Source organism: Candidatus Rhodoblastus alkanivorans, assembly GCF_022760755.1.
GTDB lineage: Bacteria > Pseudomonadota > Alphaproteobacteria > Rhizobiales > Beijerinckiaceae > Rhodoblastus > Rhodoblastus alkanivorans.
This window is the reverse complement of record NZ_JAIVFP010000001.1, coordinates 3,770,161-3,883,360: the sequence shown is the minus strand read 5'-3', so window position 1 is coordinate 3,883,360 and position 113,200 is coordinate 3,770,161. Positions and strand designations below refer to the sequence as shown.

Below are 113,200 nucleotides of genomic sequence, written 5' to 3'. Positions count from 1 at the left end.
ATCTGATCGCCAAAGGCTTTCCGCCGCGGCATCTGCTCGCGGGCGCCTATGGGCAATATCAGCCGATCGACAATGGCGACAGCGAGGAGGCTTTGCGCAAGAACCGCCGCATCGAGCTGAAGATCACGGACCGATAGTCCGGCGATGAGTCTTTCGCTGCGTCCCTATGGCGAAGCCGATTGGCCCGGATTGCTGGCGCTGTGGGTGGAGACCTGGAGCCGGACCCGCCCCGGGATCGATTTCGCGGCGCGCGCGCCCTGGCTCGCCGAGCTTTTCGCGAATTCCCTGGCCCAGGGCGCGCATATCGTCGTCGCCGAGGATGAAGAGGGGCCGGCCGGATTCGTTCTGTTCGATCCGGCGCGGGGCTGGCTGGAGCAGATCGCGGTCGCGGCCCGCTCTCTTGGCTCCGGCGCCGCGCAAGCCTTGATCGGCGGCGCCAAACAGGGCTGTCCTACGGGACTGGGGCTTGAGGTCAACGCCGACAATTTTCGCGCCCTGGCCTTCTATCGTCGCGAGGGTTTTCGCCGCGTCGCGGAAGGCCGCAATCCGTTGTCCGGCCTGCCGACCTTGATCCTCTGCTGGCGGCCCTTATCTCAGCATGACGCTCATAGACTGGAAACGCCGCCCGCAATGACTCTTCACGCCAATCCGCTCGCCAGTTCCGAGAAGGGCCGCATTGTCGTTCCGCCCACGGTCCATCCGCTTGAAAACCTGCTCCAGCTCGATGCGCGCGGCCTGCTCGACGCCATGCGCGACAGTCAAAGGCGCGATTTTCTGGCCATGGTCGCCGACATCGAGGCGCCTCAGTCCCAATTGCATCGCCTGTTCGCCGCTTTGCGGGACCAGGCGCCTGCCGGCAATCCCCTCCACGACATCGCTTTGTTCCGGCCCGGTGCGCTCGCCGGGCTTTTCCTTGACCTGCACGACCATGTGATGAGCCATCCGGTCTGGCTGCATCCCTTTTTCGTGCGGGTGTTCGAGGGGCGCGCCACGCTCGATGAGCTGCGCGTCTTCGCTGTCCATTATTTCAACCAGATCAAGAACACCCGCCAATGCGTCGCCGCCGCCATCGGCCGCTTCCACGGGTTGATGGGCCTCCCCTATGGCCCGCTCAACGAGCGCGTTTCGGAAATCACCCAGATTTCGCTCGCCCAGCTCGTCGCCGACGAATATGGCGTCGGCGCGCATGAAGTCGCCGATTATCCGCCGCTCGGCCATCTGTTGCTCGCCAAGACCCATATCGCCATGTACCGCCAGTTCTTCGAGGGCTTGGGCGTTCCGGTCGAAGCGCAGGACGCGCCCATGCTTCCCGGCGTCGCCGACAATGTCCTGACCCAGCGCCTGCTCGCCGCCGATAAGGTCTTTACGCCTTTGGAGGCGCTCGCTTCGGTGGGCCTGGGAATGGAATGGGGCGTGCCGGAATTTTTCAGCTTGCTGGTCGGCGGCTTCATCCGCGTCGCGCAGCGCGAAAAGCTCGATCTGACGCCGCACCATCTCGAAGTCTTCATCGCCCATGTCCGCTATGACATATTGCACGCCATTTCGGTCATGCTGGTGACTTCGCTCCACATGCGCGGCGAGGACGACATTCTTGCCGTCAAGGGCGCCTGCAACACTCTCATGGCCAGCCGCTACGGCATGATGACGGAGCTTTACGGCAAGGTTTTCGGCGAAGCTTGCCCGGCGCTCGCCGATATCGATCTCGAAGCCCGCTACCGTCTGCGCGACCGGCGCATCGAGCACGCTTTATGCGCCGCCCGGCGCGACATCGCGCCGGAGGCTGTCATCGGCGCCGAGACCTGGCGTGCGAGCGAAAAGACGCCGTTCGTTTTCGCCTAAGGCCTCACGCGCCCGCTTGCGCCGCCATGCCGGCGTCGAACTGCAGCCGGGCGAGGCGGGCGTAGAGGCCATCGCGGGCGGCGAGTTCCGCGTGGGTTCCCTGCTCGACGATCCGGCCGTCCTCCATGACCAGAATGCGGTCGGCGGCGAGAACGGTCGCAAGGCGATGGGCGATGATGAGAGTGGTGCGGCCCTGCATCAGCTCGTCCAAAGCCTTTTGCACCAAGATCTCGTTTTCGGCGTCGAGCGCCGAGGTCGCCTCGTCGAGCAGCAGGATCGGCGCGTTCTTCAAAATGGCGCGGGCAATGGCGAGGCGCTGGCGCTGGCCGCCGGACAGGGTCACGCCGCGTTCGCCTAGCTCGGTCGCGTAGCCCTGCGGCAAAGCGCGGATGAAATCCGCCGCCGCCGCGCGCTCCGCCGCCGCCTCGATGTCGGCGGCGGGGGCGTCCGGCGCGCCATAGGCGATGTTTTCCGACGCCGAGCCGGAAAAGATCACCGGGTCCTGCGGCACCAGAGCGACACGATGGCGCAGGTCGGCGGGATCGAGATCGCGCGCGTCGAGCCCGTCGATGCGGATGGCGCCCGCGACGGGATCATAGAAACGCATGACAAGCTGGAACAGGGTCGATTTGCCGGCGCCCGACGGGCCGACGATGGCGACTTTTTCGCCCGGCGCGATGGTGAAGGAGAGATTCTCGAACACCATTTTGTTCGGCCGCGACGGATAGGCGAAGCCGATGCGATCGAAAGCGATTTCGCCGCGCGCCGGATGCGGCATTTGTTTCGGCTGCGGCGGCGCGGTGATCAAAGGCTTGGTGGCCAGTATTTCGGCGATGCGGCCCGCGGCGCCGGCGGCGGCGGAGATTTCGCTCCACACTTCCGACAATTGCCCGAGGGAACTCGCGGCGAGCACGGCGTAAAGCACGAATTGCGAGAGCTGGCCGCCGGTCATTCGGCCGGCGAGCACGTCATGGGCGCCGAGCCAAAGCACGCCGACCACGCTGGAGAAGGCGAGGAAAATGGCGAAGGCGGTGAGGACGGCGCGCGCCTTGACCGCCTCGCGGGCGGCGAGATAGGCGCCTTCGGCCGCTTTCGCGAACCGCCTTGTCGAGGCGGCTTCGGCGCCGAAGGCCTGCATGGTGCGCAAGGCGGAGAGATTTTCGGCGGCGAAGGCGCTGGCCTCAGCGAGCGTGTCCTGCGCCGCGCGCGAACGGCCGCGCACCGAGCGCCCGCCGGTGACGAGCGGCACGACGATGATCGGAATGGCGACCAGCACCAGGGCCGATAATTTGGGGCTGGTGTAGATCATCAGCCCGATCGCGCCGACGAACATGAAGAGATTGCGCAAGGCGACCGAGGCCGATGAGCCGAAAGCCGCCTTGATCTGGGTGGTGTCGGCGGTCAGCCGGGACACCAGCTCGCCGGTCTGGGCGGTGTCATAGAAGGCCGGATCGAGGCGGGTCATATGGGCGAAGACGTCGTTGCGCAGGTCGGCGACGACGCGCTCGCCAAGCGTCATGACGAGGAAATAGCGGGAGGCCGAGGCCAAGGCAAGCAAGGCGACGACGGCGACGAGAATGAGGAAATAGGAATTGATCGCCCCCGCATGGTCGCGCGCGAATCCCATGTCGATCATGCCGCGCACGGCGAGCGGCATGACGAGGGTCGCGCCCGAAGCGACGGTCAGGGCGGCGATCGCCGCCATGATCCAGCCCTTGCGCCGCCGGGCGTAGGGCAGCATGGGCGCGAGGTCCTTGAACGAGTCGCGCGGCGAGCGCCTCGATTTTGCGGCGTCGGTTCTGGGAACTTCAAGGGAGGGAGCGTCGGTCATTGCGCCTTTATAGAGCGAGACGGCGGAAAGGGAACCGTTTTTCCTCGCGACGTCTTGCCCCTGACGCGGCTCTGGTATAGAAGGCCTCCTTCCACTTTTCGGCGCCGCGAGGCGCTTAACTTTTGGGTTCCAAGGCGGCGATCCGTCACGGAAGCCGCGGGGTTGAAACCATGAAGTCCGACATCCATCCCGAATATCACACGATCAAGGTCGTCATGACCAACGGGACCGAATTCCTGACCCGCTCGACCTGGGGCAAGGAAGGCGACACCCTCAATCTCGACATCGATCCCACGACCCATCCGGCCTGGACCGGCGGCTCGCAGCAGCTGCTCGATCGCGGCGGCCGCCTCTCGCGCTTCAACTCGCGCTTCGGCGGCCTCTCCTTCGGCAAGAAGTGAGCGGACGTACCGTTTAAGCAACCGGCGCCTTGGCGCCGGATAGGAGCGAACGCGACGCCGAGCTGATGCGAGGGGACTTCGAGCGCCCCTGGCGCGTTCAAAAAAGAGCAACCGGCGCCTCGGCGCCGGATAGGAGCGAACGCGACGCCGAGCTGACGCGAGGGCCCTTCGAGAGCCTCTGGCGCGGTCAAGAAGCGATACAAAGGCGGCTGCTCGGCCGCCTTTTTCATTGCTTCATGACGAAACGCCCGTCGGCGACCTGGAAGCTGGAGAGCTTTTTCAAAAAGCTCATGCCGAGCAGGCTCATTGTGGTCTGGCCCGGCTTGGCGACCAGGGCCTGGACGTCATGGACCTCGATTTCTCCGACGCGGACTTCGCGCAGCCGGACGGGGGCAAGCATCGCGGTTCCATTGGCGGTGTGAGCCTTGACGGTAAAGTCCGAACTCGGCGGATCGATGTCGAGCGTATGGGCGTCGTCGGCCGACAGGACGACATAAGTCGCGCCCGTGTCCACCAAAGCGTGGATGCTGGCCCCGTCGATTTCCATTTCCGTCTGGTATTGGGCGTTGCCGTCGGGCGCGAGCTCGACTACGCCGGGGAGGGCGCGCGAGCGGGAGGCGGAGGCCAGCGTGGCCGCGCTTTGGCTGACCGGGTCCGGCGCCGCGGACATGGCGCGGTCGCGCGGCGCCATGATAGTCTCCAGCGCGCCGCCGCCGCGCGCGAACCAATGGTTCTGCGCCGCCGCGACGAAAAGCAGGGCCAGAAGCCCCAGCGCCAAAGCCATTTTCGCGGTCTGCTCGAACATTTCCGCTCTCTGCCGCGCTTTTTCCTGTCGCGCTTCGTCGGCGCGCAGAAGGCGCGCGAGAGCAGATTATTCGGCAAGGCCTGTGGGACCGTTAAAATGTCCCGCTAAATTGAATCATCCCGCCAGCGCCGCCTTCACCTGGCCGCTGACCTTGCCGAAATCCATCTTGCCGGCATGGCGCGCCTTCAGTTCGGCGATCACCTTGCCCATGTCCTTGATCGAGGCCGCGCCGGTTTCGGCGATCGCGGCCTTTATCGCGGCGGCGACCTCTTCGTCGCTCATCGGCTGCGGCAGGAAGCTCGTGATGACGGCGATTTCCTCGCGCTCCTGGGCGGCGAGTTCGGGACGGGCGTTCTTCTCATAGATTTCAGCTGATTCCTGGCGGCTCTTCACCAGTTTCTGCAGCAGGGCGAGAATGTCGTCCTCGCCCACCTCCTTGCCGGTTCCGCGCGCCTCGATGTCCTTCTCCTTCAGCCCGGCGGCGATCATGCGGATGGTTTCGACGCGGCGCTTTTCGCCCGCCTTCATCGCCAGCTTGAGCTCGGAGGCAAATTGTTCGCGCAGCATGGTCTTTTCCTGTTTCGTCGCTTGCAGCCGCTCAAAACTTGCGCGCGGAAAACAACGCCCTTAAATGCAAGCGGTGGCGCGCGCCTCGGCGGAGGCGGTCTATCGCGCAATCTCTAGAGTGGTCGGAATGCAGGATCAAGCCAAACAACAGGGCTGGGCGAAGCCCAGGCCCACCGCCCTCCTCGTCATGGCGGACGGAACGGTCATCGAAGGCGCGGGGTTCGGCGCGCCGGGCAAGGCCGTGGGCGAGGTCTGTTTCAACACCGCCATGACCGGCTATCAGGAAATTCTCACCGATCCCTCCTATGCCGGCCAGATCGTCACCTTCACCTTTCCCCATATCGGCAATGTCGGCGCCAATGACGAGGACGTCGAGACCGTCGATCTCGACCATGTCCAGGGCGCGCGCGGCGTGATCGTCCAGGCCCCGGTGACCGCGCCCTCGAATTTCCGCGCAAGTAAAGATTTCGACGACTGGCTGAAGGAGCGCGGGATCATCGGCCTTTCCGGGGTGGACACCCGCGCCCTCACCGTGCTGATCCGCGAGAAGGGCATGCCCAATGCGGTGATCGCTTACGATCCCGAGGGAGATTTCGACCTCGACGCCCTCAAGGCCGAAGCCGCCGCCTGGCCGGGGATCGACGGCATGGACCTCGTGCCCGACGTCACCGCGGCCCAGGATTACGGCTGGACCGAAACGACCTGGAAGCTTGGTTCCGGCTATGGCGTGCAGGATGGGACCCGTTTCAAGGTCGTGGCGATCGATTTCGGCGTGAAGCGCAATATTCTCCGCCTGCTCGCGGACGCCGGCTGCGACGTCAAGGTGGTTCCGGCGACGACCAGCGCGGAGGACATTCTGGCGCTCGATCCCGACGGCGTGTTTCTGTCCAACGGTCCCGGCGATCCCGCGGAGACCGGCAAATACGCCGTGCCGACCATCCAGAAAATTCTGGAGGCGCGCGTGCCGACCTTCGGCATTTGTCTGGGCCACCAGATGATGGCGCTGGCGGTCGGCGCCAGGACGATGAAAATGCGCCAGGGCCATCACGGCGCCAATCATCCGGTCAAGGATTTCACCACCGACAAGGTCGAGATCGTCTCGATGAATCACGGCTTCGCGGTCGATCCCGCGACCTTGCCAGCCAATGCCGTCGAGACCCACCAGTCGTTGTTCGACGGGTCGAATTGCGGCATTGCGCTGACCGACCGTCCGGCTTTTTCGGTCCAGCACCATCCCGAGGCCTCGCCGGGGCCGCGGGACAGCCATTATCTGTTCTCGCGGTTCATCGAAATGATGGAGAAGCGCGGCGCGGCATGACGCCCGGATGACGGCGAACGCCGGGCGCCGCCTGACGCCCGGCTTTGGTTTTGGTGGCGATCAGATCGCCCGGGCCTTCATCTGGGCGGCGATATAGTCGGCCTGCCGGATCGCCAATGTGACGATGGTCAGGGTCGGGTTTTCCGCCCCGCCGGTCGTGAACTGGCTGCCGTCGGACACGAACAGATTCCCGATGTCGTGGGTCTGGCCCCATTTGTTGACCACGCCGTCGCGCGGCTTCTCGCTCATCCGGTTGGTCCCGAGATTGTGGGTCGATGGATAGGGCGGCGTGGGGAGCGTCCGGATCGCGCCGACCGCCTCATAGAGTTTCCGCCCCTGGCCATAGGCATGGTTGCGCATGGCGTCGTCATTGGGGTGATCGTCGAAATGAACGTCGGCGACCGGCAGTCCGAACTTGTCCTTGACGGTCGGGTTGAGGGTGATGCGATTGGTCTCCTGGGGCATGTCCTCGCCGACGATCCACAGGCCGGCCGTATTCACGTAATCGTCCATGGCGCTGGTGAAGGAGCGGCCCCAGGCGCCCGGATCCAGAAAGGCCGCCATGAAGGGAACGCCCAGCGACAAGGTCTCGAATTCATAGCCGCCGACGAAGCCGCGGCTCGGATCGTGGCGCGCCTCGTCGCGGATGATCCCGGCCATGGTCGTGCCGCGATACATATGGACCGGCTTCTCGAAGACGGCGTAAACCGATCCGGTGGTGTGGCGCATGTAATTGCGCCCGACCTGGCCCGATGAATTGGCCAGCCCGTCCGGATATTTGGACGAGGCCGAATTGAGCAGCAGGCGCGGGCTTTCGATGGAATTGCCGGCGACGCAGACGATCCGCGCCTTCTGGCGCTGCTGCGCGCCGTCCTTGTCGACATAGACCACGGCGTTGACCTTGCCGCTGGCGTCATGCTCGATGCGCAGCACGCGCGATTCCGGCCGCACCTCCATATGTCCGGTGTTTTCGCCCTTAGGGATCTCCGTGTAGAGCGTGGACCATTTCGCGCCCCATTTGCAGCCCTGGAAGCAGAAGCCCGTCTGCTGGCAGGAATTGCGGTCGTCGCGCGGGATGGAGTTGATCGCCATATGGCCGGTGTTGCATTCCTTGTAGCCGAGCCTGTCGGCGCCGGCCTTGAACACCTTGAAATTATTGTTGCCGGGCAGGCCCGGCAGGCCATTGGTGCGCGTCACGCCCATCTTGTCCTCGGCGCGGGCGTAATAGGGCTCCAGCTCTTCCAGCGTCAGCGGCCAGTCCAGCAAATTGGCGGCCTGGACTCGGCCATAGGTGGTGAGCGCCTTGAATTCATGGGGCTGGAAGCGCAGCGCCGCGCCGGCCCAATGGGTGGTCGTGCCGCCCACCGCCTTGACGATCCACGCCGGAAGGTTGGGGAAATTCTTGGCGACCCGCCAGGTTCCCGAGGTCGTGCGCGCGTCGGTCCAGGCGAGCTGGGCGAAGCTCGCCCATTCGTCGTTGATGAATTCAGTATATTCGTGCCGCTTGCCGGCTTCGAGAATGACGACATTGACGCCCTTCTGCGCCAGTTCGTTTCCCAGAGTGCCGCCGCCCGCGCCGGAGCCGATGATGACGACGAGACTGTCGTCGTTGAGGTCGAATTTCGCAGCCATGTTCCTCTCCCGGATTTTCTCGTTCACAGCCAGTCGAGGTCGTCGAAACCGCGATGGATGTAGCCGCCCTTGGAAAAGGACTCGCCTTCGTAGCCGAAGATCGGCCAGATCTCCTTCTGGTTGTAGAGTGAGACGACAAGCGTCGCGCGCACGGTCTCGAACATCGGTTGGCCCGAGATCTTTTGCAGAAGGGCGACGCGATCCGCCTCCCAGCCGACGCCGACATAGCGGCCCGGTCCCGCCAGGGCGTTCAGCTCGGCGACGCCCGTCTCGAACATTTCCTTTTGGGCCGGATCGGCGGCGGCCTTGGCGTCGAAGGGCTTGGCCGCGATCGCGTAATAGCGGTCGGCGATGCGGTCATGCGGATAGATGTCGCGCGACATCAGAATCAGGGTCTTCATGGTCTCGGGCCGCAGGGCCTCGACCTCCAGCCCCCAGGCTTCGGTGGCGCTGATCAGCGCGCCGCCGGCGCTCACCGCGATCGCCGTGGCGAAGGCGACTTCCGACGATCGCCTCAGGAACAGGCGTCGGCTTGGCGATTGGGGCGCGTGGCCGCCGTGATGTTCGGGCATGTGTTCCTCCCTGGTGAATTTTCTTTGATGGTCACGCCGGCGCCCGTTCGGGACTTCTTCGGCGGCCGAGACGGGCGCGGCGCCGAAGCCGCGTCCGTCTATTGGCCTCACTGGTAATGGCCGTGGCGTTGCAGCACTTCATATTTGTAGCCGTCCGGGTCCTGGACGAAGAAAAAGCGCGCGATCAGCTTCCCGTCGGGCGCGAATTCCTTGATGTCGAGCGGATTGAGGCCAAGCGACTGGAAACGGGCGTGCTCGGCCGCAAGGTCGTCCACGACGAAGGCGACATGGCCATAGGCTTCGCCCTGCGCATAGGGTTCGGTCCGGTCCTTGTTAACGGTGAGCTCGATCTCGAAATCGGCTTCCGGGTTGCGCAGGTAAGTCAAAGTGAAGCTGGGAAAATCCAGCCGGCTGGACACTTTCAGGCCGAAAGCCTTGTCGTAAAACTCGACCGACCGCTGTTCGTCGAGAACGCGGATCATGGCGTGGATCGCCTTCGCCATCTTTTGTCTTTCCTCGTGAATTGCGCGCGAGGCGCCTCGGAGAAAGACTAGCCGGAGAGCGAAGGGATGGGTGGTATTCCGATGTTACGAATTGTCAAAAACTCGTCAGCTAACCATTGATCTGGCGTTGAAACGTCAGGCCACCCGACGCTGGTCGGGCGCTGCCGCCTCCGGTCCGCGTTCGAGGGCGACGAGGCAGATGCAGCGCAGATGGGAGGTGAAATTCGCCACCTCGCCCCACAGGCCGAGAATCTCGCCATGCAGGGTCGAAATGAAGCGCGGCACGCTCATGTCCTGGGTGCGGGCGATTTGTTCGAGAATGCGCCAGAAAATCTTTTCGAGGCGGATGCTGGTCGATTGTCCATTGAGCCGGATCGACCGCGTCTCGAAGGCGTAAGAGTCCGGATTCTGGCTGGCGAAGAAATGGCACATTTTTTCTTCCTCCCACATGGCGCCCGCGCTTTCGCTGGCGGCTCCGGTCGTCGCGCCGGTTCGCGCGACGCCGTCGCTTTTTTTAAGGGAGCAAGATGAAACGTTCCCTGCCTTCTGGCAAGAACGGCTTCCGGCGCCTCGCCAAGCGGGGAGGCGGTCTTTGCAACACAAGGATTTCATCGGCGGGCGCGGCCGCTCACCCCTGCTTTTCGAGAATTTCCGCCTCGAATTGGGCGAAAGCCTCCGCGGGCATGGTGGAGCAATTCGCCAGCGTCGGGAAATGGCTGGCGCGCACGTCCTGCAGATAAACGGAGGCCGACTTGCGCATCGTCGCGCCGACTTCGGCATAGCGGCGATTGTGGCGGAAATTCTTCTCCGCATAGCCGAGGACGTCCGGGAAGACGAGGACCTGGCCGTCGGTGGCGGGACCGGCGCCGATGCCGATGGTTGCGGCCCTGATCGCCCGGGTCACAGCGGCGGCAAGTTCCGCCGGAACCAGCTCCAGCACCAGCATGAAGGCGCCGGCGTCGTCGAGCGCCTTGGCGTCGGAAAGGATTTTCGCCGCCTCCTCGAAGGTCTTGCCATGGACCCGCTTCTCGCAATGCTGCGGCTCGAAGCCGAGATGGCCGCAGACCGGAATCCCCGCCGTGCCGAGCACATGGACGAGTTCGGGATAGGCGCCTTCGAATTTTACGGCGTCGGCGCCCGCCTGCTGCAGGAATTTGGCGCTGGCGAGCGCCTGTTCCGGCCGGTCATAGGTGGCGAAGGGCATATCGGAAAGGATGAACGCGTCCGGCGCCCCACGGCGCACGGCGCGGGTATGGTGCGCCATGTCGGCGAGCGTGACCTCGCGTTCGCTGGCATAGCCCAGAATGTTCACGCCGACGCTGTCGCCGACGAGAATCGCGTCGATTCCTGCTTCCTGCTGCGCCCTTGCCTGCGGCGCGTCATAGGCGGTGAGCATGGCGATCTTCTCGCCATTACGCTTCATCTCTGCGAATCGGTTTAAAGAGCGCATCAAAACTCTCGTTTCCCCTGGCCGGCGCTTGCGGCTCGAATCGAGCAGCGCGGGCCAATCTGTCTCTGCTTCGCGCGTCCAGAACATGGCGGCAGGGCGCCAATAAGATGGCCGCCCTGTGGATAGCGGCGACAAGAGCGGGCGGCGCGTTGCGTTGCGCCACGGGCGTCCCCAAGTCTGTCAGGCGCGCCCTTGTGGCAGGCGTGCGGCGTCAGGTCAAACATGAAATTCCCGCCCTCTTTCCTCGACGAGATCCGGGCGCGGCTTCCCATGTCGGAAGTCGCGGGCCAGGTCGTGCGTTTGAAGAAGGACGGCCGCGAATGGAAGGGCTTGTCGCCTTTCAACGCGGAAAAGACGCCATCCTTCTATGTGAACGACCAGAAGGGCGCTTTTTTCGATTTTTCGGCCGGCAAGAACGGCGATATTTTCCATTTCGTCATGGAGACTCAGGGGCTCGGCTTTCCCGAGGCGGTGGAAAAGCTCGCCGCCATGGCGGGCGTGCCGATGCCGGTCGAGACGCCGGAGGCGCGGGCGGAAGAAAAGCGCCGCGCCACCGCGCTCGAAGCCCTCGAAATGGCCGCGGATTTTTTCGAGCGCCAGTTGCGCGGCGCGGCGGGCGCCAGGGCGCGGGCCTATCTCACGGAGCGCGGCCTCAACGCCGAGGCGCGCGAAAAATTCCGCCTCGGCTTTGCGCCGTCCGAAAAATTCGCACTTCGCGATTTTCTCGCCGGCAAGGGCTGCCTTGCCGAGACCATGATCGAGGCCGGCCTCCTGACCCATGGGCCGGACATTGCGGTCCCTTACGATTTTTTCCGCGACCGGCTGATGTTCCCGATCTGCGACCGTTCCGGCCGGGTCATCGCCTTCGGCGGGCGCGCGCTCGCAAAAGATATCCAGCCGAAATACAAGAATACGGCGGAAACGCCGCTTTTCCACAAGGGCCGCAATCTCTACAACCTCCACAACGCCCGCAAGGCGGCGCATGAGCGCGGGACGGTGGTGGCGGTCGAAGGTTATGTCGACGTCATTTCGCTCGATAGCGCCGGGTTTTCCCATGCCGTCGCCGGGCTTGGAACGGCGCTGACGCCCGAACAATGCGAATTGCTCTGGAAAATGGCGGAGGAGCCGATCCTCTGTTTCGACGGCGACCGCGCCGGGCGCAAGGCGGCCTTTCGCGCGCTCGAAACGGCGCTGCCCCTGATCGCGCCGGGCCGCTCTCTGCGTTTCGCGCTTCTGCCCGAGGGCCAGGACCCCGACGATCTCGCCCGCGCCGGCGGGCGGGACGCGGTCAAGACCGTCCTCGATCAGGCCAAGCCTCTGGTCGAGATGCTCTTTCTGCGCGAAGTCGAGGCCCAGCCGCTCGACACGCCGGAGCGCCGGGCCGGGCTGGAGCGCCGCCTGCGCGAAGCTGCGGGCCAGATTCGCGACGAAAGCCTGCGGCGCCATTATCTCGACGATCTGCGCGAGCGGCTTGCCGTCCTGTTTGGTCGCGGCCGGCCGGCCGGATTTTCCCGCGGCGCGCGGTTTGCCCGCGAATCGGGCAGGCGCGGGCCGCTCGCCGTCAGTTCGGCGCTGCTGCAAACCAATTTGTTCGCCGCGCCCAGGGAAGCCCCGGCGCCGCGCGAAAATCTCATTCTCGCTTTGCTGCTCAACCATCCGGGCCTTGTCGCGCGCCATTCGGAAGAGATCGCGCGGCTCGAATTCGTCGGGGCTTCGGGCGAAAGGCTGCGCGACGCCCTGTTGGGTCTCGCCGAGCCCGACCACAGCCCCCACGACCTGCGCGCCTTGCTGGCCGCGCGCGGATTTGGCGCCCAGATCGAGGCGCTGGCGCGCGACGCCACAATTTCGACCCTTTGGTGCGCAAGGCCCGACGCCCATGAGGACGACGCCGATTACAGTCTCAGTCAGGCCCTGACCTTGCATCGCCGGCAACGAGAGTTAAATAGGGAGTTGCGGCAGGCGGAAACGCTGCTCGCTCGCGACCCTTCAGAGGCCAATAACGCAATTCTTGCCGATATCAGGGCCCAATTGTCCGCGCTGGAAGGCGTCGAGGCCATGATCGAGGGGTTCGGCGCCCGTTCCGGCCGGGAAGACAAGTCCGTGTGACAGAATATTCGCGCACCGCGCAATCGAATAAGCCTTGGGAATTAAACGCAAAAAAATCGAGCCGTGGCGGAACGGCTTGGTTAGGCGGGCGTTAAACCTTTCCGCGCACCTTGCCCAGCGGCGGCTGATTCGCTAGGGCAAAGGGGCAGAATTCTGCTTTTTGGAGTCAACATGGCGAAAAAAGACGACGCGAAACCGGAAGGCGAAGCCGGGGTTGTCGAGGCGACGGACAGCCCGCTGCTCGATCTCTCCGACGCCGCCGTCAAGCGCATGATGAAGCTCGCCAAGAAGCGGGGCTTCGTCACTTACGCCGAGCTTAACGCCGTTCTGCCGTCCGAGGAAGTCACCTCGGACCAGATCGAGGACGTTTACGCCGTTCTCAACGAGATGGGCATCAATGTCATCGAGGCCGAGGAGGCCGAGGAGACCGAGGAGGAGGCCAGCGCCGAGGAGGAGGAGGCCGAAGGCGGCGACCTGATCGAGGCGCCCGCCAGCAAGGCCGTGGCCACGCGCTCGTCCGAGCCCGCCGACCGCACCGACGATCCGGTGCGCATGTATCTGCGCGAGATGGGCTCGGTCGAGCTTCTGTCGCGCGAGGGCGAAATCGCCATCGCCAAAAGGATCGAGGCCGGGCGCGAGGCGATGATCGCGGGCCTGTGTGAAAGCCCTTTGACCTTCCAGGCCATCATCATCTGGCGCGACGAACTGGTCGAGAGCAAGGTTCTGCTGCGCGAGATCATCGATCTCGAAGCCACTTATTCCGGCCCTGACCGCAATGCCCCGCGCAGCGAGGAAGGCGAGGAGGAGACGGAAAGCGAGGCGCCCGCGACCGCGCCGCGCAACCCGCCGGCCGGGCTCGACGAGCCGCCGATCCCCGAGGACTCCTTCGAGGAAGACGACGATCTCGACAATTCGGTCTCGCTCTCCGCCATGGAGACCGAACTTAAGCCGCGCGTACTCGAAACCTTCGACCGCGTCGCCGACGCCTATAAGAAACTGCGCCGCCTGCAGGATCAGAACGTCGAGCACAAGCTCAAGAACGAGACCCTGACGCCGGCCCAGGAGCGCAAATACAAGACGCTCAAGAAAGAGATCGTCACCGACGTCAAGTCGCTGTCGCTCAACCAGAACCGCATCGACGCCCTGGTCGAGCAGCTTTACGACATCAACCGCCGGCTAATCGGGCTCGAAACCCGCCTCCTGCGCGTCGCCGAAGGTTTTGGCGTCGCGCGCGAGGACTTTTTGAAACATTATCACGGCGCCGAGCTCGACCCGAAATGGGTTCTGCGCGTCTCGAAGCTCGGCGCGCGCGGCTGGCGGGACTTCGTCGCCAACGCCAAGGACGACATCCACGAATTGCGCAGCGAAATCCATGCCCTGGCGACCGAAACGGGCCTGGAGATCCAGGAATTCCGCAAGATCGTCCATATGGTGCAGAAGGGCGAGCGCGAGGCCCGTCAGGCCAAGAAGGAAATGGTCGAGGCCAATCTGCGTCTCGTCATCTCCATCGCCAAGAAATACACCAATCGCGGCCTGCAATTCCTCGACCTGATCCAGGAAGGCAATATCGGCCTGATGAAGGCGGTCGATAAATTCGAATATCGCCGCGGCTACAAATTCTCGACCTATGCGACCTGGTGGATTCGTCAGGCGATCACGCGTTCCATTGCGGACCAGGCGCGCACCATCCGCATCCCGGTCCATATGATCGAGACGATCAACAAGATCGTGCGCACCTCGCGCCAGATGCTCCATGAGATCGGGCGCGAGCCGACTCCGGAGGAATTGGCCGAAAAACTCGCCATGCCGCTCGAAAAAGTGCGCAAGGTGCTGAAAATCGCCAAGGAGCCGATCTCGCTCGAAACCCCGATCGGCGACGAGGAGGATTCGCATCTCGGCGATTTCATCGAGGACAAGAACGCGATTCTGCCGATCGACGCCGCGATCCAGAGCAATCTGCGCGAAACGACAACGCGCGTGCTGGCCTCGCTCACGCCGCGCGAGGAACGCGTGCTGCGCATGCGCTTCGGCATCGGCATGAACACCGACCACACTCTGGAGGAAGTCGGCCAGCAGTTTTCGGTGACGCGCGAGCGCATCCGTCAGATCGAGGCCAAGGCCTTGCGCAAACTGAAACATCCCTCGCGCAGCCGCAAGCTCCGGTCTTTCCTGGACAATTGACAAAAAGCCCGCGCGTTTCGCGGGCTTTTTTTTACGGGTTGTCGCTCCCTCGCCGGCGGGGGCGGAAATCATCTGGACAAAGCTGTCCGGACCCGGAGAATGTCGTGGATCGTACATAATCCTGGCGGGTTGACGAAAATATCCGCAGAAATTGAACAGAATTTCAGCAGGAACGACCTTCCCAATTTCTCAGGCGCGCCTCTAAAATGATCATAGAGTTGGCGGCTAGGGTTCCGGTCCCGTTTTGGGACGCTGGTCCGAGAGCCGCCGCCCGAAGGGAGACATCCTTCGGAGGCACGGCGGGATAAAAGCCCGGGAGACCTCGTAAGCCAAGGGATTGGTGATACGATGGTCCATGCCAATCCCTCATCATGTTCAAAATCTGCGTGACCAGATTTGAGGGATGGCCACATGCGCAAAAAAACTCTCGTCCGCACCCTGCTTGTCGCCGGCTGCGCGCTCGCCCTAAGCATCGGCGGCGCCGCGGCCCAGGCCAAAAAGAACTTCAAGGTCGCCTGGTCGATCTATGTCGGCTGGATGCCTTGGGGCTATGCCGCCGACACCGGCATCGTCAAGAAATGGGCCGACAAATACGGCATCACGATCGACGTCAAGCAGTTCAACGATTACGTCGAATCGATCAATCAATATACCGCAGGCGCCTATGACGCCGTGACGATCACCAATATGGACGCCCTGTCCATTCCTTCGGCCGGCGGCGTGGACACCACGGCGATGATCGTCGGCGACTTCTCCAACGGCAATGACGCTGTCATCCTCAAGAACAAGACCAAGCTTGCCGACATCAAGGGCCAGAAGGTCAATCTGGTCGAATTTTCGGTTTCGGAATATCTGCTCGCCCGCGCGCTCGAAAGCATCAACATGTCCGAGCGCGACGTGAAGATCGTGAACACCTCCGATTCCGACATGGCCGCCGCCTACAAGACCCCGGACGTCACCGCGGTGGTGACCTGGAACCCGATCGTCAACGAGATCCTGGCTGCGCCCGACGCCCACAAGGTGTTCGATTCCTCGCAGATCCCGGGCGAAATCATGGATCTGATGGTCGTCAATACCAAGGTCCTCAAGGACAACCCGAATTTCGGCAAGGCTCTGGTCGGCATCTGGTACGAGACGCTCGAGAAAATGCTGGCCGACAACGCCGAGGCCAAGGCCGCGCGCGAGGCCATGGCCAAGGCGTCGGGAACCGATCTCGCCGGTTTCGACGCCCAGCTCAAGACCACGCGCCTGTTCCCAACGCCTAAGGAGGCCGCCGCATTTACCCAGAGCAAGGACATCGCCGTCACGATGGACCATGTCCGCAAATTCCTGTTCGCGAAGGGACTGCTCGGCAAGGACGCCAAAAGCGCCGACGCCGTGGGCATCGAACTCGCCGACAAGAAAATTCTCGGCGACGCCAAGAACGTCAAGCTGCGCTTCGACCCGGGCTTCATGCTGCTCGCGGCTGAACACAAGCTTTGATCGGGGCGAGGGGAGAGCATGCGTTTTCTCAATGTCAAACCCACGAGAGGCCAGGCTCTGGTCCTGGCCGCTCTCCCCTTCGCTCTGACCTGTGGGGCCTATCTGCTGTTCTCGCATTTGCGTCTGGCGGCAAATCCCGACGACAAGCTGCTTCCCTCTTTGGGAAGCATGGCGCAATCCTTTAGCGATTACGCCTTCCATGCCGACTCGCGCACGGGGCAATATCTTTTCTGGGTCGATACCGCGGCGAGCCTCCAACGTCTTTTCGTGGCGCTGGCGATCTCGACCGTTACGGCGCTCGTCGTCGGCGTCGCCATGGGGCTGCTGCCCATGGCCGGCGCGCTGCTCGGCCCGTTCATCGCGGTCGTCTCCATGGCGCCGCCGCTCGCCCTGCTGCCGATTCTGTTCATCGTCATGGGCCTTGGCGAAGCCTCGAAAATTGCGCTCATCGTCATTGGCTCGCTGCCCTTTCTCGTGCGCGATCTCGCGCTTCGGGTGTCCGAACTGCCGCGCGAGCAATTTTTGAAAGCCCAGACGCTCGGGGCCTCGACCTGGCAGATCGCCTTGCGCGTGGTGTTGCCGCAAATGCTGCCGCGCCTCGTGGACGGCGTGCGGCTGACGCTTGGCCCGGCCTGGCTGTTCCTGATCGCGGCGGAGGCCATCGCCTCCGATTCTGGCCTCGGCTATCGCATCTTTCTCGTGCGGCGCTATCTCGCGATGGACGTCATCCTGCCCTATGTCGTCTGGATCACTTTGCTCGCCTTTCTCTCCGACGCCACCCTGCGCTGGATTCAAGGCCGCGCCTTTCCCTGGTTTGCCGCGGCGAGGGCGTCATGAGCTTCATCCGCGTCGAGAATGTGTGGAAGGAATATGGCGACCAGATTGTGCTCGAGGACATTTCCTTCGTGATCGAGCGCCGCGCCTTTCTGATGCTGGTCGGCCCGTCGGGCTGCGGCAAGACGACCTTTTTGCGCATGCTGCTCGGCGAGGAAGGGCCGACGCGCGGCAAAATCCTGATGGATGGCAAGCCGCTGATCGCGGAGCCTGACGCCGATCGCGGCGTGGTGTTCCAGCGCTATTCGGTCTTTCCGCATCTGACCGCCCTGCGCAATGTCATGTTCGGCGCCGAACTGGCCGAGGCGCCTTTCCTTGGCAAGCTGTTCGGCGCGAGGCGCCGCGCGGTCGAGGACAAGGCGCGCGCCCTGCTCGCGGAAGTGGGCCTTTCCGGCGCCGAGGACAAATATCCCGCCGCGCTCTCGGGCGGCATGCAGCAGCGCCTCGCGCTCGCACAGGCCCTGATGCGCCAGCCGAAAATACTGCTCCTCGACGAGCCTTTCGGCGCGCTCGACCCCGGCATTCGCGCCGACATCCAGGCTTTGATGCAAAGGCTGTGGAACGAGACCGACCTGACGGTCGTCATGGTCACCCACGACCTGCCCGAGGCCTTCCGGCTCGGCACGCGGATTCTCGCCTTCGAGCGCAGTCGCAACCGGCCGGAAGAGCGCGAACGTTATGGCGCGACCATCGCCAAGGACATTGAAATCTGGCCGCCGCGCATCGCCGGCGCGACCCAGCCTTTCAACCGCCCCGGCCGGGACGACCCGGCCATTCCGGGGGCAAATCCGGGACGGCCCGGACTTCAAGCCTCGTGAGGAAAAAATGACTCTCACCGAAGCGGAGAAGGCGGAAATCGCCGTCAATCGCGCCAATTACGAAAAGCTCAAGGCGGTGGGGCAGGGCGCCGCGCCCCGCGCCCTGCCGGATTTGACCCGGAAGGACGGCGCGCCGATCCCTGAAAACGCGGTCGTCGCGCGCGAGACCGTTCCCGGCGGCTGGTACTGGTTCGGGCGCATCGCGCGCGGCGAAACCCTGCGCTTGTTCAACGCCCTTGGCCGCTCCTCGGCCTCGGTCGTCGCCTGGAGCGCCGACGACGTTTCGGAACGCATCAACCATGCCGACAGCGTCAAGGTGCAATGGAGCGCGGCGCTGCGGAAAGGCCGGGTCATCCTCACCGACATGGGCAAGGTGGCGTTCTCGATCGTCGAGGACACCAGCGGCGTCCATGACGCGCTCGTCGGCGGCTCGACGGCGGCGTCGAATGCGAAAAAATATGGCGGCGATTTCCGCAACACGCGCGACAATTTTATTCTGGCCGCCACCAAGCTCGGCCTTGCGCGCGCCGACATTCCCCTGCCGGTGACCTTTTTCGCGCCGCTCGACGTCGACGCCGAAGGCCGCTTCGTCTGGAACGAGACGAAGCGCGCCAGAAATGATTTCGTCGATCTGCGCGCCGAACAGGATTTGCTGCTCGCGATCTCCAATTGCCCGCATCCGCTCGATCCGGCGCCGGATTATGCGCCGGGGCCGCTGGAGCTGATCCGCTTCCGCATCCCCGTTGCGGCCGACGACTTTTGCCGCACGGGCAGCGCGGAAAACATCCGCGCTTTCGAAAACACCGACGCCGCTTTGGCCTGAGGAGGGGAACATGAGCCAGATCATCTGCGCCCCGGCCGCGCGCGACGCCGCCGACGCCATTTACGATTTCCAGATTCCCGCGAAAAAGCCCTGGTCGCATGTGGTGCGCAAGGGGCAGGTTTTGCGCATCGTCGACCTTTTCGGCCAGCAGGCGGTGGACACGCTTTTCTATCGCGCCGACGATTTCAACGAGCGTTACAGCGCGCAGGACACTTTGCGCGAACAGGGTTCGGCCTATGTCGTCACCGGCACGGAACTCATCTCGAACGAGGGCCGGGCGATGGCCCGGATCGTCGCCAATACCGGCGGCGTCCATGACACGTCCGCGGGGGCCTGTTCCTGCGAGAGCAACACCGTGCGCTTCGGCCATCACGTCAAATATCAGCACGCCTGCCGCGAGAATTTCGTCATGGAAGTGACGAAGCACGGCATGAGCAAACGCGACATCGCGCCCAACATCAATTTCTTCATGAATGTGCCGGTCGAGCCCGGCGGCAATCTGGCGATTGTCGATGGCGAATCGAAGCCCGGCGACTATGTCGAACTGGTCGCGGAAATGGACATTCTCTGCGTCATTTCCAATTGCCCGCAGATCAACAATCCCTGCAACGGCTTCCATCCGACGCCGGTGCGGGTGCTGATCTGGGACGCGCCGGGGGCCTGAAATGTTCGACAAAGTGCTCATCGCCAACCGGGGCGAAATCGTCGGCCGGATCGCGCGATCTTTGCGCAAAATGGGCGTCAAAAGCGTCGCCGTATATTCCGACGCCGACCGTTTCGCGCGGCCGGTCCTTGACGCCGATGAGGCGGTCAGGATCGGCCCGGCGCCCGCGAGCGAAAGCTATCTGCGGATCGACGCCGTTCTCGACGCCTGCCGCAAAACCGGCGCGCAGGCGGTCCATCCAGGCTATGGCTTCCTTTCGGAAAATGTCGGCTTCGCGGAAAGGCTCGCAGCCGAGGGAATCGCCTTTATAGGCCCGCGTCCCGAACATTTGCGCGCCTTTGGCCTCAAGCATACGGCGCGCGAGATCGCGCAAGGCGCCGGCGTTCCGCTTCTGCCCGGATCGGGCCTTATCGACAATGTCGAGCAGGCGCTCGCCGAGGCCGAGCGCATCTCCTATCCAGTGATGCTGAAAAGCACGGCGGGCGGCGGCGGCATCGGCATGCAGCTCTGCGAGGGCCCGGAATCCTTGCGCGAAAAATTCGAAAGCGTGCAGCGCACCGCCAAGGCGGGCTTCGGCGACGCGAGGCTCTATCTCGAACGTTTCGTCGCCCGCGCCCGCCATGTCGAGGTGCAGATTTTCGGCGACGGCAAGGGCCGCGTCGTCGCGCTCGGCGAGCGCGATTGCTCGCTCCAGCGCCGCAACCAGAAAGTGATCGAGGAAACCCCGCCGTCGGGCCTCTCCGACGACATTCGCCGGCGTCTGCGCGAAGCCGCGATCGCGCTCGGCCGCCAGGTGAATTACGAATCCGCGGGCACGGTCGAATTTATCTATGATGTCGCGCGGCAGGATTTCTCGTTCCTCGAAGTCAACACCAGGCTTCAGGTCGAACATCCGGTGACCGAGGCGATTTTCGGCGTCGATCTGGTCGAATGGATGATCCGCCAGGCGGCGGGCGAGGACGTGCTTGCGGGCGCGGAAAATCTCGCGCCGCAGGGCGCGGCGATGGAGGTCCGCATCTATGCCGAAAATCCCTCCGCCGGCTTTCGCCCCAGCGCGGGCCTGTTGACGCAAGTGGAATTCCCCGCAAACGCGCGCGTCGATTCCTGGATCGAAACCGGCGCCGAGGTCACGGCCAATTACGATCCGATGCTCGCCAAGGTCATCGTCCATGGCGCGACGCGCGACGAGGCGCTTGCAAAGCTGCGCGCGGCGCTGGCCACGACTCGCATCGCTGGCATCGAGACCAATCTCGCTTACCTGCGCGCCATTGCGGCATCGGATGTTTTCGCGCGCGGCGATGTCGCCACCAATGTGCTGGCGCATTTCGCCTTTGCGCCGCGCTCGCTCGATGTGCTCAGCCCCGGCGCGCAATCGACGGTCCAGGAACTGCCCGGACGTCTCGGCCTGTGGGACGTCGGCGTGCCGCCGAGCGGCCCGATGGATGAAATGAGCTTCCGTCTCGCCAATCGCATCGTCGGCAATGCGGAGACCGTCACCGCGCTGGAAATGACGGCGCGCGGCGCGAGTTTGCGCTTCAACTCCGACGCGGTTTTCGCGCTCGCCGGCGCGCGGATGAAGGCGACGCTCGACGGCGTCGAAGTCGAAAATCATCTTCCCCATCAGGCCAAAGCCGGACAGGCGCTGGCGCTCGGCGCGGTCGAAGGGCCGGGTCTGCGGACCTATCTCGCTCTGCGCGGCGGCTTTGACGCCCCGGAATTCCTGGGCTCGCGCGCGACCTTCACTCTGGGCGGATTCGGCGGCCACGCCGTCGGCGCGCTCAAGGCGGGCGATGTGCTGCATTTCGGCGACGCGCCCGCGATAAGCGCGCCGCGCCCGGCAGCGTCTGAGGAGCTGCCGCCGCTGACCCATGACTGGCGCCTGTCGGTGATCTATGGCCCGCATGGCGCGCCGGATTTCTTCCTCGACGAAGACATTTCAACCCTGTTTTCCGCCGAATATGAAGTGCATTTCAATTCGGCGCGCACGGGGGTGAGGCTCACCGGCCCCAAACCGGCCTGGGCGCGCGCCGACGGCGGCGAGGCCGGGCTGCATCCCTCCAATATTCACGACAACGCCTACGCCATCGGCGCGGTGGATTTCACCGGCGACATGCCGATTCTGCTCGGTCCCGACGGCCCGAGCTTGGGGGGCTTCGTCTGCCCCGCCGTGACCGCCCGCGAGGATTTGTGGAAGCTCGGCCAGCTCAAGCCCGGCGACAAGTTGCGCTTCGTCGCGGTCGAACGCGCGCAGGATCCGATCGCCGGACCGACCGTCAAAGCGGCGCAGGGCTCAGCCATCCTCGGCAAGGTCGAGGGCGAAATTCCCGCCGTCTATCGCCGCGCCGGCGACGACAATCTGCTGATCGAATATGGGCCGATGACGCTCGACATCGGCTTGCGCATGCGGGTGCATCTGCTGGCGCAGAAAGTGCGCGAGGCGAAACTTCCCGGCCTGATCGACATGACGCCGGGCATACGCTCGCTGCAGATTCATTACGACAGCGCCGTTTTGCCGCGCGGCATATTGCTCGACGCGTTGCGCGAGATCGAAAGCGCGCTGCCTTCGACCGAACAGATGATCGTGCCGAGCCGCATCGTCCATCTGCCTTTGTCGTGGAATGATCCGCAGGCGCAACTGGCGATGAGGAAATATCAGGAGCTGGTGCGCCCCAATGCGCCCTGGTGCCCGTCGAATATCGAATTCATTCGCCGCATTAACGGGCTCGACGACGAGGCCGCGGTGCGCAACATCATTTTCGACGCCAATTATCTGGTGCTGGGCCTTGGCGACGTCTATCTCGGCGCCCCGGTCGCCACGCCGGTCGATCCGCGCCATCGGCTGGTGACCACCAAATATAATCCGGCGCGCACCTGGACGCCGGAAAACGCCGTGGGCATCGGCGGCGCTTATATGTGCGTCTATGGCATGGAAGGGCCGGGCGGCTATCAATTATTCGGCCGCACCATCCAGATGTGGAACAGCTGGCGCTCGACGAAGGAATTCGCCCCCGGCGCCCCCTGGCTGTTGCGCTTCTTCGACCAGATCAAATTCTTCCCCGTCAGCGCCGAGGAATTGCTGGAGGCGCGCGCCGCCTTTCCGCATGGCGCTTTTCCGCTGAAGATCGAGGAAACGCAATTTTCCTATGCCGGCTACAAGGCTTTTCTCGCCCGCGAAGCGCAGGGAATCGCCGCCTTCAAGACCTGCCAGCAGGCGGCGTTCGAAGCCGAGCGCCAACGCTGGCGCGACGCCAAAATCGACGAAGCGCCGCTGGATGACGCAGCGGCCGCGCTCGGCTCCGGCGGCGAGGTTCCCGACGGCTGCATCGGCCAGTTTACTGAGGCGCCGGGCAATGTCTGGCAATGGCGCGTCGCCGAGGGCGATCATGTCGAAATCGGGCAAGTCCTGGTGGTGATCGAATCGATGAAAATGGAAATTTCCATCGCCGCCACTGCGCGCGGCATTGTCCGCAGCCTGCTGGTCAAGCCGGGCCAGACGCTGCGCGCCGGCGATCTGGTTTGCGCTCTCGAGGAAGTGTGATGGCCCTGTTCACGCTCGACGCCTTGCGCGCCCGTTACGCCGCGCGGCCGCAATCCGTGCTCGATGTGGTCGAAGAGGTTTTGGCGCGGATCGAAGCCTGCGACGATCCCGCCATTTTCATCAGCCGCGTCGCGCCGGACGATTTTCGCGCCGGCGCGCGCGACCTTTTGGCGCGCGCGCCTGATCCGGCGAGCCTGCCGCTCTGGGGCGTTCCCTATGCGGTCAAGGACAATATCGACGTCGAGGGCATGGCGACCACCGCCGCCTGCCCGGATTTCGCTTATGTCGCAGCGAAGGACGCGACGGTCGTAGCGCGGCTGCGCGCGGCGGGCGCGCTTCTCGTCGGCAAGACCAATCTCGATCAATTCGCCACCGGCCTCAACGGCACGCGCTCGCCCTATGGCGCGCCGCGCTGCGTCTTCAATGCGGATTATGTATCGGGGGGCTCGTCGTCCGGTTCGGCGGTCGCGGTGGCGCGCGGCCTTGTCGCCTTTTCGCTTGGCACCGACACTGCCGGTTCAGGCCGCGTGCCCGCCGCCTTCAACAATATCGTCGGCGTCAAGCCGACGCCCGGCCTCGTCTCGGCGGCGGGTGTGGTTCCTGCCTGCCGCAGCCTTGATTGCGTCAATGTCTTTGCCACGAATGTCGCCGACGGCGTCGCCGTGCGCCGCGCGATCGAAGGTTTCGATCCCGAGGACAGCTACACGATTTCAGCCCCGGCCCGGGGCCTGCCGCCACAGCCGCGCGTTGGCTTTCTGGCGGCGAAGGATCGCGAATTTTACGGCGATGCGCAGAATGAAACGCTCTATGGGCAAGCCATGGCGCAAGCCGAAAAACTCGGATGGCGCTTGGTCGAATTCGATTATGCGCCCTTTGCCGCAATCGCCGCTTTGCTTTACGAAGGCCCGTGGCTGGCGGAGCGGCTTGCGGCCGTAGACTCCTTCCTTGCGCAAAAGCCGGAGGCTTTCGATCCGACCGTGCGCGGCCTGATCGAAAGCGCGAAAAAATTCTCCGCCGCCGACGCCTTTCGCGGCCAATATCGCCTGAAGGACCTTTTGCGCGCGGCGGATCGGGAAGCGGAAAAATTCGATTTTATGCTGTTGCCGACCTCCCCCACCATTCACACGGTCGCGGCGATGAAAGCCGATCCCGTCCGGCTCAACGCGCAATTCGGCCGCTACACCAATTTCGTCAATTTCCGCGCCATGGCGGCCATCGCCATTCCCGCCGGCTTCCGGGCCGATGGCCTGCCCTTTGGCGTGACCCTGATCGGACCGGCGCAAAGCGACGAGGCTCTCGCGCCCTTCGCCGCCGCCTTCCATGCGGCGGCGGGCTGCGGCGCCGGCGCTTCGCGCGAGGCGGTCGCCGCGCCAGCGCCAACGCCCGTCGGCGACCACATCGAAATCGTCGTGGTCGGCGCCCATCTCGCCGGCGAGCCGCTCAACTGGCAGCTCACGCAAGGCGGCGGCTGGCTGGTCGAAGCCACGCGCACCGCGCCCGATTATCGCCTCTTTGCTCTCGCCAACACCGCGCCGCCCAAGCCGGGGCTCATTCATGAGCCGGGCTTCGTCGGGCCGGGACTGGAGGTTGAAGTCTGGTCGCTGCCCGCCGACAGCTTCGGCCGTTTCGTCAACGCCATTCCTGCGCCGCTCGGCGTCGGCAAGGTGACGCTCGCCAGCGGCAGGCAGGTCACGGGCTTCCTGTGCGAAAGCCATGCTTTGGCCGGCGCCCGCGAAATCACCGCATTCGGCGGCTGGCGCGCCTTTCTCTCGGCCAGTTGAACCAAAGCGTCTTCGGCGCGGGTTTCGATGGCCGCGATCGTGTCGCCGAAAGTCGTCTCGACCTTTCCGTCGATTGCCCGGAAAATCGCCGCCCGCTTGCGATCCGATCCCCGGGAACGCCCATGACCCTGGAAATCCTCACCCGTCTGCCCGATAAGGAAACCGGCAAGCCGCCGCTTCTCTTCGTCCATGGCGCCTGGCTCGCCGCCTGGTGCTGGGACGAAAATTTCCTGCCCTTCTTCGCCCGGGCCGGCTATCCGGCCTGTGCGGTCAGCCTGCGCGGCCATGGCGGATCGTCCGGATCGGTCCACTGGGCGAGCGTCTCGGATTATGTCGCGGATGTCGCGGAGGCGGTCGCGCAGCTCCCGGCGGCGCCGGTTCTGATCGGCCATTCCATGGGCGGCTATGTCGTTCAGAAATATCTGGAGACGCATGACGCGCCGGGCGCCGTTCTGCTCGCCTCCGCGCCGCCCTATGGCATGGCTGGGGCCTTCATCGACGCCTGGCGACGGCATCCCCTGCGCTGGCTGCAGGCCAATCTGTCGAACAACACCAAAAGCCTGTTCGCCACGCCCGACCTGTGCCGCGAATTTTTCTTTTCTCTGGCGACGCCCGATGAGGAGATCGTCCGTTTCATGCAGCGGGCGAACGACGAATCCCATCGCGCCCTCATTGATCTGATTTTTCCCAACTTCGTCGATCCAGGCAAAATCAGGACGCCGCTCCTTGTTCTCGGAGGGGAGAAAGATATCGTTTTCCCGCCGCGCGACGTCTTGGAAACGGCGCGGCGCTACAACGCCGCGGCGAAAATCCTTCCCGGCCTGCCGCACGCCATGATGCTCGACGTCCTGTGGCGCGAGGCGGCGGACGCGATCGCCGACTTTCTTCCTCAAGCCACTGGCGCACGGGACGTTTGCGCCCTAAATTGACGGTAGCGGCGCTGCGGGGTGCGTGAGGACTAATTCCCCGGGGCCTTACGATCCCAACGGGAGCTGTCCCTGTCTTCGTCCGTGGACTTAGGCACATGGCGCCCACCTACTTTGTAGGTTTCCCGGGATCGTGTCCCACGGCTTTTGTGGCCCGCACCCTTTGCGCCCGTCAGCGCCGATCGTTTACGGACGCTTTCTCTCATGAACCAAGGGCCCGTCACCCCTTCCCTCGCCCCTCATAGCCCATCGAACGACGGGCGTTCGGGGACGCCCCATGCGGGGGGAGGGGCCGAAAAGGCTCGACTGCGCGAAAAACTCCGCGCCGCGCGCGCGGCCATTCCGGCCTCGCAAGCCGCGGCGGCGGCCGAAAGGATCGCCGCGCGCGCGTTCGCCCTCGTGCTGGAACAGGGAGGCGCGCCCGCGCCGGTCGCGCTTTACGCCGCCATGCCCGGCGAACTCGACTGTCTCCCGCTGCTCGCCGCGCTCGCCGGGGCAGGATTCCCCACCTTGCTGCCGGTCGCCGGCGCCCGCGCGACGCCCTTGATCTTCCGTCTGTGGCGGCCCGGCGATCCGTTGGTCGCGGCGCGCTTCGGGCTGCGCGAGCCGCCGGATTCGGCGCCCGAAATGCGGCCCGCGATTCTTTTCGCGCCTTTGCTCGGCTTTGACGATAAGGGAACGCGGCTCGGCTTCGGCGGCGGCTATTATGACGCCACTCTGGCCCATCTGCGCGCCAGCGGCCCGGTCGTGGCCGGTGGGCTCGCCTTCTCCTGCCAGCGGGCGGACGAGATTCCGCGCGAAAGCCACGACCAGAAGCTGGATTTCGTGGTCACGGAAGCGGATATGATCTGTTTCGCTTGAGCGAAGTCGCGGACGAGGCCGGGCCTTTTCGTGGCGGTCCGGGCGCGTGAAGCCCGCGCTTTCGGCGCGGCGCGGGAAAAGGGCGACGAAGGCCGGCGTTTCGTGGTAACGAGATCGTAACGTTTCGCTTTCACGGATTCTTCATGCGTCTCCTTTTCATCGGCGACGTGGTCGGACGCGCCGGCCGCGCGGCCGTCGTCGAACATGTCCCGGCCCTGCGCCGCCAGTTTGCGCTTGATTTCGTCGTCGCCAATGGCGAAAACGCGGCCGGCGGTTTTGGCATCACCGAGGCCATTGCGCAGGAATTCCTGGGCGCCGGCGTCGATTGCGTCACGCTCGGCAATCATTCCTTCGATCAGCGCGAAGCTCTGGTTTTTCTTGAACGCGCGCCGCATGTGCTGCGTCCGGTCAATTATCCCGCCGGCACGCCGGGGCGCGGGTCCTGGCTCTACGAGACCGCGGCGGGCGAGCGGGTGCTGGTGGTCAATGTCATGGGCCGGGTCTTCATGGACGCGCTCGACGACCCCTTCGCCGCGGTGGAAAAGGAGCTTTCCGCCTGTCCGCTTGGCGTTGGCTGCGACGCCGTGATCCTCGATATTCACGCCGAAGCGTCGAGTGAGAAACAAGCGATGGCCCATTTCTGCGACGGGCGCGCGTCGCTCGCCGTCGGCACCCACACCCATGTGCCGACCGCCGACTGGCGCATTCTCGCCCATGGAACCGCCTTCCAGAGCGATGCCGGCATGACGGGGGATTATGATTCGGTGATCGGGATGGACAAGGAGGAGCCGATCCGCCGCTTCACCCGCAAAACGCCGGGATCGCGTTTCGAGCCCGCTGACGGTCCCGCGACGCTCTGCGGCCTGTTCGTCGAGACCGGAGCCGACGGATTGGCGAAGCGCGTCGCGCCGGTGAGGGTCGGCGGGACCTTGGCCCAGGCTCTGCCCGAGGCCGGATAAGCTTTCCTCCATCTTTTCACCGCGCGCAGGCGCGATTATAAGGCGCCGTCGAATTTTTCGCTCGCCGCCGCCGGCGATACGGGCGCATTTGAACAGCAGGGACGAAAATGGCCGGGCATAGTCAGTTCAAGAACATCATGCACAAGAAGGGCAAGCAGGACGCCATCCGCTCCAAGCTCTTCTCCAAACTGGCCCGCGAAATCACCGTCGCCGCGAAAATGGGCATGCCCGATCCGGCGATGAATCCTCGCCTGCGTCTTGCCGTGCTCGCGGCGCGGGCCGAAAACATGCCCAAGGACAATATCGAGCGCGCGATCAAGAAGGCTTCCGGCGGCGACAGCGAGAATTATGACGAAGTCCGTTACGAGGGCTATGCGCCAGGCGGCGTCGCGGTGATTGTCGAGGCGCTCACCGACAACCGCAACCGCACCGCGGGCGAAGTGCGCTCCTATTTCACCAAGGCGGGCGGGGCGCTCGCCGAAACCGGCGCGGTTTCCTTCATGTTCGACCATGTCGGCCAGATCGAATATGACGCCGAGGTCGCGAGCGAGGACGACATGATGGAGGCGGCGATCGAGGCCGGCGCCGAGGATGTCGCCACCACCGAGGATGGCCACGAGATCACCACCTCGCTGGAAGGTCTCGCCGAGGTCTCCAAGGCGTTGGAAGCGACCTTCGGCGAGCCGAAAAAATCCAGGCTGATCTGGCGGCCACAGAACACCATCGCGGTGGACGACGAGGCCGGCGAGAAGATTTTGAAACTGATCGGCTCGCTCGAAGACAATGACGACGTTCAGAACGTCTACGCCAATTTCGAGATCTCCGACGCGCTGGTCGCCAAAATGGGCGGCTGAGGCTTCCGACCTCGCAAAAAGAAAAACCCGCCGCAGGCCTTTGCAGCGGGTTTTTCTTTGCGTCGGTCAGGCGACCTGGACGTCGGGCTTGGGCGCGAGCCTCTCCACGCCCATCGCCCGCATCAGGCAGGCGCGGGCGAAGGCGAGCAGTTCCTCCGGGCAATGCGCGGCGCGCTCCAGCACCTGGGTGAGCAGTCGGAAACAGGCGGGGTTCAGCCGGGCGTCGTCGCCGCCGAGCCATGTGATCAAATGCCGCGCGGCGCCGACGCCGACGTCGTGGCCGGCATAATCCTCCACGAACCAGGCGCTCAGCGTTTCGGCGAAAAAATCGCCCCATTCCGGGCAGGACGGCAGGCCGGCGCGGGCGAGGGCGAAGAGGGACTCGGCCTCGCCGGGCGAGAGTTCGGCGTGGTTCCGGCAGAATCTCGCCAAAGCGGCGACGTCCTCTTCCTGAATCCGGTTCCGCCTGGCGACGAACTGGCAGATCAGAGGAATGATTTCGGGGTCGCGTTCTTTCCTGGAAGCCATAGCATCCTCGCCGGTCAATTTGTCGGCGACGCTAGGTCGAGGCGAATTGACGATCCGCTAACGCGGCGTGCAATTCGCGCGGCTTGTTTAATCGGCGCTTAATGAAAAATCGGAAGGAGGCCCCGGCGGCGCGCCGCCGGGGCCGATGCCGGCGGCGTCAAAATCCCTTGGTCTGCAAGGCGGCCATGATTTCGTCCATGATCGCCGGATCGTCGATGGTCGCGGGCATGGTCCAGGGGTCGTGGTCGGCGATCTTCTTCATCGTCCCGCGGAGAATCTTGCCGGAGCGGGTTTTCGGCAGGCGATTGACGGTGATCGCGATCTTGAAGGCGGCGACGGGGCCGATCTTGTCACGCACCAGCTTGACCAGATCCTTCTCGATCTCGATCGGCGACCGGGTCACGCCCGATTTCAGCACCACGAAGCCGCAGGGCTGTTCGCCCTTGAGTTCGTCCTTGACGCCGATGACCGCGCATTCGGCGACGTCGGGATGCGAGGCGAGCACCTCTTCCATGCCGCCGGTCGACAGGCGATGGCCGGCGACATTGATGATGTCATCGGTGCGGCCCATGATATAGAGATAGTTGTCCTCGTCGATGAAGCCGGCGTCGGCGGTCTTGTAATAGCCGGGGAATTCGGTGAGGTAGCTCTCCTTCATCCGCTCGTCCTGCTTCCACAGGGTCGGGAGGCAGCCAGGAGGCAGCGGAAGCTTCACCACGATCGAGCCCATCTTGCCGGCCGGCACCTGATGGCAGCCTTCGTCCACGATCTGGACGTCATAGCCCGGCATGGCGACGGTCGGCGATCCGTGCTTGACCGGCAGGGCGCCGAGACCGATCGGATTGCCGGCGATGGCCCAGCCCGTCTCGGTCTGCCACCAATGGTCGATCACCGGCACGCCCAGAATCTTCTCCGCCCAGGCCACCGTGTCCGGGTCGGCGCGCTCGCCGGCCAGGAACAGGGTGCGCAAGCTCGTCAAATCATATTTCTTAACGTGCTCGGCGTTCGGGTCTTCCTTGCGCACGGCGCGGAAAGCGGTCGGCGCGGTGAAGAGCGCGGCGATTTTATATTCTTCGATCATGCGCCAGAAAGCGCCGGCGTCGGGCGTGCCGACCGGCTTGCCCTCGTAGACCACTGTGGTCGCGCCATAGAGCAGTTGGCCATAGAGTATGTAGGAATGGCCGACCACCCAACCGACGTCCGAGGCCGCCCAGAACACTTCGCCGGGCTCGATCCCGTAAAGATTCTTCATCGTCCAGCACAGGGCGACGGCGTGGCCGCCATTATCGCGCACCACGCCCTTCGGCACGCCCGTCGTGCCGGAGGTGTAAAGAATATAGAGCGGGTCGGTCGCCGCCATTTCTTCGGGCTTGACCGTGCGGCCTTCCGCCAGCGCGGGGACGACCATATCCCCCCAGTCGAAGTCGCGACCGCCGATCATCTCGGCCTTTTCCTGCGGACGCTGGAGCAGGAGGACCTTTTCCGGCTTGACCGCGGCGAGCTCGATCGCCTCGTCGAGCAGCGGCTTGTATTTGACGACGCGGTTGGGCTCGATGCCGCAGGAGGCGGTGATGATGACCTTGGGCTGGGAATCGTTGATGCGCGTGGCCAGTTCCTTGGCGGCGAAGCCGCCGAACACCACAGAATGGATGGCGCCGATGCGGGCGCACGCGAGGACGCCAATCACCGCCTCGGGAATCATCGGCATATAGAGCAGGACGCGGTCGCCCTTGACGACGCCGAAATCCTTCAACACCGCCGCGACAGCGTTCACTTCCGCCAGCAATTGCGCAAAGGTGAAGGTGCGCTTCATGCCGGTGACAGGGCTGTCGTAGATCAGCGCGGCCTGCTCGGCGCGGCCGTTCTTCACGTGGCGGTCGACCGCATTGTAGCAGGTGTTGAGCGTGCCGTCGGGGAACCAGCGGCCATAGACGCCCATGTCCGGGTCGAAGATCTTTTGCGGCGGCTTGATCCAGTCGATCGCCTTGGCCGCTTCGGCCCAAAACGCGCTCGGGTCCTTGATCCAGGATTGATAGACTTCTTGATAGCGGCTGGCCATGTTTCCCCTCGCTCCCGTTGTTCTTGCGCGCGCCGCCATGCGGCGAATTGCGCGAAAAGTGCGCCGGAATGGCCGCCAAGTCCAGAATGTGGCGCTCAATCCTTAGGCTAATGGGGCGCGGTCGCCCTTTTTGTCGTAACTCTCCCTCATGTTGCAAAACTGTCGCCTGGGTCTAGTAGTGGCCGACGCCTGCAGGCCGGGCGATTCCGGCGCGTTTTTCGTCCAGGGAGATTGCCTTGCGCCTCGCCATTATCGGAAGCGGTTATGTCGGCCTGGTTTCGGGGGCGTGTTTTTCCGATTTCGGCCATTCCGTCGCCTGCGTCGATCTGGACGAGGCCAAGATCAAGGCGCTTGAAGCCGGCGTCATGCCGATCTATGAGCCGGGGCTCGATCAGCTTGTCGAGCGCAATGTCCGCGATGGGCGCCTCGCCTTTTCCACCGACCTGAAAACGTCGGTCGCGGGCGCCGACGCCGTCTTCATCGCGGTGGGCACGCCGTCGCGGCGCGGCGACGGCCACGCCGATCTTTCCTATGTCTATGCCGCCGCCGCCGATGTGGCCCGCGCCGCGACCGGGCCCCTGGTTGTGGTCACCAAATCGACCGTTCCGGTCGGCGCCGGCGACGAGGTCGAGCGCATTGTGCGCGAGTCGCGTCCCGATCTCGACATCCACGTCGCCTCCAATCCCGAATTCCTGCGCGAGGGCGCCGCGATTTCGGATTTCAAACATCCCGACCGAGTGGTGGTGGGCGTGGAAAGCGAACGCGCGCGAAATGTGATGGCGGCGATCTACCGCCCGCTGGCGCTCAATGGCCTGCCCATGGTCTTCGTCGCCCGCCGCACGGCGGAAATGATCAAGTATGCCGCCAACGCCTTCCTCGCCACCAAGATCACCTTCATCAACGAGATCGCCGACCTGTGCGAGGCGGCGGGCGCCAATGTGCAGGACGTCGCGCGCGGCATCGGCCTCGACGGCCGCATAGGGTCGAAATTTCTGCACGCCGGCCCGGGCTATGGCGGGTCGTGCTTTCCTAAGGACACGGTCGCTTTGGTCAAGACCGGGCATGACTTTGAGGCGCCTCTGCGCATCGTCGAAACCGTGGTCAGCGTCAACGACCAGCGCAAGCGGGCCATGGGCAGAAAAATCATCGCCGCCTGCGGCGGCGCGGTGCGGGGGAAGACCATCGCCCTGCTTGGCCTGACCTTCAAACCCAATACCGACGACATGCGCGAGGCGCCGTCTCTCGCCATCGTCCAGGCCCTGCTCGACGCGGGCGCCCGGGTGCGCGGCTATGACCCGGCGGGCATGGAGCAGGCGCGGGCGCTGATGCCGGAAGTGGATTACGCCGCCAGCGCCTATGATTGCGTCGAAGGCGCCCATGCCGTGGCGCTGTTGACCGAATGGGACGAATTCCGCGCGCTCGACCTCGGCCGGATCAAAACGCTGCTGGCCGAGCCGGTTCTGGTCGATCTGCGCAATGTTTATCCTGTCGGCGAAGCCGAGCGTTATGGGCTGAACTATGTCAGCATTGGCCGCCCGGGGGCGCGCTGAGACGGTTGCGGCAACCACTTGTTAAGCAAGTTCGGTAAGGCTTGCGGCGAACCTGCGCGCGCCGGAATTTGGTTTCCGGCGAAAGCGGGCTAGACTTTATGCTCGCCGCACTGTTTTCCCTTTCTGATTCGTCGTCCGGAACCCGATCATGAACATTCTCGCGCTTGAACCGCTCGATCTCGCCGCCCTCGTGGCCTCGCGGGTGTGCCATGACGTCATCAGCCCGGTCGGCGCCATCGTCAACGGGCTGGAGGTTCTGGAGGAGGACAAGGACGAGGGCATGCGCGAATTCGCCCTCGACCTGATCCGCAAGAGCGCCAAGGCGGCCTCGGCCCGGCTGCAATTCTGCCGCCTCGCCTTCGGCGCCGCCGGCTCGGCGGGCGCCGCGATCGACACGGGCGACGCCGAAAAGGTGGCGCGCGGCCTGTTCGCCGACGACCGCACCCAGTTGAACTGGGAGTCGCCGCGGGTGTTCATGCCCAAGAACAAGGTCAAGCTCGTGCTCAACCTGTGCCTGATCGCCGCCGCCTGCATTCCGCGCGGCGGGGTGATGAACGTCTCGATCGAGGGCGAGGGCGACGACGCGCGCATGAGTGTGACGGTCAAGGGTCCCAATCTCAAGCTTGCGAGCCATGTCGCCGACCTGCTCGAAGGCCGCTCCGAGAGCGGCATGGTGGACGCCCATGGCATCCAGCCCTTTTTCACCGGCCTCGTCGCGCGCTCCTGCGGCATGGCGGTTCAGGTGGCGGCGAGCAGCGAGGATGTCACGCTGAGGGCCGCGCCCGAGGCGCCCGCGGCCGGCGCGTGAAACTTTTGCGAAAGCGGGGCGCTTCGCCTTGCGCTGGCGCGACAGGCGGCTATAAAGGCGCCTGATTTCGCCCGGCGCGTCGCGCCGGGACGACGGAGGGGTGGCCGAGTGGTTGAAGGCGCACGCCTGGAAAGTGTGTATACGGGAAACCGTATCGCGGGTTCGAATCCCGCTCCCTCCGCCAGCTACGTTTTTCAGCAAAAAGTGGTAGCGTCCACGAAGGTGGTGGAGATTTCTGAGTGAAGCCGGCGGGCGGAGCTCCGCTTAGCGGAGCCCGCCGGCGGGCCGGGGCGGTCACCGCGCCCTCTTCGGTTATGGTCGAGTTGCTGAAGCTTGACCCCACCGAAACGAGGACATGATGACCGACGACACAATGGCATTTCTTCATCAACTGCGCGAGCGCGGCGGGGAGGACCTCCTGAAGGACCTCGCCGAAGCGGTGTTGCAGAAGCTGATGGATTTTGACGTCGACAACCTGATCGGCGCCGGACGCTACGAGCGTTCAGATGTGCGCACGACGCAGCGCAACGGCTATCGCCCGCGCGAACTCGACACCCGGCTCGGCACGCTGGAACTCAAAATCCCGAAGCTGCGCAAGGGCAGCTATTTTCCTGGCTTCCTCGAACCGCGCAAGACCGCCGAGCGCGCGCTTGTCGCCGTCATTCAGGAGGCCTGGATCCAGGGCGTTTCGACACGCAAGGTCGACGATCTCGTTCAGGCGATGGGCATGTCGGGCATCTCGAAAAGCCAGGTGTCGAAGCTCTGCGAGGACATCGACGAGCGGGTGAACTCGTTCCTTGATCGCAAGCTCGAAGGCGAGTGGCCCTATCTTTGGCTCGACGCGACCTATCTGAAAGTGCGCGAGAACGGCCGGATCGTCTCGGTCGCCGCAATAATAGCCACAGCGGTGAACGGCGAAGGGCGGCGTGAGATCATTGGGCTCGGGCTGGGGCCGTCGGAGGCGGCGGTGTTTTGGCTCGGCTTCCTGCGCTCGCTGGAAAGCCGCGGCCTCAAGGGCGTCAAGCTGGTCATCTCCGATGCGCATGAAGGCCTGAAAGCGGCTATCGCCCAAGTCTTCAAGGCGAGTTGGCAGCGTTGCCGGGTGCACTTCATGCGCAATGCGCTCGCTCATGTTTCCAAAGCGCATCATGGCATGGTGTCGGCGGCGATCCGCTCCGTCTTTGCCCAGGAGGATCAGGCCGCTGCGTCACGGACCTGGCGCCAGGTCGCCGACCAATTGCGGGCGCGATTTTCGCGGCTGGCCGATATGCTGGACGCCGCCGAGGCCGACGTGCTCGCCTTCATGGCGTTTCCCCGCGCGCATTGGCCGAAGCTGCATTCCACCAACCCGATCGAGCGCCTCAACAAGGAGGTGAAACGGCGCGCCGACGTGGTCGGCATTTTCCCCAACGAAACTTCGATCAGGCGGCTCGTCGGCCCCATCCTGCTCGAACAAAATGATGAGTGGCAATTACAGCATCGCTACATGAGCCTGGAGACGATGGCCGGCCTCGCCGACGAAGCCGCCGCGCCGCCAAAAATCGCAGCCTGAGAAGAGGCGCAACGACCGCCCCACAATTTCCACCACCTTGACGGACGTGACCGGCGATTGACCGGGCCAAAGCGATATTCGACGGCGCTGACCATCAGGTCGCGGATGTCCTCGCCCTTGACGCCCGCCGTCGTGGCGACATGGCCGAGGGCTTCCCGGTCGCAGCAATCAAGCGCGAAGGCGACGCGGACTTTTTCGGCATTGTCGCAAGCGATCTCGAAGCCGTCGGAACACCAACGCAGGTTGGAGCGCAGAACGGCGATCTTGCCGTCATGCGGGCGGTTTTCGCCGCCGCCGGCATGACGTTGAAGCAACAGGCCGTGCGCCCTCATCACCCGATAAACCCGCTTGCGGTTGACCGGCGCCGCGCCCTCGGCGCGTCTTTTGCGGCGCAGGTCGGCCCACACGCGGGCGTAGCCCCAGGACGGCTGTTCGGCGATGATCCCCTTGATCTCGCAGAGCAGATCGTCTTCCGGCAGGGGCGGTCGGCCCATGCGTTTGGCCGCGCCGCCGGCAATGCGCGCGGCGACATTCGAGCGGGCGACGCCGAGGGTTTCGCAGACGGCCTTCATCGCGAACCGTCCCGTGGATTGAGCGTCGGCAGCGACAACGACCGCAACATCCGTTTTTTTGAGCCTGCGGCGACTTCAAGCGCCTCTTTGAGGATTTCGGCCTCCATCGACTTCTTGCCGAGCAGGCGCTGCAGTTCGCGCACCTGGTCGACCAAAGCCCTGTAGGCGGACGCCGGAACGACGTCCTCCTCGGCCTGCGTCGCGGTCAGGGCGCCTTGGTTCGCCAGCCGCCGCCAGGTGAACAGCTGATTGGGGGCGATGCCGTGACGGCGCGCGACAAGGCTAACCGTCATGCCCGGCTCCATCGTCTCGGCAATGATCGCCAATTTCTCCGCCGACGTGCGCCGACGCCGTCGTTCTCGGCCCGGCAGGACCTCACTCTTCGGATTGTCACCAGTCATAAACACGACATTACTCCTACCTCTCAGCGAAGTGGGAGTGCCTGTCCGGCGACTTACGGGGCTATTTCAGCGTCCATGAGAATGATCGCGATTTGGGCCACTCGTGCTCTCGGCTCGACTATCGTAGCGTGATGGCGAAAAAATAGTGATCATCGCTATCGGTCGCGGCCCGCCATAGAGCTGGCTCGGGGAATCTGAACAGATCGATAGGCGGCTTTTCTGCCTGGCAGCGACGGCGACGAGGGCGCGGAGCTTTTCGCTTGCGGCGCCCGCCCGGTCCTCCGCACCCCGCGGGGGAGCGCTGCGTCGGACGAATTAGCTAACGCGATCGTCTTGAATCGTTCGGCCGAGGGCTTGCCCTTCATGGCGTCGGCGTCGCAATCTCGGGCGGCTCGGGCCGATTCCAGCCAAGCGCATAAAAATTCTTGAGGAAACGCCATGGCGGTCGAGACCAAGAGGCCCGAAACCATCGTTCTTCACGCCGGCTGGCGCGCCAATCCGGCGACCGGCTCGGTGGCGCCGCCGATCTACCAGACCACCAGTTACCAGTTCCGCGACACCGAGCACGCCGCCAATCTCTTCGCCCTGAAAGAGCTGGGCAATATATACACCCGCCTGGGCAATCCGACGACCGACATCCTCTAGCAGCGCCTTGCCGCGCTCGAAGGCGGCGCCGCCACGCTCTGCGTCTCGTCGGGCCAGCGGCCTCGGCTTACGCGTTGCAGAACATCGCCCGAGTCGGCGACAATGTCGTCTCCTCGACCGATCTTTACGGCGGGACCTGGAACCTGTTCGCCAATACGCTGAAGGATCAGGGCATTGAGGTTCGTTTCGTCGACCCGAGCGACCCGGAAAACTTCCGCCGCGCCACCGATGGTCGAACCCGAGCCTATTACGCGGAGACTTTGCCTAATCCCAAGCTGGCCGTCTTCCCCATCGCCGAAGTGGCGGCCATCGGCCGGGAATTCGGTATTCCGCTGATCATGGACAATACCGCCGCGCCGATTCTTACGCGGCCGCTCGAACATGGCGCGGCGGTGGTGGTCTATTCCACCACCAAATTCATCGGCGGCCATGGCGCGGCGATCGGCGGCGCCATCGTGGACGGCGGCAATTTCGACTGGGAAAAATTTTCGGAGCGCCAGCCCGCGCTCAACACGCCCCACCCTCCCTACCACGACGCCATCTGGACCGAAGCCGTGAAGCCGATCGGGTCGGTCGCCTATATCATCAAGATCCGCACCACCCTGCTGCGCGACCTTGGCGCCGCGCCCTCGCCCTTCAATTCCTTCCTGACCTTGCAGGGGCTCGAAACCCTGCCCTTGCGCATCGAGCGCCACTGCCGGAATGCGACCGCCGTCGCCGCCTGGCTGGCGAAACGGCCGGAAATCGTCAAGGTGATCCATCCCTCGCAGCAGACCGGCGAGACCGGGGCGCGCGCCGACAAATTTCTGAAAGGCGGCTATGGCGGGCTGCTCGGCTTTGAGCTTGCCGGCGGCGCAGCGGCGGGGAAGAAATTCATCGACGCGTTGCAATTGTTCTATCACGTCGCGAATATCGGCGACGCCCGCAGCCTGGCGATCCATCCGGCCTCGACCAACCATTCCCAGCTTGCCAAGGAGGCGCAGCTCGCCACCGGCGTCTCGCCCGGCAATGTGCGGCTGTCGATTGGGCTGGAGCATATCGACGACATTCTCGCCGATCTCGACCAGGCGCTGAAGGCGATTTGACTTCGGCGCGACCGTCCTCGCCGGCGGCGCGCCCCCGCAATCCATAAATCCGACCTATCCACACAGCGACGGAAGCGGGCTGCTTCCGTCGCGCCTTGGCGCAGGCTATGCAAATGCTCTCAAACATGGGGTATTGACATAAATATAGCTATGGCTATATCTCCTGATCAAGCTGGAGAGACGCCATGATCCATGCGGCGGCGCCGCAAACGTTATCGGACCGCACCGTCGTCCAAATTCGGGAAGTGCTGGCGGGGCGGCGCGGCGGCCTGCGGTCGGTCCCACTGTTCGCGGGACCGGCGGTGATCGCCTCGATCGCTTATGTGGACCCCGGCAATTTCGCGACCAACATCCAGGCCGGCGCCGGCTTTGGCTATGCTCTGCTGTGGGTCGTGGTCATGGCCAATCTGATCGCCATGCTGTTCCAGGCGCTTTCGGCCAAGCTCGGCATCGTCACCGGCAGCAATCTTGCCGAAATGTGCCGCGACCGGTTCCCCGCGCCCGTGCGCTACGCTGCCTGGATCGTCAGCGAAATCGCAGCGATGGCCACCGACCTCGCGGAATTCCTCGGCGGCGCGATCGGCCTGTCGCTCCTGTTCCATATGCCGCTGCTCGCCGGCATGGCGGTGACGGCGGTTGTCACCTATGGCGTTTTGATGTTCGAGGGACGCGGTTTCCGGCCGATGGAGTTGATCATCGGCGCCTTCGTCGCCATCATCGGCCTTTGCTATCTCGCCGAAATGTTCATCGCGCCGGTGGATTGGGGGCGGGTGGGCCTCGGCGCGATCCTGCCATCCATGCCGGACACCAAGGCCTTGACGATCGCCGTCGGCATCGTCGGCGCGACGGTCATGCCGCACGCCGTCTATCTTCATTCCGGGCTGACGCAGCATCGGGCGCCGGCGCGCAATGATTGCGAGCGCGGCAAGTTGGTCCGCTTTTCAAACTGGGAATGCGTCATCGCGCTCGCCATCGCCGGAGCGGTTAATATGGCCATGGTGATCATGGCATCCGCCGCCTTCCATTCGGGCCATGCCGATGTCGCCGAAATACAGACCGCCTATCACACCCTGACGCCGCTGCTGGGCGGGGCCGCAGCCGGCGTTTTCCTCGTCTCCCTGATGGCGTCTGGCATTTCGGCGTCGGCGGTCGGGACCATGGCCGGGCAGATGATCATGCAAGGCTTCGTCGGCTTCCGCATCCCGATCTGGCTGCGTCGCCTCGTCACCATGCTGCCGTCCTTCGTCGTCGTGCTGCTGGGCGTCAACGCGACCCACGCACTGGTCTATAGCCAGGTCGCACTGTCCTTCGCCTTGCCGGTACCGATGATCGCTCTGGTCCTATTCACCCGCGATCGGACCGTCATGGGCGAATTCGCCAATGGCCGGCTGACCGATATCGCGGCAATCGTTGGGACCATCGTCATCATCGTCCTGAACGTCGTGCTGCTGCTCCAGGCCTTCAATGTCGCTATTCCGGGGCTGTTGGCCGGCTGATCCGCCCGGCGAGGGAGAAATTTCCGCGCGCGGGCATTATGGTTCGCGCTATGATTCATCGCGCGAACGCCATGGATGAAGGTGAGCCGCCGTGACCAAACCGTCAGTGTCCGACGACCGAGCCTCGTCCCCGACCGCCGCTGGGATGCGCGCCGAGGCTTTTCAGAAAAGCCGCGACGACCGGCGGATCGAGCTCAAGGAAGACTATGTCGAGCTCATCGCCGATCTGATCGAACAGGAAGGCGAAGCGCGGCAGACCGACATTGCGCAGCGTCTCGGCGTGACCCAGCCGACTGTCGCCAAAATGCTCAAGCGCCTCGCCGACGAAAATCTTGTCACCCAACGCCCCTATCGCGGCGTCTTCCTGACCGAGGAAGGCCAGCGCCTGGCGGCGGTGACCCGGCGCCGGCACGAAGTCGTCGAGGCCGTCCTGCTCCGCCTCGGCGTCGATCCGGACGCCGCGCGCAAGGACGCCGAAGGCATCGAGCATCATGTCAGCGAAAGAACGCTCGAGGCTTTCGAACGCTTCCTGACCAAGGCCTGAGGCGCGTCAACGCGCGCTTTCCCGCCTCTCCTTGCGCCAGATATAGGCTCCGGCGACCGTGATGAGCGTCGCGGCGAGAGCGAACCAGGTCAGGGCATAGGACAGGTGGTTGTTGGGAATATTGATTACGGTCGCGCCGCCTTTCGGCCAGCCGCCGGGGTTGGGCGCAGCGTCGGCGTCCACGCTGAAGGGCGCGGCGGACATGAGCCTCCAATGGGCGGCGAGGGCCTTCGGGTCGCGCGTGAACCAGAGATTTTTGTCCGGCTCGTCGGCGGGGGTGAAAAGATTGCGACCCTCCGGCCGGCGCATCAGGCCGAAGATCTCGACCTCGCCGGCGACCTCGCCCGCGGCCCGCTTTTTCGGGTCCTTCAGCTCGTCGGGCACGAAGCCGCGATTGACGAAGACCACGCCGCCGCTGTCGAGCTTGAGCGGGGTGACGACCTCGTAGCCGGGGCCGCCGCCCGCCGCGCCGTCGGCGCTGGCGCGAAACAGATAGGATTCCTTGGCGTGATCGAAAACGCCGCGCAGGCGGACGTGGCGATAGTCGTAATCCTCGGGTTTCAGTTTTGGCCATTCGCCGCGCGGCGGCAGGGGCGCGGGCTGCGCGTCGCGGCGGGTGGCGATTTCCGCGAGCAGATTCTCCTTCCAGGCGAGGCGATGAAGCTGCCAGACGCCGAGGCTCGACAGCAGCGCGACGCCGACCAGAGCCGAGAACAGCAGAACGAAATGGCGGCGCAGCAGGCCCATTCTAATCTTTCAGCCGGCCTTCTTCGGCCTTGTGATGATATTGGGCGGCGACCATGAAGCCTTTCAGGGGCCGCAGCAGGCCGAGGCAGATCGCGATCGTCAGCGGGAAAAAGATCGCGACATAAACCCATAGCGGCGGTTCATAGGCGACTTCGAGCCACAGCGCCAAGGCCACGACCACGAAACCGGCGAGCAGCGTGACGAAAACCGCCGGGCCGTCGCCCGCATCGGCGAAGGAATAATCGAGGCCGCAAGCGTCACAGCGCGGGGCGAGCTCTAAAAACCCGTCGAATAATTTGCCGCGGCCGCAGCGCGGACATTTGCCGCCGATCGCCGCCCAGACCGGGAAGTTTTTGTTTGCCATGGCTTATTCTCGCGGGCGAGTTGGGCGGCAACGCGGCGCCCGGGAAAAGAAAACCGGCCCGAAACGGGTTCGGGCCGGGAAAGAATGGCGTCGCTACGGATTATTCCGGCGCGATGACCGCGCCCCAGCTGCCCCAGACATAGATGCAGGTGAACAGGAACAGCCAGACCACGTCCACGAAATGCCAGTACCAGGCGGCGAATTCGAAGCCGAGATGCTGTTTCGGCGTGAATTGGCCGGCATTGGCGCGAATCAGGCAGACGATCAGGAAAATCGTGCCGACGATGACGTGGAAACCGTGGAAGCCGGTCGCCATGAAGAAGGTCGCGCCATAGATCGAATTTTTGAAGCCGAAAGGCGCGTGGATATATTCATAGGCCTGAACGGCGGTGAAGGTCATGCCGAGCAGGATGGTCAAAGCGAGACCTTTTTTCAGGCCCTCGCGATCATTTTGGAGCAAGGCGTGATGCGCCCAGGTCACCGTCGTGCCTGAGGTCAGCAGGATCATGGTGTTGATGATCGGCAGGCGCCAGGGGTCGATGGCCTCAATGCCCTTTGGCGGCCAATGGCCGCCGGTGAAGGCGGCGCGGGCATATTCGATCTTCTCGCCGGGGAAGAGGCTCGCGTCGAAAAAGGCCCAGAACCAGGCGACGAAGAACATCACTTCCGAGGCGATGAACAGGGTCATGCCATAGCGGTGGCTGAGCTGGACCACGGGCGTGTGGTCGCCGCCCTCGGCCTCCTTGATCACGTCGACCCACCAGAAGGCCATGATCGCGAGCAGGCCGATGAAGCCGGTTCCGAAGATCATGCTGCCGAGCTTCAGCCCGCCCAGTTCGAGATGATGCATCCAGAAAATAAGGCCGACCGCCGTAAGGAAGGCGAACATCGAACCGAGCAGCGGCCATGGACTGGGCGCGACGAGATGGTAATCGTGGTGAGGCTTGGCGTGACCGTTGGCCATGTTCGTCTCCTCCTGGCGCCCCTTTTTGGCGACGCCTCGTTCTTTGTTCAGCTCTTTCCTGGCGTGGCCGGGGCGTCGGCGGCGCCGGTCTTCGTCGGTTCCGCTTTGGTCGCGTTCGGCGGCGCAAAAAAGGTGTAGGACAGGGTGATCGCGTCAACCGTGTCCATCGTATCGTCCTGCTTAAGCTTGGGATCGAGGAAGAAAACGACGGCCCATTCGGCAGTTTCATGAGGCCCGAGGCGCTCGGCGTTGAAACAGAAGCATTGCAGCTTGTCGAACCAGGAGCCCGCCTGGTCGGGCTGGACGTTGAACCGCGCGACGCCCTCGGTCGCGTGGTCCGACAGATTGGTCGCGCGGAAAAAGACGGTGGTCGTGTCGCCGGCGCGCACTGAAATTTGCGGCGTTTCCGGCTCGAAGCGCCAGGGGAGGCCGGGCGCGACATTGGCGTCGAAACGCACGACGAAGACTCGGCCGCCACGCGTCTTAGGCGCCGCCGACGCCCTTTGGGTCGTTCCGGCGAAGCCGGTGGCGGAACAGAAGCGCTTGTAAAATGGATAAGCGGCGAAGGACAAGACCAGCATCGTCAGCGGCACGAGGCCTATGGCGACGCCGGTTCGCCAAGTCGGCGCGGGTTTGGAAGTCGGCGCGGGTTTGGAAGTCGGCGCGGGTTTCGACGTCGGCGCCGATTTTCTGGGGGGAGTGGATTGCGGCGCCATGACTCAAAAGGGCTGCTGGAAGACGTGCGGCCCGAGCCGGACGATGGTGAGCACGTAGAAGATCGCCACCAGAGCGGCGACGGCGAGGGCGATGGCGACATTGCGTTGGCGCCGGCGCCGTTCCTGTTCGGGCGTCAGGGCTTTGTAAATGATTTCGGTCGGCACGGCTCAGGCTCCCATCCAGAACGTCGCCAAGCGCTCGACGACCAGCACGGCGAAAAGGGTGAAAAGATAAAGGATCGAAAAGCCGAAATTGCGCATCGCGGTCTTGCGCGCCAGCGTCCCCTCGCGGCGGCGGAACACCGCGACGGCGCCGACGACCATGCCGACGCCGCCGAGCGTTGCCGCGATCCCATAGGTCGGGCCGGTGAAGCCGAAGAACCAGGGCAGGATTCCGATCGGGGCGAGCAACAGCGAATAAAGCAGGATTTGGCGGCGGGTGGCGTCCTCGCCCCAGACATTGGGCGCCATGGGCACGCCGGCACGGGCGTAATCACCGGTCTTGACCAGAGCCAGCGACCAGAAATGCGGCGGCGTCCAGACGAAGATCAGGGTGAAAAGGAGCAGGCTCGACATGCTGAGCGAACCGGCCGCCGCAGCATAGCCTACCATCGGCGGCAGGGCGCCCGCGGCGCCGCCGATCACGATATTATGGGGCGTCGCCCGCTTCAGCCACATCGTATAGATGACGACATAATAGAAGATGGTGAAGGCGAGCAGGCCGGCGGCGAGCCAGTTGGCGGCGAGGCCGAGCGTCAATACGGCAAAGGCGGCGAGCACGAGGCCAAAGGCGAGGGCCTCGCCGCGCGTCAGGCGACCGGCGGGAATCGGACGGCCGGCGGTGCGCGCCATCAGGCGGTCGATATCGGAATCGTACCACATATTGAGCGCGCCCGACGCGCCGGCCCCGACCGCGATCGCCAGCAGCGAGATCGCGCCGATCACCGGATTGATCGGATGGGGCGCCGTCAGCATGCCGGCGAAGGCGGTGAAGACCGACAGCGACATGATGCGCGGTTTGAGCAGCGCGACATAATCGGAGGGGCTCGCGCCGGAGGCGGAAAGCTCAAGACTTCTGTCGCTGACGAGGCTCATGGGCGTTACTCGGTGCAATCAGGGGCGGGGAGCGCTTCCGCCCCCCGCTGTCGACGTCAATGGGCCGATTCGGCGATGTGGGGCAGTTCGTTGAATTGGTGGAACGGCGGCGGCGAGGACAGGGTCCATTCCAGAGTCGTCGCGCCCGGACCCCAAGGATTGTCGCCGGCCGGGACCTTGCGCTTGAAGGCGTCGTAGATCGCGTAGAAGAAGATCACGAGCGAGCCGCCGGCGATGAAGGAGCCGATCGACGACACCTCGTTCCACAGGTGGAAAGCATCGGGATAATCGATATAGCGGCGCGGCATGCCGGCGAGGCCGAGGAAGTGCTGGGGGAAGAACGTCAGATTGATGCCGACGAACAGGACCCAGAAATGGATCTTGGCCAGGCGCTCGTCATACATATAGCCGCTCATTTTCGGGAACCAGTAGTAGAAGGCCGCGAAAATGGTGAAAACCGCGCCGAGCGACATGGTGTAGTGGAAATGCGCGACGACATAATAGGTTTCGTGCAGGGCGCGGTCCACGCCGGCGTTGGCGAGCACCACGCCGGTGACGCCGCCGACGGTGAACAGGAAGATGAAGCCGATCGCCCAGACCATCGGCGCACGTAAGCTGATCGAGCCGCCCCACATGGTCGCGATCCAGGAGAAGATCTTGATGCCGGTCGGCACCGCGATGACCATGGTGGCGAAGACGAAATAGCGCTGGGTGTTGAGCGACAGGCCCACCGTGTACATGTGGTGCGCCCAAACGGCGAAGCCGACGACGCCGATCGCCACCATCGCATAAGCCATGCCGAGATAGCCGAAGATCGGCTTGCGCGAGAAGGTCGAGATGATGTGGGAGATCACGCCGAAGCCCGGGAGGATTAGGATATAGACTTCCGGATGGCCGAAGAACCAGAACAGGTGCTGGAACAGGAGGGGATCGCCGCCGCCGGCCGGATCGAAGAAAGTGGTGCCGAAATTGCGGTCGGTGAGCAGCATGGTGATGGCGCCGGCGAGAACCGGGAGCGCCAGCACCAGCAGGAAGGCGGTGACGAGGATCGACCAGGCGAACAGCGGCATCTTGTGCAAGGTCATGCCGGGCGCGCGCATGTTGAAAATGGTGGTGATGAAGTTGATCGCGCCGAGGATCGACGAGGCGCCGGCGAGATGCAGCGACAGGATCACGAAATCCATCGCCGGGCCCGGGGTGCCGACATTGGACGAGAACGGCGGATACATCACCCAGCCGCCGCCGAAACCCTTCATGCCCGGCGAGCCTTCGAAGAACATGGACATCAGGAGGAGGGTGAAGGAGGCCGGCAGCAGCCAGAACGAAATATTGTTCATGCGCGGGAAGGCCATGTCCGGCGCGCCGATCATGATCGGGACGAACCAGTTGCCGAAGCCGCCGATCAGCGCCGGCATGACCATGAAGAAGATCATGATCACGCCATGGGCGGTGATGAACACATTGTAGAGATTCTTGCCGGCGTCCAGGGCCATGGACGGGTCGGTCCCTTGCAGGATATGGGCGAGTCCCGGGAAGATCTGGATGCCGGGATACATCAGCTCGGCGCGGATCGCCATCGACAGAAGCCCGCCGATCACGCCGGTGGTCATGGCGAAGATCAGATAAAGCGTGCCGATGTCCTTGTGATTGGTCGAGAAGAGATAGCGCCGCCATCCGGTCGGGTGGTCGTGGGCTTCGTCATGGACATTGGCGGCCTGGAAGTGGGAATCGCTTGCGGACATCGCATCATCCTCGAAAAGCGTTGGACGGGCCGCGGACGGGCCCGCCGCCGTCAATGGGCGTCGGGCGTGTTCAGTTTCCGCGCGTCTTGAATTTGCGCGAATTGGTCACGCGACGGCGCGGCGGCGAATTGCTTCTTCGCCTGGGCGAGCCATTTGTCGTAGGCCTGCTGGCTGACGACGTGGAACTCGATCGGCATGAAGGCGTGGTCCTTGCCGCAGAGCTTGGAGCACTGGCCGTAATAGACCCCGACGCGCTCGGCCTTGAACCAGGTTTCGTTCAACCGGCCCGGCACCGCGTCGATACGTATGCCGAAAGCCGGAACCGTGAAGGAATGGATGACGTCTGAGGACGTGACCTGGACGTGGATGATTTTGCCGACCGGCACCACCGCCGCGTTATCCACCGAGAGCAGGCGAATCTGGCCCTTGGCCGGGTTGATCTGATCGTCGGGGATGATGAGCGAATCGAAGCTGAAGCCACCCTGGTCCTTGGGATAGGAATAGGACCAATACCATTGGTTGCCAGTGACCTTGATCGTCACGTCCGGCTTCGGGATCACCAGCTGATTGGTGAGGAGTCGGAACGAGGGCACCGCGATGAAGACGAGAATGAGGACGGGAATCACCGTCCAGGCGACTTCCAGCAGAGTGTTGTGCGTCGTGCGCGACGGCTGGGGATTGGCCTTTTCGTTGAAGCGGTAGACGACGTAAATCAGCAGCGCCAGAACGAACAGGCAGATCAGGATGGTGATCGGCAGCAGAATTCCGTTGTGGAAGGCGTGGACTTCGTCGGCGATCGGCGAGTTCGACATTTGCAGGCCCATCTCGCCGGGGGCAGGCCGTCCGTCGCCGGGGGGCTGGACGGGAAGCTGCTCCGCGAAAGCCCGAGCACCGGACAAAAGGGTCAGCCCAGCCACAAGCGCGGCGCTCCGGCCCGCTCTTATCGGCCAAAAATTCCTGTACGCCGGCAATAGACCGGACCCCAAGCAAGCCAAGCGCATGGTTGTTGCACTCCCTGAAACGCGATCTTTGGATCGACGTTTTCCGACTTGTCGGTCGGATTTTTAATTAGCCCAAGCGAAACACAAAGTTTGACCTAGATCAATATCAATATGCGGCCGGAGCGATCAGTAAAGCTTTGCCCGCGACATTCTGTCGCGCCTCGCGTGGCGCTTGACAGGCGCAACCCTTTTGATAGGCCTGTCCGAGCCTGAATCTTTCGCCCACGCCGGGGCGAATCGGAGGAATTATGGCGTTCGACCGCAACGGCCCACCTCGGGCCGGCCTGTTTCTTCACACGATGTTCGTCGCCGCCTTTTTGAGTTTCGGCTTCTGGGGCCCCGCTCAAGCGCAGGGCGCGGTCAAAGGCAAATTCGGCGACTGGCAAATGCGCTGCGAGACCCCGCCCGGCGCCTCCCGCGACCAATGCGCGCTGATGCAGAGCGTCGCGGCGGAAGACAAGCCGAATGTCAATCTCGTCGTGATCGTGCTGAAGACGGCCGACGGCAAGAGCCGGCTTTTGCGCGTGATCGCGCCGCTCGGCGTGCTGCTCCCCTCCGGACTCGGCCTGAAGATCGACAAGGCCGACATCGGACGCGCGGGCTTCGTGCGCTGCCTGCCCTCGGGCTGCATCGCAGAGGTCGTGATGGAGGACAAGCTGCTCAACCAGCTCGAAACCGGCAAGACCGCGACCTTCATCATTTTCCAGACGCCGGAGGAGGGCATCGGCATTCCTTTGGCCCTCAACGGCTTCAAGGACGGTTTCGAAAAACTGCCCTGATCGGGGCGCCTCGAGCCGGAGCCGCGAATCGCCCGCGCTCCGGCCCAGTTGGACGGCGATCACTGGAGGGGGCGCATGACGTCGGAACTCGGACAGGCTCCCGCCCGCACGCCGCTTTACAACCGCCATCTTGCCCTCGGCGGGCGGATGGTCGATTTCGCCGGCTACGCCCTGCCCGTCAATTACAGCAAGGGCGTGCTCGCCGAACATCTTTTCACCCGCCAGAAAGCCGGCCTGTTCGACGTCTCCCATATGGGGCAGGCGATTCTTTCAGGGCGCGACGCCGCGCGCCGGCTGGAGAGCCTCGTTCCGGGCGATATCCTTGCCCTGGAGCCGGACCGCATCCGCTATACCCAGTTCACCAATGACGAGGGCGGGATTCTCGACGACCTCATGGTGACCCGGCTCGCGCCCGTCGATGCGGACGAAAGGCTCTTTCTCGTCGTCAACGCCGCCTGCAAACAGGCCGATTTCGCCCATCTGCGCGCGAAACTCCCCGAATTGCGGCTCGACGTGCTGGAGGGCTGGGCGCTGCTCGCTCTCCAGGGGCCTGCGGCGGCCTCCGTCCTGGAGCGTCACATTCCCGGCGTCTCAAGTCTCCCCTTCATGGCGCGGGGCGAATTTTTGTGGCGCGGCGCCGAACTGGCGATTTCCCGCTCCGGCTATACCGGGGAGGACGGCTTCGAAATTTCCCTGCGCGGCGAGGATTCGCGCCCCTTCGCCGATGTCCTGCTGCTGGAGGAGGATGTCGAGCCGATCGGCCTCGGCGCCCGCGATTCGCTGCGCCTCGAAGCCGGCCTCTGCCTCTACGGCCATGATATCGATACGACCACCAGCCCGATCGAAGCGGGCCTCGCCTGGTCGATCTCGAAGCGCCGGCGCGCGGAAGGCGGTTTTCCCGGCGCGGCGCGGATTACGAATGAGTTGGTCGGCGACCTGGCGCGCCAGCGCGTCGGCCTGGCGCTGGAGGGCAGGGCGCCCGCGCGCGAAGGCGCGGAGATCGCCAATGCCGAGGGCGTGGTCATCGGCCGCGTCACCTCGGGCGGCTTCGCGCCCTCGCTCGGTCGGCCGATCGCCATGGGTTACGCGCCGCCCGCTTTCGCCCTGGAAGGGACGGTCGTGAATCTGATCGTGCGCGGAAAACCGCTTCCCGCGCGGGTCGTTGCGCTGCCCTTCGTGCCGAACCGCTATCATCGTCCCGCCAAAGCCTGAGCGTCGGAGTTCTTCATGGCTGAAATGCTTTTCACCAAGGATCACGAATATATCCTCGTCGAGGACGGCGTCGGCCGGGTCGGGATCACCCGTTTCGCTCAGGGGCAACTCGGCGACATCGTCTTCGTCGAACTCCCCGAACCGGGCGTCCAGCGCAAGAAGGGCGAGGAAACCGCGGTGGTCGAGAGCGTGAAGGCCGCGAGCGAGGTCTATGCCCCGGTCGGCGGCGAGGTGGTCGAGGTCAATGCCGATCTCGCCGACCATCCGGCTTTGGTCAATGAAGACCCCCATGGCGACGGCTGGTTCTTCAAGATCAGGATCGCCGATACGTCCGAGCTTTCCGGCCTCCTTGACCAGAGCGCCTATGACGCTTTCGTCGCGACGCTTGCCTGAACGAGGATCGAGCGGCGCATGACCCCATCCGACGCGCCCCCGCTCTGCCCGCATTGCGCCAAGCCGGATTTTCTGTGCGTGTGCGGCGAGGTCGAGGCAATCGACAATCGCGTCGCTTTGCTCATCCTCCAGCATCCGCAGGAGCAGGACCGGCTGCTTGGCACTGCGCGCCTCGCCCTGCGCGCGCTGAAAAACGCGCAGCTCAAAATCGGCCTGTCCTGGCCGAGCCTCGCCAAGATTCTGGGACGCGACGCCGATCCGTCCGAATGGGCGATTCTGCATCTCGGCGCAGGGCACGCCAGGAATTTTCCGTCCGATCGGGAATTGATCGCGCTCGACAAGACGGGCGCGCCACTGCCGGATCAGGACAGGGCGCTCAAGGGGCTCAAGGGCGTGGTGATTTTCGACGGCTCCTGGGCGCAGGCCAAGACTCTTTGGTGGCGCAACCCTTGGGTGCTCAAGGCCAAAAGACTGGCGCTCAACCCGCGAAAATCCTCGCTTTACGGCGCCTTGCGCCGCGAACCCCGGCGCGAGGCGCTCTCGACCATCGAGGCGGCGGGCCTGGCGCTATCGCGGATGGAAGGAAGGCCGGAGATCGAGACGGCTTTGCTCAAGGATTTTTCCGCCATGCTCGACAAATATCGCGCCGCACTGGCGAGCGGCGCCGTGACGCCGCCGGCGCCGTCGCGCCGGCCGGGTCCGCCCCGGCGCAGGCCGAGGAAACCGGCGCCGCCCGCCGCGTGATTTGACTGTGGCCGTTCGCATTTACGCGCGAAGAAGCGCCTCAGGCCTTTGGGCGAAAGCGGCGAGGGGTGGAAATGTTTTGGACAGGAAAAATCCATTCGGTTTTTCGGTGTTTTTGTTCGCGTTATGTTCCATGTGAAACATCGGGGACCTATATACGAGTGTGACCCGACTGTGCACGCGGCCAAAATGACCTAAAAGGGATTCCCTCCATCTTATATTATATGATAGAGTGCGCTTTGCGCGTAGGCTTCGATTCTGGGCAAATGTCAAGGGGTAAAATGCATGGTGTCCGCAAAAATGAAAGCCAAGATCGTCCGGGTTCTGGTTGAGGCGGATGGTGACATGTTTTTTGCCACCAGCCCCGATCTGAAAGGATTGCTTGTTGCCGCTACGACCTTAGAAAAAATGGATATTGCGGTTTCTAAAGCGATTCATGATTTATATCTCGCATGTGGGTCTGACGTCGTTGTGTCAAAGGCTGATGATGGTGACGATCAATTTGAGCCGTGGGTTGCGTTCCCGGCTGAACTCGTGAAAGCGGCTATCTGCTAATCGTCTAGTCCAAAATCGGTTGGGTTTTCCCCACACTTTTTAATCAATCGTATTGCCGCTCTTCTGACTTGGTCTGGCGTTTCCAGTTCATTAGGATCTGGTACGGTTATAGATTGTCGGTCCCTATCCCAATAAACTGAATGAACTATTTTGTCGCGGGTAAGACCAAGCCGTTTAACGATGGCGTAATATTCATCAACGGTCATCATCATCGTCCCCGACTGCCGCGTAATTGGCGCCGTCTTCCGAGGGCGGTGGCTCTATGATTGCACCCTCCATATCTAACACTCTTTGCGCTTCTGTATCCGTCGCTGGATCGTACCCAGCTGGCGGATAGGGAATTGATGCAAGCCAATAGCCGTGATTGAGCAAGTTTCTAAATATCCTCCTGTTTCTCCACAGGATGGTTCCAAGATACCTGGGTTTGTCTTCGCTGGGAATTTCTACGCCGCGACGCTCCAATTCCACAACGAAGTCCGGACGGCTTAGAGGCCTGCCCGCTTCCATCAAAACTGCTTTCATAAGTTCTACGAAATCGGCCGGCCTTCCCCTTTTCCGCGCTGACGATTCTTCTGCGGGGGATGTCGACGCATTGCCCTTGATTATCACTGCATCGACCGAGTCAGACATGACTAGCGGCGATTGGATGGCAGAGAATTTGCTGTGCAACCTAATGAAAATGTTGATTTCTTCTAATTCTCTTTCAAGTTCGGATTTGCGGCGAAGCGCATTTGATAACGTCTTGTCCATAGCCGAACCCCTCGTTGAATATGGTTTATAGCACGAGGGGTTCTGAAATTCAAATCTGGATTCCGTTAACCACAATTTTTAAGGATTCGTTAACCATGCATTTCCGTGTGCGCGATACGTTCCCCGCGCTTGAACCCTGACGCTGAATCGTTTAGTGTGATCTTTGGCAGGGTCGCGAAACGCGTCCGGCCCAGAATGGTGTTGCAACCACCATTCTGGGCCGGGTTTTGCGGGTCCACCAAAACTTGTGAGGTGCCTGGTGGGTGAGCGGGGTCCGCCCGTAATCGCGTAATAAGTATATAGGATCACGACTCCTTGTTCAAGGCTCCAATCATAGGAGCTGAATATGGTCTACGTAACTGACTACACTCGCATTCGTTACGGGCGCATCGAGCATGTCAGGAGCCACTATCGCTCACTTCCCAAGTGAGCCTTTTGGTTTAGCGACTCGCCGCCGGGGGCTTTCCTCCGGCGGTTTTTTTGTTTTTGACCGCGCGATCCCATCTTCGACTTCTTTCGGGTCTGTCCGAGCAAACCGGCCCAAAGCTTCCCCAAAGCTCATATCGAGCCTGAGCGGTGGCTCCAACTTTTTCCCCTTATTGGTCACGCGATCAGTTCCCGATAGCGAAGACGGCCCTCGACGCAGGCGAACAGATCATTCATGCGCGGCGACGGCTTCATGTCGCGGCGATTATAGCGCCAAGCCATTTCATTCGCGTATTTTTGCAAATGTTTGGGTGAAACCCAATGATGAATTCCGACGATCTGGCGCTTCAAGAGCGCCCAAACAGACTCAATCGAATTCGTGTGGAAGCCGTCGCGGGCATATTCGCCCTTCTTATGGTTGATGGTGATATGGACATAATCACGTTCGAGCCCTCTGAATTCGCCACCTTCGTCAGTAACGAGGATCGAACCCTGCTCGACGTTCGGAAGGATTACGTCCTGCGTCGTCCCGATCTTGCGGTTCTCGGTATGGGCAATGCGAAGCTCGCCCCCAGTCTCCACGACGCCGAGCAACGTTTCCATCTTGGCGCCGCCATGCGAACCGACCTCGCGTTTATCGGCGTGTTTATTGTGCTGTTTGCCTCCGATATAGGTGGTATCGCTTTGGACCTCGCCTTTGAGCGGCGCATTGAACGAATTCGTGCGGGCCGCGTGGCGCAGGCGATGCAGGACAAACCACGCGGACTTCTGAGTGATTTTCAGATCCTTGGCGAGCGTAACAGAGGCGATGCCCTTCGGGTGATTGGTAATCATCCAAATAGCCATGAACCATTTGCGGAGCGGGAGTTTCGTATCCTCAAAGATGGTCCCTACCTTGATCGAAAAGCGAGCCTTGCAGTCGCCGCATTTAAACGTCTTACGGTCGCTGAAGTGATAAATCTTGTTGGCGCCGCAGTGGGGGCAGAATTCACCGTCAGCCCAGCGAATCGCGCGAAGATGGTTGATACAAGCCTGTTCGTCCTTGAATGCGTCCATCAGATCAAAGAGGCTGTCGAAATTCGTGACCACGGCGCGTCTCCCCCATTGAGAAGACTCTAGGCCTTTTTTGGATTTAGGTCAAGCACGTATATAGGTCCCAAACATCGGCGATGAAAAGCCGCGCGGGCGACGGGGAGGGGGCAAGACGCCGTTTTCACATAAGGGATTGTTGGGGCGATGAATTTTATGGTTGCGGCGGACCGCTGGGCGCGCGCTTTTGAAAATTTCGGCGCGCGCGAACATTTTTTGGCGTCGTGCGACGTCCTTGCAACCTGAGGGTTGCAGATGTGGAAATGGGGTGAAAATCGATCGGTTTTTGCGCGAAATCGACCAGAAATCGTAAAAAATATCTTCTTTTTTCACAGTTTTTGACCGGGTTTGACAACCGGAGATTGAAATATGAACGGCGATGACTTTTGCGGTCGCGCGCAGTTGGAACTGTCACGGGCTCAAATCGGCGCTATGCCGAAGTCCCCGACTGGAGGCGGCAAGAGCGAGGATGCATCCGTCTCCGTCGCTTAGCCGAAATCGGCCGTTTCTCGAAATCGGACATCGCGGCGGCGGCATGCCTTCGACCATCATGGATGGATATAGCGGGCATTCTCCAGCCTGCCGATGCGGCATGGGCCGTAGAGCCTATCTCTGGAGATGGCCCGGGCATATCTGTCCTGATATTGTCGTTTGGCTCTTGCCAATTGGCTCTCCAGCCGGGAGAAGGCTCTTGTGCGACGATGGAGACGGATATGGCCGACGAAAATGATGACTATGTGTACGACGAAGCGACCGGAGAATGGCGTCCGGCTGGAGAAATAGCCGCGTCGGCCAAAAGCGATCAGGCCAAAGTCCGCGATGCGGCTGGGAATGTCCTCGCCGATGGGGACTCCGTTACCCTCATCAAGGACTTGAAGGTGAAGGGGGCAAATCAGACCCTGAAGCAGGGCACGGTCATCAGGTCGATCCGGCTTACCGATAACGACCAGGAGATCGACTGCCGTTACGAGGGGATCAAGGGTCTTGTTCTGCGCACCGAGTTCGTCCGCAAGCGCTGATACACCCAAGGCGCCTGCCAGCGCCCAAAATCGTCGGCGCCGACTCCCTCCCCACAAGGGCGGAGGGAATCGGGCGCATCGCAAGGGACTCCCGTTCGGCCTTCGGCGCCGAACGATCTCGCTCAAAAATCACTTTGCCAGACCTTGCCTTTTTCACCCGGCGGTTGGCCGTCCGCGTCCCGGCCTTGAGCCCACGCTCCTTCGACGCCCAAACGGCAATTCGAGCTGAAACACGACCCGATGTTTGGAAAGTTCCCCCGGCGCGGCTTTTGTGCTATTGAGCGCTCTTCCGTTTTCCAACAAAATTAAGGACGCCATGTCGCTGGCGGAGCAGGCCGCGCCTGAATCTTTTTCCAATGCGCCCTCAAAACCTTCGCTGGTCGGATTGACCCGGGCGGGGCTCGCCGACGCGTTGCGCGAAATCGGGACGCCCGAGCGCGAAATCCGCATGCGCGTCTCCCAGCTCTGGCACTGGATCTATTTCCACGGCGTGCGGAATTTCGACGCCATGCTCAATGTTTCCAAGGCCATGCGCCAGAAACTGGCCGAGCATTTCTCGTTGGCGCGCGCCGAGGTCGTCGAGGAGCAGGTTTCCGCCGACGGCACGCGAAAATGGTTGATCCGCATGGCGCCGGTCGACAAATTCGACAAGGGCGCGGAAGTGGAATGCGTCTATATTCCCGAGGCCGATCGCGGCACGCTTTGCGTGTCGAGCCAGGTCGGCTGCACCCTCAACTGCACTTTTTGTCATACCGGCACGCAGAGACTGGTTCGCAATCTGACGACGCCGGAAATAGTCAGCCAACTCATTGTGGCGCGCGAAAGACTGGGCGATTTTCCCGGCCTCACGCCGCCCGACAATGGGCTCATTCCCTCGGGCGAGGGGGTGCGCGCGGTGTCCAACATCGTCTTCATGGGCATGGGCGAGCCGCTTTATAATTTCGAGAATGTCCGCGACGCGGTGGAGATTTTTTCCGATGGCGACGGGCTGTCGCTGTCGAAACGCCGGATCACCGTCTCGACCTCGGGCGTGGTTCCGGAAATCGAGCGGCTCGGCGCCGAATCCGGCGCCGCTCTGGCGATTTCGCTGCATGCCGTGCGCGATGAATTGCGCGACCGGCTGGTGCCGCTCAACAAGAAATATCCGATCAAAGAGCTGTTGCAGGCCTGCCGGGATTATCCCGGCGCCTCCAATGCGCGGCGGATCACTTTTGAATATGTGATGCTGAAGGGCGTCAACGATTCTCCGGCTGAGGCGCGCGAACTGGTGCGGCTGCTCAAGGGCATTCCGGCAAAGATCAACCTGATACCCTTCAATCCCTGGCCGGGCGCGCCTTATGAATGCTCGGACTGGGGAACAATCGAAAAATTCTCCGACATCGTCTTCAACGCCGGTTACGCCAGCCCGGTGCGCACCCCGCGCGGCCGCGACATTCTCGCCGCCTGCGGCCAGCTCAAGAGCGAGACGGAAAAGCTGCGCGCCCGCGCGCGGATGGCGGCGGAACTGGATTAGGTCCCCTCGACCTCCAGATGGAACGGAATATTGCCCCGCGTCGCGTGGCTGTAAGGGCAGACCATTTCGTGGGCTTCTTCGACGATCTTGCGCAATTCGGCGGTCGGGAGGCTCTTCGACGTCACTTTCATCTCGACGCCGATCCCGAAGCCGCCGCCGTCGCGCGGACCGACCGAAACCTTGCAAGTCACTTTCGCGTCGGGAATCTTGACCTTGTGCTGGGAGGCGACGAAATCGACCGCGCCGCCGAAACAGGCGGCATAGCCGGCGGCGAACAGATGTTCGGGCGTGGTCGTGCCGGGCAGGCCGGGCCCGCCCATGCCCTTGCGCACCGAGAGATCGACGCTGACCGTGCCGTCCTCGGTTTCGGAATGGCCGTTGCGGCCGCCGGTGTTATGGGCGACGGCGGCTTCCAGAACTTTGATCGTATAGGCGGCCATTGTGCTCTCCCTCCCGCGCGGAAGCGCGCAGTGCTTTAACCTTCGCCGTCGGCTTTGGTTTCGGGCGGCGCCAAGGATTTTCCCGCAAGTGATTTTCTCGCAAGTGATTTCCGGCGCCGCTCGCGCATCTTTCACAGTTGTTCTATAAAAGTTCTCATGACGCGGAGCTTGGGGCAGGAATGGACTGGTCGTCGCAACAGGACAAGGCTTTATCGGCGGTCGCGGACTGGCTGGCGGAGGCCGGCGGTCCCCAGGTCTTCCGCCTGTTCGGCTATGCCGGGACCGGCAAGACCACGCTCGCCCGCCATGTCGCGGAAAATGTCTCTGGCGAGGTGCAGTTCGGCGCCTTCACCGGCAAGGCGGCTCTGGTTCTGCGCGAAAAAGGCTGCGGCGAGGCGCGCACCATCCACTCCATGATCTATCGGCCCAAGGACCTCGACAGCGAGGAGCCGAGCTTCGTCCTTAACGAGGACAGTCCGGCGTCAAAGGCGAGCCTGATCGTCATCGACGAATGCTCCATGGTGGACGAGGAACTTGGCCGCGACCTTTTGTCCTTCGGGAAAAAGGTTCTGGTGCTCGGCGATCCGGCGCAGCTGCCGCCCGTGAAAGGCGGCGGATTCTTCACCGATCAGGCGCCCGACATCATGCTGACCGAGGTCCACCGCCAGGCGGCGGACAATCCCATCGTGCGGCTGTCGATGCGGGTGCGGGCGGGCGAAAGGCTGGCGCCGGGCGATCACGGCGCGATGCGGGTCATGCCGCGTGCGGCGATCGACGCCGATCTGGTCAAGGCCGCCGACCAGGTTCTGGTCGGGCTGAACAAGACGCGCCGCGCCTATAACCGGCGCCTGCGCGAGTTGTTCGGCTTCAAGGAGATTTTGCCGGAAGTCGGCGAGAAACTGGTCTGCCTGCGCAACGACAAGGCCAAGGGCCTGCTCAATGGCGCCATTTTCCGGGTTCATAAGGCCTCGGGCGTGCGGCGGGCGCGCTATCGCATGAGTCTGACCGCCGAAGAGGCGCCGGGCGCCAAGGCGATCAGGGTCGGGGTGCTGCCGGCGCTGCTGGACGGCAATGAGGAAAGCGTCTCCTTCGCCCAGCGGCGCGATTCGGACGAATTCGACTATGGCTACGCTTTGACCGTGCACAAGGCGCAGGGTTCGCAATGGGATAAGGTGGTTCTGTTCGACGAGAGCTGGGCGTTCCGCGAGAATCGCGAGCGCTGGCTCTACACCGGCGTCACCCGCGCCGCGAAGGATTTGACCGTCGTGATCTAGCGCATATTCCCAAAGAGTTACAGACTTTCTTGACAAGAACATACGTTAAAACAATGAACTACATCATGATCGCGAAAAGCGGAATCGGGTTTGCGGAAAAGATCATGATCTTCAAATGTCAGAAAGCGTTTTCACGCGAGCGTCACGTTGGCTAAGGTATATTGCAGTGCAGCGAAAGGGGCTCCGGCCGGCGGCGCGTCGATCACGGCGGGACGACCGCCGGGGCGGATCGGCCTTACGATGACCTTTCCAAGGAGAGGCGAGCCATGAAAACGGCGAAAACCATCACCAACAAGACCTGGGCTCAGCTTCAAGTCGGAGATACGGCTTCGATCGAGCGCACTTGTTCGGATCGCGACCTCCTGCTGTTCGCCCATGTCTCAGGCAACACCAATCCGTTGATGCTGCCGCTGGTGGAAGGCGAGAAGGCGACCGAGGCGCCGATCGCGCCTTCGATGTGGGTCGGCTCGCTGATCTCGGCGGTGCTCGGCAATATCCTGCCTGGCCCGGGCACGCTTTATATCGAGCAGAATTTCCAGTTCCCGCATCGCGTCCATGTCGGCGACAAGCTGCGCGTTACGGTGACGTGCAAGGAAAAGCGCGCCGAACCGGTCGTGGTCTTCGACACCGTTGTCGTCAACGGCAAGGGCGAGTCGGTCTGCAAGGGCCTGGCGGTGGTGAGCGCGCCGACCCGCAATGTCGAGACCCCGGTGCGCGAATTGCCGGCGCTGATCCTGGAGGAGAAGGAGCAGTTCCCGCATCTCATCAACCTCGCCGCGCAACTCCCGCGCCTGAAAACCGTCGTGGTCTGCCCGGAAGACCACAATTCGCTGGGCGGTCCGCTGCTGGCGTTCGAGAGGGGACTGATCGAGCCGATCTTCATCGGCGACCCGGAGCGCATCGCCGCCGCCGCCAGGGAGCTTGACGCCGATATTTCCCAGTTCAAGCTGGTCGAGGAGAAGGACCACCGCGCCGCCGCCGACAAGGCGGTCGCCATGGTCCGGGCGGGCGAGGCCGGCGCGGTCATGAAGGGAGACATCCACTCCGACGACCTGCTCGCCGCCGTGGTGAAAAAGGACGGCGGCCTGCGCGCGGGGCGCCGCATCAGCCATGTCTTCGTGCTCGATACGCTGACCCTCGACGATCTGCTGTTCGTCTCCGACGCCGCGATCAATATCGCGCCCGACCTCCTGACCAAGGTGGACATCGTTCAGAACGCGATCGATCTGGCGCTCGCCTGCGGCGTCGATCCGAAGGTCGGCGTCCTGTCCGCCGTCGAGGTCATCAATCCGGCGATCGCCTCCACGCTCGACGCGGCGATTCTGTCGAAAATGGCCGAGCGCGGCCAGATTCGCGGCGGCGTGGTGGATGGCCCGCTCGCCATGGACAACGCCATCGACGTCGACGCGGCGCGCACCAAGGGCATAGCCTCGCTGGTCGCCGGCCACGCCAATGTGCTGATCGCCCCCAATCTCGAATCCGGCAACATGCTGGCGAAGGAACTCACCTTCGTCGCCCATGCCGAGGCCGCCGGCCTCGTCGTCGGCGCTTCGGCCCCGGTCATGCTGACGAGCCGGGCCGACAATGAGAAGGCGCGCCTCGTGTCCTGCGCTTTGGCCCAGCTCTATGCTTATTGGCGCCAGCACGGCCGCGCCTTTACCGGCGCGGCGTCCGACGAGGCGCTCGCGGCCGAATGATCGCGGCTGGCGCGGTGATCGTCGGAAAATCGAGGACAAATATGGGCGACATCATCCTGACCATCAACGCCGGTTCGTCGTCGGTCAAATTTTCGGCCCAGGAAATCGCCGAGGGCAAGCTGACCCCGCTTGCCAGCGGCCTGATCGACGGCATTGGCGGCAAGGCGACCTTTTCGGCCAGAAAATCCGGCGGCGAAAAGACCCATTTCGTGCTCGATCAGACCCACGCCGCCGTCGATCACAAAATGGCGCTGACGGCGGTGCTGGACTGGATGGAAGATCAATTGCCGGGCGCCAATGTCGTCGGCGTCGGCCATCGTGTCGTCCATGGCGGCCCGAATTATGCGCAGCCGGTGCTGGTGACGACGGAAACCTTCAAGGACCTCAAGGCGCTCGAACCATTGGCGCCTTTGCACCAGCCCTATAACCTCGCCGGCGTCGAGGCGGCGATCCACGCTTTCCCGCACGCCGCCCAGGTCGCCTGTTTCGACACCGCCTTCCACCGCAAGCATCCGTTCATCGCCGACACTTTCGCGCTGCCGCGCCAATATTACGACGAAGGCGTGCGCCGTTACGGCTTCCACGGCCTGTCCTACGAATTCATTCACCGCATCCTGCGCTATGAGGAGCCGGTGCTGGCGCGCGGCAAGGTGATCGTCGCCCATCTCGGCAATGGCGCCTCGCTCTGCGCGATCAACGCCGGCAGATCGGTCGCCTCGACCATGGGCTTCACCGCCCTCGACGGCTTGCCGATGGGCACACGCTGCGGCCAGCTCGATCCCGGCGTCGTGCTCTATCTGATGAGCGAAAAGAAGATGTCCGCGGCCGAGATCACCGACCTGCTCTACAAGAATTCCGGCCTCAAGGGCATGTCGGGAATTTCCAACGACATGCGCGATCTCGAAGCCTCGACCGAACAATCGGCCAAGGACGCGATCGATTATTTCGTGTCGCGCGTCCGGCGCGAGATCGGCGGCCTCTCGGCCGTGCTCGGCGGCCTCGACTGCATCGTCCTGACCGGCGGCATCGGCGAAAACGCCGTCAACATCCGCCGCGCCATCCTCAAGGATATGGAATGGTTCGGCATCCAGATCGACGAGGACGCCAACGCCAGGAACGAGCGCGTCATATCCGAAAAGGGGTCGCCGACCGTCGCCCTGATCCTCAAGACCGACGAAGAGCGGATGATCGCCGCCCACACCGCCGAGTTGCTCGGCCTCAAGCAGCCGATCGTGCCCGCCATTTCGTGAAGGAAAGCAATGATGCCGCTTTACAGCCCCGAGAATTTCTTCCGCCGCGAAGCCGAGGACGGCTCGATCCAGGCGACCCAGGCGCAGGATCTGGGCGAGGTCGCCAGCGCCCATGTACAGAAGATCACCGCCAGCCACAGCGCGCGGCTGCGCGAGGTCTGGCAGCAGCTCAACCCGCTGTTCGGCCGCCTGCAGGACGCCGCCAATCACGGCGAATTGTACAAGGAGGCGAGCGAATATTTCCGTGACGCCGCCCAGCGCTTCGTCCTGACGCTCGACGTCCTGCGCGAGCGCGGCAACAATGACATCTCTCACGAAGCCGCGGGCATGCCGCCGGTCCTGATCTATGATTACGAGGTCATCGTCGACGGCAAGGATCTCACGCCGCCCGTCAATTATGTCCTCCTGAAGATCAAGCCGCCGGAAGGCGTCGTGACCTTCGACTGGAAGCGGCCCTATCTCATCATCGATCCGCGCGCGGGCCATGGCGCGGGCATCGGCGGCTTCAAGCCCGACAGCCAGGTCGGCGTCGCTTTGCATGACGGCCATCCGGTCTATTTCACCGTCTTCCGGCCGATGCCCGAGCCAGATCAGACGCTCGCCGACGTGATGCGCGCCGAAGCCAAATTCGTCGGCGAAATCCGCCGTCGCCATCCCGATGCGCCAAAGCCGATCATCGTCGGCAATTGCCAGGGCGGCTGGGCGACCCTGATCCTCGCGGCGGCCAATCCCGAGATCACCGGCCCTCTGGTCATCAATGGCGCGCCGGTCGCGGCCTGGTCGGGGCGCAAAGGCGAAAATCCGATGCGCTACAACGGCGGCCTGCTCGGCGGCGTGCTTCCGGCTTTGATCCTGTCCGATCTCGGCGGCGGCGTGTTCGACGGCGCCAATCTCGTCCAGAATTTCGAGCTTCTGAATCCGGGCCGCCTCTATTTCGGCGATTATTTCGATCTCTATGTCAATCCGGAAAAGCAGAAGGCGCGCTTCCTGGAATTCCAGCGCTGGTGGGGCGGCTTCCACCTCATGAACGAGGCCGAAATCCACTGGATCGTGGAGCAGATCTTCGTCGGCAACCGTCTGGCGCGCGGCGAGGCGCGCATCGAGCGCGGCCGCCGGCTCGACATCAAGGCGATTCGCTCCCCGATCATCGTCTTCGCCTCGCAAGGCGACAATATCACCCCGCCGCAACAGGCGCTGAACTGGATCGTGGACACTTTCGTCGACGAGCACGAAATCCGCATCCGCGGCCATCGCATCGTTTACATGATCCACGACAAGGTCGGCCATCTCGGCATTTTCGTGTCCTCCTCCATCGCCAGGAAGGAACATTCCGAGGTCACCTCGACCATGAAGACGATCGAGGCGCTCGCGCCCGGCCTTTACGAAATGACCATAGACGAGACCACCGGCGAAGGCGTCCACGAGCATTTCTGCGTCAGCTTCCACGAACGCAAGATGAGCGATCTGGCGGCCTTGGACGACAGCCGCGACGACGAGAAAAGCTTTGCAACCGTCTCCCGCCTGTCGGAACTGGGCGGCGAACTTTACGACATGGGCGCGCGGCCCTTCGTTCAGGCCGCCGTCAACCATCAGGCGGCGGAATTTTTGCGCAACACCCATCCGGCGCGGGTGCAGCGCCGCATGTTCTCGGATCGGAACCCGGCGATGAAATTCGTCGCCCAGGCGGCGGAGAACGTCGCCCGGGCGCGTCAGCCGGCCGACCGCGACAATCCGTTCCTCGGCCTTGAGAAGATCTGGGCGGAGGGCGTCGTCCAGACGCTCGATTTCTGGCGCGACATCCGCGACTTCGCCTATGAGATGACCTTTTTCGGCATTTACGGCAATCCGTGGCTGCGGCGCCTCGGCGCGCCCAACGCCTATGCGCGCAAGCGGCTCGACCCCGGCGAACTGGCGCATCTGCCGGAGGTCCAGGAAATCCTGCTGGCGGTCGATCGCGGCGGCTTCGACGTCGCGGTGATCCGGATGCTGATCCTGATGGCCGAATCGCGCGGCACGGTGCGCCGCAACCGCCTCGAACGCTCGGCGAAAGTGCTGAGCCAGGACGAGCCTTTCGCCTCGCTCGGCGCGGAAAAGCGGGCGGCGATCATCCGCGAGCAGACCATCGTGGTCGAATTCGCGCGCGAGCGCGCCATCGAGACCCTCCCCGACCTGCTGCCCGAAGCCGAAGACCGCCGCCGTGCGGTCGAGACCGTCCAATATATCGCCGGTTCGGTCGATGAAATGGAGCCGCAGACCGTCAAAACCCTTGAGAAATTGCGCTCTGTCCTGAACCTGCCGGATCTGGGGTCCTCGGCGCGCGCCGTGACCAGGGACCCGCTGGAAAACCAGGCGCCGGCCCGTCTCGCGGCGCCGAACCGGGAAAAAGCGACCTCCGGCGCCTGACGGCGCGCGGTCCTGTCTGAAGCTCCGGGAGCCCGGTTCGCGCCGGGCTCCCTTTCCTGTGGCCCCGTTGCGGCGCTGCAAATCCGCCTTGCAGACCCGCCGAGGATGTGGCGGCAAGACAAAGGCGCGCTTTTAGTTTATGCGGAAACTTCAAGCCGATCGGAGAAGGTTAGGTGACTCAGTCGGAAGTGGCGGAACGGGCGCCAGCGGCCGACCCGCGGGAGGAAGCGCGCGCGCGCCGCGCCGCGCGTATAAAGCCTGTCGGCCTGCTTATTCTTGCCGTACTGGCGCTCGGCGGAACCTATTATTGGTATGCCAACCGCAATGTCGAAAGCACCGACGACGCTTTCATCGACGGCCACGCGGTGATCGTGTCGCCACGCGTCCCCGGCAATGTCGTCGCGCTCGATGCGACCGACAATGAATTCGTGCATAAGGGGCAGGTTCTGCTGAAAATTGACCCCAGCCAGTACCGGCTCCAGCGCGATCTCGCCGAAGGCGCGCTGACGACAGCGAAGGCTCAGCTCGCCGCCCAGCGCTATGGCTTCGAAGTCGCGCAAAAGAATTTCCCCGCTCTGCTGTCGCAGGCTCAGGCGCAGCTCGCTTCGGCCAAGGCCACGCTCGTCAAGACCCAGGCCGATTACGATCGCCAGCGCTCGCTGAGCAAGCTCGCGACCTCGGCGCAGGACGTGGACGCCGCCAAAGCCGCGCTGGCTCAGGCCAAGGCGCAGGTCGAACTGGCCGAGGCGCAGGTGGTTCAGGCCTCGCCCGTGCCGCAGCGCATCGGCGAGATCGAGAAGCAGGTGGGCCAGTTGAAGGGCCAGGTCGAGCAGGCGCAGGCGCGTCTCGACCAGGCCGATCTGAATCTGTCCTGGACGGAAATCACGGCGCCGCAGGACGGCTGGATCACCAAGCGCAATGTCGAAATTGGCAATTTTGTCGCGCCCGGCCAGCAATTATTCGCGATCGTTTCCCCTGAGCGCTGGGTGACCGCCAATTTCAAGGAAACGCAGCTCAAGCGGATGCGGCCGGGGCAAAAGGTCAGGATCGAGGTGGACGCCCATCCCGGCCTCAAGCTGGAAGGCCATGTCGACAGCATCCAGCAGGGCACCGGCTCGAAATTCACCGCCTTTCCGCCGGAAAACGCCACCGGCAATTTCGTGAAGGTGGTGCAGCGCGTGCCGGTGAAGATCGACATCGACAGCGGGCTCGACAAGGACGTGCCGCTGCCGCTCGGCCTTTCGGTCGTTCCCACGGTGTCGTTGAAATGAGCGACGCCGCCGAGGATCCCCACGCCGGCTGGAAGCCGGCGGGCAATCCGTGGCTGATCGCGGTGGCGGTTACGATCGCGACCTTCATGGAGGTGCTCGACACCACCATCGTCAACGTCGCTCTGCCCCATATCGCCGGCAGCCTCACCGCCAGCGCCGACGAGGCGACCTGGGCTTTGACCTCCTATCTCGTGGCGAACGGCATCGTGCTGACGATTTCCGGCTGGCTCGGCGATCTGCTCGGGCGCAAGCGCTATTTCGTCATCTGCATTGCAATGTTCACTTTCTTTTCCTTCCTGTGCGGCTCGGCGCAAAGTCTCGGGCAACTCATCGTCTTCCGCCTCGCCCAGGGCTTTTTCGGCGGCGGCATGCAGCCGAACCAGCAGTCGATCATCCTCGACACTTTCCCGCCGGCGCGGCGCGGGGCGGCCTTCGGCGTCGCGGCCATGGCGACGATCGTCGCTCCGGTGCTCGGTCCCACGCTCGGCGGCTATATCACCGACCAGACCTCGTGGCGCTGGATCTTCTTCCTCAATATCCCGGTCGGGATCATCGCGGTCTTCCTGGTCATCGCCCTGGTCGAGGACCCGCCTTGGGTCCGCGAGCGCAAGAGCCGCGGCCTGGATTTCATCGGCCTGTCCCTCATCGCCATCGGGCTCGGCTCGCTCGAAGTGATGCTGGACCGCGGCGAGGACGAGGATTGGTTCGGCTCGCCCTTCATCCAGGTGATGGCGCTGCTCGCCTTTCTCGGCATCCTGGGCGCGATCTTCTGGCTGCTGATCGCGCGACGGCCGATCGTTCATCTCGACGTCTTCAAGGACCGCAATTTCTCCACCGGCTGCCTGATGATCGCGGCGACCGGCGGCATCCTCTATTCCAGCGCGGTGATGATCCCGCAATTGGCGCAGGAATATCTCAGTTACACCGCGACCTGGTCGGGCCTGATCCTGTCGCCGGGCGGCCTGATGGTGATCGCCCTAATCCCGATCGTCGGACGGCTGCTGAGAATCACCCCCGCGCGCAATCTCATTGCGGCGGGCTTCACCATCATGGGCTTTTCGATGCTCTATTCGAGCCACCTCGCCGCCAATATCAATTTCGGCGGGCTGGTGTTGATGCGCCTGTTCCAGACCACGGCGCTGGCCTTTCTGTTCGTTCCGATCAGCACCGTGGCCTATATGACCCTGCCGCGCGATCTCAACCCCGACGGCGTCGCCCTGTTCTCGATGTTCCGTAATGTCGCGGGATCGGTCGGAATCGCGCTCTCGACCTCCTTTGTGACCGAGCGCGCCCAGACCCATCAAAGCTACCTGGCGGAGCGGGCGAGTCCGCTTTTCCAGCCCTTCAACGAATTGGTGGGCAAATATTCCCATTCCCTCCAGGCTTTGGGCCATACGGCCGCCGTCGCCCAGGAAATGGCGATGGGCCGGATCTACGGCATGATCCGCGCGCAAGCCGCGATCATGGCCTATTCCGACGCTTTCGTCGCCTGCGCCGTCGTCGCCTTTCTCGTCGTGCCGTTCTGCTTCCTGATGACGTCGCGCAAATCCGCCGGCGGACCGGGAGCGGCGCATTGACGAGATCGCGGCCCTCCACGCCTCGTCATTGGCGTCGTCGTTGCGAGCGCAGCGAAGCAATCCGCGCCGGCGACCCGGTGGCGCCGGCGAGGCGTTTTGGACTGCTTCGTCGCCTTCGGCTCATCGCAATCACGGCTCTGGACCATGCGACGCGCGGCAGCGCGCGACGCGCGGCGCGCAGGCTCGCCGCTTTGGCGGGTCTCGCGATGCTCGCCGGCTGTTCGGTCGGGCCTGACTTCAAACCGCCGGCGACCGGCCTGCCCGAAAAACCCTTCGCCGCGCCCGGCGCCAGCGGGCCCCTCGCCGCGCCGCCCGATCCGAACTGGTGGTCGATCTTCCACGATCCGATTCTCACGGGACTCGAACAGCAGGTCGCCGCGGCCAATCTCGGCGTGCGCGCGGCGACGATCAGGCTGGCGGAAAGCCGATCCGAGCGCAATGTCGCGGCCTCGCAGCAATTGCCGACGATCAACGGCGACGCCAAGGTCAACCACGAGAATTTCAGCCAGAACGGCATCGTGAGCCTGATGCAGCCGCTCGTTCCGGCGGGGCAGCCTTTCTCCATCCAGCCGATCACCGATTATTACACCGGCTTCGACGCTTCCTGGGAGCTGGACCTGTGGGGCCATGTGCGGCGCCAGGTCGAAGCCGCCAACGCCGAGGTCCAGGCGAACGCCGAGCAGCGCCGCGGCGCTCTGGTCTCGGCGCTGGCCGAGGTGGCGCGGGACTATATTTCCCTGCGCGGGGCGCAGGTGCAGCTCGCCATTGCGCGCGACAATCTGAAGATCAGCGAGGACGTGCTCAAGGTCGCGCAGGAGCGCCAGAGCTCCGGCATGCAAAGCGCGCTCGACACCGAAAACGCCGCCGCCCAGATCGAATCGGTCAAGGCCGAACTGCCGGGACTGGAGCAGCGGGAATCCGAGCTGATCAACGCTCTGTCCTTCCTGCTCGACGAGCCGCCGGGCGCCCTGCGCTCGAAACTCGCCACGCCGCGCCCCACGCCGGTGACGCCGCCGGCGGCCCCGGTCGGTGTGCCCTCGGAGCTGGCGCGGCGGCGCCCCGACATTCGCGCCGCCGAGGCCAAATTGCACGAGGCGACGGCCAATATCGGCGTCGCGGTCGCGGCCTTTTATCCGAGCGTGCAGCTCAACGGCGCTTCGGGCTTCGATGCGCTCACATTGCCCAAAATGTGGTGGGCGAGTTCGCTGCAATATAGTTTCGGCCCGAGCGTGCAATTGCCGATCTTCAACGCCGGAAGGCTGAAGAGCACGGTCGAATTGCGCACCGCGCAGCAGCAGGAGGCGGCGCTCAACTATCACCGCACCGTGCTGCAGGCCTGGCATGACGTCGTCAACGCCCTGACCGCGCATCGGCTGGAGCAGGAGCGCCACGCCAGGCTCAAGGCCCAGGTCGAGCACGCCCGCCTCGCGCTCGACATCGCCCGCGGCCGCTACAAGAAGGGCGTCGAGGAATATATCAATGTGCTGAACGCCCAGCGCACCGCGCTGTTCGGGGAACAAAGGCTCGCCGACAGCACGACCAATCTCGGCCTCGACCTGGTGCAATTGTTCAAGGCGCTCGGCGGCGGGTGGGAAACGACTTTTCCGGTGGCTGCGGCAGGCGGCGGCTGAGCGGAGCGGTGGCAATATCGAATTTCGACCCTCAACACTTATATGAGGATGAGGTTGCAGCGACCGCAAATTCGCAAATTGCGGACGCTCCGCGAGTTCCGCGAGCTTGATATTTGCGCCGAAGCGCTCCGGCGGAATTGGCCAAGGGCGCTACGGCGTCATCTGCTTCAGGCCGCCAATAAAATTACTCTCCAGCAGCCGATCGGCCGTCGCGGAATGACGGCCCCTTCGTCTTGATGTCATAGTCGTTGGACGTTTCGTCGCCGCACGGGTCGTCAATAACATCGGGCCGCGAAGGGTGGCGGGCCGAACGGCGGCCACGTCGTCGACCTTGCCAAGAACGGCGATCCCACGGCCATTGGGCCAGTGTTCGGTCGAGAACCGACAGAGAGAACGGCGGAAGCAATCCGCGTCGCGCCGACGTGGCGCCCCAGGTTCGGGACGTTCCGGCCAGCCGCTCTCCCTTTGTAATTTTAGCGCGGCGACGCTTACAAATCGCTGACAAGAATCGTCAGCGGCCTGTCATCGCGCCTGCGCCAAATCTCCTGTCAGCGCCCCGAACGAAAGCAGGCGCTGACCGAAGGAGAAAATCATGCGCAAATTGGCCATTCTCGCCATTCTCGTCACTCTCGTTGGCGCCGCCAGCTTCGCTCATGCAGAGAGCGTCGACCGGCCCTGTATGACCAAGGCAGGAAATAATTATCTGACCGTCGACGCGTTCCTCACCAAGATAATCGACCGCGGCTATAAGATCCGCAGTCTTGAAGCCAAGGACGGGTGCGCCAAGCTTCACGCGGTCGACAAGAACGGCGGGGAAGACGAGCTTTTCGTCGACCTGACCTCCGGCGCCGCTGCCGGCGAGTCCGCAAGGGAAATCGACTGATGTCCCCTTCGGTTATCGATGGAACCGCCGGCGGCGAGAGGCCGCCGAGCGCGGTCGCCGCCTAAGACCGAATCGGGCGCCCATTTGAAAGTCTGCTGTCGGTCGAAACAACGTCGAGAATCCGATGAAATGCGCAGTGGCGCACGAAGCGGGGCTGCGCTCGTTCGGACTCGAAGGTCAGACATCGCTGGGTCGCGATGAAATCCGCTTAAATTCCCTCGGTCGCGAGATCGTAAAGGTCTTCTTCCTGTGCGCTATGCAGGCGAACTAACGATTCAATGGCCTCGATCAGACGCTGGGCGTCGCGGATCAGAAAGGCGTCAACCTCCGTCTCGGGCTCGGAAATGTCACGACTCACCAGGGACAAGAGGCGCGCGAGATGGAGGATTTCCCGGTGCGAGCGTCCCATGGCGGCGAGCCCATAGGAAAAGGATTCCGCCTTCACCAGGTTGGGATAAACCTCGCTCTCGTCCTTGCGTTCATGAATGACGATGGCGTTCGAGACGATGGCGTCCGCCTCGCCAATGAGGTCTTGCGCCGTTGCGCCCGCGGCGTCGTCGAGCGCATCCGCGATCGATCGCAACCGATCGAGGCTCCGGCCAAGCTTTTCATGCTCGCTGTGGAGCCGAGCTGCGCCACCGCCGTCCAGCGGCTTGGCGGCGCGCGGCGCGCCCGAACCTAACGCACGCAGGGCGTTCAGAATCACCGCCACATCGATAAGCTCCTGTCCGATGGCGCCGGCGACCGGCGAAAGGAATCCGAGCGCCGCGGCCGCCATGGCGACGCCTGACAGGCCCATCCCGACGATGATGCTCTGCCTGGCGATACGGCGCGTTCGCTGCGCGATTGCAATCGCTTCGGCGACGCGATCAAGCCGCTCGACAAGGATGACCACGTCAGCCGCTTCGGAAGACGCGCTCGCACCCCTCGCGCCGAGGGCTACGCCGACATGCGCGGCGGCCAGGGCCGGAGCGTCATTGACGCCGTCGCCAACCATCATGGTCAAATTCTGTTCCCGCTCCAATATGACCGCTGCGACTTTTTCGTCCGGCGTTCGTTCGGCAAGCACCGCGTCGATGTTCAGCGCGGCCGCGATTGTCTCCGCCGTTTCCGCCCTGTCGCCCGTCGCCATGACGATCCGGCGGACACCCGCCGCCCTGAGCAGATCGAGCGCTCGCGGCGTCTCGCGCCGCATTTCGTCTGCAAACAGCAGAGCCCCGGCCGGCGCGCCGTCGATCGAGACGAAGACACTGAGGGCCGAGCGCCACGAAGCGCGCCGTTGGGCCCGGACCGCCCAGGGCGGCGGCGGTGCGGCTCCAAGAACGAAGGTCGACGAGCCAGCCCTCACGATCCGACCGTCAATAACGCCTTCGAGACCGGAACCAACCTGTTCTCGAACGTCGCGCGGCGGGCTCAAAACAAGGTCTCTTTCCCGCGCGGCGTTCACGATGGTGGCGGCGACGGAGTGAGCGGAAGCCTGTTCGAGCGAAGCTGTCAGCCTCAATATTTCATCAGCCGTCTTTGCGGGCGCGGTTTCAATCGCTGTGAGTCTCGCGCCGCCAACAGTCAGGGTTCCTGTCTTGTCGAAAAGGACGGTGTGAACCTTCGCGAGCACTTCCAGAGGTCCACCACCCTTGACCAACACGCCTCGCCGCGCGGCTCGCGCGACGCCGGCGACGAAAGCGACGGGCGCGGCAAGAATGAGCGGGCAAGGCGTCGCCACGACCAGCACCGCGAGCGCCCTCAAGGGATCCTGGGACCACAGCCATGCTCCGCCCGCGACGAACAGGGTTAATGGGGTCAGCGCCGCGGCATAGCGGTCGGCCATGCGGATGAAAGGCGCCTTGGCGTGCTGGGCCGACACGGCCAGTTTGACGATCGCGGCGTAAGTGCTGTCGCGGGCAAGGGCGGTCGTCTGCATTTCAAAGGCGTCGCCGGCGTTGATCGCGCCGCTGCGGACAGCCTCGCCCGCTTGCCGGACCAGAGGCAGCGATTCGCCGGTCAGGGCCGATTCATCGAGCAGGATTTTGGAGTCGAGCGCGATCCCGTCGATGGGCGTGATTTCGCCAGCGCGCACAATCAGCACATCGCCGATCGCGACCTCCTCCACGCCGACGTCCGTTATCGTGTCGCCAAGGCGGCGATGGGCGACGCGGGGCGCCCGATCAACGAGGCCTTTCAGGCTGCGCTGCGCGCGCGAAACCGCGAAATCCTCCAGAACGGCGCCGCCTGCATACATGACGGCTATGACGATCGCCGCCAGCGGCTGGTCGAGCGCGAGGGCTCCGCCCATCGACAACAGGGCGATCACGTCGACGCCGAATTGCCCTTTCCAGAGGTCCCGAATGATGGAAACCAGGAGCAAAATCGCGATCGGGATTGTTCCCCCGAACCAGAACAACCTTCCGATCTGTGCGTCGCCAAACCATGAGACGCCGGCGCCCGCCGCCAATGCGCTGACGGCGAAAAGGAAAAGGACTGTCCGAATGGCGGCTGCGCTCATCCTCGGCTCCCATCAAGCGAGGCGACATTAGCCGACCAGGCGACCCGTTTCACTAATCCGATCATTGAAAATGGCTGAATGGCGTGAGGTAAGGCTGGCGCGCCAGGATCGGGCTGGCGCCGCCCGCCAACGACATGCCTTGGCGTGACGACGACGATCAGCCTTTGGCAGATCCACCACATCAATCGGTCATTCGGGTCAAGACCACTTCCAGCCCAAGGCCGCCGACCAAGACGCAGACATCACTCGCTCATCTCCGCGACGCGTAAATCGTCCGCAACTCGCTCTTGAGAATTTTGCCGGTCGCGCCGTGGGGCAATTCCTCCACGACGATCACTTGGTCGGGAATGGCGAAATTGGCGACTTTTCCCGCGAAAAAGGCGCGCACGTCGTCGGGCCGCGGCTCGTGGCCCTCGCGCGGGACGACGATCAGCAGCGGTCTTTCGCCCCATTTCTCATCCGGCGCGGCGATGGCCGCCGCCTCGGCGACGTCGGGATGGCCGATCGCGATATTTTCCAGCTCGATCGAGCTGATCCATTCGCCGCCCGATTTGATCAGATCCTTTGAGCGGTCGGTGAGCTGCAGAAAGCCGTTTGCGTCGATCACGCCGACATCGCCGGTGGGAAACCAGGCGTCGTCGGCGATCTCGGTCTCGGGGCTGCGGAAATAGCCTTTGGCGATCCAATGGCCGCGGCAGGAGACGTCGCCCTGGCTCTTGCCGTCCCAGCGCGTTTCCGCGCCATCGGGGCCGAGGGCGCGGATATCGACGCCGAACAAAGCGCGGCCCTGTTTGATCGCATGGTCGAAAAGCGCCTCTCCCTTCAGGGAGGCGGTCGCCGGTTTCGGCTCGTTGAAGGTGACGACCGGGCTGGTCTCGGTCATGCCCCAGCCCTGACAGGCCTCGACGCCGAGTTCGGCGAAGGCCGCGACCAGGGCGCGCGGTAGCGCGGCGCCGCCCGACATGATTCGTTTGAGCGTTGAAAAACGCGCGCCGCTCTGGCGCATGTGGTTGACCAGATTGAGCCAGACGGTGGGAACGCCGACGGAAAGATCGACGCGCTCGCCGTCCATGAGGCCGAGCAGCGCGACTGGGTCGAGATGCCGGCCCGGCATGACGAGGGCGGCGCCGACCATGGGCGCGGCATAGGGCAGGCCCCAGGCGTTGACGTGAAACATCGGCACGACGGGGAGAACGCGGGTCGTGGCGCGCAGGCCGACGGCGTCGGCGCCGTTGATCTGAAAGGCGTGGAGCAGCGACGAGCGATGCGAATAGAGCACGCCCTTCGGCCGGCCGGTGGTGCCCGAAGTGTAGCACAGGCCGGAGGCGGCGTTCTCGTCGAAAACGGGCCAGTCCGGTTCTTCGCGCGCCGCGTCCAGCAGGCTTTCATAGCAATGCAGCGCCATGCCGGGCGGCAAGTCGAGCCGGGCGCCGAGCGGCTTCATTTCGTAGGGCTCGGCCAGGACCACGACCGCGCGCAGCACGGCGGCGAGTCTCGGCGCGATCGCCGCGACGAGGGGCGCGAAACAGGCGTCCACGAACAGCACATGATCCTCGGCATGTCCGATGATGTAAGCGATGTCGTCGGGCGCGAGCCTCGGATTGATGGTGTGGCAGACCGCGCCCATGCCGGAAATGGCGTAATAAAGTTCGAGATGGCGGTCGCTGTTCATCGCGAGCGTGGCGACGCGGTCGCCGAATTCCACGCCAAGCTCGCGCAGCACGCCCATCAATTTTCGCGCGCGACGTTCGAGCTTCTCGTAGGTGGTGCGGACAATTTGGCCGTCGTCGCGGCGGGAGACGACCTCCGCGTCGCCATGATGGCGCGCGGCGTGCTGGATGATGGATGAAATCAGCAGCTCGCGCCGCTGCATCAGACCAAGCATGACGATCCTCCCGTAAAGATTTTTTCGGGATTATCGTCTCTTGCCCTTGTGGCGCCAAGGTCCGGTCGCTTTCGGTCGCGCCTCGCCGCCGCCGAAATTATGCGGGCCCATGTCCTCGTCGGTGGGTTTGCGGATGCGGGAGGGCGGCAGATTGGCGGCGGCGCCATATTTGCGCTCGCCCGAAAAGGCGCCGCCGCCGGCATCGACCTCGCTCTGGCGGGCGAGGGGATCGTCGGAAACGGTCAGCTCCACCGATTGCAGTCTCTTGATCTCGTCGCGCAGCCGCGCGGCGGTTTCGAAATCGAGATCGGCCGCCGCCGCGCGCATGCGCTTTTCGAGATCGGCGATGGTCGCCTCGAAATTATGGCCCATGGCCGGCGCGGCGAGGCCGACGTCCACGCTGACGTGATCCTGCTCATAGACCGAGCCGAGAATGTCGGCGATGCCGCGCTTGATGGTCGCCGGGGTGATATTGTGCTCTTCGTTCCAGGCGAGCTGTTTTTCGCGGCGGCGCCTTGTTTCGCTCATGGCGCGGTCCATCGAGCCGGTGATCGAATCGGCATAAAGGATCACCTTGCCGTCCACATTGCGCGCGGCGCGGCCGATGGTCTGCACCAGCGAACGCTCGCTGCGCAAAAAACCTTCCTTGTCGGCGTCGAGAATGGCGACAAGCGCGCATTCGGGAATGTCGAGGCCCTCGCGCAACAGGTTGATGCCGACCAGCACGTCGAAGGCGCCGAGGCGCAGGTCGCGGATGATCTCGATGCGCTCGATCGTGTCGATGTCCGAATGCATGTAGCGCACGCGCACGCCGTGCTCATGCAGATATTCGGTAAGATCCTCGGCCATGCGCTTGGTCAGCACGGTCACCAGCGTGCGATAGCCTCGGGTCGAAGTCTCGCGGACTTCGCCCAGCAGGTCGTCCACCTGGGTGCGCGCCGAGCGCACCTCGACCGGCGGATCGACCAGGCCGGTCGGGCGGATGACCTGTTCGACGAAGACGCCCGCGGTCCGCTCCATTTCCCAATCGCCCGGCGTCGCCGAGACATGGACCGACTGCGGGCGCATCGCGTCCCATTCCTCGAAGCGCAAGGGCCGGTTGTCCATGCAGGAGGGCAGGCGGAAGCCATATTCGGCGAGCGTGGCCTTGCGGCGGAAGTCGCCGCGATACATGCCGCCGATCTGCGGCACGGTGACATGGCTCTCGTCGGTGAAGACGATGGCGTTGTCGGGCAGATATTCGAACAGCGTCGGCGGCGGCTCGCCGGGGCGGCGGCCGGTGAGATAGCGCGAGTAATTCTCGATGCCGGCGCAGGAGCCGGTCGCCTGCAGCATTTCAAGGTCGAAAGTGGCGCGCTGTTCGAGCCTCTGGGCTTCGAGGAAACGCCCCGAGGCGTGCAGTTCCTCAAGCCTTTGGCGCAATTCGGCCTTGATGGCGTCCGCCGCCTGCAAAAGCGTGGGGCGCGGCGTGACATAATGCGAATTGGCGTAGAATTTTATGAGTTCGAGGTCCTGGGTTTTCTTGCCGGTCAGCGGGTCGAATTCGGCCAAGGATTCGACTTCGTCGCCGAAGAAGGAAATGCGCCAGGCGCGGTCCTCGTAGTGGGCGGGAAAGACTTCGACCGTGTCGCCGCGCACGCGAAAAGCGCCGCGCGAAAAATCCGGCGTGCGCTTGTATTGCAGGTCCACAAGGTCCTGCAGCAATTGGCGCTGGTCGAGCTTTTCGCCGAGTTTTACCGAAAAGGTCATGGCGGTATAGGTCTCGACCGAGCCTATGCCGTAGATGCAGGAGACCGAGGCGACGATCACCACATCGTCGCGTTCGAGCAGGGCGCGGGTGGCGGAATGGCGCATCCGGTCGATCTGCTCGTTGATCGAGCTTTCCTTCTCGATAAAAGTGTCAGTGCGCGGCACATAGGCTTCGGGCTGGTAATAATCGTAATAGGACACGAAATATTCGACCGCATTATGCGGAAAGAAGCTTTTGAATTCGCCGTAAAGCTGGGCGGCCAATGTCTTGTTGGGCGCAAGGATCAAGGCCGGGCGCTGCGAACGCGCGATGACCTGGGCCATGGTGAAGGTTTTTCCCGAGCCGGTGACGCCGAGCAGGACCTGATCGCGCTCCTGCGCCTTCAGGCCCTCGACCAATTCGTCTATGGCGCGCGGCTGGTCGCCCTGCGGCTGGTATTCCGAGACAAGTTCGAAGCGGACGCCGCCCTCGGATTTTTCCGGCCGCTCCGGGCGGTGCGGAACCCAGGGCTTCTTGTCGCGGAGATTGGGGTCGCCCTTTTCGAGCAATTCTTCGAGGCTGGCGGCGGTGACGCCCGATCCGGTCTGGAAATTTTCCTTTGGCGGCGGGCGGCGCCTGGGCTTTTCCCGCGCAATTTCCGGCTCCTGGCCGAGGCCGTAGCGCGCGGCCTCCTCCGGGCTCAGTTTTTCGGCGACATAGGGCGAGGACGCTTCTTCGAACCCCTCGCCGATCAGCGCGGGATTGAGCAGCGCCGCCAGATGTTGGTCGAGCGGTTTCACGTCCGGCTTCGACGCCTTGGCGCGGGAAGTGGTTTTTTTCGCCATGCCGGCAATATGGGCTGGCGGCGGCCTATTGGAAAGAGCGCCGCCCCGCGACCAGGCGATAAAGCGCCGCCGCGCCGCCGCCCGCCAAAGCGGCGACCGCCGGGCTGATCGCGCCATCGCCAAATCCGAGCGCGGCGCTCGCGACGGCAAATACCCCGGAGATCGCGGCTCCGACGAGGAAAAGGGCGGCAAGGCTCGACCATTTCCGCCGGGCGCAGATCATTCGGGTCAGCCACAGGCTGACGCCGAGATTGGCGCCGATCGAAAGGATCGATTCGGCCATTTCGGCCGTCGTGAGAGCGTCGCCGCCGCGCGGCATGCGAAAAGAGAGCGCGACGACAATCGCGGCGATCGCGAATGTGGCGACGGTTCCCGCGCGTCGCGCGCGCGGCGCGCGCGCCGGCGCGGCGAGATCGACGGAATCGGAGGCTTTTGGCGCGTCGAACAAAAGGGCGCGCTGCTCGGGCGTCAGCGCGATGTCCGTGGGGCCGTTGGCGGTCCTGGGCGGCGGAGCCGGGCGCGACGCCGCGCCGCCGCGCCGGCCGAAGGAGGCGGTCTTGCTCATGCGCGCAGCATGGCGCGCGGAAGTTGCCAAAAAATTGCCGGGCCCCGCCCGCGGCCAGAGGTTTCGCGCTTTCCGCGCATTGGTCTTGTCCGGGAAGGGCGGCGGCGCGCGCGAAAAATCATTTTGGCCTTCCCTTTTTCGCGTCGGGCGCTAATTTCCCCGGCCAAACCGAATTTTGAAAGGCGACCAATGGGCTTCCTCGCCGACGCGCTCTCCCGTGTCAAACCTTCGGCGACCATCGCCGTGACCCAGAAGGCGCGCGAGTTGAAGGCGCAGGGGCGCGAGATCATCAGCCTGTCGGTCGGCGAGCCGGATTTCGACACGCCGGACCATATCAAGGCGGCGGCGATCGACGCGATCCGGCGCGGCGAGACCAAATATGGGCCCGTCGCCGGCATCGCGCCTCTGCGCGAAGCCATCGCCAAAAAATTCAAGCGCGAGAATGGCCTCGACTACAAGCCGTCGCAATGCATCGTCGGCACCGGCGGCAAGCAGATTTTGTTCAATGCCTTGATGGCGAGCCTCAATCCCGGCGACGAGGTCATCATTTCCGCGCCTTATTGGGTGTCCTATCCGGAAATCGTCGCTTTGTGCGGGGGGCAGGCTGTCATCGTCGCGACCAGGCCCGAGGACGGCTACAAGCTCCGGCCCGAGGCGCTCGAACAGGCCATCACATCGCGCACGAAATGGGTGATCTTCAATTCGCCGTCCAATCCGTCGGGGGCGGCCTATACTCGCGACGAATTGAAGGCGTTGACCGAGGTTCTGCTTCGTCAGCCCCACGTCTGGGTGTTGACAGACGACATATACGAACATCTGGTCTATGGCGATTTCGTCTATACGACCCCGGCCCAGGTCGAGCCCGCGCTCCATGAGCGCACGCTCACCATGAACGGCGTGTCCAAGGCCTATGCCATGACCGGCTGGCGCATCGGCTATGCCGCCGGGCCGGACAAGCTCATCCGGGCGATGGACATGATCCAGGGCCAGCAGACGTCCGGCGCCTGTTCGATCGCGCAATGGGCGGCGGTCGAGGCGCTCGACGGGCCGCAGGATTTTATCGCCGAGAGCCGGAAAATCTTCGAGGGGCGGCGCGATCTCGTGGTTTCGATGCTCAATCAGGCGCAATATCTTACCGCGCATCAGCCGGAAGGGGCCTTCTATGTCTTTCCTTCCTGCGCCGAGGCGCTGGGCAGGACCTCGGCGGGCGGGACCAGGATCGAAACCGACGTTGATTTCGTCACGGCGCTGCTGGAAGAGCAGGGCGTCGCGGTCGTCCAGGGCTCGGCTTTCGGCATGGGGCCGAATTTCCGGGTGAGCTATGCGACATCCAACGAAGCCCTTGCCAAAGCCTGCGCGAAAATCCAGCTTTTTTGCGCGGGGCTGCGGTGAGGCCGATCACGGAGGCGGTAATGCGGGCGAAGCTTCTGAAATTTTTTGTGATTCTCGGAATCGTCGGCCGAATCGGGCCAGCGGTCGCCGCCAATATCGCTCCTGGCGAGGCCTATCAGGATTTGCGCGAGCAATTGCTTGCCGACGGCTGGAAGCCCGAAACCTCCTACGGGCTCAAGCTCGCCAATGGCAAGCCGTATCACCGCTACCCCGAAGTATTGTGCGGCCTGGAAAAATGCCGGGCCAAATGGCATGACCGCAGCGGCGCCGAACGCGCCATCATGCTTGAGCGCGGCGGGCCTTCGGACCCCTATCGCGTCATAAGCGCGGAATGAATCTTCAGGTCGTCATCTGCGTGAACAGCGTCGCGGCCAGTATCAGGGCGGCGAAAAACAGGCTCGGATAATAGCCCCATTGCGAGGCATGGGGCCACGTCGGCAGCGACGCGAAAAAACAGACGATCAGGATCGCGATCAGGATATCCGCGGGCGACATGGCCGCCTCCCTCCTGGCAAAACAGCGCCGGCGATCAGTCGATTGCACGAAACCCGCGAAACAATGGAAGGTTCCCGGTTGCCGGGGCGCGAGATCGCTTATTTTTCCAAGTTTCGCACGAGCAGACGGCGGCGCTATGATGCGATGCAAACGAAATCCCTTGACATTTTGTGCGACGCAACATAATTTACGAACCGTAGCACGAGCGGTGCTTGTGCTGCAGCCCTCCTTGGGCGTTTCCTCCCTAGACTTGGGCCGCTGGTTCTTCCGGCGGCCTTTTTTCTTTTCGGATCAGGGATCTGAAAGGAGAAAATCGCGCGCGTGGCGTTCTTTTGGTTGATCCGAACGCACCAGCCAGCGAATGAGTCCCTGCTTTTGGTGCGACGAAACCCCTTGCTTTTCAGGTTTCGCGCAAGCGGCGGAGGGCGTTATGACGCACCGCAAAAAATCTCTTGACAATTTGTGCGACGCAACATAACTTACCAACCGTAGCGCAAGCGGTGCTTGTGCTGCAGCCCTCCTTGGGCGTTTCCTCCCTAGACTTGGGCCGCTGGTTCTTCCGGCGGCCTTTTTTTCTTTTTGATCAGAGACTTGCAAGAGACGAAATCACGCGCGCCGGCGGCAGGTCGCGATATTCGTCGGGCGCTCCGGCGCGATTGATCCACACCGTGTTGAAGCCGAATTGCGCCGCCCCCGCGATGTCCCAGCGATTCGAGGACTGGAACGACACCTGTTCCGGCGTCGTTCCGTAACGCGCGCCGACCAGCGCATAGACTTCGGCCGCGGTCTTGAAGCGAATTACGGAATCGGCGGAGAGCGATTCGTCGAGCAAATCCCGCAAACCGGCCGCGGCGACGGCGCGGGCGAGCGTCGCCGGCGCGCCGTTGGAGAGGATGACGGCTTTCGCGCCGCGCTCGCGCAAGCGCCGCAGCGCCGGCGCGGCGTCGGGGAAAGCGTCGAGCGTTCGATAGGCGTCGAGCAGTTTTTCGCACGCTTCCGCCGAAAGGCCGCCGCAGCGGGCGGCGGCGAAATCAAGCGCCTCCGCGGTCAAGGCGTCGAAATCGCGATAGGCGCCCATCAGGCTGCGCGTCCAGGTATATTCCAGCTGTTTCACGCGCCAAATTTCGGACAGCCGTTCGGCCTGCTCCCCGACGAGGCCGCGATGGCGAGCCACTGCGGAATGGACGTCGAACAAAGTGCCGTAAGCGTCGAAAACGTAAAGGGGAAAGGTCTTTTCGGCCATTTTAGCGTCTCACCCATCGATCAGGCGCGCGTCAACCTTGATTTTCCGCAACTCGCGGACGAGCCGAACGCCCTGCTGCCGATATATTTTGGCGCCGAGTTCGCTTGGCAAGTGGGCGAGCGCCTGGCGCGCGATCGCCAGATCGCAGCCGGCGATGCGCGCGATGACATTGCCCGCTTCGAAGGCGGCGTCCGCCGAAAGGCTGGAGTCGATGAGCAGGCGGCAGTCCGGCGGCTCCAGTTCGTTCCGCTCGATGCGCCGCAGGGCGGCGACGGTCGCCAGCACGACGACCTTGTCGTCTCTTTCGAGGCGGATGTCGTCGGAGGGGTTCAACTGTCCGGCGCCGCCGCGCTCGTGGAAAATCGGAATGGCGCCGAAACCATAGGCGAGCTGCGCCAGCTGAAGGTCGAGCAGGGGCCGATTATGGGCGACCGCATATTCGGTGACGAGAACCGGGCGTCCCAGGAGCTGGAAGGCGGTGAGAATATTCTCGTCGAAGGCCGCGCCGGCGATCGCCTGGGCTGCGATCTCCGATTCGCTGATGCCGGTCGATTCGGGGATCAGCGCGGCGACGTTTCTCGCCAGATCGGGATCGGCGACGCGGAAAACCAGGGCGCAGCGCGGATTGAGCGAATGGGCGAGCAGGGCGGTTTCGAGATTGCCGACCTGGTCGTCGCCGACCACGACCACGCTGCGCGCGGCGGCAATATTCGCCCGCGCCAGGGCGTCGGGAATTGGGCCGGTCTTGACCGGCAGGCCGCGCAGGACGTCTTCCGCGACGGGCTCTGCGGAAACGCCGACGGTCGGACGGCCCCAGCGCTGGAGCAAAGCGGCGATGTTCTGGCCGATTGGCGCAAGACCGACGACGATGGTGTGGCCTTCGACCGGGGGCGGCGGGCGGCGCGCGGCGATCTGGAACCGCGCGCCGAGAACGCGCTCGGTCATGGTGGCGATGATGACGCCGAGGAAGATGGCGCTGCCGATCTTCATCAGCAGCGAATAAAGGTAAAGGCCGGAAGAAATCGGAAAAGGCGCCTTGAGCGCGCCGAACACATTATCGAAGCCGCCGACCGCCAGGACCGTCGAGACATTGATGGCGTCGAACCAGCTGATTTCGGGATTCTCCCGCCGATACAGCACGATGCACAGCGCAAACATCGAAAAGACGACGGCGAAGGAAACAATGATGGGCTTCGGCGCCGCGCGCAGCCAGCCGCGCGCCTGTTCGGCCAAAGCAGTCCAACGCACTCGCCGCGATTTTGCTTCCGGCGTCCGCGGGCCTCTGGCGTCGCGCAGCAATTCGCCGCATTCGACATAGGTCACTTCATCGCCGGGACGGATTTCGCAATCGGCGCTGCGCAGCGAGAGCAGGTCGCCGACCGCCTTGCCTTCCGAGACATGGCCGATGACGCGCCGGTGCAAGGTGTTGAGTTCCGAGGGCCGGAGGCCGTGGCGCCAGTCGCCGGTCTTTACGATATGGGCGATGACGCGCACGGTCGATCCATTGAGATCGAACCGCGCCTTGGTCTCGTCGTCGAGGGTGGCGACGGCGAAGGCGAGCGCGGAAAATTCATGCGGTTCGAAGGCGACCAGATTGCCGAGCTGGCCGGCGAGCAGGCGGTTGAGCTGCTCCTGCGCCGAGCGGATGACGAGGCGCACGCGCGGATTGAGCGAGCGGGCGGCGAAGGCGGCGGCGATATTGCTGCGCTCGTCGGTCGTCACCAGCAGGATGGCGCGGCAGGTTTCGGCGCCGGCGCGCTTGAGGATTTCAGATTTCGTGCAGTCGCCCGTGACGATTTTGTCGAAGGGCGCGTCTTCCATGGATTTCGGCGGCGCGACATCGACGCCGACGACGCAGGCGCCGAATTCCTTGAGCAGTTCGGCGCATTGGCGCCCGACATCGCCAAGGCCGCAGATGATGATGCGGTCGGGGGCGCGCGGCGGGGTCGGCGCCTCGCCGGAACCGCTGGAAGGGGTCGCATCCATTGCGTCGCTCTCCGCCTTGCGCCGAACGGGCTCCGCATCAATTGCGGGTGGGTCGGCGTCGGCCGGATTGCAGCCGGTCTTTGCATCGGCGCCATGACAAGAGCGCATCCCGCCAACGCGGCGGCTTCGCCGGAAGGGAAGGGGCCGCAGCCCCCTCCGTCACAGCGTGACCGAAAAATCAGCTTCGGTCTTGGACTTGATCTCGTCAACGGACACGCCGTCGGCGAGTTGGATCAGCTTCACGCCGCCGTCGCCGTGCTTGTCGATCGAAAAAACGCCGAGATCGGTGATCAGGAGGTCCACCACCTGCGAGCCGGTCAGCGGCAGGTTGCATTTGTGGAGGAATTTGGGGCCGTCCTTGGCGACATGCTCCATCACCACCACGACCTTTTTGACCCCGGCGACGAGGTCCATGGCGCCGCCCATGCCCTTCACCATCTTGCCCGGGATCATCCAATTGGCGAGATCGCCGTTCTGAGCGACCTGCATGGCGCCGAGGATCGAAAGGTCGATATGGCCGCCGCGGATCATGGCGAAGGAATCGGCCGACGAGAAATAGCTGGTCGTCGGCAGTTGGGTGATGGTCTGCTTGCCGGCGTTGATCAGGTCGGCGTCCTCCTCGCCCTCATAGGGGAAAGGGCCCATGCCCAGCATGCCGTTCTCCGACTGGAGCTGCACGCTCATGCCGGCGGGGATGAAATTCGAGACCAGGGTCGGGATGCCGATGCCGAGATTGACGTAAAAGCCGTCGCGGAGCTCCTTCGCCGCGCGGGCGGCCATTTGATCGCGTGTCCAGGCCATCAGACTTCTCCTCCCGCGGCCGCGGCCGGGCTGGTATGTTTGCGCGTGGTGCGCTGCTCGATATGTTTGACGGGATTGGGCACATGCACGATGCGCTGGACGAAAATGCCGGGGGTGTGAATCTCGTCGGGGTCGAGTTCGCCGGGCTGGAACAGATGCTCGACCTCGGCCACCGTGATCTTGCCGGCGGTCGCCATCATCGGATTGAAATTGCGGGCGGTCTTGCGATAGACGAGATTGCCTTCGGTGTCGCCTTTCCAGGCGTGGACGATGGCGATGTCGGCGACGAGGCCGGTCTCCATCACGTAGTTTTCGCCGTTGAAGACGCGGGTCTCCTTGCCCTCGGCGACGAGCGTGCCGTAGCCGGTCTTGGTGTAGAAGGCCGGGACGCCAGCGCCGCCGGCGCGAATGCGCTCGGCGAGCGTGCCCTGCGGGTTGAATTCGATTTCCAGTTCGCCGCCGAGATATTGCTGGGCGAACAGCTTGTTCTCGCCGACATAGGACGAGATCATCTTCTTGACCTGCTTGGTCTCCAGCAGCACGCCGAGGCCGATGCCGTCCACTCCGGCGTTGTTGGAGATGAAGGTCAGGTTGGTCGCGCCGGATTGCTTGACCGCTTCGATCAAGGCCTCGGGAATGCCGCACAGGCCAAAGCCGCCGGCCATCAGCGTCATGCCGTCCTTCACCAGTCCGGCCATGGCGGAACTGGCGTCTGGATATACTTTCTTCATGGGCGAATCCCGCGTTTTTAGTAGTGTTGCCCTGCAACAATAGGCCCGCCGGGCGCCGTGGTCCAGACGGCTCCAAAGCCTAGTTTTTGCGCAGGACCACGGCCCAGCCGGGAACGTCTTCGCCCCGTTCCTTTCTGACGGCGGCTGGCGCAAGCTCCAATATGGCGAAGCCAGTCCGGCCGGCGCAGTCCCGCAGATAGGCCTGGGAATGGGCGAAGCGCATGTCGGCGCCGACGCCGAAGGTCGCGCCGCCGGCTGCGTTTTGCGCGGTGAAGGCGAACAGGCCGCCCGGGATCAGGACGCGCGCGACGGCGGCGAAAACGCGGTCGAGATCGCCGATATAAACGAAAACGTCGGCGGCCACGGCGAGATCGGCGCTTTCGCCCGGCTCCGCCGCGAGAAAATCGAGCAGGTCGGCGACGGCGAGCCGGTCATAAAGCCGTCTGCCGCGGCATTGCCCGATCATCGCCGGCGAAAGGTCCACCCCGGCCATGTTCCCGACGCGCGCGCGAAAAGTTTCGCCGGCGTGGCCGGCGCCGCAACCGAGATCGAGCATATTGGCGAATATCCGGCCGGGCGCCGCGCGCTCGATGGCGTCGCGCAGGATCTGGGGTCCGCGATAGGCGAGGGTTTCGACCAGATGGCGATCGAAATTCGCCGCATATTGATCGAACAGGGTTTGGACATAGGCGCGCGGCGCGGCGACGGGTCTTTGGTCGCCGAGACGCGCAAGCCTGAGCGCGGCGCCGCAGGCGTCGGCCGGATCGCGGGCCAGCGCCTCGCGGTAGGCGGCAATGGCGTCCTCGCGCCGGCCGAGCGCCTCCAGCGCCTCGCCGAGGCCGAACCTGCCGGGCGCCCAATGTGGAGCGAGCTCAATGGCTTGCATGAAAAGATCGCGCGCGGCCTCGAAATCGCGCGCTTCAAAAGCGCCGACGGCCCATTGATAACGGCGGTCGGCGGCGAGATCGCCCGAAGAACCGGTAGGGGATGAATGGAACGCGCCGGTCGGCGTCATGCCAAATTGTCTTTGCTGGTGGAAAAACGGAACGGGATGCGGCACATTTCGTTCAGTAACTGTTCAGCCTTGCCTGGGCATTTTGCGCATCAAGCTGATTTTGCGCGGAAGCGCAAGCATTGCCAGAGGAGAAAGCGATGACCGTTCCCTTCAAGAAAATCGGGCTCGCGGGGTTGGCCGCGCTGACCCTGGGCCTGTCGTTCTCGACCCCGGCGGCGGCCTGGTATCGTGGCTATGGCTACGGCGGGGGATATAATCCCGGCGCGGCGGCGGCGGCGGGCCTCATCGGCGGCCTGGCGCTCGGCGCGGTGGCGGCCAGCGCCGCCAACCGGCCCTATTATGCGGAGCCTGCCGGCGACTGCTGGATCGAGCGCCGCAGGGTCTATGACCAATGGGGCAATTATATCGGCCACCGTCGCATCCGGGTCTGCGAATAAGCGACCAATCATCAATGAGCAGTGATCAGAAGCGATTCTGATTACTGTTTGTTGATTCTAGGCTCAACACTCAATCAGGTGATTGATAGCGTTTTGAGCCTAGTGCGAGAACAGCACTGGCGCTGTCATGTGTCTGAGCATGTAGCGCGAGCCGCTGCCGCGCGAAAATAGAGGATAGCCGCCGCCGCCGAAGGCGCCGATCACCAGGAGATCGGCGCTGTGCTCCATGGCGTGGTTGAGCAGCGCGTCCATCAAGCCTATGTCGCTCAGGGTGAGTTGTTCCGGCTTTGCGCAAATCTCATGCGCGGCGAGATGGTTGATGGCGAGCCGCAGGGATTCCTTCTGATCAGTCGCGCCCGTCGTGTCGTTCGCCTGGTGGAGGCCGACGACCAGGGCCTCCGCGCGGGGGGCGACGAGCATCATGCCGTCGGCGAACCCCCGGGCGGAAGGGCCTGAGTTCGACCAGGCGAAGATCGGCCGCTTTCCGACGGTCGGAAAATCCCCGGAATAGGGTAGAACCAGGACGGGACGGCCGCTGTTGACGATCAGATGCTCCGCGAAATCCGGCGGCAGCCGGGAATTGTCGGGGCGGCGCTGGCCGATGACGATCAGGTCGAAATGGCGCGCGAAATCGGTGGTCGTCTTGACGGTCGCGTCGTCGTCGCCGCGATCGAGAGCGATCCATTCGGCGTTGAGTCCCTTGGTCGCCTCGACGAAAGCCTCGCGGCTGGCGGCGGCGGCTTGCGCGGGATCGGGCGGCGGCCCGTCATCCCCATCGGGCGCGGCGACTTCCGCGAACAGGCCGGTGAGGCGGGCGCCGTGGGATCGGGCGAGATCGGCGGCTGTATTCAGCCGGACCTTCGATCTTTCGCCGCTGTTGAGATGAACGAGGAGGGAACGAAGAGACATAGGACACATTCCTGGGACACATTCCTGCCGAGCACGCGGAAAACCGCGTGCTCAGGCTTGTCTTTGCAGGTAGGGATTATGCAGCCTTTCGGCGCCGATGGTGCTCAGCGGCCCGTGGCCGCTGATGAAGGTCATGCCGTCGCTGAGCGTGAGAATCTTTTCGTCGATCGAGCGCATCAATGTGGCGTAATCGCCGCCCGGCAGGTCGGTGCGGCCGATCGAGCCCTCGAACAGCACGTCGCCGACGAGGCAGAACTGCATGGGCTCGTTGACGTAAACCACGCTGCCCGGGGTGTGCCCCGGGCAATGGCGGATGTCGAGGCGGGCGTCGCCGAACGCGACCTGGTCGCCGTCGGCGAGCCAGCGGTCCGGCGAGACGTTGCGACAGCGAAAGCCGAACAGCTTCGAGGCGTCTTCGAGGCCGTCGAGCAGGAATTTGTCGGCGATATGCGGGCCCTCGATCGGCACGCCGAGCAGGTCGCGAAGCTCCGCGGCGCCGCCGGCGTGGTCGGCGTGGCCATGGGTCAGGAAGATCTTTTCGACCTTGGCGCCCGTCTGCTCGATCGCGCGGCGGATCAGCGGCACGTCGCCCCCCGGATCGACCACGGCAGCGTTTGCCGTCGTTTCGCACATCAGAATCGTGCAATTCTGCTGAAACGGGGTGACGGGAACGATGGCGACCTTGATTTGCGACATGAGGCGCTCCTGGAGCCTGCGAGCCATCCTATCTCGGGCCGCGCGTCATCGCCAGAGGACAGGCGTTTCCCTGGCGGCGCAAGACCGCCATTTTGCCTATGCAAGGCGCGGCAGTGGTAATCCGGCCCGCCTTATCCTACTTAAATATGAGGGCAATCGTCGCCAACTTTGTTTGCCGGATCAGTGGATTTACCATATCCTGTCAGGTTCTCGCTCCGAAATTCCTGCGGAAACTCCAACGGTAATTCCGGTTTGTGTAACTTCGAGCCGCATTGAGTTGCGGCGGCCAGGCGGCGAGGCGGAAAAATGAACCATTATGCCTATCATTTCTACGAGATGGCGCATCTGGCGATGGCGCCTGCGCGCGCCCTCTCGGATCTGACCCGGCTGACGTTCAAGAACCCGGCCAACCCGATGGCCTACACGCCCCTCGGCCGCAATCTCGCGGCGTCGGCGGAACTGTTCGAACGCTTGACCCGCCGTTACGGCAAGCCGGCCTTCGGCCTCGACAAGACAATCGTCAACGGCAAGGCGGTCGCGGTCGAGGAGGAGATCGTCTGGGTTCGCCCCTTCTGCCAACTGCGGCATTTCCGGCGCCATCTGCCGCCGCGCACGCCGCGCCAGTCGCGCCTGCTGATTGTCGCGCCGATGTCGGGCCATTATGCGACTCTGTTGCGGGGCACGGTCGAGACGTTCCTGCCGACCCATGACGTCTTCGTTACCGACTGGGTTGACGCGCGGCTGGTTCCGCTGAGCGCCGGGCGCTTCGATCTCGACGATTATATCGATTATGTCGTCGAAATGTGCGAATTCCTCGATGTCGCCGGCGCGCCGCCGGTCCATCTTCTCGCGGTCTGTCAGCCCTCGGTCCCGGCGCTCGCGGCGGTCGCGCGCATGGAGGCCGAAAAGGACCCCCATGTTCCGGCCTCCATGACCCTGATGGGCGGCCCGATCGACACCCGCCGCAGCCCAACCGCGGTCAATAAGGTCGCCGAGAAACGCGGATCGCAATGGTTCCGGCGCAATTGCATCCATGTCGCGCCCTTCCCCTATCCGGGCGCCGGCCGCGAGGTCTATCCCGGCTTTCTCCAGCTCTCCGGCTTCATGGCGATGAATTTGGACCGCCATGTCAACGCCCATGTCGACATGTTCAACCATCTCATCAAGGGCGACGGCGATTCGGCGGTAAAGCATCGCGAATTCTACGACGAATATCTCGCGGTCATGGATCTGACAGCGGAATTCTATCTCCAGACCATCGACAAGGTGTTCGTCCACCACGAATTGCCGCGCGGCGTGATGACTCACCGCGGCCATCCGGTGGACCCCTGCGCCATCAGGCGGGTCGGCCTGATGACGGTCGAGGGCGAGAAGGACGACATTTCGGGCGTCGGCCAGACCGAGGCGGCGCAGGACCTCTGCTGCAACATCCCCGACGGCTTGCGCATGCATTACCTGCAGAAGGACGTCGGCCATTACGGCGTGTTCAACGGCTCGCGCTTCCGCAAGGAGATCGCGCCGCGCATCTGCGCTTTTCACGCCGAGGTCGAGGCGCGCTTCGCGTCCGATCCCGGGTTGCGGTCGCCCGCCGCGGTCAGCCCGGCGTCGGAGTCGCGGCCGCAGCCCGCCACTGCGCCAGGAGCGCGCGCAATGTCGCCGGCTTGAGTGGCTTGTTGATCACCATGACGTCCTTCTCCCGCGCCCGCGCCCGCATCTCCTCCGAGCGGTCGGCGGTGATCAAAGCGGCGGGAACGGAGGCGCCGAATCGCCAGCGCAAGGCGACGATGGCGTCCACGCCGTCGCCCTCGTCGAGGTGATAATCGGCGAGAATGGCGTCGGGCGTCCGCTTCTGGCGCGCAAGCTCGGCGATCGCTTCGCGCTGGCTCGTCGCGACGATCGGGACGCAGCCCCAGGACGCCAGCAGCGCGCGCATCCCGTCCACGATCAAGGGATCGTTGTCGATGGCGAGGACGGCCATGTCGACGAGCTGCGACTGGCGTGGCGCGGCGGCCGGGGCGTCGCGGGCCGAGACATGCGGCGGCGGCGCGCCGAACGGCGCCGTGACGGTGAAGACCGAGCCTTTTCCGGGCGACGACCGTAGCGCGAGCGGGTGCGCGAGCACGCGGGCCATGCGCTCGACGATGGAGAGGCCGAGGCCGAGGCCGGGTTCGGCGCCGCCCGCGTCGAGCCGCTCGAATTCGCGGAACACGCTTTTCTGCTTTTCGCGCGGAATCCCCAAGCCGGTGTCCCAGACCTCGATGCGGACCTTGCCGCGCAGGCGCCGCGCGCCGACCAGCACCCGGCCGGAGCGGGTATATTTGACCGCGTTCGAAACCAGATTCTGCAACAGTCGGCGCAACAGGCGCCTGTCGGAGCGCACAGCGAGCGAGCAGGGCGTGAAAATAAGTTTCAGCCCCTTCTTTTCGGCAAGCGGCGCGAATTCGATTTTTAGCTGGCGGAAGAGTTCGTCCACCCGGAAATTGCTCAATTCGACCTTCATCGCGCCGGCGTCGAGCCGCGACATTTCGAGCAGAGCGGAAAAAATGTCCTCCACCGCCTCGAGCGCGCTGTCGACATTGCGCGCGAGCGCCCCGGTCTCGGCGGAGGGCGCGCCGGCGGCGGCGCGCTGCAGCATGGTCGCGGCATAGAGTCGCGCGGCGTTGAGCGGCTGCAGGATGTCGTGGCCGGCCGCGGCGAGAAAGCGGGTCTTGGAAATATTGGCGCGTTCGGCGTCGGCCTTGGCGCGCGCCAGCTCCTCGTTGAGGCGGGTCAGTTCCTCGGTGCGTTCGCGCACGCGCTGCTCCAGGGATTCCTTGGAGGCTTCGAGCGCCTGTTCGGCGGCGAATTGGTCGGTGACGTCGGTGTAGGTGACGACGAGGCCGCCGTCGGGCATGCGCGCCGAGCGCGTCTCGATCGCCTTGCCGGAATGCGTGAGCCTTACGCGAAACGGCTCCGAATTGGTCAGGCGTTCGAGGCGCGCAAGGACCAGTTCGTCAACCGCGCCCTCGCCGTAAAGGCCGCGCTCGGCGTTGAAGCGGAGGATGTCGTCGAGGGCCACGCCGTTGCGCGCGAAATGGGCGGGCAGGCTGAACATGTCGCGGAATTCCCGGTTCCAGCAGGTCAGGCGCAAATCGGCGTCGAACACGGAAATGCCCTGGCGGGTGAAATCCAGCGCGTGCTGCAGCATGTCGCGGTTGTAGAGCAGGGCGGCGGAGGCGTCGTCCACCAGCCGTATCGCCGCCGCGCTCGAAACGTTCCGCCGCTTGAGCAGCAGCGACAGCACGAGGCGCGCCGAGGCTGCGCCGATCGCCGAAGCGAGGAGATGCTCCGCGATCCGCATCAGATGGATGTCGGCTTCGGCGCGCGGGTCATAGGTCTGGCCGCGGCCGGCGAAGAAGGCTTCGAAAGCCTCGCGCGTGCGATGCGCGCCGAGATAGCGGGCGACCGTCGTTTCGACCTCCGACGCCTGGACGCTGGCGCGCCAGAGGCGGAAGGCCTGGGCCATGGGCGCGGCGTTCTTGCCGACGAAAATTTCGGCCTGGAGGCGCTCGATCGGGGTTGGACGCCGCGCCAGGGAAAAGACGACATAGGCCAGACTATTGGCGGTAAGGCTCCAGAACACGCCATGGACGAGCGTGTCCATCTGTCCCTTGAACGTGGCGGACGCCGCCGCCGCGGGATGAGCGGCGAGGCCGGCGTCGATCGAGGGAATGAGCAATGTGAAGACCCAGACGACGACGCCGGTGATGAGCCCGGCGATGGCGCCGAGCGCGGTGCCGCGCCGCCACAGCAGGGCTCCGACGAAAGCGGGTCCGAATTGCGCGACGCAGGCGAAGGAGAGAATGCCGATCGAGGCGAGCAGGGTTTCTCCCGTCAGGCGGTAATAGAAGAACGACAGGAGAAGGACGACGAGAATTGCGGCGCGGCGCACCCGCAGGATGCGCAATCCCGCCTCGCCTTCGACGAGCGGGCGCGCCCGGCCGTTGCGCCAGCGGCCGATGCGCAGCAGCAGCGGCAGGACGAGGTTGTTCGACGCCATGACGGAAAGCGCCACCGATTCGACCACCACCATGGCGGTCGCGGCGGAAAGGCCGCCGATCATCGCGATGAAAGCGACCGGCGCATTCCGGGCGGCGAGCGGCAGCGCCATCACGGTGAGGTCGCGGTCGATCACAATAGGGAATTTGAGGAGGCCGGCGACGGCGAGCGGCACGACGAAAAAATTGATCGCGAGCAGATAGAGGGGGAAGACGACGGCCGCGGTCTTGATGTCGTTTTCGTCGCGGTTTTCGACGATGGCGACATGGAATTGCCGGGGCAGGAACAGCATGGCGCCGCTGGAGAGCAGGGTCAAAGTGGTCCAGACCGCGAGATCGGGCGGCGCCGTCAGCACGGCCCTTATGCCGGGCGTGACGGCGGCGCGCTGGAACAGGTCGCCCAATCCCCCGAACATGCCCCAGACGACGAAGCCGCCGACGACGAGGAAGGCGAGGAGCTTGGCCATGGATTCGGCGGCGATCGTCACCATCAGGCCGTTCTGGTGCTCGCCGGCGTCCACCCGCCTGGTGCCGAAGGCCATGGCGAACAGAGCGAGCAGAATGGCGACGCCGAGGGCGAGGCGGTCCGGCCAGTCCGACGCCGGCGCCGGCGCGAAGGGCGTGGCGTGGCCGAAGCCGATCATCAGCGTCGCCGAAATCGCCTTGAGCTGTAAAGCGATATAGGGCAAGACGCCGATCACCGCGATCACCGCCGCCACCGCGGCCACCGCTTCCGACTTGCCATAGCGGGCGGCGAGAAAATCGGCGATCGAGGTCGTGTTCTGCGCCCGCGCGGTGCGCGCGACCCGCGCCACCAGCGGCCAGCCGAAACCGAACACCAGCATCGGGCCGATATAGATGGGCAGGAAATCGAGACCGTTGGTCGAGGCGAGACCAACCGAGCCGAAAAAGGTCCAGGACGTGCAATAGACGCAAAGGCCGAGCACATAGACGAGACGGCGGGTACGGTCGCCGGTGAAGCGCGCCGCGCGGCGGTCGCCATAGACGGCGAGCCCGAGCAGGACGAGGAAATACAACAGCGTCGCGGAAATATTGATCCAGTTCAGCGCCATGACGCTCCGTCCAGGGCTTCCCGAAATGTCCGTCTTGTCCGAGGATTGACCTTGGCCGGAGCCTCGCCTTAACCTCGCCGCCGCGGGATTTCGCGCGGCTGACAGGGGGATTTCGTCGGCATGTTAGAAGAATTTAAAAAATTCGCCATGCGTGGCAATGCTCTCGATCTCGCGGTCGGCGTGATCATCGGGGCCGCTTTCAGCAAGATTGTCAATTCGCTCGTCGACGACGTCATCATGCCGGCGATCGGCGCGATCACGCCCGGCGGCCTGGACTTCTCGAATTATTATATCGGGCTCAGCTCGAAACTCGCCAATCATCCGCCTTACGCCGACGCGAAAAAGATCGGCGCGGCCTTCGGCTATGGCGCCTTCATCACCGCGGCGCTGAATTTCCTGATCGTCGCCTTCGCCTTGTTCTTGATGATTCGCGCCATCAACAAGCTGGTGGCGAAAAAGGATGCGCCTGAAGCGGCGCCCGAGCCGCCGCGCAGCGAAGTCCTCCTCGGCGAAATCCGCGACCTGCTCGCCAGCAGGGAGCCCATCAAGCCCTGACGCCCGAAGCTTTGGCGCGCCGCGCGGCAGGGGCCGGGGCGCAAAGCCAGGCGACGACGTCGGGCCAGATCGCATCGAGCGTTCGCCGGCCGAAGAACAGGTTGAGGTGCCCGCCGGGAACGATCCTCTGCCTGATCGCTGCCGGCGGCGTTCCGACGAGGCGGGCGCAGGCGAGGGTTTGCTCCGGCGCGGCGATATCGTCGTCTTGCGCGGCGATCAGATAGAGCGGCGCGCAAAGGACGCGGAGATCGATTCTTTTCCCCAGAGCGACGAATTCGCCGCGCGCGAGCTGGTTTTGCTTGTAAAGCCTTTCGACGACTTCGAGGTAATAGGCCCCTGGCAGGTCGAGCGGACTTTCGCTCCAGGCGCGAAACGCCGCGGTCCGGGCGCGGAATTCATCAGAATCGAGCGTGAGGTCGCTCTGGCACAAGGCGTGGATCTGTTCGTCGCTATGCGCCAGGAGGCCCCAGAATTGCTGCGCCTGGGCGCCCCGCGCGAAGCCTCCGCCCATCTGCGCCAGTTCCTCGAAGGTTTCGATGGGCGTCGAGCGGGCGAGCGCCGAAAAGGGCGTCTCGGCGGCGTGGGTGTCGATCGGCGCCGCGGCGATGACCAGCCGGCGCGCCTTCGACGGGAAGCGCGCCGCAAAGGCGAGGCCGAGCCAGCCGCCCTGGCACAGGCCGACGAAATCGCAGAATCCGCCGATTTCATCGACCATGACATTGAGGTCGGCGAGATAGTCGTCGATGGTGCGGAAGGCTTGGGTTTCCCGGGCCGACAGCCATTCGACGAGATAGAGCGGTCCACCGCCGGCGCGCAGCCGCGCCATCAGACTGTGGCCTTCGCACAGGTCGGCGATCCGCGCGTCATGCAGGGCGAAGGGCGCGCAGACCAGGATTGGCGCATGGCCCCCGCCGCCTTTGGGCGGGCAATCGAAGCGCCGCAGCCGCGCCGCGGAGAGTTCGAGGACGACTTCGTTGGGGCTCGCCCACGCCGGCTCGGGCCGCGGCGATGTGGCGTCGGGAGGCGTCAGGGTCCCGATCATCACGCGCGCCAAGGCCAGACCGGCCTCCGCGGCGTAAAATCCCGGCCAGAGCAGTTTCGTCCAATCGGATACGGGGTCGTCTTTGTGCGCCATGGTCCATTGTGACACGAAATGCGGCCAAAAAGGCGACGGGTTTTACGGCTCTCGCAGTTCATCGGCGCAGGCGAGGGTTGGCGCGCGCTCCCCATCCCGCGCAATTGTCTTAAGGCGCCGGTCGCGGGCGGTTGCCTCCGCCGCGCGATAATGGCTAGGCTTTTCAGGCGCGCGCAAAATCATCAAGGATGCGCGGCAGGGAGACGTCTGGTTGATCCACCGTCACCAATGAGAAGGGCGATAGCGTTACGGTGATCGACCTCGACAAGATGACGGTGAAGGCGACGATTCCCGTCAGCCAGCGCCCGCGCGGCATTGTCGCCAGCCCCGACAACGGAAAAATCCATGTCGTGCTCGGCGATTCCGATTCCATCGCCATCATCGATCCGCAAAAACTGGTTGTGACGGAGAAGCTTCCGGCCGGCCGCGATTGCGAGCGGGGCGATGTCTCGCCCGACGGCAAGGTGGTGGCCGCGACCACCGACACCACCAATATGGTCCATTTCGTCGATGCTTCGACCCGCGGGACCCTCGCCGACCTGGGATCTGGTCATTCCCGCCGCGCCGGAACCATGACATGCTGGCGCGCATGAGTGATTCTCCCCCGGCCTTGGAGTTCTCCGGCGTCAGCCACCATTACGGCGCGCGCCAGGCGCTGAATGACGTGAGCTTTTCCGTCCCGCAGGGCGCCTTTTGCGTGCTGCTTGGGCTCAACGGCGCGGGCAAGAGCACGATGTTCTCATTGATCACGCGGCTGTTCGCCCTGCAGAAGGGTCAAATCGTCGTGTTCGGCCGCAATCTGACGGTCGATCCGCGCGCGGCTCTGGCGCAGCTCGGCGTCGTGTTCCAGTCGCGCACGCTCGACCTCGATCTGTCGGTGGCCCAGAACTTTTACTATCACGCCGCCCTGCACGGCATCGGGCGCAAGGAGGCGGCGCGGCGCACCGGGGAGCTTCTGGCGGCGATCAATCTCGCCGACCGCGCCAAGGACAAGGTCCGCGCGCTTTCCGGCGGCCAGATGCGCCGGGTCGAAATCGCCCGCGCCCTGCTGCACCATCCCCGCCTGCTGGTGCTCGACGAGCCGACGGTCGGGCTCGACATCGGCGCCCGCGCCGACATTCTCAAACTGGCGCGCGGACTGGTTGAGCGAGAGGGCGTGAGCGTGCTCTGGGCCACCCATCTGACCGACGAGGTCGAGCCGGGGGACGCCGTCGTCGTGCTGCACAAGGGCAAATTACGCGCCACGGGCAAGGCGGCCGACCTGCTTCAGAAAACCGGCGCCGCCGACGTGAGGGCGGCCTTCGTCGCCTTGATCGGCGAGACCGACGCGGGAGCCGTCCCATGACCCTGCAAGCCCCCGCCCCGCCCCGCCTGACCTTCGCCGCCCACATGATCTGCCTTCAGGGCATCGTCTGGCGCGAGGGCCTGCGCTTCCTGCATCAGCGGGAGCGTTTCGTCTCCGCCCTGGTGCGTCCCCTGGTCTGGTTGTTCATTTTCGCAGCCGGATTCCGCCAGACCCTTGGCGTGTCGATCATCCCGCCCTACCAGACTTATATTCTTTACGACGTCTATATCACGCCCGGCCTGATGGCCATGATCCAGCTCTTCAACGGCATGCAATCGTCGCTGTCGATGGTCTATGATCGCGAAATGGGCAATATGCGCGTCCTGCTGCTCAGCCCGTTCCCGCGCGCGTTTTTGCTGTTCGGCAAGCTGATCGCCGGGACGCTGGTCTCGGTGCTGCAGGTCTACGCCTATCTCGCCATTGCCTGGTTCTGGGACATTCAGGCCCCGCCGCTTGGCTATCTGACCGTCCTGCCCGCGCTGCTGCTGTCGGGGCTGATGCTGGGATCGCTCGGCATGCTGCTGTCCTCGTTGATCAAGCAGCTCGAAAATTTTTCAGGCATCATGAATTTCGTGATCTTCCCGATGTTTTTCGCGTCCTCCGCGCTCTATCCCCTGTGGCGGGTGCAGGAGGGCAGCCCGGGCCTCTATTACTTCTGCCAGGCCAATCCCTTCACCCATGCCGTCGAACTGATCCGCTTCGCGCTCTATGGCCAGGTCAATTGGGTTTCTCTGGCGGTGACCCTTGGCTGCACGATCGTCTTCATGTCCGGCGCAATTCTTGCTTATGATCCTTCGCGCGGCCTGATGGCGTTGCGCGGCGCGCCGGGCGGCAATTAAGGCGTTATTATTAGTCTAGTAGTTTACTAGACAAAAAAGGCGCGGCGGCGCAGATTTGCGATGATGCCGGATTGGGATTGCGACCTTTATCTGAAATTCGAGCGCGAACGGGCTCAGGCGGCTCGCGACCTTATCTCGCGCATTCCGCCGCTGGCGCCGCGCCGGATCGTCGATCTCGGCTGCGGGCCGGGCAATAGCGCAGCGATTCTGGCGCATTGTTTTCGTGGCGCCGACATTCTCGGGCTCGACACTTCGGAGAAAATGCTGGAGGCGGCCTGCGAACGCGCGCCTTTCGCGCGCTTCCTGAGGCAGGATTTCTGCGACTGGACGCCGGAAGAGCCGGTCGATCTCATTTTCGCCAACGCCGCGCTGCATTTCGCGCCGGATCATCACCAGTTCGTGCCGAAATTGCTGTCCTTCCTCAATCCGGGCGGCGTGCTCGCGGTGCAGATGCCCAATGTGCTGCAGGACGCCGCCCATGCCCTGATGCGCATGGTTTCCGTGGACGGCCCGTGGGCGGAGCGGCTCGCGCCGGTCGCGAAGTCGCGTGCGATCATCGGCTCGCTCGACGACTATTACGCCTGGCTCGCGCCCCATTGCCGGATGGTCGAGCTCTGGCAGACGATCTATGTCCATCCGCTCGACGGCCACGACGCGATCGTGGATTGGTTCGTCGGTTCCGCGCTGCGGCCGTTCCTCGCCAAGCTCGAACGCGACGAAGCGCCGGCCTTCCTCGCCCATTACCGCCGCGAACTGGAAATGGCCTATACGCCCCAGGCCGACGGCAAGGTGCTACTGCTCTATCCGCGCCTGTTTTTCGTGGCGCAGCGCTGATCCGTGGCGGCTCTTCCCGGGAGACCGGGCTCACGCATTTGTGATCGCGCCTTGCCATCGCCGCATTTTCGCGGCAAAAGCGAGGCATGACGCAAAGCTTGCCGCGCCTCACTCTGTTCGCTGCAATCGCCCTCGCGGGCAGCGCTCCCGCGCGCGCCGCGCCGCCGAAACATCCGCCGCTGCCGCCGGAGCGCCCGCTTTTCCTGAACGATCCGCCGGCCATGCCCGCCGATCCCGAGGCCGTGCAGGCCGCGCCGCCCAATGCCGTGACCCCGCAGGGCGTCTACCGCGAGGCGTCGCTCGACGGTTCGTCGTCGGTTGCGGAATATGCCCCGGCGCCGGCCGCCGCGTCGACGCCTTTCGGCGGGCTCGTCGTCCCCGGCCATCCCGCGCCGCCGCCGATCGCGCCCGCGCGACAAGCCGCCGTGGTCCCGCCGCCGGTCGCCGAAGGGCCCTATGATCCGCGTCCGCCGCAGGAGAACGTTCCGGCGGGCTTCGACGTGGCCGAAAGGGCCGGCCTTGCCGAAATGACGCGGAAATACGCGATGCGCAACGGCGTTCCGCTCGCCCTGATCCACCGCGTCATCATGCGCGAGAGCAAATATTGCCCCCAGCTGATCGGCCGTCACCGCTATTACGGCCTGATGCAGATCACGCCGGCGACGGCCCGCTCCATGGGTTATCGTGGCTCCGCCAAGGGCCTGCTCGACGCCGAGACCAACCTCAAATACGCCTCGGCCTATCTCGCCAACGCCTGGGCCTTGTCCGGCGGCGACATGGACCGCGCGGTGCGGCTCTACGCCGCGGGCTATTATTACACGGCCAAATCCAAGAATATGCTCAGCGAGATGCGCGACGCCAGTTCGCCGCCCGTCCAGCCGACCGAAGCGCTTGCCCTCGCGCCGCCGCCTGCGCCGCCGCGGCCGGCCAATATTTTCGAGGCGATGTTCGGCGGCGCGAGCCGCTAGAGCAGCGTGCGAAAAAGTGGATGCCGGTTTTTCGCAATGAAGGCTGTGAAAACAAAGGAATCCAGAGTCGATCGCGATTCGGCTGAATCGCAACCGGCTGTCGGCGCGAATTTGCTGGCCGTCCAGCGAATTCATGCTTAATTTCGTTGCTTGAGCTGGATTTTCGCGCGAAATCGGGCGCGAAAATCCTGCCCGGAGCGGCGTACAAAAATTGGAGCGGCGTGCGAAAATGGACGCCGGATTTTCGCGAAAGAACTACGAAAACAAATGCTTCGAGACGCGGTTCCGATTTTGCGGAATCGCCGCCGCGTCCAGGCCCGCGAGCCGACCATGACCCAAAGGCGTGATGACGAGCCGCCGGGCGGACGCGATCTTCGGCTGATGGCCCGCGATGCGGACGATCTCGCCGTCCTCGCCGCCCATCTGCAGGACGCGATCCTGCGTGTCGGCGACATGCTCTACCAGCCTCGCGAGCGGCGCTTCGTCCTCGTCCTCAAGCGGTTCGACTGGCTTGCCTCGGCCAGCGGCGCGCCGCAACGGGCCCTGACGGGGCTGCATTTCGAAAATGTGCGCAGGGTTTCCTTGCGCGGCTTTCGTCAGGACAGGCCGGACGATCTTCTCTATTTGCTGAACATCGAATTCATCGCGGGCGAACCGCCCTCGGGGCAAGCGCGCCTGGTCTTTTCCGGCGACTGCGCCGTCAAGCTCGATGTCGAATGCCTTGAGGTCCGCATGGCCGATCTCGGAACGCGCTGGCGCGTCCGTCACGCGCCGGGCCATGGCGGCAAGGACAAGTCCGGCGCTTGACAAAAGCCCGCGCGGCTTCCAAACCCCTCGCGCGTTCCAAGGAGATAAGCGAATGCCGTTCCGGCTCGACGCCGCCGCCGCCGATTTTCGCGAAAGTTTCGAGCAGCTTCTGCATATGAAGCGCGAGACGGCGGAAGACGTCGATCAGATCGTCCGCGACATCATCGCCGACGTGATCGCGCGCGGCGACGAGGCCTTGATCGATTATTCGCGCCGCTTCGACCGCATCGAGTTGACGCCTGAAACCTTGCGCATTACGCGCGAGGAAATCGAGGCCGCGACCGCCGCCTGCTCCAACGAGCAGATCGCCGCGCTCGAGCTTGCGCGCGACCGTATCGTCTTCTTTCACGAAAAGCAGCGGCCGAGCGACCTGCGCTTCACCGATGAAGCCGGGGTCGAACTCGGCTGGCGCTGGACTGCGGTCGAATCCGCGGGCCTTTACGTGCCGGGCGGCACGGCGTCCTATCCGTCCTCGGTGCTGATGAACGCCATTCCCGCCAAGGTGGCGGGCGTCGAGCGCCTCGTCATGGTCGCGCCGGCGCCTGACGGCAAACTGTCGCCCCTGGTGCTGGCGGCGGCCCATATCGCGGGGGTGGACGAGATTTATCGCGTCGGCGGCGCCCAGGCGGTCGCGGCCCTCGCCTATGGCACGGAAACCATCAAGCCGGTCGCCAAGATCGTCGGTCCGGGCAACGCCTTCGTCGCCGCGGCCAAGCGCCGGGTCTTCGGCCAATGCGGCATCGACATGATCGCCGGGCCGTCCGAAGTGCTGATCCTCGCCGACAAAACGGCGCGCGCCGACTGGATCGCCATCGACCTTCTGGCCCAGGCCGAGCACGATACGGCGGCGCAAAGCATCCTCATCACCGACGACCCGCGGCTTGCCGACGCCGTCGAGGCGGCGGTCGCCGCGCGTCTCGAAACCCTGCCGCGCCGCGCCATCGCCGAAAAGAGCTGGAGCGAACTCGGCGCGATCATCCTGGTCGAAAAGCTCGAAAACGCCGTGCCGCTTGCCGACCGCATCGCCGCGGAACACCTTGAAATCATGGCCGTTAATGCGGAAGAGCTGGCGGCGGGCGTGCGCAACGCCGGGGCGGTCTTCATTGGCGCCTTCACGCCCGAGGCGATCGGCGATTATGTCGGCGGCTCCAACCATGTCCTGCCGACGGCGCGCTCGGCGCGTTTCTCTTCGGGCCTCAATGTGCTGGATTTCATGAAGCGCACCTCGCTGCTCAAATGTTCGCCCGAATCCTTGAGGGTGATCGGACCGGCGGCGGTGGTGCTGGGAAAATCGGAGCGCCTCGACGCCCATGCGCTGTCCGTGGCCATGCGACTTGGCTCCGGCCTCGGCCAGGGATGAGACATGCGTCACCTCGACAGCCAGCGCCGAAACCGGCTGTTCAGCATCACCCTCGACGAGGCCTCGATCGGCCGCGGCAATCCCGATCAGGAACATGAGCGGGCGATAGCGATCTATGACCTGATCGAGGAAAATTGCTTCGGCCTGCCGGGCCATGCCGGCGGGCCCTACCAGCTCCACATCGCGCTGCATGAGTCGAAACTGGCGCTGAACATCAGGGACGACGCCGGCGAGCCGATCGTCGTCCATATTCTGTCGCTCACGCCCTTCCGCCGCATCCTCAAGGATTATTTCATGATCTGCGAGAGCTATTACGCGGCGATCCGCAACGCGAGCCCCGCCCAGATCGAGGCGATCGACATGGGCCGGCGCAGCCTGCACAACGAGGGGGCGCAATTGCTGGCCGAACGCCTACGCGGCAAGATCGACTGCGATTTCGACACGTCGCGGCGCATTTTCACCCTGGTCACGGCGCTGCATTGGAAGGGCTGAAAATGGAGGCCTCGCGTCCGGGCGCGGTTTTATTCGCCTGCACGCTGAACAGCGCGCGCTCGCCAATGGCCGAGGGCCTGGCGCGCAAATTGTTCCGGTCGACCATGGAAGTCGCCTCGGCGGGCCTGCGCGCGGCGGACATGGACGGCTTCGCGCTCTGCGTCATGGCCGAGGCCGGCGTCGCCATGATGGACCATGTCGCCCGGACCTTCGACGAGGTGGACCTGTCGCGTTTCGACCTGATCGTGACGCTCTCGCCCGAGGCCCATCACCGCATGTTGGAGCTGACCCGCGACCTCTCGACGCCGGTCGAATATTGGCCGACCGCGGACGTCACTTGTGTCGATGGCGCCCGAGACCACAAACTCGCCGCCTATCGCGGCTTGCGCGACGCCTTGATGGGCCGGATCAAACAGCGTTTCGAGCCCGAGGGCCGAGCAACGATGAAGGTCCGCTCCGTGGACATTCCGTAAGCGCCGAAATTCTGCTCCGATGTCTCGGCTGGTCGCGCCGATAAAAGACCTTCGGCGGCTTCACATGTGGTCCCGGCGCGCACTGGTTCTGATCCATGAAAACGGGACAAAATCACGCGAGTCCCGCCAAAGCTTCCTTGCTCGCTTCAAACACGCCTTTTTCGGTGATGATCCCGCTCACGAGCCGTGCTGGGGTGACGTCGAAGCCGGGGTTGCGCGCCGGCGTGTCTTTCGGCGCGATCCGCACCGCAACCACCTCGCCATTCGCCGCCAGGCCGGGCATGATCGTGACCTCTTCCTGCGCGCGCTCCTCGATCGGGATCAGGCCGCCTTCGGCGAGCGCGGGGTCGAGGGTCGAGACCGGGGCGGCGACATAGAAGGGCAGGCCGCAGTCGCGGGCGGCAAGGGCTTTCAGATAAGTGCCGATCTTGTTGCAGACGTCGCCATTGGCGGCGATGCGGTCGGCGCCGACGATCGCCAGGTCGATCTCGCCGCGCTGCATCAGATGGCCGCCGGCGTTATCGACGATGAGGGTGTGCGGAACCCTCTGCTGGCCGAGCTCAAAAGCGGTGAGCGAGGCGCCCTGGTTGCGCGGACGCGTCTCGTCCACGAAGACATGGAGGGGGACGCCCGCCGCCTGGGCCTTGTAGATCGGCGCGGTCGCGGTGCCCCAGTCGACGGTGGCGAGCCAGCCGGCGTTGCAATGGGTGAGGATGCGCACCGGCGCGCCGTTGCGTTTTTCCGCCGCCGCGCGGATCAGCGCCAGTCCGTGGTCGCCGATCGCCTCGTTGCAGGCGATATCCTTCTCGGCCAGATGTCTGGCGAAGGCGAAAGCGGCGTCGCGGCGCAGCTCGTCGGGCATTTGCTGGAGAAATTCAGTCATCCGCGCCAGGGCCCAGGCGAGATTGACCGCCGTCGGCCGCGTCGCGCGCAAGACTTCCGCCGCTTTGGCCATGCCGGCGTCGGAAGAATCGGCGCGCAGGGCAAGCGCCAGGCCGAAAGCCGCGGTGACGCCGATCAGTGGCGCGCCGCGCACCTGCATGTCCTTGATCGCCCGCGCCGCATCGGCGAGATCGCGCAGCAGCACGGTGGCGACGGCATGGGGCAGGAGGGTCTGGTCGAGAATGAAGACGCCCTCGCCCTCGGGATCGGGCCAGATGGATTGGCGTCTTGCGCCGTCGATCAGCATGGCGGGCTCCTTTTGCCGCGCGCGGGCTTTTCCCCGCCGGGCGGTTCGATGAAAAGCGAGGCGGCGATCTTGCCGTCGCGCAGCGCGAGCAGCGCGCCCGGCTTGATCGCGGTCCAGGTCTCGTCGCTGGTCAGTGGGCCGGTCGCGACCACGGTGACGCAATCGTTCGGCCCGGTTTCTTCCGCGAAATTCACCTTGCGGTCGTCGTCGATCAGGCTCGCCTGGCCGAAAGGCGCGCGGCGGGTGAGGCAGGAAAGCCTTTTGCCGCAGAAGGCGTAAAGCGTCCGGCTGTCGCTGAGCAGCATGTTGAATACGCCCATCCGCGCAAGCCGCGCGCTGAGCTGGAGGATTTCGCGGTCGAGATCGCGGGCGGCGGGCAGGGAGGGGAAACGCGCCCGCAACTGGTCGAGCATCCAGCAGAAGGCATATTCGCTGTCGGTCGCGCCGACCGGCGCGTAAAAGTCGAGCGGCAGGGATTTGACGCCGCGCAACTGGCCGTTATGGGCGAAGGTCCAGACCCGGCCCCAGAGTTCGCGCGAGAAGGGATGGGTGTTGGCGAGGGCCACCGGGCCGCGATTGGCCTGCCTGATATGGGCGATGACGGTGCGGCTTTTGATCGGATGGGCGCTGACGAAGCGCGCGATGTCGGAGCTTGCCGCCGGTTCTGGATCGTGAAAGGCGCGCGCGGCGCGGCCTTCGTAAAAGGCGACGCCCCAGCCGTCGCGATGCGGCCCGACGCCGCCTCCGCGCCGCGCGAGGCCGGCGAAGGAAAAACGAATGTCGGTCGGGACATTCGCGCTCATTCCAAGGAGTTCGCACATCGGGTTCGGCGCCAGACGGATCGATCGATCCGGCATAGCCAAGGATCGCGCGCGCGCCAACAATTTTCGCGCTTCAGTGCATCATATCGGCGAGAGCCTCGCGCATCGCCGTGCTCGGAATGCCGAACAGCCCGCCGTAAGGCTCGTCGAGGTCCAGGATGATGAAGACCGCGATGGTAATCGAGAGGGCGCAGAGCGCGATGATGGTCATGATTGTCGTGTTCGGACGGGTGGTCAGTCCGAAGGAGCCGAACAGAATCGCCAGCCAGAACACCAGCACCCAATAAAAGGGCGGAGAAATCGAGGCGCGCGCGCCTTCGATCACTTTCCACCGCGCCTTGAGGACATCGCGATATTGCGCCTCGCAGGCCGAGAACACGTTTCTTTGCAGCGAGGTCGTCGGCTCAAGCGAGCGGATTTCCAGTCCGGCGTCGCCCAGGACGGTGGAGAGGCGCGGGGCCTCGCCAAATTGCGGCATCTCGGCCGTGTCGGGATAAGCGACGCCGGTCGGGCGCGGCTCGTCCGGCCAGGTGCTGGCGATGACCGCCGCGACATAGCCGCGCAATTGCGCGCGGATCGCAGCGGTTTCGGGTCCGTAATCGCGCAGGCAGCGATCGAGCTGGACGATCTGCGCCGCGTCGTTTCCGCGCGCGGCATAGGCGGAGTCGAAGCCGGATTTCACCGATGTCGTCAGAAGACCGAGCACGATCGCGGTGAAATTCACCAGGAGCATCACCACGAGCTGAACCAGCGATATGGACTCGGGCGATTTATGTTTTTCGGGCAGGCGGGTGTGAATGAAGAAGCCGAGCGCGGCGCTCGCGCACAGAATCAGAAAGATGACCACCGCATTGATGGGGTCCTGCATTGGTTGCTTCCCGCTTCGCGCGCCGTCCTGCCTGGCGGCGGGACAGCTTGGCCGGATTTTGCCGCGGCCTGTCAAGACGCGGGAGGCGCTCCGCGTCCGTTCCTGACGCCGGCGCGAAAGCGCCGGCGGCCTCGGGCGGCTCAGCGAAAATGCTTCGACAGTTTCAGGCCCTGTCCCTGGTAATTCGACTTGAGGTCCTGGCCGTAGAGAACGTCCGGCCGCTCCGTCATTTTCTCGAACAGCAGCGTGCCGACCCTTTGGGCGTGTTCGAGGATGAAGGGCACGTCGTGACATCTGACCTCGAGCACGATCTTGCTGCCGCGGCCATTGGCGTCCGGCGCGCCGAAGCCGGGGTCGATGAAGCCGGCGTAATGTACGCGCACTTCGCCGACCGACGTGTCATAGGCGATCATCTCCGAGGCTTCGTCGGGCGAAACGGCGATGTCCTCCAATGAGGCCATGATGTAGAAATCGTCGGGATCGAGCACCAATTCCCGCTGCCCCGGTTCGAGGACGATCGGCTCCCAGAAATCGGAGCGTCTATAGGCGCCGATACGGTCGATGTCGATGAGGCCGGACGTGCGGCGGGCGCGATAGGCGACGACATTGCCCGGTTCGGTCGGCTCCAGATTGATCGACACCGCCATCGTGCGCGGGACGGCGCGGGGTTCGTCCGCCTGTTCGCGGAAGCGGATCTGGCAGAGTTTCGCGCCGACGCCGCAGATGACCGGAAAGGACCGCGGCACCACTTCGGCGAATAGAGGCCCGTCATAGCCGTCGGGAATTTCATCGAAGGCGACGCCGCCATCGGTGATCAGCCGCACGAAAATGTCGAGTCGGCCCGAGGAGCTTTTGGGATTGGCGCGCGCGCTGACGCCGGCGGGGAGCTTGACCCGCTCGACCAGCGGAATGATATGGACGCAATTTCGCTCCAGAACCTGCGGACGCGACAGATCGACCTGATGGGTGGCGAGAGTCGCGAGCCGTTCTTCGACCGTCCGCGCCTTTCCGGGCAGAAAGCTCGCCGGAACGCGGTAGGCGCAATTTCCCAGGCGCAGGTCGAGGCTCGCGGGCTGAATCTGCCTCTCTTCGATGGTGATCGCCGCCAGGATGACGCCGTCCGCGGCGGCCTGCCGGATTTTCTGCGAAGGCCAGATGCGGAAGGTCATGGCGTGGTTCCGTTCTGTTTCATGGTTGCTGTCGCCGGAATCAATAAAAGCCGATGGGGAAATATTTCAGGTACAGCTCGTTCAGCTTGCCGCTTTCGTCGAGCTGTTGCAGCGCCCAGTCGAGCGTGTGGCGCAGCTTGTCGTCGCCGGGCCGCACTGCGACGCCGATTCCCTCGCCGAAAAAGGCGGGCTCGAGAAAAGGTCCGCCCTGGAAGACGCAGCAATTGTCCGAATGCGGATCGTTCATCCAGATCGCATAGGTCACCGCGTCGCCGAAGGCGAGGTCGATCTTTTTGTCACGCAAGGCCGCCAGCAAAGCGGCGCGGTCGGGAAAGGTTTTTATGGTCGAGCGCGCAAAGAATAGCTTGAGAAAGGCCTGGTGGGCGCTGCCCGCCTCAACCCCGATCGTCACGTCGCGCAAAGCCTCGGGCCGGACATCGAATTTTTTGGCGGTCGCGAGCGACATGAAGCGGGCGGGGGTGAGATAATAGGGCGCGGTGAAACGCGCGTGGGCCCGCGCGGCCGGCGTCTCCTTCAGCGAGGCGATGACGGCGTCTCCCTCCTTGGCGTCGAGCGCGTCGAGCAGATTGTCCCAGCGGCGCGGCTGGACGGTGCAGGAAACCTTCAATTCGTGGCAGATCGCCCGCGCCAGATCGACATTGAAGCCGGCGAGCGTCCCGTCGGGCCCGAGAAATTCAAAGGGCGGATAATCGTCGGCGAGCAGAAAGCGGATCGGCTTCAGCGTCTCGGCCCCCGGCGCAGCCGGGCGGTTGTGGGGATCGAACAGACTGGGCAAAAAGACGGAAGAATTTGCCGTTCTGGCCCGGGCGCTGCAACCTGCGAGTTGAAAAGCATAAAAAAAACAAAGTGCTAGGCAAAAAAGCTTTGCTGTCGCGCTGGATTGGCGGGTAAAGAATCTGCTGGTCACGTCCCGTCCCGGTCCGCTCATGAATCCTGGGCCTTTATACCGCAGCGGCCGAAGTTTTGAAGCCGATGGCGCCGAGGATTGGCCGCCCGAAATCGCCTTTCTCGCCGCCGAGGGGGTCGGCGTGAAAGCGCTGAACCATGCGGCGCGGCGCGCCCGCGCCCAGGGCGCCGGCGCCGACGAGGTTCTCATCGCCGAAGGGTTGATCGAGGAAAGCCTTTATTACCGGGCGTTGGCGCGGCGCCTCAACTGCGCCTATGTCGAGCGCGCGGCGGCGCTCGCGCCCGGTTTCGATTATCGGGCCGCGCTGCGCGCCAGCGTCGCCCGCGCCGATCCAGGGCGCGAAAATTTCGACTGGCTGATGGCGCCGCGCGGCCGTGACGTTCGCAAGCTGCTGGCGCTTGGCTCCGGCGCCGCCCGTCGCGTCGCGATCTGCGCGCCGGCGATTTTTTCGGCGCTCGTCCGCGCCAAGGGCCGCCGCGCTTTGTCCGACGACGCCAGTTACGCTTTGTCGCGCGCCGATTCGCGGCTCAGCGCCAACGCCCCGCAATTGCGCTGGAGCAACCGGCTGACCATGCTTTTCAGCCTTGTCGTGCTGGCTGGCCTGTTCGCTTTGTCGTCGGAACTGCTCGTCTTCGCCTCGTCCTTTCTCTCGGCGCTGTTCCTGGGCGGGATCTATGTGCGGCTGTGCGCCCTGGCCGCGAGCCGGACGCCGACCAGCCCGCCGCCGCCCCCTTTGTGCGACCGCGATCTGCCGACTTTCACCATCGTCGCGCCGATGTATCGTGAGGCCGGCGTCGCCGCGCAATTTTTACGCGCGATCCGGGCGCTCGATTATCCTTGCGCGAAACTCGACCTGAAGATCGTGGTCGAGCCTGACGATCCGGGCACCGCGCAGGCCTTGCGCGCCGCCGGATTGCCGCCTTATGCCGAAATTGTCGTGGCGCCGCGCGGCGCGCCGCGCACCAAGCCGCGCGCGCTGAACGTCGCTTTGCCGCTGGCGCGCGGGCGTCTGCTGACGATCCTCGACGCCGAGGACCGGCCCGAGCCGGGGCAACTACGCGCGGCGGCGGCGGCCTTCGCCGTCGCCGGGCCGCGCGTCGCCTGTTTTCAGGCGCGACTTGCGATCGACAACGGCCATGAAAGCTGGCTGTCCTATTTTTTCGCCATCGGCTACGCCGCTTTGTTCGACGTCATCAATCCGGGCCTTGCCGCGCTCGGCCTGCCGCTGCCGCTCGGGGGCACGTCAAATCATTTCCGCACCGACATTCTGCGCCGGGTGGTCGGCTGGGACGCCTGGAACGTCACCGAGGACGCCGATCTCGGCTTGCGCTTCGCGCGCCTCGGCTATGAGGTCGGGGTGATCGCGGCGACGACTTACGAAGACGCGCCGACCGACATTGCGAGCTGGCTCGGGCAAAGGTCGCGCTGGATGAAGGGCTGGATGCAAACCCTTGCGGTCTTCCTGCGCACGCCGCGCAAGCATGTCCGCAAGATCGGCCTGATCCAGAGTTTTTCCGCGCTCAGCGCCATGTCGAGCCTGATCGCCGGCCCTTTGTTCGGGCCGTTCTACAGCGCGCGCTTCGCCCGTGACCTCATTTACGGCGACCTGCTGGCGCCGGCGAACGCCACGCGCCTTTTCTTCGCCGCCCTCAACCTGAGCGTTGGGCTGTTCGGCCTCGCCGCGCTGATCGCGCCGATGGCGCTTGGCATGAAACGGCGCGGCCTGAAAGCCTCGCCGCTTCTTTTGCTTGCGCCGTTCTATCTGCTGCTGCTGAGCGCCGCCGCCTGGCGGGCTCTATGGGAATGGACACGCCGGCCGTTCGTGTGGACCAAGACCGAACACACGCCGCGGCCGGCTCAAACCGACGCCGGCGCCAAAAATTTCCCCGCAAGAGCGTCGGCGATCAAGGCGCGGGCGTTGTCCACGCCGTAAAGCGCGACGAAGGAGCCGAAGCGGGGGCCGCGCGCTTCGCCGAGCAGCACCTGATAGAGCATGGAGAACCAATCGTTCGACACGCCCGGCTTTTCCGGAGTCGCGCTCTTGGCGGCAAAATTCTGATAGCGCGGGATGGGGCGCGCGACGTCATAGAGCAGGGTCTGGACGTCTTCCGCGCTCGGGTCGGGCGGCAGGCCGGCGAGCGCCTCGGACAGCTTTTCGAGCGCGGCGCGCTCGACCTCATCCGCCGCGCGATAGACTTTTTTGGGCCGCACGAAATCGCGGAAATAGACCACGGCGTATTGGATCATGCGGTCGAGGCGGGGAAATTTTTCCGGGCTCGCCTCGGGCGCATAGCGGCGCAGGAAGCCCCACAGCACCGCGGGGTCCTCGCTGTTGGCCACCGCCGCGAGGTTCAGGAGCATGCCGAAAGAAATCGCCGTTCCTTTCGCTTCGCCGGCATGGGCGATGAATTCGGGCGGCGGTGGGTTCCCGGCATGGATATGCCAGGCGGGATTGCCGAGCCGCAATTTCCAGTCCTGGCGGGGATAAGCGTCGAGAAAGGCGAGATATTCGTCCACCGCCTTGGGAATCACGTCGAAATAGAGTCTTTTGGCCTCGCGCGGCTTCCAATACATGAAGAAGGCGAGCGATTCCGGGCTGGCGTAGCGCAGCCATTCGTCAATGGTCAGGCCGTTGCCCTTGGACTTGGAAATCTTCTGCCCATTCTCGTCGAGGAACAATTCGTAGTTAAAGCCCTCCGGCGGCGCGCAATCGAGCGCGCGGGCGATCTCGCCCGAAAGCTTGACCGAATCGATCAGGTCCTTGCCGGCCATTTCGTAATCGACGCCGAGCGCGCACCAGCGCATCGCCCAGTCCGGCTTCCACTGTAATTTACAATGGCCCCCGGTCACCGGGGTTTCGAAGCGCTCGCCCGTGTCCGGGTCGCGCCAGGCGATGAGCCCGCGCGCGACGTCGATTTCTTCGAGCGGAACCTGCATCACGATTCCGGTCGTGGGATGGATCGGCAGGAAGGGCGCGTAAGACGCCGCGCGCTCGGCGCGCAGCGACGGCAGCATGATCGCCTGGACGGCGTCGTAGCGCGCCAGCATTTTCAGCAATGTCGCGTCGAAACGGCCGGATTGGTAATATTGCGTCGCCGAGGCGAATTCATATTCGAAACCAAAGGCGTCGAGAAAGGCGCGCAGCCGCGCGTTGTTATGTGCGCCGAAGCTCGGATATTCGCCAAAAGGGTCCGGAACCTGGGTCAATGGCTTGCCGAGATGGGCCGCGACCAGATCCTTGTTGGGAATATTGTCCGGAACTTTGCGCAAGCCGTCGAGATCGTCGGAAAAGGCCAGAAGCCGCGCGGCGATCTTGCCCTGGGTCAGGGTTTCGAAGGCGTGGCGCACCATGGTCGTGCGCGCGACCTCGCCGAAAGTGCCGATATGGGGCAGTCCCGAGGGACCATAGCCGGTCTCGAACAGGACCTGTTTCTGTCCGCTGCGCTCCACGCGCGCCACGAGTTTTTTCGCCTCCTCGAACGGCCAGGCGTTCGATTGGCGGGCGAATTCGGCGAGCTGGGAGGCGATTTCGGTCATTTTTTTTGGCAACGTGTCAGGCTTTGGCGTTTGCGCCCTCGCTTTTATCCGTTGCGCGCGGCTGGCGAAAGGGCAAAAAGAATGCTGTAAATCGCCGGTCCGGGGGGAGAATTTGGCGCTCATCTATAAAATCGTCGCGGCCGACGAATGGGAAGACGCGCGCGGGCGCGGATTGTTCGAAGGAGCGGCCATCGACCGCGCTGACGGCTTCATCCATTTCTCGACCGCCGCCCAGGTCGAAGAGACCGCGGCGAAACATTTCGCCGGCCGGGACCATCTCCTGCTGGTTGCGGTCGAGGAGCAGGACCTCGGCGACAAGTTGGTTTACGAGGTTTCGCGCGGCGGCGCTTTGTTTCCTCATCTTTACGCGCCGCTGCCGACCGGGCTCGCCCGTTTCGCGCTTCCCCTCGACCGCCGCGCCAACGGCGCGCATGATTTTTCCGGACTGCTGGAATGATGGGATTTTTCGATTCTTTCGCTCTGCCCTTTCTCCATGCGATCGATGCCGAGCGCGCGCATAATCTGACGATTTTCGCGCTGGAGCGCATGCCCCTGCCGCCGCCGCCCGCCGATCATGAAACGCTCGGCCAGACCGTCTTCGGCCTCGACTTCCCCAATCCGATCGGCATGGCGGCTGGTTTCGACAAGGACGCCCGCGTCCCCGCTCCCCTTCTTCGTCTCGGTTTCGGCTTTACCGAAGTCGGCACGCTCACCCCGCGCCCTCAAGGAGGAAACCCGCGGCCGCGTCTTTTCCGCCTGCATGAGGATCGCGCGATCATCAATCGTTTCGGCTTCAATAATGGCGGTCACGCCGACGCCCATGACCGCCTGGCGGCGCGCGGCGCGCGCGGCGGGGTGGTGGGCGTCAATATCGGCGCCAACAAGGATTCGTCCGACCGCGCCGCCGATTATGTCGCCGGAATCGAGGCCTTCGCCGACGTCGCCTCTTATTTCACCGTCAATATTTCCTCGCCCAACACGCCCGGCCTGCGCGACCTGCAACAGCGGGACGCGCTCGATAACCTGCTTGCCCGCGTGCTTGACGCCCGCGACGCGGTCGCCGCAATCGAGCCGCGCCGGCCGGTGCTGCTGAAGATCGCGCCGGACGTTAGCCTGGCCGAACTCGACGACGTCGTGGCGGTCGCCCGCGCGCGCGGCGTCGATGGCATGATCGTCTCCAACACCACGATTTCCCGATCCGATTCGCTGCGCGACGAGGCGCGCAAAGAGACCGGCGGCCTGTCCGGCGCGCCGCTGTTTTCGCTCGCCACCCGCATGCTGGCGCAGACTTTTATCCGCGTCGAAGGGCAGTTTCCGCTGATCGGGGTCGGCGGCGTCGATTCGCCGGAAGCCGCCTGGGCCAAGATCGAGGCCGGCGCGACTTTGATCCAGCTCTATTCCTCGCTGGTTTACGAGGGCCTCAGCCTCGTCGCGCGCATCAAGAACGGGCTGGTCGCCCATTTGCAGGCGCGAAAACTGCGCGCGATCGGCCCGGCCGTTGGCAGCGCGGTCCAGGATTGGCTATGACGCCGCGCTGAAGCGATCGACGAAAAGCTCCAGAAGTCGCCGCAACTCCCGCATTTCCTCAGCTCCGAGGACATCCGCGAACGCCGCCTCGCTGTCAGTGCTGAGCTGAATCAAAGCCTCCGACGCCGCCCGCCCCCTTGCGGTGAGCTGCACCAGTTTGGCTCGGCCGTCGGTCGGATCCGGCTCAAACTTCACGTAGCCCGCCGCCGCCAGGCTATCCGCCAGATAGGCCATGCTTTGCTTGGTCATCTGAGCGCGTTCGGCGAGGTCCGACACGCGAGAGCCGTTCTCGGTCAAATTTCGGAAAAGGCGTGAATGGGCGGGGCGGATGTCCGGAAAGCCAACTTCGGCAAGCCGGGAATAGACGCGGGCGCGCAGGGTTTCGGCGGCGAATTGCAGCAAGCCGCCAAAAGTCCGCCGCCGTAATCGGATATTGGTCTGTTCCATGAGCCACAAATTGACATTGGACAGATAGCATGTCTATATCAGACAGGTTATCTGTCTATATGGAGGGAACGATGGCGCAAACGCAACCTTTCATGGCGTCGTGCGCGGAATTGCCGCAGCCTTTGAACGTTCTTGGCGAGCGAATCACCGTTCTCGTCGATTCAGGCCGCTCTGGCGGGCTCGAGCTGTTTCGGCAGCAGGGAGACGCCGGGCAGGGCCCTCCTCCCCACGCCCATGAATGGGACGAAACGTTCTATATCGTGACGGGCGAAGTCGAAATCGGCGCTGGAGACTTGAGCCAGCGGCTCGGACCCGGCGCCGTCGCCCACGTGCCCGCGGGCGTCACGCATTGGTTCCGGTTTGTCACCGACGGCGAGATGATTTCCGTGACTTCGCGCGCCGGCGCGTCGCGGCTTTTCGGTGCGCTCGACGCCGCCATAAAAGCAGGCGCGACCGAAAAGCAAGCGCTCATTCCGGTGATTCTGGAAAATGGCGCTGTTCTTCGCGTGGCGCCTCAAAGCGCGAGACAGGCGACGGCCGAATTCTGAATAGGACACCATTGGGCGTTCAGACGGGCGTGCGCCGGCGCAGGGCGGCGACCGGGATGCGCCGGCGTCGGCGCAGATGCGCGCTTTCCCGCCAGAAATTGCCCGCGTCAATTGCCGTGCCCGCGCGCAATAATGACGCGCGGCGAAAGGTCGCCGCGCGTTCGTCATTCGCAAAATTTCCAGCCGGGTCTTACTTGGCCGGAGCGTAATAGGCGAGCCGATCGAGCAACGAAGCCTTCATCGCCTGGGCGCCGTTCAGACATTCGAACTGAACCGCCTTGCCTTCGGCCGTGTCCAATTGGGCCGGCTTGCCGACATCGACCGTCAATTGCACGCGCATGGCGGAATAGGCCGGCGCGCGGTCTTCATGATAGCCGTCGGCGACGATCGCCGTCAGTTTGCAGCGGCCGTCGGCGGCGACGAAATAGCCGCCCAACTGCTTCGATCCGACATCGAGCATGACGCCCTGATAGGGCTTGACTGTTTGTGCCGTGTTGTCCCGAGCCGAAGCGAGGCCAGCCGAGGCGAAAAGGCCCGCGGCGGCGAGCGTGGCGGCGAGCAGATGACGCGCATTCTGCATGTTTTTATCCTTTCAGAGAGGCGTTTGATACTAAAGTCTAAAATAGTGCAGTGCAGCGATTTGTGCAGTGCAAACTACACATGACAGGGTCCCGCTTGGCTCATGACGCGCGAGCGGCGTTAGCTGGCGCGCAAGCGGCTTTCGAAGCCGCGCCGCTTGCCTTATGAAAGGGGGATGACCGATCCGCGCCTCTTCGCTCCAGCCGCCGCCCGCAACCGCGAGCCGATTCTCGACGTCCTGCGCCAGATCCTTCCGTCGAAAGGGCTGGCGCTCGAAATCGCCAGCGGCTCCGGCGAGCATGCCGCTTATTTCGCCGCCGCGTTTCCCGGCCTGCAGTTTCAGCCTTCCGACCCCGACCCGGGAGCGCGGGCGAGCATTGACGCCTGGATCGCGGCGAGCGCCCTGCCCAATGTCCGGCCGGCGGTCGCGCTCGACGCGTCGCGCCCGCCCTGGCCTTTGTCCTGGGCCGATGCGATCCTGTGCATCAACATGGCTCACATCTCGCCCTGGGCGGCGACCGAGGGCCTGTTCCGCCATGCCTATGAAATACTCGCCCCCGGCGCGGTCCTTTATCTCTATGGCCCCTTCGCGCGGGCGGGAGTGGCGACGGCGGAGAGCAATCTCGCCTTCGACGCCTGGCTGCGCGGGCAGAATCCGGAATGGGGCCTGCGCGATCTCGCCGCCGTCGAGGCGGTCGCGCGGGACAACGATTTTTCCGCGCCGCGGATCGTCGAAATGCCGGCGAACAATCTGAGCGTCATCTTCCGCCGCATCTAAGAGCGGCGGCATATTTTTCGCTTCGCGCGGGCATGATCGATCCCCGCCTCCACGCGCCGGCGGTCGCCCGCAACCGCGACGCCATTCTCGCGATTCTGCGCGGCGTTCTGCCGCGGAGAGGGCTGGCGCTCGAAATCGGCAGCGGCACCGGCGAGCATATCGTCCATTTCGCCGCCGCCCTGCCGCTCCTGACGTTTCAACCGTCGGACATCGATCCCAACGCGAGGGCGAGCATCGACGCCTGGGTCGCCTGGAAGCGGACATGGAATGTGCGGCCTGCCATCGCGCTCGACGCCCGGCGTCCGCCGCGGCCTATCTGCACGGCCGACGCCGTTTTTTGCATCGACTTGCTTCATGTCGCGCCCTGGCCTGCGACCGAGGGGCTGTTCTATCAGGCTTATGACCTGCTCCCGCCGGGCGCCAGGCTTTTTATCCATGGCCCGTTCTTGCGCGACGGCGTCGAAACCGCGCCGGCCCTTCGCGCTTTCGACGCTCGTTTGCGCGCGCAAAATCCGGAATGGGGTTTGCGCGAACTTGCGGCGGTCGAGGCCGTGGCGCGGGACAACGACTTTTCGGAACTGGAGATCATTGAAACGGCCGCGAACAATCTGGGCCTAATCTTCCGAAAGCTTTAGGACGCGCGTGACGCGTCGTGGGGAAAAACCGGCGTCCGCTTTTTCGATATAGGCGCTCGACCTCAGGCCGAGGCGCGCCGGGTCAGCGCCGCGGCGCGGGCGCGGAAAATATTGTCGATGAAGATGCGCGCGCTTTCCGGCCAGGTGTAGCGCGCGGCATGCGCCCGGCAGTCGGCGCGCGAAAGTTGGAGCGCGCCGAGGCAGGCGGCGCGCAGGTCCTCGCTCAGGAGCCCGACGCGCGGATCGGTGATGACGTCGATCGGGCCGGGGACGGGAAAGGCCGCGACTGGCGCGCCGCAGGCCAGGGCCTCGATCATCACATTGCCGAAAGTGTCGGTGCGGCTGGGGAAGACGAAGACATCGGCCGCCGAATAATAAGGCGCCAGATTGTGCCGCGCCTTGACGCCGACGAACAGCGCTTTCGGGAAACGCTCCTGCAGAGGCAGGCGCGACGGTCCGTCGCCGACCACGATCTTCGAGCCCGGCAGGTCGAGGGTGAGAAATGCCTCGATGTTCTTTTCCGGCGCGACCCGGCCGCAATAAAGGAAAAATGGGCGCGGCAGGCTTTTGAGTTCCGTCGGCAAATCCTCGACCGGGCGGAACAGGGTCTGGTCCACGCCGCGCGGCCACAACATGGGACGCTGGAACCCCCGCGCGGAAAGATCGTCGGCGAGGGTCTGGGTCGCGACCATCAGGCCGGCGCTCCCGGAATGGAACCGGCGCAGGGCGGCGTAGGACCAGGCGGCGGGGATCGGCCAGCGCGCCTCGACATATTCGGGAAAACGGGTGTGGTAGGAGGTGGTGAACAATTCGCCGTTGCGCGGGCACCAATAGCTCGCAGCGACGCCGAGCGGGCCTTCGGTGGCGATATGGATATGGTCGGGCCGATGGGCGCGGATCAATTCGCCGACCGCCTTGGGGCTGGTGAGCGCCAGCCGGATTTCGGGATAGGACGGCGCGGCGATGGTGTGGAACTGGTCCGGGCCGATCACCACGAATTCATGGCCGAGCTTTTCGCCCGCCGCGATGAGGTTGGAAAGGGTGACGACGACGCCGTTGACCTGGGGACGCCAGGCGTCCGTGACGATACAGATTTTCATTTGGCGCTCGCCCCGAACGGCTTTGGCGAAGAAACGGAAGCGCGAGCCGCGATGTCCCGACAATTTGCGGGCCGCGCCGGGGAAGCGGGGCGGCGGGGCCGGAATTTCACGGATTCGCCATGGCTCATGGCCATCCCCTAGCAGTCCGATATGACCGAAATAATAAGAGCCTGCCGCGCGCTCCCGGAACTGTCAAAAAACGGAAAAACTCACTCCCGGCCGCGCATGGTGAGCAGGCGCAGCGCCAGCCAGATCGGAACGACGATGGCCGCGCCCGCCGCAATATATTCGGCGATGCTGCGAATTGCTTCAAATCCCATGTTCCAGAAATGCTGGATCATGCCCCGCAGGCTGTCGAGGACGTCTATCGGCCTGATGTCGAGCCAGACCAGGAAAAAACCGAC

General features: G+C 64.1%; 101 protein-coding genes, 1 tRNA gene, 1 other RNA gene, 3 pseudogenes and 1 riboswitch (2 of these 107 running past the window's edge). Of the genes and pseudogenes, 60 read left to right on the top strand and 46 right to left on the bottom strand.

Annotated elements, in window-relative coordinates; genetic code table 11:
• Positions 1-137, top strand: partial view of a peptidoglycan -binding protein gene (locus K2U94_RS18040; RefSeq protein ID WP_243068539.1) — the end only. It extends 850 nt beyond the left edge of the window; the window shows 137 of its 987 coding nt (coding positions 851-987); its start codon lies beyond the left edge, outside the window; the stop codon is at positions 135-137.
• A 7-nt stretch (positions 138-144) separates the two neighbouring features.
• Positions 145-1,839: a GNAT family N-acetyltransferase gene (locus K2U94_RS18035; protein WP_243068538.1), complete on the top strand. Its 1,695-nt coding sequence runs from the start codon at positions 145-147 to the stop codon at positions 1,837-1,839.
• A gap of 4 nt (positions 1,840-1,843) precedes the next feature.
• Here K2U94_RS18035 and K2U94_RS18030 read toward each other — a convergent pair whose 3' ends face one another.
• Complete coding sequence (locus tag K2U94_RS18030; RefSeq protein WP_272884882.1) at positions 1,844-3,670, bottom strand: ABC transporter transmembrane domain-containing protein; 1,827 nt, start codon at positions 3,668-3,670, stop codon at positions 1,844-1,846.
• A gap of 170 nt (positions 3,671-3,840) precedes the next feature.
• Here K2U94_RS18030 and rpmE point away from each other — a divergent pair, with 170 nt between their 5' ends.
• On the top strand, positions 3,841-4,071 hold the full coding sequence (rpmE, locus tag K2U94_RS18025) for a 50S ribosomal protein L31 (RefSeq protein WP_243068537.1): 231 nt from the start codon (positions 3,841-3,843) through the stop codon (positions 4,069-4,071).
• 226 nt (positions 4,072-4,297) lie between these two features.
• Here rpmE and K2U94_RS18020 read toward each other — a convergent pair whose 3' ends face one another.
• The gene (locus K2U94_RS18020; RefSeq protein WP_243068536.1) at positions 4,298-4,876 is read right to left on the bottom strand and encodes a retropepsin-like aspartic protease family protein; all 579 of its coding nucleotides are present in this window, start codon (positions 4,874-4,876) and stop codon (positions 4,298-4,300) included.
• 114 nt (positions 4,877-4,990) lie between these two features.
• Positions 4,991-5,443 carry a GatB/YqeY domain-containing protein gene (locus K2U94_RS18015; protein ID WP_243068535.1) on the bottom strand — a complete coding sequence of 151 codons (453 nt, stop codon included), beginning with the start codon at positions 5,441-5,443 and terminating at the stop codon, positions 4,991-4,993.
• 127 nt (positions 5,444-5,570) lie between these two features.
• Here K2U94_RS18015 and carA point away from each other — a divergent pair, with 127 nt between their 5' ends.
• On the top strand, positions 5,571-6,761 hold the full coding sequence (gene carA / locus K2U94_RS18010) for a glutamine-hydrolyzing carbamoyl-phosphate synthase small subunit (RefSeq protein WP_243068534.1): 1,191 nt from the start codon (positions 5,571-5,573) through the stop codon (positions 6,759-6,761).
• Between the two features lie 60 nt (positions 6,762-6,821).
• Here the strand turns inward: carA and K2U94_RS18005 are convergent, their stop codons facing one another.
• The 5 genes from K2U94_RS18005 to panB all read right to left on the bottom strand — a co-directional run bounded on the left by K2U94_RS18005 (position 6,822) and on the right by panB (position 10,918).
• Positions 6,822-8,393: a GMC family oxidoreductase gene (locus tag K2U94_RS18005; protein WP_243068533.1), complete on the bottom strand. Its 1,572-nt coding sequence runs from the start codon at positions 8,391-8,393 to the stop codon at positions 6,822-6,824.
• A 23-nt stretch (positions 8,394-8,416) separates the two neighbouring features.
• The gene (locus tag K2U94_RS18000; RefSeq protein WP_243068532.1) at positions 8,417-8,965 is read right to left on the bottom strand and encodes a gluconate 2-dehydrogenase subunit 3 family protein; all 549 of its coding nucleotides are present in this window, start codon (positions 8,963-8,965) and stop codon (positions 8,417-8,419) included.
• A 107-nt stretch (positions 8,966-9,072) separates the two neighbouring features.
• On the bottom strand, positions 9,073-9,468 hold the full coding sequence (locus tag K2U94_RS17995) for a VOC family protein (protein ID WP_243068531.1): 396 nt from the start codon (positions 9,466-9,468) through the stop codon (positions 9,073-9,075).
• Between the two features lie 135 nt (positions 9,469-9,603).
• Positions 9,604-9,900 (bottom strand): ribbon-helix-helix domain-containing protein, encoded by a 297-nt coding sequence (locus K2U94_RS17990; RefSeq protein WP_243068530.1) that lies wholly within the window; start codon positions 9,898-9,900, stop codon positions 9,604-9,606.
• A 196-nt stretch (positions 9,901-10,096) separates the two neighbouring features.
• A complete protein-coding gene (gene panB / locus K2U94_RS17985; RefSeq protein ID WP_272884881.1) occupies positions 10,097-10,918 on the bottom strand; it encodes a 3-methyl-2-oxobutanoate hydroxymethyltransferase in 822 nt (273 codons plus the stop codon).
• Between the two features lie 222 nt (positions 10,919-11,140).
• On the opposite strand from panB, the gene dnaG reads away from it, so the two are divergent.
• The 14 genes from dnaG to K2U94_RS17915 all read left to right on the top strand — a co-directional run bounded on the left by dnaG (position 11,141) and on the right by K2U94_RS17915 (position 28,745).
• Entirely contained in the window at positions 11,141-13,024 is a 1,884-nt protein-coding gene (dnaG, locus tag K2U94_RS17980; RefSeq protein ID WP_243068528.1) for a DNA primase, read from the top strand.
• Between the two features lie 171 nt (positions 13,025-13,195).
• The gene (gene rpoD, locus K2U94_RS17975; RefSeq protein ID WP_243068527.1) at positions 13,196-15,205 is read left to right on the top strand and encodes an RNA polymerase sigma factor RpoD; all 2,010 of its coding nucleotides are present in this window, start codon (positions 13,196-13,198) and stop codon (positions 15,203-15,205) included.
• Positions 15,206-15,419: 214 nt separating this feature from the next.
• A riboswitch (guanidine-I (ykkC/yxkD leader) is annotated at positions 15,420-15,526 on the top strand.
• Positions 15,527-15,616: 90 nt separating this feature from the next.
• Positions 15,617-16,687: a putative urea ABC transporter substrate-binding protein gene (locus tag K2U94_RS17970; RefSeq protein WP_243068526.1), complete on the top strand. Its 1,071-nt coding sequence runs from the start codon at positions 15,617-15,619 to the stop codon at positions 16,685-16,687.
• Positions 16,688-16,705: 18 nt separating this feature from the next.
• The gene (locus K2U94_RS17965) at positions 16,706-17,524 is read left to right on the top strand and encodes an ABC transporter permease (RefSeq protein WP_243068525.1); all 819 of its coding nucleotides are present in this window, start codon (positions 16,706-16,708) and stop codon (positions 17,522-17,524) included.
• Entirely contained in the window at positions 17,521-18,339 is an 819-nt protein-coding gene (locus K2U94_RS17960; protein ID WP_243068524.1) for an ABC transporter ATP-binding protein, read from the top strand. Before K2U94_RS17965 ends, K2U94_RS17960 begins: the two co-directional genes overlap by 4 nt.
• A gap of 7 nt (positions 18,340-18,346) precedes the next feature.
• A complete protein-coding gene (locus K2U94_RS17955; RefSeq protein WP_243068523.1) occupies positions 18,347-19,162 on the top strand; it encodes an urea amidolyase associated protein UAAP1 in 816 nt (271 codons plus the stop codon).
• A 10-nt stretch (positions 19,163-19,172) separates the two neighbouring features.
• On the top strand, positions 19,173-19,826 hold the full coding sequence (locus K2U94_RS17950; RefSeq protein WP_243068522.1) for an urea amidolyase associated protein UAAP2: 654 nt from the start codon (positions 19,173-19,175) through the stop codon (positions 19,824-19,826).
• Position 19,827: 1 nt separating this feature from the next.
• Complete coding sequence (gene uca / locus K2U94_RS17945) at positions 19,828-23,364, top strand: urea carboxylase (RefSeq protein ID WP_243068521.1); 3,537 nt, start codon at positions 19,828-19,830, stop codon at positions 23,362-23,364.
• Positions 23,364-25,145, top strand: a complete 1,782-nt coding sequence (gene atzF / locus K2U94_RS17940) for an allophanate hydrolase (RefSeq protein WP_243068520.1) — start codon at positions 23,364-23,366, stop codon at positions 25,143-25,145. Before uca ends, atzF begins: the two co-directional genes overlap by 1 nt.
• Positions 25,146-25,267: 122 nt before the next feature.
• The gene (locus tag K2U94_RS17935) at positions 25,268-26,074 is read left to right on the top strand and encodes an alpha/beta hydrolase (protein ID WP_243068519.1); all 807 of its coding nucleotides are present in this window, start codon (positions 25,268-25,270) and stop codon (positions 26,072-26,074) included.
• Between the two features lie 5 nt (positions 26,075-26,079).
• A non-coding RNA gene (gene ssrS / locus K2U94_RS17930) (6S RNA) lies at positions 26,080-26,230 on the top strand.
• 45 nt (positions 26,231-26,275) lie between these two features.
• Positions 26,276-26,932, top strand: coding sequence for a 5-formyltetrahydrofolate cyclo-ligase (locus K2U94_RS17925; RefSeq protein WP_243068518.1), 657 nt, complete (start codon positions 26,276-26,278; stop codon positions 26,930-26,932).
• Between the two features lie 143 nt (positions 26,933-27,075).
• Positions 27,076-27,891 carry a TIGR00282 family metallophosphoesterase gene (locus tag K2U94_RS17920; protein WP_243068517.1) on the top strand — a complete coding sequence of 272 codons (816 nt, stop codon included), beginning with the start codon at positions 27,076-27,078 and terminating at the stop codon, positions 27,889-27,891.
• A 107-nt stretch (positions 27,892-27,998) separates the two neighbouring features.
• Positions 27,999-28,745, top strand: coding sequence for a YebC/PmpR family DNA-binding transcriptional regulator (locus K2U94_RS17915; RefSeq protein WP_243068516.1), 747 nt, complete (start codon positions 27,999-28,001; stop codon positions 28,743-28,745).
• Between the two features lie 66 nt (positions 28,746-28,811).
• Here K2U94_RS17915 and K2U94_RS17910 read toward each other — a convergent pair whose 3' ends face one another.
• Both K2U94_RS17910 and K2U94_RS17905 read right to left on the bottom strand, forming a co-directional pair.
• Complete coding sequence (locus K2U94_RS17910) at positions 28,812-29,273, bottom strand: hypothetical protein (RefSeq protein WP_243068515.1); 462 nt, start codon at positions 29,271-29,273, stop codon at positions 28,812-28,814.
• 157 nt (positions 29,274-29,430) lie between these two features.
• Positions 29,431-31,332, bottom strand: a complete 1,902-nt coding sequence (locus tag K2U94_RS17905; RefSeq protein ID WP_243068514.1) for a propionyl-CoA synthetase — start codon at positions 31,330-31,332, stop codon at positions 29,431-29,433.
• A 236-nt stretch (positions 31,333-31,568) separates the two neighbouring features.
• Here K2U94_RS17905 and K2U94_RS17900 point away from each other — a divergent pair, with 236 nt between their 5' ends.
• From K2U94_RS17900 to K2U94_RS17885, 4 genes are all read left to right on the top strand, one after another.
• Entirely contained in the window at positions 31,569-32,882 is a 1,314-nt protein-coding gene (locus K2U94_RS17900; protein ID WP_243068513.1) for a UDP-glucose dehydrogenase family protein, read from the top strand.
• A 148-nt stretch (positions 32,883-33,030) separates the two neighbouring features.
• On the top strand, positions 33,031-33,690 hold the full coding sequence (gene chpT, locus K2U94_RS17895; protein ID WP_243068512.1) for a histidine phosphotransferase ChpT: 660 nt from the start codon (positions 33,031-33,033) through the stop codon (positions 33,688-33,690).
• 94 nt (positions 33,691-33,784) lie between these two features.
• A tRNA-Ser gene (locus K2U94_RS17890) sits at positions 33,785-33,874 on the top strand.
• Positions 33,875-34,048: 174 nt separating this feature from the next.
• Entirely contained in the window at positions 34,049-35,242 is a 1,194-nt protein-coding gene (locus K2U94_RS17885) for an IS256 family transposase (protein WP_243068511.1), read from the top strand.
• Positions 35,243-35,274: 32 nt separating this feature from the next.
• Here the strand turns inward: K2U94_RS17885 and K2U94_RS17880 are convergent.
• A pseudogene (locus K2U94_RS17880) lies at positions 35,275-36,215 on the bottom strand (IS3 family transposase); the annotation flags it as partial.
• 438 nt (positions 36,216-36,653) lie between these two features.
• Between K2U94_RS17880 and K2U94_RS17875 the strand changes: the two are divergent.
• The 3 genes and pseudogenes from K2U94_RS17875 (at position 36,654) to mntR (ending at position 39,985) form a co-directional block, all read left to right on the top strand.
• Positions 36,654-37,945, top strand: a pseudogene (locus K2U94_RS17875) (O-acetylhomoserine aminocarboxypropyltransferase/cysteine synthase family protein).
• 185 nt (positions 37,946-38,130) lie between these two features.
• Complete coding sequence (locus K2U94_RS17870) at positions 38,131-39,441, top strand: Nramp family divalent metal transporter (RefSeq protein ID WP_243068510.1); 1,311 nt, start codon at positions 38,131-38,133, stop codon at positions 39,439-39,441.
• 145 nt (positions 39,442-39,586) lie between these two features.
• The gene (gene mntR, locus K2U94_RS17865; RefSeq protein ID WP_243068909.1) at positions 39,587-39,985 is read left to right on the top strand and encodes a manganese-binding transcriptional regulator MntR; all 399 of its coding nucleotides are present in this window, start codon (positions 39,587-39,589) and stop codon (positions 39,983-39,985) included.
• A gap of 6 nt (positions 39,986-39,991) precedes the next feature.
• Here mntR and K2U94_RS17860 read toward each other — a convergent pair whose 3' ends face one another.
• From K2U94_RS17860 to coxB, 8 genes are all read right to left on the bottom strand, one after another.
• Positions 39,992-40,732 carry an SURF1 family protein gene (locus tag K2U94_RS17860; protein ID WP_243068509.1) on the bottom strand — a complete coding sequence of 247 codons (741 nt, stop codon included), beginning with the start codon at positions 40,730-40,732 and terminating at the stop codon, positions 39,992-39,994.
• Position 40,733: 1 nt separating this feature from the next.
• Positions 40,734-41,096, bottom strand: coding sequence for a DUF983 domain-containing protein (locus tag K2U94_RS17855; protein WP_243068508.1), 363 nt, complete (start codon positions 41,094-41,096; stop codon positions 40,734-40,736).
• A 100-nt stretch (positions 41,097-41,196) separates the two neighbouring features.
• On the bottom strand, positions 41,197-42,060 hold the full coding sequence (locus tag K2U94_RS17850) for a cytochrome c oxidase subunit 3 (protein ID WP_243068507.1): 864 nt from the start codon (positions 42,058-42,060) through the stop codon (positions 41,197-41,199).
• A gap of 47 nt (positions 42,061-42,107) precedes the next feature.
• Positions 42,108-42,776 (bottom strand): cytochrome c oxidase assembly protein, encoded by a 669-nt coding sequence (locus K2U94_RS17845; RefSeq protein WP_272884880.1) that lies wholly within the window; start codon positions 42,774-42,776, stop codon positions 42,108-42,110.
• Positions 42,777-42,779: 3 nt separating this feature from the next.
• Complete coding sequence (locus tag K2U94_RS17840; RefSeq protein WP_243068505.1) at positions 42,780-42,941, bottom strand: hypothetical protein; 162 nt, start codon at positions 42,939-42,941, stop codon at positions 42,780-42,782.
• Between the two features lie 3 nt (positions 42,942-42,944).
• Entirely contained in the window at positions 42,945-43,871 is a 927-nt protein-coding gene (locus K2U94_RS17835) for a heme o synthase (RefSeq protein ID WP_243068504.1), read from the bottom strand.
• A 56-nt stretch (positions 43,872-43,927) separates the two neighbouring features.
• The gene (ctaD, locus tag K2U94_RS17830) at positions 43,928-45,613 is read right to left on the bottom strand and encodes a cytochrome c oxidase subunit I (RefSeq protein WP_243068503.1); all 1,686 of its coding nucleotides are present in this window, start codon (positions 45,611-45,613) and stop codon (positions 43,928-43,930) included.
• A gap of 50 nt (positions 45,614-45,663) precedes the next feature.
• The gene (gene coxB / locus K2U94_RS17825) at positions 45,664-46,512 is read right to left on the bottom strand and encodes a cytochrome c oxidase subunit II (RefSeq protein WP_243068502.1); all 849 of its coding nucleotides are present in this window, start codon (positions 46,510-46,512) and stop codon (positions 45,664-45,666) included.
• Between the two features lie 350 nt (positions 46,513-46,862).
• On the opposite strand from coxB, the gene K2U94_RS17820 reads away from it, so the two are divergent.
• From K2U94_RS17820 to K2U94_RS17800, 5 genes are all read left to right on the top strand, one after another.
• On the top strand, positions 46,863-47,393 hold the full coding sequence (locus K2U94_RS17820) for an invasion associated locus B family protein (RefSeq protein ID WP_425332534.1): 531 nt from the start codon (positions 46,863-46,865) through the stop codon (positions 47,391-47,393).
• Between the two features lie 75 nt (positions 47,394-47,468).
• Complete coding sequence (gcvT, locus tag K2U94_RS17815; RefSeq protein WP_243068501.1) at positions 47,469-48,605, top strand: glycine cleavage system aminomethyltransferase GcvT; 1,137 nt, start codon at positions 47,469-47,471, stop codon at positions 48,603-48,605.
• Positions 48,606-48,620: 15 nt separating this feature from the next.
• Positions 48,621-48,998, top strand: coding sequence for a glycine cleavage system protein GcvH (gcvH, locus tag K2U94_RS17810; protein WP_243068500.1), 378 nt, complete (start codon positions 48,621-48,623; stop codon positions 48,996-48,998).
• A gap of 18 nt (positions 48,999-49,016) precedes the next feature.
• A complete protein-coding gene (locus tag K2U94_RS17805) occupies positions 49,017-49,742 on the top strand; it encodes a tRNA-uridine aminocarboxypropyltransferase (protein WP_243068499.1) in 726 nt (241 codons plus the stop codon).
• Between the two features lie 300 nt (positions 49,743-50,042).
• Positions 50,043-50,297: a hypothetical protein gene (locus K2U94_RS17800; RefSeq protein ID WP_243068498.1), complete on the top strand. Its 255-nt coding sequence runs from the start codon at positions 50,043-50,045 to the stop codon at positions 50,295-50,297.
• Positions 50,298-50,492: 195 nt separating this feature from the next.
• Here K2U94_RS17800 and K2U94_RS17795 read toward each other — a convergent pair whose 3' ends face one another.
• Positions 50,493-51,047, bottom strand: a complete 555-nt coding sequence (locus tag K2U94_RS17795; RefSeq protein ID WP_243068497.1) for a hypothetical protein — start codon at positions 51,045-51,047, stop codon at positions 50,493-50,495.
• Between the two features lie 603 nt (positions 51,048-51,650).
• A complete protein-coding gene (locus tag K2U94_RS17790; RefSeq protein ID WP_243068496.1) occupies positions 51,651-52,562 on the bottom strand; it encodes an IS1595 family transposase in 912 nt (303 codons plus the stop codon).
• A gap of 713 nt (positions 52,563-53,275) precedes the next feature.
• Between K2U94_RS17790 and K2U94_RS17785 the strand changes: the two genes are divergently transcribed.
• Complete coding sequence (locus K2U94_RS17785) at positions 53,276-53,581, top strand: zinc ribbon domain-containing protein YjdM (protein WP_243068495.1); 306 nt, start codon at positions 53,276-53,278, stop codon at positions 53,579-53,581.
• Positions 53,582-53,897: 316 nt separating this feature from the next.
• Positions 53,898-55,094, top strand: a complete 1,197-nt coding sequence (gene rlmN / locus K2U94_RS17780) for a dual-specificity RNA methyltransferase RlmN (RefSeq protein WP_243068494.1) — start codon at positions 53,898-53,900, stop codon at positions 55,092-55,094.
• Here rlmN and K2U94_RS17775 read toward each other — a convergent pair.
• Positions 55,091-55,534: an organic hydroperoxide resistance protein gene (locus tag K2U94_RS17775; protein ID WP_243068493.1), complete on the bottom strand. Its 444-nt coding sequence runs from the start codon at positions 55,532-55,534 to the stop codon at positions 55,091-55,093. The genes rlmN and K2U94_RS17775 overlap by 4 nt on opposite strands.
• A gap of 179 nt (positions 55,535-55,713) precedes the next feature.
• Between K2U94_RS17775 and K2U94_RS17770 the strand changes: the two genes are divergently transcribed.
• The 8 genes from K2U94_RS17770 (at position 55,714) to K2U94_RS17735 (ending at position 67,520) form a co-directional block, all read left to right on the top strand.
• Positions 55,714-56,808 carry an ATP-dependent DNA helicase gene (locus K2U94_RS17770; protein WP_243068492.1) on the top strand — a complete coding sequence of 365 codons (1,095 nt, stop codon included), beginning with the start codon at positions 55,714-55,716 and terminating at the stop codon, positions 56,806-56,808.
• Between the two features lie 266 nt (positions 56,809-57,074).
• Positions 57,075-58,505 carry a bifunctional enoyl-CoA hydratase/phosphate acetyltransferase gene (locus tag K2U94_RS17765; protein WP_243068491.1) on the top strand — a complete coding sequence of 477 codons (1,431 nt, stop codon included), beginning with the start codon at positions 57,075-57,077 and terminating at the stop codon, positions 58,503-58,505.
• Positions 58,506-58,546: 41 nt separating this feature from the next.
• Positions 58,547-59,755: an acetate/propionate family kinase gene (locus K2U94_RS17760; protein ID WP_243068490.1), complete on the top strand. Its 1,209-nt coding sequence runs from the start codon at positions 58,547-58,549 to the stop codon at positions 59,753-59,755.
• A gap of 9 nt (positions 59,756-59,764) precedes the next feature.
• On the top strand, positions 59,765-62,158 hold the full coding sequence (locus tag K2U94_RS17755; protein WP_243068489.1) for a DUF3141 domain-containing protein: 2,394 nt from the start codon (positions 59,765-59,767) through the stop codon (positions 62,156-62,158).
• A gap of 173 nt (positions 62,159-62,331) precedes the next feature.
• Positions 62,332-63,429, top strand: coding sequence for an HlyD family secretion protein (locus K2U94_RS17750; RefSeq protein WP_243068488.1), 1,098 nt, complete (start codon positions 62,332-62,334; stop codon positions 63,427-63,429).
• Positions 63,426-65,006, top strand: coding sequence for a DHA2 family efflux MFS transporter permease subunit (locus K2U94_RS17745; RefSeq protein ID WP_243068487.1), 1,581 nt, complete (start codon positions 63,426-63,428; stop codon positions 65,004-65,006). Before K2U94_RS17750 ends, K2U94_RS17745 begins: the two co-directional genes overlap by 4 nt.
• Before the next feature lie 191 nt (positions 65,007-65,197).
• The gene (locus K2U94_RS17740) at positions 65,198-66,637 is read left to right on the top strand and encodes an efflux transporter outer membrane subunit (protein ID WP_243068486.1); all 1,440 of its coding nucleotides are present in this window, start codon (positions 65,198-65,200) and stop codon (positions 66,635-66,637) included.
• 601 nt (positions 66,638-67,238) lie between these two features.
• The gene (locus K2U94_RS17735) at positions 67,239-67,520 is read left to right on the top strand and encodes a PepSY domain-containing protein (protein ID WP_243068485.1); all 282 of its coding nucleotides are present in this window, start codon (positions 67,239-67,241) and stop codon (positions 67,518-67,520) included.
• Between the two features lie 208 nt (positions 67,521-67,728).
• Here K2U94_RS17735 and K2U94_RS17730 read toward each other — a convergent pair whose 3' ends face one another.
• The 4 genes from K2U94_RS17730 to K2U94_RS17715 form a co-directional block, all read right to left on the bottom strand.
• A complete protein-coding gene (locus tag K2U94_RS17730; RefSeq protein ID WP_243068484.1) occupies positions 67,729-70,023 on the bottom strand; it encodes a heavy metal translocating P-type ATPase in 2,295 nt (764 codons plus the stop codon).
• Between the two features lie 250 nt (positions 70,024-70,273).
• Entirely contained in the window at positions 70,274-71,908 is a 1,635-nt protein-coding gene (locus K2U94_RS17725) for a long-chain fatty acid--CoA ligase (protein ID WP_243068483.1), read from the bottom strand.
• A 30-nt stretch (positions 71,909-71,938) separates the two neighbouring features.
• Positions 71,939-74,482 (bottom strand): excinuclease ABC subunit UvrB, encoded by a 2,544-nt coding sequence (uvrB, locus tag K2U94_RS17720; protein ID WP_243068482.1) that lies wholly within the window; start codon positions 74,480-74,482, stop codon positions 71,939-71,941.
• A 25-nt stretch (positions 74,483-74,507) separates the two neighbouring features.
• Positions 74,508-75,047: a hypothetical protein gene (locus tag K2U94_RS17715; protein ID WP_243068481.1), complete on the bottom strand. Its 540-nt coding sequence runs from the start codon at positions 75,045-75,047 to the stop codon at positions 74,508-74,510.
• Between the two features lie 189 nt (positions 75,048-75,236).
• Between K2U94_RS17715 and K2U94_RS17710 the strand changes: the two genes are divergently transcribed.
• Together K2U94_RS17710 and K2U94_RS17705 are read left to right on the top strand one after the other, a co-directional pair.
• Positions 75,237-76,439, top strand: a complete 1,203-nt coding sequence (locus K2U94_RS17710; RefSeq protein WP_243068480.1) for a pyridoxal phosphate-dependent aminotransferase — start codon at positions 75,237-75,239, stop codon at positions 76,437-76,439.
• A gap of 20 nt (positions 76,440-76,459) precedes the next feature.
• Positions 76,460-76,774, top strand: coding sequence for a hypothetical protein (locus tag K2U94_RS17705; RefSeq protein ID WP_243068479.1), 315 nt, complete (start codon positions 76,460-76,462; stop codon positions 76,772-76,774).
• Positions 76,775-76,778: 4 nt separating this feature from the next.
• On the opposite strand, the gene K2U94_RS17700 is transcribed toward K2U94_RS17705, so the two are convergent.
• The 6 genes from K2U94_RS17700 to K2U94_RS17675 form a co-directional block, all read right to left on the bottom strand.
• On the bottom strand, positions 76,779-76,934 hold the full coding sequence (locus tag K2U94_RS17700) for a DUF3309 family protein (RefSeq protein WP_243068478.1): 156 nt from the start codon (positions 76,932-76,934) through the stop codon (positions 76,779-76,781).
• Positions 76,935-77,517: 583 nt separating this feature from the next.
• Complete coding sequence (locus K2U94_RS17695; protein ID WP_243068477.1) at positions 77,518-78,177, bottom strand: haloacid dehalogenase type II; 660 nt, start codon at positions 78,175-78,177, stop codon at positions 77,518-77,520.
• 9 nt (positions 78,178-78,186) lie between these two features.
• Positions 78,187-80,163 carry an NAD-binding protein gene (locus tag K2U94_RS17690; RefSeq protein ID WP_243068476.1) on the bottom strand — a complete coding sequence of 659 codons (1,977 nt, stop codon included), beginning with the start codon at positions 80,161-80,163 and terminating at the stop codon, positions 78,187-78,189.
• 159 nt (positions 80,164-80,322) lie between these two features.
• Positions 80,323-80,964: a 3-oxoacid CoA-transferase subunit B gene (locus K2U94_RS17685; RefSeq protein WP_243068475.1), complete on the bottom strand. Its 642-nt coding sequence runs from the start codon at positions 80,962-80,964 to the stop codon at positions 80,323-80,325.
• On the bottom strand, positions 80,964-81,695 hold the full coding sequence (locus K2U94_RS17680; protein WP_243068474.1) for a CoA transferase subunit A: 732 nt from the start codon (positions 81,693-81,695) through the stop codon (positions 80,964-80,966). Before K2U94_RS17680 ends, K2U94_RS17685 begins: the two co-directional genes overlap by 1 nt.
• Positions 81,696-81,774: 79 nt before the next feature.
• Positions 81,775-82,710 (bottom strand): class I SAM-dependent DNA methyltransferase, encoded by a 936-nt coding sequence (locus K2U94_RS17675; RefSeq protein WP_243068473.1) that lies wholly within the window; start codon positions 82,708-82,710, stop codon positions 81,775-81,777.
• A gap of 137 nt (positions 82,711-82,847) precedes the next feature.
• Here K2U94_RS17675 and K2U94_RS17670 point away from each other — a divergent pair, with 137 nt between their 5' ends.
• Positions 82,848-83,147 carry a hypothetical protein gene (locus K2U94_RS17670; protein WP_243068472.1) on the top strand — a complete coding sequence of 100 codons (300 nt, stop codon included), beginning with the start codon at positions 82,848-82,850 and terminating at the stop codon, positions 83,145-83,147.
• Between the two features lie 99 nt (positions 83,148-83,246).
• Here K2U94_RS17670 and K2U94_RS17665 read toward each other — a convergent pair whose 3' ends face one another.
• Both K2U94_RS17665 and K2U94_RS17660 read right to left on the bottom strand, forming a co-directional pair.
• Positions 83,247-84,056 (bottom strand): universal stress protein, encoded by an 810-nt coding sequence (locus tag K2U94_RS17665; protein ID WP_243068471.1) that lies wholly within the window; start codon positions 84,054-84,056, stop codon positions 83,247-83,249.
• A gap of 51 nt (positions 84,057-84,107) precedes the next feature.
• Positions 84,108-84,752, bottom strand: coding sequence for an MBL fold metallo-hydrolase (locus K2U94_RS17660; RefSeq protein WP_243068470.1), 645 nt, complete (start codon positions 84,750-84,752; stop codon positions 84,108-84,110).
• A 306-nt stretch (positions 84,753-85,058) separates the two neighbouring features.
• Between K2U94_RS17660 and K2U94_RS17655 the strand changes: the two genes are divergently transcribed.
• On the top strand, positions 85,059-86,417 hold the full coding sequence (locus K2U94_RS17655; protein WP_243068469.1) for a polyhydroxyalkanoate depolymerase: 1,359 nt from the start codon (positions 85,059-85,061) through the stop codon (positions 86,415-86,417).
• Here K2U94_RS17655 and K2U94_RS17650 read toward each other — a convergent pair.
• Positions 86,347-89,862, bottom strand: a complete 3,516-nt coding sequence (locus K2U94_RS17650) for a NahK/ErcS family hybrid sensor histidine kinase/response regulator (protein ID WP_243068468.1) — start codon at positions 89,860-89,862, stop codon at positions 86,347-86,349. The two genes, K2U94_RS17655 and K2U94_RS17650, sit on opposite strands and share 71 nt — an antisense overlap.
• A gap of 120 nt (positions 89,863-89,982) precedes the next feature.
• Here K2U94_RS17650 and mscL point away from each other — a divergent pair, with 120 nt between their 5' ends.
• Complete coding sequence (mscL, locus tag K2U94_RS17645; RefSeq protein ID WP_243068467.1) at positions 89,983-90,417, top strand: large conductance mechanosensitive channel protein MscL; 435 nt, start codon at positions 89,983-89,985, stop codon at positions 90,415-90,417.
• Here the strand turns inward: mscL and K2U94_RS17640 are convergent.
• On the bottom strand, positions 90,407-91,552 hold the full coding sequence (locus K2U94_RS17640) for an alpha/beta fold hydrolase (protein ID WP_243068466.1): 1,146 nt from the start codon (positions 91,550-91,552) through the stop codon (positions 90,407-90,409). The genes mscL and K2U94_RS17640 overlap by 11 nt on opposite strands.
• 233 nt (positions 91,553-91,785) lie before the next feature.
• On the opposite strand from K2U94_RS17640, the pseudogene K2U94_RS17635 reads away from it, so the two are divergent.
• From K2U94_RS17635 to K2U94_RS17595, 9 genes and pseudogenes are all read left to right on the top strand, one after another.
• Positions 91,786-92,145, top strand: a pseudogene (locus K2U94_RS17635) (hypothetical protein); the annotation flags it as partial.
• A complete protein-coding gene (locus K2U94_RS17630) occupies positions 92,142-92,897 on the top strand; it encodes an ABC transporter ATP-binding protein (protein ID WP_243068464.1) in 756 nt (251 codons plus the stop codon). The pseudogene K2U94_RS17635 and the gene K2U94_RS17630, both read left to right, overlap by 4 nt.
• The gene (locus tag K2U94_RS17625) at positions 92,894-93,736 is read left to right on the top strand and encodes an ABC transporter permease (protein ID WP_243068463.1); all 843 of its coding nucleotides are present in this window, start codon (positions 92,894-92,896) and stop codon (positions 93,734-93,736) included. The genes K2U94_RS17630 and K2U94_RS17625 overlap by 4 nt, the downstream gene beginning before the upstream one ends.
• 63 nt (positions 93,737-93,799) lie before the next feature.
• Positions 93,800-94,570 carry a trans-aconitate 2-methyltransferase gene (gene tam, locus K2U94_RS17620; protein ID WP_243068462.1) on the top strand — a complete coding sequence of 257 codons (771 nt, stop codon included), beginning with the start codon at positions 93,800-93,802 and terminating at the stop codon, positions 94,568-94,570.
• An 86-nt stretch (positions 94,571-94,656) separates the two neighbouring features.
• Positions 94,657-95,538, top strand: coding sequence for a lytic transglycosylase domain-containing protein (locus K2U94_RS17615; RefSeq protein WP_243068461.1), 882 nt, complete (start codon positions 94,657-94,659; stop codon positions 95,536-95,538).
• A 330-nt stretch (positions 95,539-95,868) separates the two neighbouring features.
• A complete protein-coding gene (locus tag K2U94_RS17610; RefSeq protein WP_243068460.1) occupies positions 95,869-96,345 on the top strand; it encodes a DUF2948 family protein in 477 nt (158 codons plus the stop codon).
• A gap of 52 nt (positions 96,346-96,397) precedes the next feature.
• Entirely contained in the window at positions 96,398-97,705 is a 1,308-nt protein-coding gene (hisD, locus tag K2U94_RS17605) for a histidinol dehydrogenase (protein ID WP_243068459.1), read from the top strand.
• Between the two features lie 3 nt (positions 97,706-97,708).
• Positions 97,709-98,197: a UPF0262 family protein gene (locus K2U94_RS17600; protein ID WP_243068458.1), complete on the top strand. Its 489-nt coding sequence runs from the start codon at positions 97,709-97,711 to the stop codon at positions 98,195-98,197.
• 2 nt (positions 98,198-98,199) lie between these two features.
• Entirely contained in the window at positions 98,200-98,670 is a 471-nt protein-coding gene (locus K2U94_RS17595; RefSeq protein WP_243068457.1) for an arsenate-mycothiol transferase ArsC, read from the top strand.
• A 112-nt stretch (positions 98,671-98,782) separates the two neighbouring features.
• On the opposite strand, the gene mtnA is transcribed toward K2U94_RS17595, so the two are convergent.
• From mtnA to K2U94_RS17570, 5 genes are all read right to left on the bottom strand, one after another.
• Positions 98,783-99,859, bottom strand: coding sequence for an S-methyl-5-thioribose-1-phosphate isomerase (mtnA, locus tag K2U94_RS17590; protein WP_243068456.1), 1,077 nt, complete (start codon positions 99,857-99,859; stop codon positions 98,783-98,785).
• Positions 99,853-100,680 (bottom strand): class II glutamine amidotransferase, encoded by an 828-nt coding sequence (locus K2U94_RS17585; protein WP_243068455.1) that lies wholly within the window; start codon positions 100,678-100,680, stop codon positions 99,853-99,855. The genes mtnA and K2U94_RS17585 overlap by 7 nt, the downstream gene beginning before the upstream one ends.
• 73 nt (positions 100,681-100,753) lie before the next feature.
• Complete coding sequence (locus tag K2U94_RS17580; protein WP_243068454.1) at positions 100,754-101,548, bottom strand: bestrophin-like domain; 795 nt, start codon at positions 101,546-101,548, stop codon at positions 100,754-100,756.
• 140 nt (positions 101,549-101,688) lie between these two features.
• Positions 101,689-102,717, bottom strand: a complete 1,029-nt coding sequence (locus K2U94_RS17575; protein WP_243068453.1) for a 2'-deoxycytidine 5'-triphosphate deaminase domain-containing protein — start codon at positions 102,715-102,717, stop codon at positions 101,689-101,691.
• A gap of 40 nt (positions 102,718-102,757) precedes the next feature.
• Positions 102,758-103,513, bottom strand: a complete 756-nt coding sequence (locus tag K2U94_RS17570) for a transporter substrate-binding domain-containing protein (protein ID WP_243068452.1) — start codon at positions 103,511-103,513, stop codon at positions 102,758-102,760.
• Between the two features lie 151 nt (positions 103,514-103,664).
• On the opposite strand from K2U94_RS17570, the gene K2U94_RS17565 reads away from it, so the two are divergent.
• Positions 103,665-105,578: a glycosyltransferase family 2 protein gene (locus tag K2U94_RS17565; protein WP_243068451.1), complete on the top strand. Its 1,914-nt coding sequence runs from the start codon at positions 103,665-103,667 to the stop codon at positions 105,576-105,578.
• On the opposite strand, the gene K2U94_RS17560 is transcribed toward K2U94_RS17565, so the two are convergent.
• Positions 105,503-107,182 carry a lysine--tRNA ligase gene (locus tag K2U94_RS17560; protein WP_243068450.1) on the bottom strand — a complete coding sequence of 560 codons (1,680 nt, stop codon included), beginning with the start codon at positions 107,180-107,182 and terminating at the stop codon, positions 105,503-105,505. The two genes, K2U94_RS17565 and K2U94_RS17560, sit on opposite strands and share 76 nt — an antisense overlap.
• A gap of 112 nt (positions 107,183-107,294) precedes the next feature.
• On the opposite strand from K2U94_RS17560, the gene K2U94_RS17555 reads away from it, so the two are divergent.
• Positions 107,295-107,639: a DUF952 domain-containing protein gene (locus tag K2U94_RS17555; RefSeq protein ID WP_243068449.1), complete on the top strand. Its 345-nt coding sequence runs from the start codon at positions 107,295-107,297 to the stop codon at positions 107,637-107,639.
• Positions 107,636-108,709, top strand: coding sequence for a quinone-dependent dihydroorotate dehydrogenase (locus K2U94_RS17550; RefSeq protein WP_243068448.1), 1,074 nt, complete (start codon positions 107,636-107,638; stop codon positions 108,707-108,709). The genes K2U94_RS17555 and K2U94_RS17550 overlap by 4 nt, the downstream gene beginning before the upstream one ends.
• Here K2U94_RS17550 and K2U94_RS17545 read toward each other — a convergent pair.
• Positions 108,704-109,156 (bottom strand): MarR family winged helix-turn-helix transcriptional regulator, encoded by a 453-nt coding sequence (locus K2U94_RS17545; RefSeq protein WP_243068447.1) that lies wholly within the window; start codon positions 109,154-109,156, stop codon positions 108,704-108,706. The genes K2U94_RS17550 and K2U94_RS17545 overlap by 6 nt on opposite strands.
• Before the next feature lie 71 nt (positions 109,157-109,227).
• Between K2U94_RS17545 and K2U94_RS17540 the strand changes: the two genes are divergently transcribed.
• On the top strand, positions 109,228-109,704 hold the full coding sequence (locus tag K2U94_RS17540; protein WP_243068446.1) for a cupin domain-containing protein: 477 nt from the start codon (positions 109,228-109,230) through the stop codon (positions 109,702-109,704).
• A 190-nt stretch (positions 109,705-109,894) separates the two neighbouring features.
• Here K2U94_RS17540 and K2U94_RS17535 read toward each other — a convergent pair whose 3' ends face one another.
• A complete protein-coding gene (locus tag K2U94_RS17535; RefSeq protein ID WP_243068445.1) occupies positions 109,895-110,284 on the bottom strand; it encodes a hypothetical protein in 390 nt (129 codons plus the stop codon).
• 174 nt (positions 110,285-110,458) lie between these two features.
• On the opposite strand from K2U94_RS17535, the gene K2U94_RS17530 reads away from it, so the two are divergent.
• A complete protein-coding gene (locus tag K2U94_RS17530) occupies positions 110,459-111,061 on the top strand; it encodes a DUF938 domain-containing protein (RefSeq protein ID WP_243068444.1) in 603 nt (200 codons plus the stop codon).
• Positions 111,062-111,093: 32 nt separating this feature from the next.
• Positions 111,094-111,696 (top strand): DUF938 domain-containing protein, encoded by a 603-nt coding sequence (locus tag K2U94_RS17525; RefSeq protein WP_243068443.1) that lies wholly within the window; start codon positions 111,094-111,096, stop codon positions 111,694-111,696.
• Between the two features lie 62 nt (positions 111,697-111,758).
• On the opposite strand, the gene K2U94_RS17520 is transcribed toward K2U94_RS17525, so the two are convergent.
• Together K2U94_RS17520 and K2U94_RS17515 are read right to left on the bottom strand one after the other, a co-directional pair.
• Entirely contained in the window at positions 111,759-112,796 is a 1,038-nt protein-coding gene (locus K2U94_RS17520) for a glycosyltransferase family 4 protein (protein WP_243068442.1), read from the bottom strand.
• A gap of 209 nt (positions 112,797-113,005) precedes the next feature.
• On the bottom strand, positions 113,006-113,200 hold the 3' portion of the coding sequence (locus tag K2U94_RS17515; RefSeq protein ID WP_243068441.1) for a DUF6460 domain-containing protein. The gene runs 153 nt beyond the window's last position; the window shows 195 of its 348 coding nt (coding positions 154-348); the start codon falls outside the window, past its right edge — the gene reads right to left on this strand; it ends in the stop codon at positions 113,006-113,008.

Bases quoted from the DNA above. Each gene is read 5' to 3' on its own strand.
- K2U94_RS17600 (WP_243068458.1), top strand. From the start codon at position 97,709: ATGCGTCACCTCGACAGCCAGCGCCGAAACCGGCTGTTCAGCATCACC.
- mtnA (WP_243068456.1), bottom strand. From the start codon at position 99,859: ATGCTGATCGACGGCGCAAGACGCCAATCCATCTGGCCCGATCCCGAG.
- K2U94_RS18015 (WP_243068535.1), bottom strand. From the start codon at position 5,443: ATGCTGCGCGAACAATTTGCCTCCGAGCTCAAGCTGGCGATGAAGGCG.
- K2U94_RS17595 (WP_243068457.1), top strand. From the start codon at position 98,200: ATGGAGGCCTCGCGTCCGGGCGCGGTTTTATTCGCCTGCACGCTGAAC.
- K2U94_RS17630 (WP_243068464.1), top strand. From the start codon at position 92,142: ATGAGTGATTCTCCCCCGGCCTTGGAGTTCTCCGGCGTCAGCCACCAT.
- uvrB (WP_243068482.1), bottom strand. From the start codon at position 74,482: ATGGCGAAAAAAACCACTTCCCGCGCCAAGGCGTCGAAGCCGGACGTG.
- K2U94_RS17715 (WP_243068481.1), bottom strand. From the start codon at position 75,047: ATGAGCAAGACCGCCTCCTTCGGCCGGCGCGGCGGCGCGGCGTCGCGC.
- K2U94_RS17855 (WP_243068508.1), bottom strand. From the start codon at position 41,096: ATGGCAAACAAAAACTTCCCGGTCTGGGCGGCGATCGGCGGCAAATGT.
- K2U94_RS18020 (WP_243068536.1), bottom strand. From the start codon at position 4,876: ATGTTCGAGCAGACCGCGAAAATGGCTTTGGCGCTGGGGCTTCTGGCC.
- K2U94_RS18035 (WP_243068538.1), top strand. From the start codon at position 145: ATGAGTCTTTCGCTGCGTCCCTATGGCGAAGCCGATTGGCCCGGATTG.
- mntR (WP_243068909.1), top strand. From the start codon at position 39,587: ATGCGCGCCGAGGCTTTTCAGAAAAGCCGCGACGACCGGCGGATCGAG.
- K2U94_RS17860 (WP_243068509.1), bottom strand. From the start codon at position 40,732: ATGGGCCTGCTGCGCCGCCATTTCGTTCTGCTGTTCTCGGCTCTGGTC.
- K2U94_RS17690 (WP_243068476.1), bottom strand. From the start codon at position 80,163: ATGGATGCGACCCCTTCCAGCGGTTCCGGCGAGGCGCCGACCCCGCCG.
- K2U94_RS17775 (WP_243068493.1), bottom strand. From the start codon at position 55,534: ATGGCCGCCTATACGATCAAAGTTCTGGAAGCCGCCGTCGCCCATAAC.
- K2U94_RS17675 (WP_243068473.1), bottom strand. From the start codon at position 82,710: ATGACGCCGACCGGCGCGTTCCATTCATCCCCTACCGGTTCTTCGGGC.
- K2U94_RS17995 (WP_243068531.1), bottom strand. From the start codon at position 9,468: ATGGCGAAGGCGATCCACGCCATGATCCGCGTTCTCGACGAACAGCGG.
- rlmN (WP_243068494.1), top strand. From the start codon at position 53,898: ATGTCGCTGGCGGAGCAGGCCGCGCCTGAATCTTTTTCCAATGCGCCC.
- K2U94_RS17850 (WP_243068507.1), bottom strand. From the start codon at position 42,060: ATGGCCAACGGTCACGCCAAGCCTCACCACGATTACCATCTCGTCGCG.
- gcvT (WP_243068501.1), top strand. From the start codon at position 47,469: ATGACGTCGGAACTCGGACAGGCTCCCGCCCGCACGCCGCTTTACAAC.
- K2U94_RS17845 (WP_272884880.1), bottom strand. From the start codon at position 42,776: ATGGCGCCGCAATCCACTCCCCCCAGAAAATCGGCGCCGACGTCGAAA.
- rpoD (WP_243068527.1), top strand. From the start codon at position 13,196: ATGGCGAAAAAAGACGACGCGAAACCGGAAGGCGAAGCCGGGGTTGTC.
- K2U94_RS17885 (WP_243068511.1), top strand. From the start codon at position 34,049: ATGACCGACGACACAATGGCATTTCTTCATCAACTGCGCGAGCGCGGC.
- K2U94_RS17970 (WP_243068526.1), top strand. From the start codon at position 15,617: ATGCGCAAAAAAACTCTCGTCCGCACCCTGCTTGTCGCCGGCTGCGCG.
- gcvH (WP_243068500.1), top strand. From the start codon at position 48,621: ATGGCTGAAATGCTTTTCACCAAGGATCACGAATATATCCTCGTCGAG.
- K2U94_RS17820 (WP_425332534.1), top strand. From the start codon at position 46,863: ATGGCGTTCGACCGCAACGGCCCACCTCGGGCCGGCCTGTTTCTTCAC.
- K2U94_RS17665 (WP_243068471.1), bottom strand. From the start codon at position 84,056: ATGTCTCTTCGTTCCCTCCTCGTTCATCTCAACAGCGGCGAAAGATCG.
- K2U94_RS17680 (WP_243068474.1), bottom strand. From the start codon at position 81,695: ATGAAGAAAGTATATCCAGACGCCAGTTCCGCCATGGCCGGACTGGTG.
- dnaG (WP_243068528.1), top strand. From the start codon at position 11,141: ATGAAATTCCCGCCCTCTTTCCTCGACGAGATCCGGGCGCGGCTTCCC.
- K2U94_RS17770 (WP_243068492.1), top strand. From the start codon at position 55,714: ATGGACTGGTCGTCGCAACAGGACAAGGCTTTATCGGCGGTCGCGGAC.
- K2U94_RS17950 (WP_243068522.1), top strand. From the start codon at position 19,173: ATGAGCCAGATCATCTGCGCCCCGGCCGCGCGCGACGCCGCCGACGCC.
- K2U94_RS17565 (WP_243068451.1), top strand. From the start codon at position 103,665: ATGAATCCTGGGCCTTTATACCGCAGCGGCCGAAGTTTTGAAGCCGAT.
- K2U94_RS17540 (WP_243068446.1), top strand. From the start codon at position 109,228: ATGGCGCAAACGCAACCTTTCATGGCGTCGTGCGCGGAATTGCCGCAG.
- K2U94_RS17530 (WP_243068444.1), top strand. From the start codon at position 110,459: ATGACCGATCCGCGCCTCTTCGCTCCAGCCGCCGCCCGCAACCGCGAG.
- K2U94_RS17835 (WP_243068504.1), bottom strand. From the start codon at position 43,871: ATGAGCCTCGTCAGCGACAGAAGTCTTGAGCTTTCCGCCTCCGGCGCG.
- mscL (WP_243068467.1), top strand. From the start codon at position 89,983: ATGTTAGAAGAATTTAAAAAATTCGCCATGCGTGGCAATGCTCTCGAT.
- uca (WP_243068521.1), top strand. From the start codon at position 19,828: ATGTTCGACAAAGTGCTCATCGCCAACCGGGGCGAAATCGTCGGCCGG.
- K2U94_RS17580 (WP_243068454.1), bottom strand. From the start codon at position 101,548: ATGCAGGACCCCATCAATGCGGTGGTCATCTTTCTGATTCTGTGCGCG.
- K2U94_RS17560 (WP_243068450.1), bottom strand. From the start codon at position 107,182: ATGACCGAAATCGCCTCCCAGCTCGCCGAATTCGCCCGCCAATCGAAC.
- K2U94_RS17765 (WP_243068491.1), top strand. From the start codon at position 57,075: ATGAAAACGGCGAAAACCATCACCAACAAGACCTGGGCTCAGCTTCAA.
- K2U94_RS17695 (WP_243068477.1), bottom strand. From the start codon at position 78,177: ATGGCCGAAAAGACCTTTCCCCTTTACGTTTTCGACGCTTACGGCACT.
- K2U94_RS17615 (WP_243068461.1), top strand. From the start codon at position 94,657: ATGACGCAAAGCTTGCCGCGCCTCACTCTGTTCGCTGCAATCGCCCTC.
- K2U94_RS17640 (WP_243068466.1), bottom strand. From the start codon at position 91,552: ATGGCGCACAAAGACGACCCCGTATCCGATTGGACGAAACTGCTCTGG.
- K2U94_RS17700 (WP_243068478.1), bottom strand. From the start codon at position 76,934: ATGTCGCCCGCGGATATCCTGATCGCGATCCTGATCGTCTGTTTTTTC.
- K2U94_RS17730 (WP_243068484.1), bottom strand. From the start codon at position 70,023: ATGAGCGCAGCCGCCATTCGGACAGTCCTTTTCCTTTTCGCCGTCAGC.
- panB (WP_272884881.1), bottom strand. From the start codon at position 10,918: ATGCGCTCTTTAAACCGATTCGCAGAGATGAAGCGTAATGGCGAGAAG.
- K2U94_RS17795 (WP_243068497.1), bottom strand. From the start codon at position 51,047: ATGGACAAGACGTTATCAAATGCGCTTCGCCGCAAATCCGAACTTGAA.
- rpmE (WP_243068537.1), top strand. From the start codon at position 3,841: ATGAAGTCCGACATCCATCCCGAATATCACACGATCAAGGTCGTCATG.
- K2U94_RS17955 (WP_243068523.1), top strand. From the start codon at position 18,347: ATGACTCTCACCGAAGCGGAGAAGGCGGAAATCGCCGTCAATCGCGCC.
- K2U94_RS17525 (WP_243068443.1), top strand. From the start codon at position 111,094: ATGATCGATCCCCGCCTCCACGCGCCGGCGGTCGCCCGCAACCGCGAC.
- K2U94_RS17755 (WP_243068489.1), top strand. From the start codon at position 59,765: ATGATGCCGCTTTACAGCCCCGAGAATTTCTTCCGCCGCGAAGCCGAG.
- K2U94_RS17960 (WP_243068524.1), top strand. From the start codon at position 17,521: ATGAGCTTCATCCGCGTCGAGAATGTGTGGAAGGAATATGGCGACCAG.
- K2U94_RS17915 (WP_243068516.1), top strand. From the start codon at position 27,999: ATGGCCGGGCATAGTCAGTTCAAGAACATCATGCACAAGAAGGGCAAG.
- K2U94_RS17655 (WP_243068469.1), top strand. From the start codon at position 85,059: ATGAACCATTATGCCTATCATTTCTACGAGATGGCGCATCTGGCGATG.
- K2U94_RS17575 (WP_243068453.1), bottom strand. From the start codon at position 102,717: ATGACCTTCCGCATCTGGCCTTCGCAGAAAATCCGGCAGGCCGCCGCG.
- K2U94_RS17660 (WP_243068470.1), bottom strand. From the start codon at position 84,752: ATGTCGCAAATCAAGGTCGCCATCGTTCCCGTCACCCCGTTTCAGCAG.
- K2U94_RS17550 (WP_243068448.1), top strand. From the start codon at position 107,636: ATGATGGGATTTTTCGATTCTTTCGCTCTGCCCTTTCTCCATGCGATC.
- chpT (WP_243068512.1), top strand. From the start codon at position 33,031: ATGAACATTCTCGCGCTTGAACCGCTCGATCTCGCCGCCCTCGTGGCC.
- K2U94_RS17745 (WP_243068487.1), top strand. From the start codon at position 63,426: ATGAGCGACGCCGCCGAGGATCCCCACGCCGGCTGGAAGCCGGCGGGC.
- K2U94_RS17520 (WP_243068442.1), bottom strand. From the start codon at position 112,796: ATGAAAATCTGTATCGTCACGGACGCCTGGCGTCCCCAGGTCAACGGC.
- carA (WP_243068534.1), top strand. From the start codon at position 5,571: ATGCAGGATCAAGCCAAACAACAGGGCTGGGCGAAGCCCAGGCCCACC.
- K2U94_RS17965 (WP_243068525.1), top strand. From the start codon at position 16,706: ATGCGTTTTCTCAATGTCAAACCCACGAGAGGCCAGGCTCTGGTCCTG.
- K2U94_RS17935 (WP_243068519.1), top strand. From the start codon at position 25,268: ATGACCCTGGAAATCCTCACCCGTCTGCCCGATAAGGAAACCGGCAAG.
- K2U94_RS17760 (WP_243068490.1), top strand. From the start codon at position 58,547: ATGGGCGACATCATCCTGACCATCAACGCCGGTTCGTCGTCGGTCAAA.
- K2U94_RS17585 (WP_243068455.1), bottom strand. From the start codon at position 100,680: ATGTGCGAACTCCTTGGAATGAGCGCGAATGTCCCGACCGACATTCGT.
- K2U94_RS17870 (WP_243068510.1), top strand. From the start codon at position 38,131: ATGATCCATGCGGCGGCGCCGCAAACGTTATCGGACCGCACCGTCGTC.
- K2U94_RS18000 (WP_243068532.1), bottom strand. From the start codon at position 8,965: ATGCCCGAACATCACGGCGGCCACGCGCCCCAATCGCCAAGCCGACGC.
- K2U94_RS17545 (WP_243068447.1), bottom strand. From the start codon at position 109,156: ATGGAACAGACCAATATCCGATTACGGCGGCGGACTTTTGGCGGCTTG.
- ctaD (WP_243068503.1), bottom strand. From the start codon at position 45,613: ATGTCCGCAAGCGATTCCCACTTCCAGGCCGCCAATGTCCATGACGAA.
- K2U94_RS18030 (WP_272884882.1), bottom strand. From the start codon at position 3,670: ATGACCGACGCTCCCTCCCTTGAAGTTCCCAGAACCGACGCCGCAAAA.
- K2U94_RS17990 (WP_243068530.1), bottom strand. From the start codon at position 9,900: ATGTGCCATTTCTTCGCCAGCCAGAATCCGGACTCTTACGCCTTCGAG.
- K2U94_RS17685 (WP_243068475.1), bottom strand. From the start codon at position 80,964: ATGGCCTGGACACGCGATCAAATGGCCGCCCGCGCGGCGAAGGAGCTC.
- K2U94_RS17910 (WP_243068515.1), bottom strand. From the start codon at position 29,273: ATGGCTTCCAGGAAAGAACGCGACCCCGAAATCATTCCTCTGATCTGC.
- hisD (WP_243068459.1), top strand. From the start codon at position 96,398: ATGCCGTTCCGGCTCGACGCCGCCGCCGCCGATTTTCGCGAAAGTTTC.
- K2U94_RS17725 (WP_243068483.1), bottom strand. From the start codon at position 71,908: ATGCTTGGTCTGATGCAGCGGCGCGAGCTGCTGATTTCATCCATCATC.
- K2U94_RS17800 (WP_243068498.1), top strand. From the start codon at position 50,043: ATGAAAGCCAAGATCGTCCGGGTTCTGGTTGAGGCGGATGGTGACATG.
- K2U94_RS17920 (WP_243068517.1), top strand. From the start codon at position 27,076: ATGCGTCTCCTTTTCATCGGCGACGTGGTCGGACGCGCCGGCCGCGCG.
- K2U94_RS17805 (WP_243068499.1), top strand. From the start codon at position 49,017: ATGACCCCATCCGACGCGCCCCCGCTCTGCCCGCATTGCGCCAAGCCG.
- K2U94_RS17535 (WP_243068445.1), bottom strand. From the start codon at position 110,284: ATGCAGAATGCGCGTCATCTGCTCGCCGCCACGCTCGCCGCCGCGGGC.
- K2U94_RS17925 (WP_243068518.1), top strand. From the start codon at position 26,276: ATGAACCAAGGGCCCGTCACCCCTTCCCTCGCCCCTCATAGCCCATCG.
- tam (WP_243068462.1), top strand. From the start codon at position 93,800: ATGCCGGATTGGGATTGCGACCTTTATCTGAAATTCGAGCGCGAACGG.
- K2U94_RS17625 (WP_243068463.1), top strand. From the start codon at position 92,894: ATGACCCTGCAAGCCCCCGCCCCGCCCCGCCTGACCTTCGCCGCCCAC.
- K2U94_RS17785 (WP_243068495.1), top strand. From the start codon at position 53,276: ATGGCCGACGAAAATGATGACTATGTGTACGACGAAGCGACCGGAGAA.
- K2U94_RS18005 (WP_243068533.1), bottom strand. From the start codon at position 8,393: ATGGCTGCGAAATTCGACCTCAACGACGACAGTCTCGTCGTCATCATC.
- K2U94_RS17670 (WP_243068472.1), top strand. From the start codon at position 82,848: ATGACCGTTCCCTTCAAGAAAATCGGGCTCGCGGGGTTGGCCGCGCTG.
- K2U94_RS17710 (WP_243068480.1), top strand. From the start codon at position 75,237: ATGGGCTTCCTCGCCGACGCGCTCTCCCGTGTCAAACCTTCGGCGACC.
- K2U94_RS17705 (WP_243068479.1), top strand. From the start codon at position 76,460: ATGCGGGCGAAGCTTCTGAAATTTTTTGTGATTCTCGGAATCGTCGGC.
- K2U94_RS17610 (WP_243068460.1), top strand. From the start codon at position 95,869: ATGACCCAAAGGCGTGATGACGAGCCGCCGGGCGGACGCGATCTTCGG.
- K2U94_RS17650 (WP_243068468.1), bottom strand. From the start codon at position 89,862: ATGGCGCTGAACTGGATCAATATTTCCGCGACGCTGTTGTATTTCCTC.
- K2U94_RS17905 (WP_243068514.1), bottom strand. From the start codon at position 31,332: ATGGCCAGCCGCTATCAAGAAGTCTATCAATCCTGGATCAAGGACCCG.
- atzF (WP_243068520.1), top strand. From the start codon at position 23,364: ATGGCCCTGTTCACGCTCGACGCCTTGCGCGCCCGTTACGCCGCGCGG.